We start from the raw sequence: 115,343 nt of genomic DNA, 5'->3' as shown, positions 1-115,343 counted from the left end.
TTGAGCAGAGGCACCCCGGCCATCGCCGCGCCGGCGATCACCGCCAGGGTCGCGGTGATCGGCATGAACCGGCGCAGCCCGCCGAGCTCGCGCAGGTCGCGGGTGCCGGCCTCGTGGTCGACCGCGCCGGCGGCCATGAACAGCGAGGCCTTGAAGGTCGCGTGGTTGACGATGTGGAAGATCGCCGCGACCACGCCCAGCGTGCTGCCCATGCCGACCAGCATGGTGATCAGGCCGAGGTGGCTGATGGTCGAGTAGGCGAGCACCGCCTTGAGGTCCTGCTGGAACATCGCCGCGTACGCGCCGAGCAGCAGGGTCAGGGTGCCGGCCCCGGCCACCAGCCAGTACCACTGCTCGGTGCCCGCCAGCACCGGCCAGAAGCGCACCAGCAGGAACACGCCGGCCTTCACCATGGTCGCCGAATGCAGGTACGCCGAGACCGGCGTCGGCGCCGACATTGCCTGCGGCAGCCAGAAGTGGAACGGGAACTGCGCGCTCTTGGTCAGCGCGCCGAGCACCACCAGCACCAGCGCCGGCTCGTACATGTCGTGGGCGCGCACCAGGTCGCCGGCGGCCAGGATCGCGTTGAGGTCGTAGCTGCCGACGATGTGCCCGAGCAGCATCATTCCCGCGAACAGGCACAGGCCGCCGCCGGAGGTCACGATCAGGGCCATGCGCGCGCCGTCGCGCGCCGAGGCGCCGTGGTGCCAGTAGCCGATCAGCAGGAACGAGAACAGGCTGGTCAGTTCCCAGAAGAACACCAGCTGGATCACGTTGCCGGACATCACGATGCCGAGCATCGCGCCCATGAACGCCAGCAGCAGCGCGAAGAACCGCGACAGCGGGTCGTCCGGCGACATGTAGTAGCGGGCGTAGACGCCGACCAGCATGCCGATGCCGCTGACCAGCAGCATGAACAGCCAGGTGAACCCGTCCACCCGCAGGGTGAATGCCAGCCCCAGCGAGGGCGCCCACTCCAGCACGTCGCGCAGGACCCCGCCGCTCACGATCGCGGGGTAGAGCGACAGGGTCAGTGCCAGGCAGGCCAGCGCGGTGCACGTCATCAGCCAGGCGGCCAGGTTGCGGCCGCGCGAGCGGAGCACGAAGACGATCGCGCTGGCCACGAACGGCAACCAGAGGATGGCGCTTGGCAAGGCGTGGTCCGGTGTTGCGGGCGGCTTTCGATTCTATACGGCGGCACGTCGTCGGGGTTCAGCTTTGCGCGCGTTCCCGGCATCCTTGGGCGATGCAGGAGTCCGTCGCGTTCGCCGACCTGTCCCGTGCGCCGCTCACCGGCCTGCCCGGCGTCGGCCCGCGGGTGGCGGAGAAGCTCGCGGCGCGCGGGCTGCTGACGTTGCAGGACCTGTGGCTGCAGTTGCCGCGGCAATACGAGGATCGCACCCGCATCACCCCCATCCGCGAGCTGCGCCCCGGGACCACGGCCCAGGTCGAGGGCCGGGTCGAGGCGGTCGAGCGCGGCTTCCGCTACCGGCCGTCCCTGCGCGTGGCCCTGTCCGACGAGTCCCGCGGCACGCTGGTGCTGCGCTTCTTCCACTTCCGTGCCGCGCAGGCGGCGCAGTTCGCGCCCGGTGCGCGCGTGCGCTGCTACGGCAGCGCGCGCCCGGGGCAGCGCGGGCTGGAGATGGTGCATCCGAGCTATCGGGTGCTGGCGGACGACGACGAGGCGCTGGGCGACAGCCTGGACCCCGTGTATCCGGCGATCGAGGGCATCGGGCCCGTCGCGCTCCGGCGCCTGATCGGCGCCGCGCTGGACCGCCTGCCGCTCGCCGACGAGCTCGAATTGCTGCCCGCGTCCGTGCTGCGCCCGCTACGCTTGCCGACGCTGCGCGAGGCGCTGCTCACGGTGCACCGGCCGCCGCGCGACGCCGACGTGGCCGCGCTGCTGGCCGGCACCCATCCGGCGCAGCGACGACTGGCGCTGGAGGAACTGCTGGCGCACCAGCTCAGCCTGCGGCGGCAGCGGATCGCGCTGCAGGCCCGGGCCGCGCCGGCGCTGGCCGGCCCGGGCGCGCTCGCGCGGCGCCTGCGGGACTCGCTGCCGTTCGCGCTCACCGCCGCGCAGGCGCGCGTGTTCGGGCAGGTGCGCGCCGACCTCGCGCAACCGCGGCCGATGCTGCGGCTGGTGCAGGGCGACGTCGGCAGCGGCAAGACCGTGGTCGCCGCGATGGCCGCGATGCTTGCGGTGGAAGCGGGGCGGCAGGCCGCGCTGATGGCGCCGACCGAGCTGCTCGCCGAGCAGCACCTCGCCAACCTGCGACAGTGGCTGGAACCGCTGGGCGTGCGCGTCGCCTGGCTGGCCGGCAAGGTGACCGGCAAGGCGCGCCTGCGCGCGCTCGAGGAGGTCGCGTCCGGCGCGGCGCAGGTGGTCGTCGGCACCCATGCGCTGATGCAGGAAGGGGTGGAGTTCAGCGCGCTGGCGCTGGCGATCGTGGACGAGCAGCATCGCTTCGGCGTGCACCAGCGGCTGGCGCTGCGCGACAAGGGTGCGGCCGGCGAAGGCGTGCCGCACCAGCTGGTGATGACCGCGACCCCGATCCCGCGCACGCTGGCGATGTCGGCCTACGCCGACCTCGACGTGTCCTCGATCGACGAACTGCCGCCGGGACGCACCCCGGTGCAGACCGTGGTGCTCGGCGCCGGCCGCCGGCCGGAACTGGTCGAGCGCATCCGCGCCGCCTGCGCCGAAGGCCGCCAGGCCTACTGGGTGTGCACCCTGATCGACGACTCCGACGAGGTCGTGGCGCAGGCGGCGCAGTCCACCTTCGAAAGCCTGTCGGCGGCGCTGCCGGGTTTGCGCGTCGGGCTGGTGCACGGGCGCATGAAGCCACGCGAGAAGCAGGCGACGATGCGCGCGTTCAAGGACGGCGCGCTCGACCTGCTGGTGGCCACCACCGTGATCGAAGTCGGCGTGGACGTGCCCAACGCCTCGCTGATGATCGTGGAGAACGCCGAACGCCTCGGCCTGGCCCAGCTGCACCAGCTGCGCGGCAGGGTCGGGCGCGGCAGCACGGCCTCGTCCTGCGTGCTGCTGTACCAGCCGCCACTGTCGGCGCTGGCGCGGGAGCGGCTGGAGACCATGCGCACCACCAGCGATGGCTTCGAGATCGCGGAGAAGGACCTTGCCCTGCGCGGGCCGGGCGAACTGCTCGGCACGCGCCAGACCGGCCTGCCAGGCTTCCGCCTCGCCGACCTCGCCCGCGACGCCGACCTGCTGCCGCAGGTGCACGCCCTGGCCGACGCCCTGCTCGCGGGCTCCCCGGAGGTCGCAGACCGGGTGGTCGAACGCTGGATCGGGGGCGCCGCGCGCTATGCCGGCGCGTAGTCGCGCGGGTGAAGTCGCTCGCGCCGCCCCACCCACCGCTAGAATCCGGCGATGGAACGCATCCCCCTGCTGATCGACACCGACCCCGGCGTCGACGACGCGCTCGCGCTGCTGATGGCCTTCGCCGATCCGCGCCACGACATCGTCGGCTTGACCGTGGTCGCCGGCAACGTCGGGCTGCGCCACACCGTCGCCAACGCGCTCAAGCTGTGCGAGGTCGCGGGCCGGGAGGACATCCCGGTCTTCCCCGGCTGCGAGGGGCCGCTGCTGCATCCGGCCGAGGACGCGGCCTTCGTGCACGGCAACGACGGTTTCGGCGACACCGGCTACGTCCCGGCCGCGCGCGCGGCATCCGACGAGCACGCGGCGCTGGCGATCCTGCGCGCCTCGCACGAGCATGCCGGCCGGCTGCTGCTGGTGGCGCTCGGCCCGCTGACCAACCTGGCCTTGGCCGTGCGGCTCGACCCGACGCTGCCGGAGCGGGTGGCGCGCTGCGTGGTGATGGGCGGCGCGGTGACCTGCCACGGCAACATGACCCCGGCCGCCGAGTTCAACATCGGCTACGACCCGGAGGCGGCGGCGATCGTGTTCGAGGGTTTCCCGCGGATCGAGCTGGCCGACTGGGAGGCGGTGCTGCGGCATGGGCTGCCGCACGCCGCGATCGGCGAGTGGCTGCAAGGCGACGACCCGCGGCAACGGTTCTACGACGCCATTTCCCGCGACAACCGGGCGTGGTCGCTGGAGCGCGACCCCGGCGACTGGCACAGCGCCGATTCGCTGGCGATGGCGCTGGCGCTGCAGCCGGCCGGCGCGCTGGAGTTGGCGGAGCGCCCGCTGGCGGTGGAGACCGGCCACGGGCCGGCCCGCGGCGCCACCGTGGTGGACTGGTCCCGGGCCAGCGGCCGCCCCGACAACGCGGTGATCCTGATGGCCTATGAACAGGCCCGCCTCGAGGCCCTGGTGCGGCGCGGGCTGGGCTTGCGGGAAACCGGCGCGGCGGGCTAAAATGCCACTCTTGTCCCCAGCAGAACCGGTGCCGACGTGAAGGCCGACATCCACCCCGAATACCGCGAAGTCGTGTTCCAGGACGTGACTTCGGACTTCAAGTTCCTCACCCGCTCGACGATCTCCACCAAGGAGACGATCAAGTGGGAGGACGGCAACGAGTACCCGCTGGTCAAGGTCGAGATCTCCTCGGCCACGCATCCGTTCTACACCGGCCAGAACAAGGTGATGGACACCAGCGGCCGCATCGACAAGTTCAAGCGCCGCTACACCAAGTAGGCGTCGCGCGATGCCGACCAGCGACGGCCGCCCCAGGGCGGCCGTTCGCGTTCCTGGCCATCCGCCCGCGTACGGCGCGTATGCGATAATGGGCAGCTGAAAAACCAACCGATGACCCCCCACCGCGCCGACGACGAAGCTCGGCGTGCACGCATCGAGGAGCGAGCGCCGTGTCCCAGAACGAGTCCCCGGACCAGGTCACCCTGACCGTCGCAGGCAATGCCGTCGAGCTGCCGGTGCAGCGCGGCACCCTCGGCAACCCCTGCATCGAGATCGCGAAGCTGCCGAAGGCGACCGGCTGCTTCACCTACGACCCCGGGTTCGGCGCCACCGCCTCGTGCAAGTCGGCGATCACCTACATCGACGGCGAGGAGGGCGTGCTGCTGTACCGCGGCTACCCGATCGAGCAACTCGCCGCCAGGTCGAACTTCCTCGAGGTGGCCTACCTGCTGATGAACGGCGAGCTGCCGACGCAGGACGAGTTCGCGCGCTTCGAGAGCGACGTCACGCACCACACGATGATGCACGAGGCGTTCAAGAGCTTCATCGGCGGCTTCCGCCACGACGCGCACCCGATGGCGATGCTGGTCGGCATGCTCGGCTCGATGGCGAGCTTCTACCACAACACCCTCGACCTGGACGATCCGGAACAGCGCCGCATGGCCGCGATCCGCCTGATCGCCAAGGTGCCCACCATCGCCGCCGCCTGCTATCGCCATTCGATCGGCTGGCCGCTGCGCTACCCGCGCAACAACCTCGAGTACGTCGAGCGCTTCCTGCACATGATGTTCGAGGTCCCGGCCGGCCCGCTGGAGCTGAAGCCGGTGGCCGCGCGCGCGCTGGACCTGTTGTTCATCCTGCACGCCGACCACGAGCAGAACGCCTCGACCTCGACCGTGCGCCTGGTCGGCTCGACCGGCGCCAATCCGTACGCCTGCGTCGCCGCCGGCGTGGCCGCGCTGTGGGGCCCCGCGCATGGCGGCGCCAACGAGGCGGTGCTGAAGATGCTGGCCGAGATCGGCGACGCGAAGCACGTGCAGTCGGCGGTCGACCGCGCCAAGGACAAGGAATCGGGCTTCCGCCTGATGGGCTTCGGCCACCGCGTCTACAAGAACTTCGATCCGCGCGCCACGATCATCCGCGAGATGACGCACAAGGTGCTCGACGAGCTCGGGATCGACGACCCGATGCTCGAGGTCGCGATGCGGCTCGAGGAGGCGGCACTAAAGGACGACTACTTCGTGCAGCGCAAGCTGTACCCGAACGTCGACTTCTACTCGGGCATCATCTACAAGGCGCTGGGCATCCCGACCGAGATGTTCACGGTGATGTTCGCCATCGCCCGCACCGCCGGCTGGGTCTCGCACTGGCTGGAGCAGCAGGAGGATCCGGAGTTCCGGATCGGGCGCCCGCGCCAGATCTATACCGGTCACGCGACCCGCGACTACCCCGCGAAGTAGCCGTCCATCTCGTCCTGCGCGAGCAGTTCGCGCAGGCGCGAGGCCGAGGCGCGCGGCATCGGCCGCTCGTCCACGCCCGACAGCGGTGCCTGCCGCAGCACCTGCAGCGGCAGCACGGTCAGGTCGAAGGCCAGGCCTTCGGCCGAGAACAACCACACCGGCGCGTCCAGCACCCGTTGCGGATCCAGGCGCACGCGCCGCGCGCGCGACTCGGCCGGGATGCCGTGCTCCTCGAGGAAACGCGGCACGGCATCGGCGTCGTCGGCGTGCAGGTGCAGGGCGACCGCGGCGTGTGCATCGGCGGTGCCCTCCATCACCGGCCCCACCAGCCTCGGCGAGAACGCGTGGAAGAACTCGAGCGCGCGCAGCGCGGCTTCGCGCCGTTCGCGCAGGCCCTCGGCGTGGGCGTCGCCCGCGAACAGGCGCTGGTACTCGCGCAGGGCGTCCTCGATCTCGCGGTTGCGCGGCAGCGAAGCGTCGTCGTGGATGCCCAGCCGGCTGGCGGCCTTGAGCTTGGCCTGGTGGTAGTCGCGGATGCCGCCCTCGGCCATCAGCCGCGCGGCTTCGTGGGCCAGGCGATGGCGGCGTTCCCGGGTGCGGGTCTGCGCGTGTTGCTGCGCGTGGCGGCGGGCGCGGGCGTTGGCCATGACGCACTCTCCATCCGGGACCGTCGCCGACTCTACCCCAGCCGGCGTCAGAAGATGTCGAAAGCCTCTTCCTGGGAGCGCGCGGCGTCGCCGTAGCCGGTCATCGGGTCGGCGGCCATGCGCTCGAGGTCCTCGGCCTTCACCCACTCGACGATGCCGCCGCCCTCCGGCAGCAACTGCCCACCGGCCCCGACCGATACCTGGACCATGCCGTCGGGCGGCTCGTTCGCGGCCAGCGGGCGGCCTTCCAGCGCCACCCGCATGTAGTCGATCCAGATCGGCAGCGCCGCGCGCCCGCCGTACTCGCCGCGTCCGAGCGACTTGAAGTCGTCGCGCCCGACCCAGACGGTGGTGACGATGTCGTCGGCGAAGCCCGAGAACCACGCGTCGCGGTGCTCGTTGGTGGAACCGGTCTTGCCGGCCACGTCCTCGCGGCCGAGCACCTTGGCGCGGATGCCGGTGCCGTGCTGCACCACGTCGCGCATCATCGAGATCATCTGGTAGGCGACGCGGGCGTCGATCGCGCGCGGGGCGAGCACGGTGTCCGCGGGCGGGCGCTCCGGCGCGGGCACGGTCTCGGCGCCCGTGCGCGGCGACTGGCCGGGCGGGGCCGCATCCTGTGGGCCGAAGTTGAAGCCCGCGACCACGTTCGCGGCCTGGACCGTGGTCGCGGCGCTGTTGCCGACCGCGCAGGACGGGCAGGCGGTGGGCGGGCGTTCCTTGAACACCAGTTCGCCGTCGCGGTCGCGGACCTCGTCGATGAAATACGGGGTGATGCGGAAGCCGCCGTTGGGGAACACCGCGTAGCCGCGCGCCACCGTCAGCGGCGGCAGCGAGGCGGTGCCCAGCGACATGGACAGGTTCGGCGGCAGCAGGTCCTCGTCGATGCCGAAATGGCTGATGTAGCGGCGTGCATAGTCGATCCCGATCGCGTCGAGCAGGCGCACCGAGACCAGGTTGCGCGACTGCACCAGCGCCTGGCGCAGGCGCATCGGGCCGCGGAAGTCGCCGGTGTCGTTCTGCGGGCGCCAGATGTTGCCGGCGCGGTCGCGGAACACGACCGGGGCGTCGAGCACGATCGAGGCCGGGTTGAAGCCGCGCTCCATGGCCGCGGCGTACAGGAACGGCTTGAAGCTGGAGCCCGGCTGGCGGCGGGCCTGGGTGGCGCGGTTGAACTTGTTGGCGGCGAAGCTGAAGCCGCCGACCAGGGCGCGCAGCGCGCCGTCGTCCGGGTCCAGCGAGACCAGCGCCGACTGCGCCAGCGGGACCTGGGCGAGCTGGAAGCGCGGCGCCTCCTGCCTGGGCGCCTCGCCGTCCTTCGCCGGGGCCGGCTCCACGCGGCGCACGCGCACGAGATCGCCGCGCGCCAGCAGGGCCGACGGGCTGCGGCCCGTCCAGCGGCTGCTTTCGGCATCCAGCACCAGGGTGGAACCATCGGCGATCACCACCTCGGCGGTGCCCTTGCCGGTGCCGAGCACGATCGCGGGCACCAGCCGTCCCTGCACCGGGATGCCGGCCAGGCGTTTGGCGGCGGTGGCCGCGTCCTCGCCGGGGGCCAGGTCGAGGCGCTCCGGCTTGCGCCAGCCGTGGCGGTGGTCGTAGTCGAGCAGGCCGTCGCGCACGGCCTTCTGCGCGGCATCCTGCAGGCGCGCGTCGATGGTCGTGGTCACCCGGTAGCCGCGGGTCAGCGCGTCCTCGCCGAAGCGGTCGATCATCTCCCGCCGGACCATCTCGGCCACGTACGGGGCCTCGACCTCGGTCGGCACCTCGTGCGGCTCCGCGTGCATCGGCACCGCCTGCGAGGCGGTCTCCTGCGCGCGGGTGATGAAGCCCAGTTCGCGCATGCGCTGCAGCACGTAGTCGCGGCGGATGCGGGCCCGGTCCGGGTTGGTGACCGGGTTGCCGCTGGAGGGGAACTTGGGGATGGAGGCGAGGGTGGCGATCTCGTCCAGGTCGAGCTCGTCCAGGGCCTTGCCGTAGTAGAACTCGGCCGCCGCGGCGATGCCGTAGGAGCGGTGCCCGAAGAAGGTCTTGTTGAGGTAGAGCTGGAAGATCTCGTCCTTGTCCAGCTCGCGCTCCATCTTCAGCGCCAGCATCATCTCCGCGAGCTTGCGGGTGTAGCTGTACTCGGAGCTGAGGAAGAACTGGCGCGCGACCTGCTGGGTGATGGTGGAGCCGCCCGGGACGCGCTCGTCGTCGGTGGTGGCCAGCAGCCATATCGCGCGCGCCACGCCCTTGTAGTCCACGCCGTGGTGCTCGTAGAAGCGGTTGTCCTCGATCGCGATGAAGGCCTGCTTGATCGCTTCCGGGACCTCCTTGATGTCCACCGGATAGCGACGCGTCTCACCGAACAGCGCGATCAGCTTGCCGTCGCGCGCGTGGACGTACATCGGCTCCTGCAGCTCGACCGTGCGCAAGGCCTCGACGTCCGGGAGCTTGGAGGCCACGACGAAATAGACGGTACCGGCGGCCAGCAGGCCAAGGACGGACAGGGCGGCGAAGGCCAGGAGGGCCCAGCGCAACAGGCGACGGAAGGGGGGCATCCGGTGGAATTCCTCGGTTTGTACGGCCCGGGCGGGACCCGGGAGAGCATGCGGCCAGTATAGGGGGCGCCCGCCAGTGACCCTGGTCCATGGCACCTGGGACGCCCATCCCGGTTCGGCAACGCGGAAGGGGATGTGAAGACGCGACTGTTGCCATGGCGTTCAAAAGCCGTTATTTAATGCCCCGGGACACGTTGTGCGCGTAAGCGCCCGTGAATAAGGGGAAATTTTTGTGGGGCTGATCACAAAAAGCCAGCCGCCCAAGGTGGGGGTCGACATCAGCACGACTGCGGTCAAGCTGTTGCAACTCTCGCGGCAGGGTGATCGGTACCGGGTCGAGCATTACGCGATCGAGCCGTTGCCGCCGAATGCGGTGGTCGACCGCAACATCGCCGAACCGGAAGTCGTGGGTGAAGCGATCCAGCGGGCGCTCGCGCGCAGCGGCAGCCGCGCCAGGCACGCGGTCGCCGCGGTGCCGGGGTCCGCGGTGATCTCCAAGCTGATCGCGATGCCCGCCGACCTCGGCGAGGACGACCTCGAATCGCAGGTCGAGCTCGAGGCGGTCAACTACATCCCGTACCCGATCGAGGAAGTGAACCTCGACTTCGAGGTGCTCGGGCCGATGCCCGGCAACGACGACGCGCTGCAGGTGCTGCTGGTCGCCTCGCGGGCCGAGGAAGTGGAGCGCCGGGCCTCGGCGCTGGAACTGGGCGGCATGGTCGCCCGGATCATCGACGTCGAGACCTTCGCGATCGAGAACGCCTTCGGGCTGCTCGACGGCGCCGACAGCGTCGGCGACGGGCTGGTCGCGCTGGTGGACATCGGCGCCACCACCACCACGCTCTACGTCCTGCGCAACGGCCGCAGCCTGTACCACCGCGAACAGGTCTTCGGCGGCAAGCAGCTCGACGACGAGATCGTGCGCCGCTACGGCCTGCCGGCCGACGAGGCGCGCGCCGCCAAGCGCGACGGCACCCTGCCGGACGACTACCAGGCCGAGGTGCTGCAGCCGTTCCGCGAAGCCCTGGTGCAGCAGGTCAGCCGGTTGCTCCAGTTCTTCTACGCCGGCAGCGAGTTCAACCGCGTCGACCGCATCGTGCTCGCCGGCGGCACCGCGTCCACCGCGGGCGTGGCGCAGCTCGTCGAGGAGCAGCTCGGCGTGCCGGTCGCGATCGCCAATCCGCTGGCGCAGATGACGCTCGGGCCGCGCGTCCAGGCGCCCACGCTGGCCCAGGACGCGCCCTCGCTGATGATCGCCGCCGGCCTGGCGCTGAGGAACTTCGACTGATGGCACGGATCAACCTGCTGCCCTGGCGCGCCGAGCGGCGCAAGCAACGCCAGAAGGAATTCGCCGGCATGCTCGTCGCCTCGGCGGTGCTCGGGGTGGTGCTGGCGTTCCTGGTCGTCAGCTACTACAGCGCCCAGATCGACGGCCAGAACGAACGCAACGCGTTCCTGCGCGAGCAGATCAAGCAGGTCGACACCCAGATCAAGGAAATCGAGCAGCTCGACCAGAAGAAGGCCAAGCTGCTGGCGCGCAAGGAAGTGATCGAGCAGCTGCAGGCCAACCGCTCGCAGATGGTGCACCTGTTCGACTCGCTGGTGCGCACCATCCCGGACGGCGTGATCCTCACCGCGGCCAAGCAGGAAGGGGACAAGCTCACGCTCGAGGGGCGCGGCCAGTCCTACGGACGCGTGTCCAGCTACATGCGCAACCTCGAGAGCTCCGGCTGGATGACCCGCCCCGAGCTGTCGATCATCGAGGCCAAGGCCGGTGACCCGGGGCTGCCGTACGCGTTCACGCTGTCGGTGATGCTGGCCAACCCCAACGCGCCCAAGGACACCGACGGCGACGGCGTGCCCGACGCGCCTGCCGCGGCGCCCGACGCCGCGCCCGCCCAGGGAGGGACCGCCTCGTGAACCGGCCGAAGATGTCCATCCGCGACCTCGACTTCCACAACACCGGGTCCTGGCCGCGCGAATACAAGTTGGGCTTCTGCGCCCTGCTCGTGGTGCTGATCGTCGGGCTGGCCTGGTGGCTGTTCGTGCGAGACAAGACCGAGGAGCTCGAGGGCCTGGAGCGCCAGGAAACCGAGCTGCGCGCAGAGTTCGAGACCAAGCAGGGCCGCGCCTCCAACCTGGAGCCGCTGAAGCTGCAGCTGGCGCAGATGGAACAGCAGCTGCAGCAGATGCTGCGCCAGCTGCCCAGCAAGACCGAGATGCCCGACCTGATCATCGACATCTCGCAGACGGCGCTGGCCACCGGCCTGACCACCGAGCTGTTCCGGCCGGGCCCGGAAACTCCGAAGGAGTTCTACGCCGAGAAGCCGATCACCCTGCGCATGGTGGGCAGCTACCACCAGTTCGGCGCCTTCGTCAGCGGCGTCGCCTCGTTGCCGCGCGTGGTCATCCTGACCATGCACGACATCTCGCTGAAGCCGCGCGGCAACGCCACCGGGATCCGCCGCGACGCGCCGCTGGAGCTGTCGGGCACGGTCAAGACCTACCGCTACCTCGACGACGAGGAAGCGAGCGCGCAGGAAGCCGCCGCGAAGGGAGGGCGCTGAGATGCAGTTCCGCACCGTCGTTCCCCGCGTCGCCGCCGCCCTGGCCCTGGCCCTGCTGGCCACCGCCTGCGGCCGCAGCGTGACCAGCGGCCCGGGCGATCATTCGAATCTCCAGAAGTGGGTGGCCGAGGTGAAGAAGCGCCCGGCGCCCGCGCTCGACCCGCTGCCGGTGATGCAGCAGTTCGAGACCTTCGAATACGCCGCGCAGGGCCTGCGCGACCCCTTCAGCAACGCCTTCGCCGACGAAGGCGGCACCAGCGGCCCGCGGCCCGACCCGAACCGGCGCAAGGAACTGCTCGAGCAGTTCCCGCTGGACAGCTTCGACATGGTCGGCAGCATCGGCACCGGCGCGAGCCAGGTGGCGCTGGTGATCGCCCCGGACAAGGTGACCTACCGGGTGCGACCGGGGATGTACATGGGCCAGGCCGAAGGCAGGGTGACCGACGTCAGCGATGCCCGCATCGACCTGGTGGAACTGGTCCCCGACGGTGCAGGTGGCTGGCTGGAGCGCCCGGCGTCGATTGCGCTGGACGATCAATGATTCCGAGGACAGGACGATGACCGTGACCCAAGCCCAACGTGCGCGGCATGCCCGCTTCCTGCCCGGCAGGGCGGCCCTTGCCGGCCTGGCCGCTGGCCTGCTGGCTGCCTCCGCCGCGCAGGCCGCGCCGATGCCCGCGGCCGGCGCAGCGCTGCCACTGATGGCGGCCTCGCAGCTTCCCGCCGCCGCCGATCCGGCGCGCCAGCTGCCGGGAGCGGTGAGCGTGTCGAAGATCGACTTCCGTCGCGGCGAAGGCGGTGCCGGGCAACTGGTGCTGAGCTTCAGCAACGACGGCGCCACCCCGGACCTGCGCAACGAGTCCTCCGGCGTGGTCATCGACATCGGCAATGCCAGCCTGCCGCCGTCGCTGCAGAAGCCGCTGGACGTGACCGATTTCGCCACCCCGGTGCAGCGCATCGACGCCAACCGCATCGGCAACGGCACCCGCGTGGTGCTCGACACCCGCGGCGCGTTCGAGTCCATGGCCTACCAGACCGGCAACGACTACATCGTCGAGGTGATGCCGCGCGCAGCCGCCGCCGCGGCCACGGCGGTCACCGCCACCGGGCAGGTGGTCGGCTCCGCCACGACCGTCGGCGAGCGCAGCTACAGCGGCCGCCCGGTGACCTTCAACTTCCAGGACGTGCCGGTGCGCGCCGTGCTGCAGATCATCGCCGAGGAGGCCAAGCTCAACCTGGTGGCCTCCGACACCGTGGCCGGCAACGTCACCCTGCGCCTGATCAACGTGCCCTGGGACCAGGCGCTCGACATCGTGCTGCGCGCCAAGGGCCTGGACAAGCGCCGTAGCGGCAACGTCATCTGGGTGGCCCCGCAGTCCGAGATCGCCAAGTACGAGCAGGACATCCAGAACGCGCGCCTTGCGATCGAGAACAGCGCCGAGATGGTCACCGAGTACATCCCGATCAGCTACGGCAACGCCGAGGACATCGCCAACCTGCTGACCGAGAACAGCAAGGGCGGCAGCGGCGCCGGCGGCGCGAACGCCGCCCAGGGCCGCGGGTTCCTGTCGCCGCGCGGCAGCATCAGCTACGACCAGCGCACCAACACGCTGCTGGTGATCGACATTCCCAAGCGCGTCGCCGACATCCGCCAGCTGGTCAACGAGCTCGACAAGCCGGTGGACCAGGTGGTGATCGAGGCCCGCATCGTGGTCGCCAACGAGTCGTTCGCCCGCGAGCTGGGCGCGCGCTTCGGCATCAGCGGCGCCACCGGCAAGCCGGGCGACCGCAGCTCGCTCGGCTACGGCGGCGATCTCGATTCCTCGGGCAGCAACGCGCAGTCGCGCGCCGACGCGGTGATGGAAGGCGAGCGCGCCTTCGACATCAGCCGCAGCCTGATGACCAACCTGCCGAGCACCCTCGGCGGCAGCGGCGCGCTGGCGCTGTCCATCCTCAACGCCGGCCACATGCTCGACATCGAGCTGTCGGCGCTGCAGCAGGAAGGCCGCGGCGAGGTCATCTCCAACCCGCGCATCGTCACCAGCAACCAGAAGGAGGCGACGATCCAGCAGGGCGAGGAGATCGGCTACCTGACCCTCACCGGCGCCGGTACCGCCGGCGGCACCCAGGTCCCGCAGGTGCAGTTCAAGGAGGCCGTGCTGGAGCTGAAGGTCACCCCGACGATCACCAACGATGGCCGCGTGTTCCTCGACATGTCCGTGAAGAAGGACGAGGTCGCCGGCTTCGTGGACACCGGCGTCGGCCAGGTGCCGCGCATCGCCAAGCGCTCGGTGGATACCGCCGTGCTGATGGAGGACGGGCAGACCGTGGTGATCGGCGGCGTCTACGAGTTCAAGGACCAGCAGGACCTGGCCAAGATCCCGTTCCTGGCCGACATCCCGGTGCTGGGCAACCTGTTCAAGCGCCGCGGCCGCGACCGCAGCAAGGCCGAACTGCTGATCATGGTCACCCCGAAGGTGATCCGCGTGGCGCAGCACCGCCTGCACTGAGCCGACACGACCGGCATGCGATCAAGGGGCCCTCGCGGCCCCTTTTTCGTGGGCCCGTGAACCCCGCGCCGACGGTGCGGTCACACTAATCGGGCGCGCCACGCGCCGCAGACCCATGGATGCCGATGGACAGCCACGAGCCCGACGTTCCCGCCCTGCACGACGCCTTCCGCGCGCTGCGCGACTCGCTCGCGGCCGAGATCGTCGGCCAGCAGGCGCTGGTCGAGCGCCTGCTGGTGGCGCTGCTGGCCGACGGGCACCTGCTGGTCGAGGGCGCGCCGGGGCTGGCCAAGACCAGCGCGATCCGCGCGCTCGCGGCGCGCCTGGACGCCGACTTCGCGCGCGTGCAGTTCACCCCCGACCTGCTCCCCGCGGACCTGACCGGCACCGAAGTGTGGCGGCCCGGCGACGGCCGCTTCGAGTTCCAGCCGGGGCCGATCTTCCACCCGTTGCTGCTGGCCGACGAGATCAACCGCGCGCCGGCCAAGGTCCAGTCCGCGCTGCTGGAGGCGATGGGCGAGCGCCAGGTCACGGTCGGCCGCCACACCTATCCGCTGCCCGAGCTGTTCCTGGTGATGGCGACCCAGAACCCGATCGAGCAGGAAGGCACTTTCCCGCTGCCCGAGGCGCAGCTCGACCGTTTCCTGATGCACGTGCGCATCGGCTACCCGGCGGCGGACACCGAGACCGAGATCCTGCGCATCGCCCGCGACCGCGCCCGCGCGCAGGCCACGGCCACGACGGCGCCGGTCGCGCGCATGCCGCTGGCCGATGTGTTCGCGGCGCGCGCGGCAGTGCTGGACCTGCACCTGGCGCCGCAGCTCGAGCGCTACCTGGTCGAACTGGTGCTGGCGTCGCGCGACGCGGCCCGCTACGACGAAGGGCTCGCGCGCCGGATCGCCTGGGGCGCCAGCCCGCGCGGCTCGATCGCGCTCGAGCGCTGCGCGCGGGCGCGCGCGTGGCTCTCGGGCCGCGATTTCGTCACCCCCGACGACGTGCGTGCAGTCGCACCGGACGTGTTGCGCCACCGCGTGCTGCCGAGTTACGAGGCCATCGCCGAAGGCTGGGACGGCGGCCGGCTGGTCGCGGAACTGCTCGAGCGGGTGCCGCTGCCGTGAGGTGGGCGGGGTGAGCGACGGCATCCGCCCGACGCTTGCGGAACTGGTCGCGCTGCGCGCGGCCGCGCAGGGGCGGCGACCGGCGCGCCGCGGGCGCACCGGCAGCAGCGGGCAAGCGCCCTCGCCGATGCGCGGGCGCGGCATGGAGTACGCCGAATCGCGCGAGTACGCCGCCGGCGACGACGCCCGCCACATCGACTGGCGCCTGACCGCGCGCAGCGGCCGGCTGCACACCAAGCTGTTCCAGGCCGAGCGCGAACGGATGACGCTGGTGGTCGCGGATACCGCGCCGGCGCTGTACTTCGGCACGCGCGTGCGCTTCAAGTCGGTGCAGGCCGCGCGTGCCGGCGCGGTCGCGGCCTGGGCCGCGTTGCGCGACGGCGACCGCGTCGCCGCCCTGCGTGGCAGCGAACGCGAGCCGCCGGTGCCGCCGGCGGGCGGGTCGCGCGGTGTGTTGCGGGTGCTGGATGCGCTGGTGCGCTGGTACGCCGGGCCGCCCGCGGACGACGCCGGGCTGGGGGTCGCGCTCGACCACGCCCAGCGTCTGTTGCGCCCCGGTGCGCGGCTGCTGGTGCTGGCTGACCCGGCCAGCGTCGAGGCCCTGCCCCCGGAACGCTGGGGAGCGCTGACCATGCACGCGCGCGTCCACGTCCTGCTGCTGGTGGATCCGCTGGAGATGTCGCCACCGCGCCGGCTGCTCCCGTTCGAGTGCGACGGCCGGCGGCTGCAGCTCGACCTCGCCGCCGACGCGCAGCGCGAGCGCTGGCATGCCGGCTTCGCCGGGGTCGCGGAAGCCGCCATGGCGCGCCTGCGCGCGCGCGGCGTGGACGCGCGCCTGCTGCCCTGCAATGCGCCCAGCGACAGCTGGCTGGGTGCGCTGGACGCGATCGGAAGGGCGGCATGACCGGCATGGCCTCCGATCCGACGCTGGTCCTTCGCGACATCCACGAGCTGCCTCCGCCGCCGTGGTGGCCGCCCGCGCCCAGCTGGTGGTTCGTGGCCGGGGCGCTGCTGCTGGCGTTGCTGGCGCTGGCCTGGCGCGCGTGGCGCAGGCGGCAGCGCCGGCGGGCGCTGGAGCGCCTGTTCGACGCCAGCCTGGCGGAGGCGGCGACGCCGGCCGCGCGCATCGCCGCGATGTCGCTGCTGTTGCGGCGCGCCGCGCGCCAGCGCGATCCGGCTGCCGCCAGCCTCGAGGGCGCCGAGTGGCTCGCGTTCCTCGATCGCGGCAGTCGCGCACCGATGTTCGACGACGAGGACGCGCGGCTGTTGCTAGAGGGTGGCTTCCGCCGTGACGTCGACGAGGCGGCCGTCGCGCGCCTGGCGCCGCGCGTGCGCGCGCGGTTCCTGGACTGGATGGCCGGCCAATGGAAGGCGTGATGGACGGCTGGCTCGCGCGCGCGCTCCCCGGATTCGACGGCTTCGCCTGGCCGTGGCTGCTGCTGGCGCTGCCGTTGCCACTGCTGGTGCGCTGGCTCCTGCCGCCGCTGCGCGGGCATGCGCCGGCCTTGCGGGTGCCGTGGCCGGAGCGCCTACGCGCCGTCGCCACCGGCGGCGGACGCGGCTTCGATCCCGGGCTTCCGTTGCTGGCGCTGCTCGGCTGGGTGCTGCTGTGCGTGGCTGCCGCGCGGCCGCAGCAGCTGGGTCCCCCGGTGGCGCCGCAGGCGACCGGCCGCGACCTCATGCTCGCGCTCGACCTGTCGGGCAGCATGGCCGAGGAGGACATGGCCCTGGGCGGCCGCGTCGTCGACCGGCTGACCGCGGCGAAGGCGGTGCTCGCGGATTTCCTCGACCGGCGCGAGGGCGACCGCGTCGGCCTCGTGGTGTTCGGGCAGCGCGCCTACGCGCTGGCGCCGATGACCCGCGACCTCGACTCGGTGCGCGCGCAACTGGATGCCAGCGTGGTCGGCATCGCCGGGCGCGAGACCGCGATCGGCGACGCCATCGGCCTGGCGGTCAAGCGCCTGTCGGCGCAGGACGCCGGCCAGCGCGTGCTGGTGCTGCTTACCGACGGCGTCAACACCGCCGGCGTGCTCGACCCGCTCAAGGCCGCCGAACTGGCGCGCGACGCGCGCGTGCGCATCCACGCCATCGCCTTCGGCGGCAACGGCGGTGGCCTCTCGGTGTTCGGCCTGCCGGTGCCGCTGCCGGGCGGCGGCGACGAGATCGACGAGGCGACCCTGGCACGGATCGCCGGGATGACCGGCGGCAAGGCGTTCCGGGCCCGTGACACCGAGGACCTGGCCGGGATCTACGCCGAGATCGACCGGATCGAGCCGGTGCGCCGCGACGCGCGCCCGGTGCGCCCGCGGCTGGAGCGTTATCCGTGGCCGCTGGGGGCCGCGCTCGCCTGCGCGTTGCTGTCGCTGCTCGTGCGCAAGCGGGGGGCGGCATGAGCGCGCTGCACTTCCTGCGCCCGGAATGGCTGTGGCTGCTGCTGGCGCTGCCGCCGCTGGCGTGGTGGCTGCGCCGCGACGCGGCGCGCACCGGCCCGTGGCCGAGGGAGGTCGATGCCCACCTGCTGCCGCACCTGCTCGCGCCGGTGCGCGGCCTGCGCGGCGGCGGCCGCGCCTGGCTGGTGTCGCCGTTGCTCGCGCTGGCGATCGCCGCGTTGGCCGGCCCCTCGTGGTCGCGCGTGCAGCAGCCGCTCTGGCAATCGCGCGCGCCGCTGGTACTGGCGCTGGACCTGTCCGGCGCGATGCTGGCCGGCGACCTGCCGCCGTCGCGGCTGGCGCGCGCGCGCGCCAAGCTGGACGCGTTGCTGGAACAGCGCCGCGACGGCGAGGTCGGCCTGCTGGTGTTCCACCAGGACGCCTACGTGGTGGCGCCGCTGACCGACGACGCCGCCAACGTCGCGCTGTTCCTGGATGCGCTGTCGCCCGACATCATGCCGGAGGCGCTGGAGGCGACCGCGCCCAGCGATGCGGCGCCCGCCATCGGGCAGGCGATGGCACTGCTGCGCCAGGCAGGCTTCTCCCACGGCGACATCCTGTTGCTGACCGACCACGCCGGCGGCGACGCGATCGCCGCCGCCACCGGCGCTGCGGCGGCCGGGTACCGGGTATCGGCGCTGGGCCTCGGCACCGCCCGGGGCGCGTCGTGGCGGCACCCGCGCGGCGACATCCTGCAGGCGCGGCTGGACGCGGGTTCGTTGCAGGCGCTGGCGCGTGCCGGCAACGGCGGCTACGCGCCGCTGGCCGCGGATGCATCGGACCTTGCCGAACTCGGCGTGCTCGTGCCACGCGACGTCGATCCCGGGGCCGGCGGCGAATCCGGCATGCTTGCCTGGCAGGACCAGGGCTACTGGCTGCTGTTGCCGCTGCTGCTGTTGGCGCCGCTGGGATTCCGCCGCGGCAGCACGTTGGCGGCCCTGCTGGCGTGTGCGCTGCTGTTGCCGTGGCAGCCTGCACATGCGGCCGACGGTGGCTGGTGGTTGCGCGAGGACCAGCAGCGGCACGCGCGCATGGAGCGCGGCAGCGAGGCCTACCGGGCCGGCGACTTCGCGGCGGCCGCCGAGGCCTGGCGCGGATTGCCGGACGCCGATGCCGCCTACAACCTCGGCAATGCGCTCGCGAAGCAGGGACGCTACCGCGATGCGATCGCCGCCTACGACGAGGCGTTGCGGCGCCGGCCCGGCATGGAGGATGCCATCGCCAACCGGCAGGCCGTGCTTGCGGCGATGCAGCGGCAGCGACCTTCCGGCGGGCAGTCCTCGCCGAGCCAGTCGGGCGAGGGCGAGGGCGAGGGCCAGGACAAGGGAAGCGGCGACCAGGGCGGAGAGACGGACGCGGGCGACGAGGCGGCGCAAGGCGAGGGCCGGTCGTCCGCCGGTAAGCAGAACGAGGAAGCGGCGGAAGCAGGCGCACGACCCCAGGACGCCGGGGCCCAGCGCGAGGCCGACGCCGCCCAGCGCGAGCGCATGCAGCGGGCGCTGCAGGAAGGTGCCGCCGAGGGCGCCGGGTCGGAGGCGCGGGCGCCGGAGGCCGGCGAGACCACCGCCGAGCGCGAGCGGCGCCTGGCGAACGAAGCCTGGCTGCGGCGCGTGCCGGACGACCCGGGTGGCCTGTTGCGCGAGCGCTTCCGGCTGGAACGCCTGCAACGCGAGCGGGAGGGACGATGAAGGGCATGCATGCAGGCTTCCGGTTCGGGTTGCTGGGCTGGCTGCTGGTGCTGGCGGCGCTGCCGGCGCAGGCGCAGCAGGTGCGCGCGTGGCTCGACCGCGACCGCATCGCGCTCGGCGAGACCGCGACCCTCAACATCGAAGTCGAGGGCGCGACCGCGCGGCCGCCGGACTACGCGCCGTTGCGGCGCGACTTCGACCTGAGCGCGAATACCAGCCGGCGCAGCTACGAGCAGGTCAACGGGCGCAGCGTGGCGCGCAGCCTGTTCGCGGTCGCGTTGCGGCCGCGGCGCGAGGGCGTGATCGGCATCCCGGCGCTCGAGGTGGGCGGCACGCGCACGCCGCCGCTGACGCTGACCGTGACCGGCGCGGCGGCGACGCCGGCCCGCGCCGGCGACGACGTGTTCATCGAGGCCGAGGCCGATGCGCAGTCGCCCTACGTGCAGCAGGCGGTCGGCTACACCGTGCGCCTGTACTACGCGACCCCGCTGGTCTCAGGCACCCTGGACCAGCCGCCGCCGGAAGGGGCCAGCCTGCAGCGCGTCGGCCAGGACCTGCGTTACCAGCGCAGCATCGACGGGCGCGACTACAACGTGGTCGAGCGCCACTTCCTGCTGGTGCCCGAACGCAGCGGCACGCTGGCGATGCCGCCCGCGCGCTTCGAGGGTAGCGGGGTCGCGGGCTTCTTCGACGACCTGTTCGGCGACGGCCGGCGCGCGCTGCGTGCCAGCGGTCCGTCGCGCGTGCTCGACGTGCGCACGCCGCCGGCCGGCGCGCCGCAGCCCTGGCTGCCGCTGCGCAGCCTGTCGCTGCGCTGGCGCGGCGCCCCGCAGCAGGCGCGCGCCGGGGAAGCGTTCACGGTGACGATCGAGGCGACGGCGGACGGTGCCGGCGCGGCCCAGCTGCCGGAGATCGAACTTCCGGCGATGGACGGCGCGCAGGTGTTCGCCGATCCGCCGCAGTCGGACGACGGCTTCGTGGACGGGCGTCCGCGCACGCGGGTGCTGCGGCGTTTCTCGGTCGTGCCGTCGGCCGCGGGCCCGCTCCAGGTGCCGTCGCCCAGGATCGCGTGGTGGGACGTGCGTGCCGGTGCCGCGCGCACCGCCAGCCTCCCGCCGCTGCAGGTCGAAGTGGCGCCGGCGGTGACCGGCGGACGCGGGACGGGCGCCGTTCCCGGACCGGGGGAGTCCCGTGCGGGCGCGCCGCCCGACGCGGGCGAAGGCTGGATCCGGGTGCCCGGCGTGCAGGGCGAGGTCAGGCCGTGGGCATTCGCCACGGTGCTGTTCGCGCTGGCCTGGTTGCTGACGCTCGCCTGGGGTTTGCATCGCCAGCCGCGCAGGCCGTCGGCGGGCGCCGGGCCGGCGCTGCCCGGGTCGCAGGACTCCGTGCACGCGCGCGCGTCGCTCCAGCGCGCGCTCGACACCGGCGATCTCGGCGACGTCGCCGATGCCTTGTGCGCGACCGCGCGGCCGCCTGCGCAAGGCCTCGACGAAGTTGCGGAGCGGCTCGCCGATCCGCGCCAGCGGGAGGCCGTGGCACTGTTGCAGCGCGCGCGCTGGGCCGGCGGCGACGGCAGCGTCGCGCGGCGTGCGCTGCGCGAGGCGTTCCGGCGTGGTCCGCGCTGGGCCCCTAGGCAGGCGGCCCCGCAGGACGACCCGCTGCCGCCGCTGTATCCCTAGGCGTTGGCCCTGGCGTCCGCGCCGGTCGCCAGCGGGAGTTCGCAACGGAACACCAGGGCGCCCCCGTCCGCGCCGGCGAGCAGCTCGCCGCCGTGGGCGCGCGCGATCTCCCGCGCCAGCAGCAGCCGCAGGCCCAGTCCCTCGTCGTAGGGGTGCGCCTGGGGCTCGCGCACCAGTGCCTCGGGCGCATCCACCGGGATCCCGGGCACGGCGACGCGGATCGTGATGCGCCCGGACCCGCTGCGCAGCGAGATGGCGGGCGTCGCGTCGTGCGCGCGCGCGAAGTCGAGCAGGGTACGCAGCAGCTGGGTCAGCCGCTGCGCATCCGCATCCACCAGGACCACCTGGCCGTCGTCGTCCACCGGCGTGCCGGCGAGCCCGGCGCCGACCAGGGCGTGGTCGAGCAGCATCGCCGGTTCGACCGGCTCGCGGTTGCCGAGCAGCCGGCCGCGGTCCGCGCGCACCCAGTCGCCCAGCTCGTCGAGCATGGCTGCGAGGCGTCGGACCTGGCGGTCGAGGGTGGCCAGCAACTCGGCGCGGCGTGCCTCGTCGAGGTCGTCGCGCCGGAGCAGGTAGGTCGCCGTCTGCAGCGGGGCCAGCGGCCCGCGCAGGTCGTGCGCCAGGCGGTCCAGCCAGGCGTGGTCGGGGTGGGGCAGGTTCACGCCACGCCCCGGCGATTGGCCAGCTCGCCGCAGATCTCCTGGATCGCGGGCAGGTCGGGGGGCTTCACCAGGTGCTGGTCGAAGCCTGCCTCGCGGGTCCGGCGCCGGTCCTCGGGCTGGCCCCAGCCGGTGACCGCCACCAGCAGGACGTCGGCGCCGCCGGGCATCGCGCGCAGCGCGGCGGCGACGTCGTAGCCGCTGCGCCCCGGCATGCCGACGTCCAGGAACACCACGTCGGGCGCGAACGCCACGAACGCCTGGTCGAACTCGGTCGGGTCGTAAAGCGTCCGCACTTCCATGCCGAGCAGGTCGAGCATCATCGCCAGCGTGTCGGCGGCGTCGCGGTTGTCGTCCAGCACCAGCGCGCGCGTCGACCGGCCGTGCCGTGCCGGGCCGGGTCCGGCAGGCGCGCCGGCGGCGCGCGCGGGCGGAGCCGCATCGTCGTTCGCGGCCCGCGCCTGCGCCTCGGACACGCCGCTGAGCGGCAGCCGTACGCTGAACTCGGCGCCCTTGCCGGGGCCTTCGCTGTGCACCTGCACCACGCCGCCGTGCATTTCGACCAGCTGCCGTACCAGGGTCAGGCCGATGCCCAGCCCGCCGCGCGCGCGCTCGAGCGCGCTGTCGGCCTGCACGAACAGCTCGAAGATCTCGCGCGTCTGCGCCTCGTCGAGGCCGATGCCGCGGTCGCGGACACGGACGTCGATCTCGTCGCCGACGCTGGCCTCGAGCACGATCCCGCTGCCCGGGTCCGAGTACTTCGCGGCGTTGTTCAGCAGGTTGGCGAACACCTGCGACAGCCGCATCGGGTCCGCCTGCAGCGGCACCGGTGCGTCGGGCACGCGCAGCGTCAGGGGATGCCCGCCCTGTTCCAGCTGCGGCCGCGCGGTCTCGACGGCGGAGGACAGCACGTCCTGCAGCGTGGTCGGCTGCGGGCGCAGCACGAGCTTGCCGCGGGTGATGCGGGCCACGTCCAGCAGGTCGTCGATCAGGCGCACCAGCATGGCGAGCTGGCGCTCCATCAGCCCCTGCAGCGGGTCGTCGGCCGCGCCCGGGCTGGACATGCGACGCACGTTCACCGCGTTCAGCAGCGGCGCCAGCGGGTTGCGCAGCTCGTGCGCCAGGGTGGCGAGGAACTCGTCCTTGCGGCGGTCGGTTTCCTGCAGCTGCTGCATGAGCTGCTTCATCTCGTGCACGCTGGTGGATACGCCGAACCACGCGGTCAGCCGGCCCAGTTCGTCGCGCCAGGGCACCGCGCGGGTGATGTACCAGCAGTAGTCGCCGTCGCGGCTGCGGTGGCGCGCCTCGAACTCGAACTTCTCGCCACGGGCGAGCGAGCGTTCGATCAATGCGCGAACGGGTCCGCTGTCGTCCGGGTGCAGCACCAGCTTGTTGAGGTCGATCGGGCCGCCGTCGGACGGGCGCCCGTAGAACTCGTACCAGTGCTGGTTGGCGTAGGTGAGGGTGCCGTCCGGCGAACAGGTCCAGACGATCGAGGGGATCGTGTCGGCGAGGAAGCGTAGCCGTCGCTCCGCGCGCGCGCGTTCGCCGACCTCGTTGCGCAACTCCCGGTTGCGCGCCGCCAGCTCGGCGTTGGTCGCGCGCAGCGATTCGTTGAGGCGGCCGAGCTCGCGCGCCTTCTCGGCCTCCAGCGCGGCGTTGGCCTGCTGCAGCTCGCGGCGCTTGCGGAACAGCTCCACCAGCACCACCACCTTGCTGCGCAGGATCTCCGGGATCACCGGCACCATCACGTAGTCCACCGCGCCCAGCTTGTAGCCCCGCAGCCGGTCCATGTCGGTGACGTTGACCGCGGTAACGAAGATGATCGGCGTCTTCTCGAAGCGCGGGTGCTGGTGGATCATGTTCGCTGTCTCGAAGCCGTCCATGCCGGGCATGTTGACGTCGAGCAGGATGACCGCGAACTCCTCCTCCATCAGCCGCTTCAGCGCTTCCTCGCCCGAGGTCGCCTCGACCAGGCGCTCCCCGAGCGGCTCCAGGATCGCGCGATAGGTCAGCAGGCGCCCCGGCTGGTCGTCCACCAGCAGGATGTTGACCGGCGCGCCGCCGGGCTGGTCGCGCACCTCGGGTGGCGGAGCGTCGTGGTTCAACGGTGCAGCCATTGCCGCAGCACGCCCAGCAACTGGTCGGTGACCACCGGCTTGGCGAGGTAGTCGGAGGCGCCGGCCTCGAGGCACTTCTCGCGGTCGCCCTTCATCGCCTTGGCGGTGAGCGCGACGATCGGCAGCGCGCGCGAGTCGGGGGCCTCGCGGATCGCGCGGATGGTGTCGTAGCCGTCCATGCCCGGCATCATGATGTCCATCAGCACCAGGTCGATCTCGCCGTCGGCGGCCACCTTCTCGATCGCCTCCTGGCCGGTGCCGGCGGTCACCACGTCCATGCCGTGCCGCTCGAGCACGCTTGACAGGGCGAAGATGTTGCGCACGTCGTCGTCCACCACCAGCACGCGCTTGTCGCGCAGCGCGTGGTCGGATTCGTGCAGGTGCTGCACCATGCGGCGCTTGGCCGGCGGCAGGTCGGCGACCACGCGGTGCAGGAACAGCGCGGTCTCGTCGAGCAGGCGCTCGGGCGATTCCACGCCCTTGATCACCACCGACTTGGCGGTCTTCTTCAGGCGCTGGTGCTCCTCGGCGCTGAGGTCCTTGCCGGTGAACACCACGATCGGGAGGTCCTCGATGCCCTCCATCTCCTGGATGCGGTCGAGCAACTCGAAGCCGCTCATGTCCGGGAGCTTGAGGTCGAGCACGAGGCAATCGTACTGCGCGTCGCGCAGCGCCTGCAGCGCTTCACCGCCGCTGGCGGCGGTGTCGATCGCGACGTCGTCGTGGCGGATCAGTTCCTCGATGCCGAGGCGCTCGGCGGCGTCGTCCTCGACCACCAGCAGCCGCTTCACCCGCGGCAGCGTGTATTCCTTGATCCGCTGCAGCGCGGCGGCGATGGTCCCGCTGGTCGCCGGCTTGGCCAGGTAGGCGAACGCGCCGCGCTCGATGCTGCGGTGGCGCTCCTCCTCCACCGTCACCACCTGCACCGGGATGTGCCGTGTCGACGGGTCCTGCTTGAGCCGGGCGAGCACGGTCCAGCCGAGCATGTCGGGCAGGAAGATGTCGAGCGTGATCGCGCTCGGCTTGTACTCGCGCACCAGCCGTATCGCGTCGGCGCCACGCCCGGCCACCAGCACCTTGAAGCCGAGGGAGCGGGCGTGGTCGCGCAGGATCTGCGCGTAGCCCGGGTCGTCCTCGACCACCAGCAGGGACGGCTCGCCCGCGGTGATGGCGTCGCGGTCGTCCTCGACCTGGAACACCGGTTCGTTGCGCGGCTCGGCCTGCTGGCTCACCGGCAGCGGCGGGCGCTCGCGCTGGGCGTCGTTCTCCAGCCCGCCCATGTAGGTCAGCGGCAGGTACAGGGTGAAGCGGCTGCCCTCGCCGGGCGTGCTCTCCAGGGTCAGCTCGCCGCCGAGCAGGCCGGCGATCTCGCGGCTGATCGCCAGGCCCAGGCCGGTACCGCCGTACTTGCGCGAGGTGCCGGCGTCGGCCTGCTGGAAGGCCTCGAACACGATCCTCTGCTTCTCCGGCGAGATGCCGATGCCGGTGTCGCTGACCTCGAACGCGACCACCGTCGGCGCGCTCGACAGCACCTCGTTGTCCGGCGACCAGCCGTCCTCGGCGACGCGCGCGCTGAGCCGCACGCTGCCCTGCTCGGTGAACTTGAAAGCGTTCGACAGCAGGTTCTTGAGGATCTGCTGCAGGCGCTTGGGGTCGGAATTGAGCGACTTGCCCAGCTCGGGCGAGAAGTCCACCGAGAAGTCGAGGTGGCGTCGCTCGGCCTCGTGCCGGAAGCCGCGCTCCATGTTCTCGCGCAGGTGCGAGAAGCTGATGTCCTCGCTGTCCACGGTGACCGTGCCCGACTCGATCTTGGACAGGTCGAGGATGTCGCTGATCAGGTGCAGCAGGTCGGTCCCGGCGGCGTGGATGGTCTTGGCGAACTCGACCTGGCGCGGGGTCAGGTTGGTGTCGGGGTTCTCGGCGAGCTGCTGGCCGAGGATCAGGATCGAGTTCAGCGGCGTGCGCAACTCGTGCGACATGTTGGCCAGGAACTCCGACTTGTAGCGCGATGTCAGCGCGAGCTCGGCGGCCTTTTCCTCGAGCGCGCGGCGGGCGTGCTCGATCTGCAGGTTCTTCTGCTCCACCTCGGCCTTCTGCTCGGCCAGCAGCGCCGCCTTGAGGGCGATGTCCTCGTTGGTCTGCTGCAGCTCCTTCTGCTGCGCCTGCAGCTCGCCGGCCAGCTGCTGCGACTGCGACAGCAGGTGCTCGGTGCGCATGGTCGCCTCGATCGTGTTGAGCACGATGCCGATCGAGTTGGAGAGCTGCTCCAGGAAGGTGCGCTGGGTGGTGGTGAACTCGGACAGCGAGGCCAGCTCCAGCACCGCCTTGACCTGGTCCTCGAACAGCACCGGCAGCACGATAACGCTGCGCGGCACCGCGTTGAGCAGGCCGGACTCGATCTGCACGGTGTCGGGCGGCACGTGGTCGAGCAGGATCAGCTGGCCCTGTGCCGCGCACTGGCCGACCAGGCCCTCGCCGAAGCGCAGGCTGCGCGCGGCCGGCGAACGGTCGGCGTCGGCGTAGCCGGCGAGCTGGCGCAGCCGGCGGCCGCCTTCGTCCTCCTCGACCACGTACATCAGGCCCTGCTGCGCGTCCATCAGCGGCGCCAGCTCGGACAGCAGCATGCGGCCGAGGGTGAGCAGGTCGCGCTGGCCCTGCATCATGTCGGAGAAGCGGGCGAGGTTGGTCTTCAGCCAGTCCTGCTCGCGGTTGGACTCGGTGGTGGCACGCAGGGTGCCGATCATCGAGTTCATGTTGTCCTTGAGGTCGGCGAGCTCGCCGCGCACGTCCACCGTGATCGAGCGCGTGAGGTCGCCCTGGGTCACCGCGGTCGCGACCTCGGCGATCGCGCGCACCTGGGTGGTGAGGTTGGCCGCGAGCTGGTTCACGTTCGCGGTGAGGTCCTTCCAGATGCCGGCGGTGCCGGGCACCTTGGCCTGGCCGCCGAGCCGGCCCTCGACGCCGACCTCGCGCGCCACCGTCGTCACCTGGTCGGCGAAGATCGCGAGGGTGCCGGTCATGGCGTTGATGGTGTCGGCCAGCTCCGCGATCTCGCCCTTGGCCTCGACCGTCAGCTTCTTGTGCAGGTCGCCGTTCGCGACCGCGGTCACCACCTTGGCGATGCCGCGCACCTGCGCGGTCAGGTTGGTCGCCATCGAGTTGACGTTGTCGGTGAGGTCCTTCCAGATGCCGGCGACGCCGGGCACCTGCGCCTGGCCGCCGAGCTTGCCCTCGGTGCCCACCTCGCGCGCCACGCGCGTCACCTCGGCGGCGAAGCTGTTGAGCTGGTCCACCATCGTGTTGAGGGTGTCCTTGAGCTGGGCGATCTCGCCCTGCGCGTCCACCGCGATCTTGCGCGACAGGTCGCCCTTGGCCACCGAGGTCGCGACCTCGGCGATGTTGCGCACCTGGGTAGTGAGGTTGGTGGCCATCGAGTTGACGTTGTCGGTGAGGTCCTTCCAGGTGCCGGCGACGCCGGGCACCTGGGCCTGGCCGCCGAGCTTGCCCTCGGTACCGACCTCGCGCGCCACGCGCGTCACCTCGGCGGCGAAGCTGTTGAGCTGGTCCACCATCGTGTTGATGGTGTCCTTGAGTTCGAGGATCTCGCCCTTCACGTCCACGCCGATCTTGCGCGACAGGTCGCCGTTCGCCACCGCGGTGGTGACCTCGGCGATGTTGCGCACCTGCGCCGTCAGGTTCGACGCCATCGAGTTGACGTTGTCGGTGAGGTCCTTCCAGATGCCTGCGACGCCCGGCACCTGGGCCTGGCCGCCGAGCTTGCCCTCGGTGCCGACCTCGCGCGCCACGCGCGTCACCTCGGCTGCGAAGCCGTTGAGCTGGTCCACCATCGTGTTCACGGTGTTCTTCAGCTCCAGCACCTCGCCGCGCACGTCCACCGTGACCTTGCGCGAGAGGTCGCCCTTGGCCACCGCCGTGGTCACCTCGGCGATGTTGCGCACCTGGTTGGTGAGGTTGGAGGCGAGCGAGTTGACGTTGTCGGTGAGGTCCTTCCAGGTGCCGGCGACGCCGGGCACCTGGGCCTGGCCGCCGAGCTTGCCCTCGGTGCCGACCTCGCGGGCCACGCGCGTCACCTCGGCGGCGAAGCCGTTGAGCTGGTCCACCATCGTGTTGATGGTTTCCTTGAGCTGCAGGATCTCGCCGCGCACGTCCACGGTGATCTTGCGCGAGAGGTCGCCCTTGGCCACCGCGGTGGTGACCTCGGCGATGTTGCGCACCTGCAGCGTCAGGTTCGACGCCATCGAGTTGACGTGGTCGGTGAGGTCCTTCCAGGTGCCTGCGACGTCGGGCACCTGGGCCTGGCCGCCGAGCTTGCCCTCGGTACCCACTTCGCGCGCCACGCGCGTCACCTCGGCCGCGAAGCCGTTGAGCTGGTCCACCATCGTGTTGATGGTGTTCTTGAGCTCGAGGATCTCGCCGCGCACATCCACCGTGATCTTGCGCGACAGGTCGCCCTTGGCCACCGCGGTCGTGACCTCGGCGATGTTGCGCACCTGCGAGGTCAGGTTGGACGCCAGCGAGTTCACCGAGTCGGTGAGGTCCTTCCAGGTGCCGGCCACGCCGGGCACGATCGCCTGGCCGCCGAGCTTGCCCTCGGTGCCGACCTCGCGCGCCACGCGGGTCACCTCGGAGGCGAAGCCGCGCAGCTGGTCCACCATCGTGTTGATGGCCTCCTTGAGCTGCAGGATCTCGCCGCGCACGTCCACGGTGATCTTGCGCGAGAGGTCGCCGTTGGCCACCGCGATGGTCACTTCGGAGATGTTGCGCACCTGCGCGGTGAGGTTGTTGGCCATCTGGTTGACCGAGTCGGTCAGGTCCTTCCACACGCCGGAGACGCCCTTGACCTTGGCCTGGCCGCCGAGCAGGCCGGCGGTGCCGACCTCGAGCGCCACGCGCGTGACCTCGGACGAGAACTCGCCCATCTGCTCGATCATGCGGTTGACGATGTTGGCCGAGCGCAGGAACTCGCCCTGCAGCGGGCGGCCGTCGGCCTCCAGCGGCACGGTCCGGGTGAGGTCGCCCTTGGCGACGCCGGCGATCGCCTCGGTCATGGTCTCGACCGGGCGCACCAGGTCGTCCACCAGCTGGTTGACGGAGTGTTCCATCTCCGCCCAGGCGCCCTGGCGGTTGGCGGGGTGCATGCGCTGCCGGACCTGGCCCTGGCGGCCGACCTTATGGCCGACCCGCGCGAGTTCGGCGGCGAGCCGCCGGTTGGCGCTGACGATGTCGTTGAAGCAGCCTGCGAGCTTGCCCTCCACGCCGTCCCAGTGCAGCGGCAGTTGCACCGAGAAGTCGCCGGCGGCGACGTCCTGCATCGCGGCGAGGAGCTGCAGCAGCGGATCCGCGTCCGCGCGCCGCGCGACCGCGCGCTTTGGCTGACGGGACGTTGCGGCGCGCTTGCGCCGGGTGCTGGTGGTGCTCTCGCTGTTCACGGATCCCCCTGTCATGCACGGCCCGCCCACCTGACGGAGCGGACGACCGGACAGCGAAAGGTAGCCCATGCGGTGTCGCCGCCACGTGCACGCAGCCTTCACGCCGGGCCCCGGAAACGCGCTGGTGTAAGCTGCGGGCGACCTGAGGGAGGGCCGTGGATGCCACGAAACGAGACGCCCGTCGCGAAGCGGGACCGCATGCCGTTGCACTGGAAGATGGCGATCGGCTTCATCGCCGGCCTGGTGGCCGGCCTCATCGCCTACGGCACTGCCGGCGCCGACGCCGAATGGGTCCAGTGGCTGACCAACTACGTCACGCAGCCGGCCGGACAGCTGTTCCTGCGGCTGATCTTCATGCTGGTGATCCCGCTGCTGTTCTCGGCGCTGGTGGTCGGCATCGCCGAGATGGGCGACGTGCGCGCGCTGGGCCGGGTCGGCTGGCGCACCCTCGGCTACACCGTGTTCATCTCCGGCATCGCGGTGATGATCGGCCTGCTGCTGGTGAACTGGCTGGAGCCGGGCGCCGGCGTGGACCGCGCCGCCGCGGCGCAGATGCTGGCCGACAGCTCCGACCGCGCCAGCGCGATCGTGCGCGACAGCGCGGGCCAGGCCCAGGGCGTCAACATGCTGCTGGAGATCGTGCCCGACAACATCATCACGGCGGCGGCCAACAACGCCATCCTGGCGGTGATGTTCTTCGCGATCATGGTCGGCGTCGGCATCGTGCTCAGCCGCGGCCCGGCGGTGGACTCCCTCAAGCGCGGCATCGAGGGCCTGTTCGAGGTCTCGATGACGCTGATCGGGCTGGTGATCCGGCTGGCGCCGTACGCGGTGTTCTGCTTCATGTTCAACCTGGCGGCGCTGTTCGGCTGGGACCTGCTGGCGCGGCTCGGTGCCTACGTCGGGGTGGTGCTGCTGGCGCTGTCGCTGCACATGTTCGTGGTGTACTCGCTGCTGCTGAAGACCATCGCCGGCAAGTCGCCGCTGGCCTTCTTCAAGGGCATCCAGGAAGCGATGGTGATGGCGTTCTCCACCGCGTCCTCGAACGCCACCCTGCCGACCGCGCTGAAGGTGGCCGAGACCGAGCTGCGCCTGCCGGCCAAGGTCTCCCGCTTCGTGCTCACGGTCGGCGCCACCGCCAACCAGAACGGCACCGCGCTGTTCGAGGGCGTGACGGTGCTGTTCCTGGCGCAGTTCTTCGGCGTCGAGCTCAGCCTGGCGCAGCAGGCGATGGTGATGTTCGTGTGCATCCTCGGCGGCATCGGCACCGCCGGCGTGCCCGCCGGCTCGCTGCCGGTGGTGGCGTTGATCTGCGGCATGGTCGGCGTGCCGCCGGAGGGCATCGGCCTGATCCTCGGCGTGGACCGCTTCCTCGACATGTGCCGCACGACCGTGAACGTCAGCGGCGACCTCGGCATCGCGACCCTGGTGGCCGGGCGCGAGGTCGAGCCTGCCGACGCGCGCGCTGTGGGAGAATGAGGGGATCGCAACCCACGACCGGGGCTGCCCGGAAGCCGCCATGACCCCCACCCGCCGCGACCTCGCCAACGCCATCCGCTTCCTCGCCATCGATGCCGTGGAGGCGGCGAAGTCGGGGCACCCGGGGATGCCGATGGGGATGGCGGACATCGCCGAAGTGCTGTGGAACGACTACCTGCAGCACAACCCGAACAACCCGAAGTGGTTCAACCGCGACCGTTTCGTGCTGTCCAACGGCCACGGCTCGATGCTGCAGTACGCGCTGCTGCACCTGTCCGGCTACGACCTGCCGATCGAGGAGTTGCGCAACTTCAGGCAGCTCGGGTCGAAGACCCCGGGCCACCCGGAGAACTTCGTCACCGCCGGGGTGGAGACCACCACCGGCCCGCTCGGCCAGGGCTTCGCCAACGCGGTCGGCATGGCGCTGGCCGAGAAGCTGCTGGCGCAGCGCTTCAACCGCCCCGAGTTCGAGGTCGTGGACCACCGCACCTGGGTGTTCATGGGCGACGGCTGCATGATGGAGGGCATCTCCCACGAAGCGGCCTCGCTGGCGGGCACCTGGGGCCTGAACAAGCTGGTCGCGTTCTGGGACGACAACCACATCTCGATCGACGGCGACGTCGCCGGCTGGTTCACCGATGACACCCCGGCGCGCTTCGAGGCCTACGGCTGGAACGTGGTCCGCGACGTCGACGGCCACGATCCGGAGAGCGTCAAGGCCGCGATCGAGGAGGCGTTGCGCTCGCAGGACAAGCCGACGCTGCTGTGCTGCCGCACCACCATCGGCTACGGCTCCCCCAACAAGGCCGGCAAGGAGTCGTCGCACGGGGCGCCGCTGGGCAAGGACGAGGTCGCGGCCACGCGCGAGGCGCTGGGCTGGAAGCATGGCCCGTTCGAGATTCCGGAGGAGATCCGCGCCGCGTGGCGCGCGAACAACGCCGGCACCGTGCGCGAGCACCAGTGGAACGAGCTGTTCGACGCCTACGCGAAGCGGCATCCCGACGCGGCCGCCGAGCTGGTGCGTCGTTCGCGCGGCGAACTCCCCGAAGGCTTCGACGCAGACGCCCGGGCGTTCATCGCGAAGCTGCAGCAGGAGGGCCCGGAGGTCGCCTCGCGCAAGGCCTCGCAGATGGCGATCGAGGCCTTCGCGCCGCTGCTGCCGGAGCTGGTCGGGGGCTCCGCCGACCTGGCCCACTCCAACCTGACCCTGTGGAAGGGCAGCAAGAGCGTGACCAGCGACGACCGCGACGCCAACTACATCTACTACGGGGTGCGCGAGTTCGCGATGACCGCGATCTCCAACGGCCTCGCCGTGCACGGCTGCTTCGTCCCCTACGACGCCACCTTCCTGGTGTTCAGCGACTACGCGCGCAACGCGGTGCGCATGAGCGCGCTGATGGGGGCGCACGCGATCCATGTGTACACGCACGATTCGATCGGCCTCGGCGAGGACGGCCCGACCCACCAGCCGGTGGAGCACCTGGCCGCGCTGCGCCACATCCCGCACAACGACGTGTGGCGGCCATGCGACGCGGTGGAGTCGGCGGTGTGCTGGAAGGCCGCGATCGAGCGCCGCGACGGCCCCAGCTGCCTGGTGTTCTCGCGCCAGTCGCTCGCGCACCAGCCGCGCACGGGCGACCAGGTGCAGGCGATCGCGCGAGGCGGCTACGTGCTGAAGGATTCGGCCGGCGCGCCGGAGCTGATCCTGATCGCCACCGGCTCCGAGGTCGGGCTGGCGATGGAGGCCGCGGCGAAGCTCGGCGACAAGGTCCGCGTGGTGTCCATGCCCTCGACCGACGTGTTCGACCGCCAGGACGCCGGGTACCGCGATTCGGTGCTGCCGCCGTCGTGCCGCAGGCGCGTGGCGATCGAGGCCGGCGTGCCGGACTTCTGGCGCAAGTACGTCGGCCTGGACGGGGCCGTGGTCGGGCTCGACCGCTTCGGCGCCAGCGCGCCGGCCGGCGACCTGTTCCCGCACTTCGGCTTCACCGTCGAGCACGTCGTCGAAGCCGCCCGCTCCCTGTAGGAGCGGCGCTCGCGCCGCGACCGCGCAAGTCGCGCTCCGTCAGCCGCGCAACGTCCTGATCCAGTCGTCGAACCCGGGGGCGTCGTCCCCGGTCGCGACGCCCAGCGCGGCGCGCGCCTGCAGCACCGCAACGGGGTGCTCGCGCACGTCGCTCGGGCTGTAGCCGAAATGTTGCCGGAAGGCCCGGCTGAGGTGGGCGTGGCTGCTGAAGCCGAAGCGGTCCGCCAGCGCCATCACCGAACTGTGTTCGCCCGGTGTCGCCAGCGCCGCGTGCACGTGCAGCAACCTGCGACCCTGCACGAAGCGGCGCACGCCGCCGTGCGGTTTCATCAGTGCGTACAGGCGCGAGCGGGACAGGCCGACCGAGCGGCCGATCGCCTCCGGGGTGAGGCCGGTGCCGCCGTCGGCGCGGATGCCCTGGTCGACCTCGCGGCGGATGCGCGCGACCAGCAGCGCATCGATCTGTTCGCGCGATCGGGCGATCCCGTCGGCGGTCGGGCGCAGGCACGCGCCCACCAGGTGGCAGGTGGCGCGCACGATGTCCGGCGTCTGCGACGCCTCCAGGCCGGGCAGCCGCCGCTCGAGGCTGGCGAGATGGTCGCCGAGCAGGCCGCCCGCGGCGTTGTCCAGGATCCGGCCATGCAGGCCTTCGCCGTGCGGGACCACGGATTCCATCAGGTCGCGCGGCACCACCAGCGACAGGCACTCGGCCGCGCTGGCGCGCGTGTCCACCGGCTGCGCGAGGTCCAGCACCGAAACGCTGCCCGGGGCGATCTCGAGCTGCTCGCCGCCGGCGAGGCCGACGTAGCCGCCTTCGCGGTAGAACTGCACCAGGTAGTGGTCGAGCCAGTCGGTGCGGATGTCGCGCGGCGTGCGCAGGAAGCGCTGGGCGTCGAAACGGGTGTTGACCAGCACCAGGTCGCCGAGGTGGAAGGCCCTGGCGAGGGCGAAGAAACCGTGCCCGGCGGCCTCGGGCTCCAGCGGCGCCACGTTGAACACGACCGAGATCACTTCCCGCCAGGCATCGAACTGGTCGTTGGCCTGGAAGGCCTCGGTCAGGAAACTGGTCGAGGGAACGGTTTCGAGCGACATCGCATCCCCTTGCGGTGCTCTGCCCCGGCCATCAACCCACGGGCGGGACGTGTAGTCAAGGAACACGGACGCCGGGGCGCAGACAGGCCACCCGGCAGCGCCGATAGTGGAGTGGTTGTCCGTGCCCGCGAACGACGGACCGCAGCCCGCGCCGCCATCAGGGGAGGTGGCGCGGCGACACACCCGCTGCGCGGACGGCATGCGCGCGCGGGCGCCGGGGAGGAATCCCGGCGCCCCGCGCGCCTTCGCTCATGGCCCGGCGACGCAATAGATCCCGTGCAGCGTCTCCAGCACGTCCTGCGCCGGACCGGGCGCCAGCGAGTAGTACACCACCTGCGCCTCGCGCCGCGTGGTGACCAGGCCGTCGTTGCGCAGCCGTGCCAGGTGCTGGGACAGGGCCGACTGGCTCAGGTCCAGGCGTGAATTCAATTCTCCCACGCTGCGTTCGCCGTCCACCAGCAGGCAAAGCAGCTGCAGCCGCTTTTCGTTCCCGAGCGCCTTGAGCAACTGCGCCGCGTCGCCGGCGTGGCGGCGCATGGCCTCGGGATCGATCGCTGCAGCGCGGCGCCTGGTGGTCACGACTTTTCCTGATACCGGTCAATACGGATGTCCACGCCGGGCCGTCCAATGCCCTGGTGCGGGTGCCCGCATCATATCAGTTGACTCTAATATTAGAAAATACTAATCTACTGGCGCGGAAGGAGGAACGACCATGGCCAACATCGTGGTGATCGGCGCAGGACTGGGCGGCATGTCGGCCGCCTACGAGCTTCGCGAGACCCTGGGGCAGGGACACGCCGTGACCGTCGTCGGCCAGGGCCCGCGCTTCGCGTTCACGCCTTCCAACCCCTGGCTGGCCGTCGGCTGGCGCACGCCCGAACAGACCAGCCTGGACGCTGGTGGATCGCTGGCGCGAAAGGGGATCGGCTTCAACGGCTCGGGCGCCGTCCGCATCGACGCCGAAGCCCGGCAGGTGCATGCCGGCGACGGCGCGGTGCTGGACTACGACTACCTGGTGGTGTGCACCGGGCCGAAACTGGCCTTCGACGAGGTCCCGGGCAGCGGCCCCGAGCACGGGCTCACGCAATCGGTGTGCACGCTGGACCACGCGCGCCACGCGTGGGAGCAGTACCAGCGGTTCCTCGAGCATCCCGGCCCGGTCGTGGTCGGCGCGGTCCAGGGAGCGAGCTGTTTCGGCCCGGCCTACGAGTTCGCGATGATCCTCGACGCCGACCTGCGCAAGCGCAGGCTGCGCGACCGCGTGCCGATGACCTACGTCAGCAGCGAGCCCTACATCGGCCACATGGGCCTGGGCGGCGTCGGCGACTCGAAGGGGCTGATGGAATCTGAGCTGCGCCAGCGCCACATCCGCTGGATCGTGAACGCGAAGGTCCCGGCGGTGCGTCCGGGCGAGGTCGTGGTCGTGGAGCACGATGCGCAGGGCCAGCCGTTGCGGGAGCAGGTGCTGCCCTTCAGCTACGCGATGCTGCTGCCTGCCTTCAAGGGCGTGGACGCGGTGGCCGCGGTCGAGGGCCTGTGCAACCCGCGCGGCTTCGTCATCGTCGACCGGCACCAGCGCAGCCCGAAGCACCCGCATATCTTCGCGGCCGGGGTCTGCGTGGCGATCCCGCCGGTGGAGGCCACGCCGGTAGCGACGGGCGCGCCCAAGACCGGCTTCATGATCGAGTCGATGGTGACCACCATCGTGCGCAACATCGAGGCCGAGCTGTCGGGCAGTCCGCCGGTGTTCGAGGGCACCTGGAATGCGGTCTGCCTGGCCGACATGGGCGATACCGGGGCGGCGTTCGTGGCGCTGCCCCAGATCCCGCCGCGCAACGTCACCTGGACCAGGATCGGGAAGTGGGTGCACGTGGCCAAGGCCGCGTTCGAGAAGTACTTCCTCTACAAGATGCGCCACGGCACGTCGGAACCGGTCTACGAGAAATACATCCTCGGCCTGCTCGGCATCGAGCGGCTGAAACAGGGCAATCACGCCCACCAACCCCCCAGTGGAGACACTAGCCAATGAATACCCGGACCCTTCGCCGCCCGATGTCGCTCGAGCGCGCCATCATGGCCTTCGCCGGCGTGATGATCCTGCTCAGCATCGCGCTCACGCAGTTCGTATCGCCCTGGTTCTGGCTGATGACCGCGTTCATCGGCCTCAACCTGTTCCAGTCGGCGTTCACCGGGTTCTGCCCGGCGGGCATGGTGATGAAGCGGCTCGGCATCGGCCGCGGCGCCGGCGACGCCAGCTGCTGCCGCTGACCCGGCGACGGACATCATGATGAAGCGCGTGCGCACGACCCTCGCGGCCGCGTCGCTGGCGCTGCTGGCCGCCTGCGGAGAACCCGCGCCGCCGGCCACGTCGCCGCCGCAACCGCCACTCGAGACCCTGGAAGTGGGCGCCGCCGGCGCACCGGCCGGGCGCGACTGGGACGGCGTGGTGGAGGCGGTGCAGCAGGCCGATCTCGCCGCGCAGACCGCCGGCCGGGTGACGCGGGTAGAGGTCGACGTGGACGACCGCGTCCGCGCCGGCCAGGTCCTGGTGCGCCTGACCGCGGTCGAGCAGCAGGCCGGGGCCAACAGCGCGCGTGCGCAGCTGCGCGCCGCCGAGGCGGCGGCCGCGGAAGCGGAGGCGAACTACCGCCGCTACGCCTCCCTGGCCGGCGACCAGTACGTGTCGCGCGCGCAGGTGGACCAGGCTCGCGCGGCGCGCGACAGCGCCGTGGCGGCGCGCGACGCCGCCCGCGCGCAGCTCGCGCAGGCCGCGCAACAGGCCGACTACACGGTCGTGCGCGCGCCCTTCGACGGCATCGTCGGCGCGCGCCGGGTGGAGCCGGGCGAGGCCGTTGCCCCGGGCCAGCCGCTGCTGTCGCTGCATGCGCCCGGCGCGCTGCGCATCGAAGTGCAGGTCCCGCAGTCCGAGGCCGGGGCGATCCGCGCGGCGGGCCGGGCCCGCATTGCGCTCGCCGATGGCCGCACGCTGCAGGCGGAGGAGCTGGTCGTGTACCCGTCCGCCGATCCGCTCACCCACAGCGTGGGCGTGCGCGTGGGGCTGCCGGACGTCGCGCCCGCGCCATTGCCCGGCAGCACCGCCAAGGTGCTGTTCCCCATCGCCGCGGGCGACGCCGCCGTCATCACCATCCCGACCAGCGCGGTCGTGCAGCGCGGCGAGCTGAGCGGCGCATACGTGGTCGAAGGGGAGCGGGTGGTGTTGCGCCAGCTTCGCCTGGGCGCACGGGCGGGCGGCCGGGTCGAGGTGCTGGCGGGCCTGCGCGCCGGCGAGACCATTGCCGCCGACCCGGTCGCCGCCGTGCAGGTGCTGGCCGCGCGGCGCGCCACCGCGGGGGCGGCCGATGAGTGACTCACCGCGCCCGGGCCTGGCAGGACGCCTGGCCGCCGCGTTCCAGGCCAACCCGCTGACTCCGATCCTGGCCTTGCTCGGGTTGCTGCTCGGCCTGGTCGCCGTGCTGGTGACCCCGCGCGAGGAAGAGCCGCAGATCGACGTCACCATGGCCAACGTGATCGTGCCGTTCCAGGGCGCGAGCGCGCGCGACGTCGAGCAGCTGGTCGCCACGCCGCTGGAGCAGAAGCTCTCCGAGATCGAAGGCATCAAGCACGTCTACTCCGTCAGCCGTCCCGGCGTCGCGGTGCTGACCGTCGAGTACGAGGTCGGCATCGAGCGCCAGCCGGCGATCGTGCGCCTGTACAACCAGGTGTTCTCCAACCAGGACTGGCTGCCCGCGGGCGTCGGCGTGGGCCAGCCGCTGGTCAAGCCCAGGGGCATCGATGACGTGCCGGTGATGGCGGTGACGTTGTGGACGGACGATCCGCAACGCGACGCCACCGGACTGGTCGAGGTCGCGCACGCGCTGGAAACCGAGTTCAAGCGCGTGCCCGGCACCCGCGACGTGTACACCATCGGCGCGCCCGACCGGGTGGTGTCGGTGACGCTCGACCCGGCGAAGCTGGCCGCCCATGGCCTGACCGTGTCCGACCTCGCGGGCGCGCTGCAGGCCGCGAACGCCGTGCGCAACGTCGGCGAGCGCGTCGGCGGCAATGCCGCGGTGCCGGTGACTGCCGGCAGCTTCCTGGCCGGCGCGGAGGACGTGTCCGGCCTGGTCGTCGGGCTGGCGGGCGGCAAGCCGCTGCGCCTGTCCGACGTGGCGACGATCCGCGCCGGCGGCGACATCGCCACGCGCTATGCCTGGCACGGCGCGCCGCCGGGCCGCGCGGGCCCGGAAGCAGGGCTCGCGCCGGCGGTGACCATCGCGATCGCCAAGAAGCCGGGCAGCAATGCCGCCGACATCACCGGCGCGATCACCAGGCGCCTGGACACGCTGCGCGGCCAGCTGATCCCGGAGGGCGTGCACGCCACGGTGACCCGCGACTACGGCCGGACAGCGACCGACAAGGCGCTCAAGCTGATCCAGAAGCTGGTGTTCGCCACCGGCTCGGTGGTGCTGCTGGTGCTGTTCGCGCTCGGCTGGCGCGAGGCCATCGTGGTCGGCAGCGCCGTGGTGCTGACGCTGGCGATGACGTTGTTCGCTTCGTGGGCGATGGGCTTCACCCTCAACCGGGTCTCGCTGTTCGCGCTGATCTTCTCGATCGGCATCCTGGTGGACGACGCGATCGTCGTGGTCGAGAACATCCACCGGCACATGGCGCTCGGCGGGAAGTCGCTGCGCGAGGCGATCCCGCCGGCGGTGCAGGAGGTCGGCGCCCCGACCATCCTGGCGACCTTCACCGTGATCGCGGCGCTGATGCCGATGGCCTTCGTCTCCGGGTTGATGGGACCGTACATGCGCCCGATCCCGATCAACGCCTCGGTCGGCATGCTGCTGTCGCTGGCGATCGCGCTGGTCGTGACCCCATGGCTGTCGCTGAAGCTGCTGGCGCGGCACGGCGGCGGCGATGGCGATGGCGGCGCGACGCACCCCGCGGCGGCCCCGGCCGCGGGCCGCCTGCACCGGCTGTTCGCACGCGTGATGCGGCCCTTCCTGGATGCCGAGCGCGGCGCCCGCCGCCGCTGGTGGCTGTTCGGCGGGATGGCGGCGCTGGTGGCGCTGGCGGCATCGCTGGCGGTGTTCCAGCTGGTGGTGCTGAAGATGCTCCCGTTCGACAACAAGTCCGAACTGCAGGTCGTGGTCGACCTGCCGGAAGGACGCACGCTGGAAGACACCAACGCGCTGCTGGTCGAGCTCGCCGCCGCCGTGGACGAGGTGCCCGAGGTGCTCGACTACCAGGGCTATGCCGGCACCGCCGCGCCGATCAACTTCAACGGCCTGGTGCGGCAGTACTTCCTGCGCAGCGGCGGCAACGTCGGCGACTTGCAGGTGAACCTGGTCGACAAGCACCGGCGCGAGCGCCAGAGCCACGACATCGCGCGCGCGCTGCGTCCCGTGCTGGCGGCGATCGGTCGCTCGCACGGGGCCTCGGTCAAGGTAGTCGAGGTACCGCCGGGTCCGCCGGTGCTGGCCCCGCTGGTGGCCGAGGTGTACGGCCCCGACTACGGGCGCAGCCGGGAACTGGCGAAAGCACTGGAGCAGCGCTTCCTGGCCACCGAAGGCGTGGTCGACGTCGACACCAGCGTGGAAAGCGACGCGCCGCGGGAAACGATCGTCGTGGATCGCGTCCGCGCCGCACGGCTCGGGGTGCCGCAGGCGGCGATCGCCGACGCCTTGTCGGCGGCCGTGGCCGGGCTGGACGCGACCTTCGTCCACGACGGCACGTCGAAGTACCCGCGCCCGGTGCGCCTGCGCCTGCCGGCCGGCGAGCAGGCCAGCCTGCAAAGGCTGCTCGCGCTCGAGGTGCGCGGCGGCGAGGGCCAGCTGGTGCCGTTGTCCGAGCTGGTCGAGGTGCGTCGCGATGCCTGGGACGGCGCGATCCACCACAAGGACCTGCTGCCGGTGGCCTATGTCACCGGCGACGAGGCCGGTCGCCTCGACAGCCCGCTGTACGGCATGTTCGACCTGGTCGGGCAGTTGCGCGATGACACCGTGGACGGCGTGCGACTGGGGCAATCCTTCATCGGCCAGCCCGCCGACACCAGCCGCTTCGCGGTGAAGTGGGACGGCGAATGGCAGATCACCTACGAGACGTTCCGCGACATGGGCATCGCCTACGCCGCAGGCATGGTGCTGATCTACCTGCTCGTGGTCGCGCAGTTCCGCAGCTACCTGGTGCCGCTGGTGATCATGGCGCCGATTCCGCTGACGGTCATCGGGGTGATGCCCGGGCACGCGCTGCTGGGCGCGCAGTTCACCGCCACCAGCATGATCGGCATGATCGCGCTGGCCGGCATCATCGTGCGCAACTCGATCCTGCTGGTGGATTTCATCAACCAGGAGACCGCGCGCGGGGTGCCGCTCGCCGAGGCCACGGTCGATGCCTGCGCGGTGCGCGCCAAGCCGATCGTGCTGACAGGGCTGGCAGCGATGCTGGGCGCGTTCTTCATCCTCGACGACCCGATCTTCAACGGCCTGGCGGTGTCGCTGGTGTTCGGCATCCTCGTCAGCACCGTGCTCACGCTGGTCGTGATCCCCTTGCTGTACTACACGCTGCTGCGCAGGCAGCCTCCGGAGGTGACGGCATGACCGACGTCCGCGACCCGCTGCTGGTCGCCTGCCCGCACTGCCACGCCCTCAACCGCGTGCCCGCGGCGCGCCTGGCCGAAGCCCCGTCCTGCGGGCAGTGCCACGGGCGGCTGTTCGAGGCGCGGCCGGTCGCGCTCGGCGTGGACACGTTCGAGATCCACGCCAGCCGCGGCGAGCTGCCGTTGCTGGTGGACTTCTGGGCGCCGTGGTGCGGGCCTTGCCGCGCGATGGCGCCGCAGTTCGAGCAGGCCGCGGCGGAACTGGAACCGCGGGTCAGGCTCGCCAAGGTGGACACCCAGTCGGAACCGGTGCTGGCCCAGCGTTTCGCGATCCGCAGCATCCCGACGCTGGTGCTGTTCCACCGCGGCCGCGAACTGGCGCGCCAGGCAGGCGCGATGGGCGCGACCGACATCGTGCGCTGGACGCGCGCCGCGATGGACGCCGGCCGATGACGGCCGCGCGCATCACGGTGGTCGGGTCCGGGTTCGCCGGAGTGACCGCGTTGCGCACGTTGCGCGCGCAGGACCGCGACGCCGAGCTGACCCTGGTCGCGCCGGCGGCCGAGCTGCACTACCTGCCGGGCGCCATCTGGCTGCCGTCGGGGAAGCGCACCCGCGACGACCTCGTCGTTCCGCTGGGTGGGTTCCTGCGCCGCGAGCGCATCGCCTTCCACGCCGCGCACGCCACCGGCCTGTCGGCCGATGGCCGGGTGTTGCACACCGACGCCGGCGACGTCGCCAACGACGGCCTGGTGATCGCCACCGGCGCCCGCTTCCTGCGCAAGCTGCCCGGCATCGAGCACGCCATCGTTCCCTGCGAGGGCGTGGCCGCCGGCGAGGCCATCCGCGACCGGCTGGAGGCGCTGGAGGGCGGTACGCTGTGCTTCGGCTTCGGATCCAACCCGGACGAGCCGATCGCGATGCGCGGCGGGCCGGTGTTCGAGTTCGCGTTCGGCACCGAGACGCTGCTGCGCCGACAGCGCCGGCGCGACCGCTTCCGCCTGGTGTTCTTCAGTCCCTCCGAGCGCCCCGGGCAGCGGATGGGGGAGCGCGCCGTCGGCCGGCTGCTGGCGGAAATGCGCCGGCGCGGCATCGACACCGTGCTCGGCGAGAAGCCGCAACGCATCGAGGCCGGCACCGTGCAGCTCGAGCGCACCCGCATCGACAGCGACATGACCCTGTTCATGCCCGGGCTGACCGGCCAGGCGTGGCTGGACCGGACGACGTTGCCGCGCTCGCCCGGCGGCTTCGTCCAGGGCACGGCGGCCTGCCGCGTGCCCGGCGTCGCGCGCACCTACGTCGCCGGTGACGGCGGCAGCTTCCCCGGTCCCGAGTGGATGCCGAAGCAGGCGCACCAGGCCGACCTGCAGGCGGCGGTCGCCGCCCGCAACCTGGTGCGGGAGCTGCGCAACCAGCCCGCGGACGAGGCCTTCCGCAGCGAGCTGGTCTGCATCGTCGACACCCTGGAGCGGGGGATGCTGGTGGTCCGGCGCGGCTCGCGCGCGCTGGCGCTGCCGTCCTCGCGGCTGGCGCACTGGGCCAAGGGCGCGTTCGAGAAGCGCTACTTGCGGCGGTTGCGCTGATCTGATCCGGCCCCGACTGCGAGGGGTCATGCGGGACCTCCTTGACACTGGCGTTTACAGGTGTAATCTCCGATCCATGTCGGTTTACAGGTGTAAACGATGCGGATCACGGAAGCCGAATCGGAAGTGATGCAGGTGCTGTGGCAACGCCACCCGCTGGACGCGGAGGAGGTGGCCGCGGCGCTCGCCGACACCCGCGACTGGCAGGAAGCCACGGTCAAGACGCTGCTCAACCGCCTGCTCCGGAAGGGGGCGATCCGCGCCGAGCGCGATGGCCGCCGCTATCGCTACAGCCCGGTGCTGCAGCGCGAGGCGTGGTTGCTGGGCGAAAGCCAGGGCCTGCTCGAGCGCCTGTTCGACGGGCGCGTCGCGCCGCTGGTCTCGCACTTCAGCCGCCACCGCAAGCTCAGCCGCAAGGACATCGCGGAACTGCGCAAGCTGCTCGAGGAGATCGACGATGGCCAGCCTTGAGACCCTGCTGGAGGCGACGCTCGCCTCGAGTGCCGCGATCGTGCTCGTGCTGCTGCTGCGTCGGCCGCTGCGCGGCGCCTTCGGCGCGCGGGTGGCCTACGGCGCCTGGGCCTTGGTGCCGGCTTCGCTGGTCGCGGTGCTGGTTCCCGCGGCGGAAGGCACGGGCGCCGGCGCGACATTCATCGTCGGCCTTCCCGCGGCCCTGCCAGGCTTGGCGCCGCGGTCGCTTGGCGGCACGTTCGACCCGCGACTCCTGCTCGGCGCCTGCTGGCTTGCGGGCATGGCGGGCTGTGCCGCCTGGATGGTCGCGCGGCAGCTGCGCTTCCGCCGCAGTCTCGGGCGCCTGCTGCAGCGGCCGGGCGGCGTGCACGAAGCCGAGCACGACGTGGAAGGCCTCCCGGCAACGCTGGGACTGTGGCCGCCGCAGGTGGTGGTGCCGCCCGCATTCGAAGGCCGCCACGACCGCCGGCAGCGCGACCTGATGCTCGAGCACGAACGCGCGCACGTGCGCCGTCGCGATCCTTGGGCGAACGCCGCCGCGGCGGCCCTGCGTTGCCTGTTCTGGTTCAACCCGCTGCTGCAGCTGGCGGTCCCGCGTTTCCGCCAGGACCAGGAACTCGCCTGCGACGCGACCGTGCTGGGCCTGCACCCCGGCGCCCGCCGCTGTTACGGCGAGGCGTTGCTCAACGCGCAACTCCACGGCCCGGGCACACCGCTGGGCTGCCACTTCGGCTTCGGCCATCCGCTCAGGGAGAGAATCGCCATGCTCAGGGAACAGTTGCCATCCACTTCGCGCCGCGCGGCCGGCACCTTGCTGGTCTCGGTGCTGGCGCTCGGCGTCGGGTTTGCCGCATGGGCGGCGCAACCGCAGGACGCGGCCGATCCGCAGGTGGCCCCGCCTGCAACCGGCGACGCCGTGAGCCCCAGGACCCCGCCGCCCAGGTATCCGGCCTACGCCCTCGAGAACGGTATCGAAGGCCGGGTCGTGCTGATCGTGGACGTCGCGGCCGACGGCAGCGTGACGAACGCGGTGGTGGAGCGGTCCGAACCCGCCGGCGTGTTCGACGCGGAGGCCCTCGCGGCTGCGCGCCAGTGGAAATTCAATCCGGCCATGAAGGACGGCGAGCCGGTCGCCGGCCAGGTTCGCGTCCCGATCGACTTCAGGCAGGACGACTGACGCGCCGCACGCAGGTTGCGGATCAGCCGAGGCCGTCGGCGTCGCCCTCGACCCGGAGCGGCGTGCGCAGGTAGCGCCTGCCGCCCGCTTCCGCCGGCGGCAGGCGGCCGCCGCGGATGTTGACCTGCAATGCGGGGTAAAGCAGCTGCGGCGCCGGCAGCCCGGCGTCGCGCGCCCGGCGCGCGGCAACGAAGGCCTCCTCCGGGGTGTCGGCGGCGAGCATGCGGTTGTCGCGCGCGCTCTCGGCCACGCTGACGCTGGCGCGGCGCTCGCGCCCCGCGGGCGGATAGTCGTGGCACAGCCACAGCAGTGTGTCGCCGGGCAGGGAGTGCAGTCGGTGGATGGAGCGGTACAGCGCCTGGCAGTCGCCACCCGGGAAATCGCAGCGGGCGGTGCCGATGTCCGGCGCGAACAGGGTGTCGCCGACGAACACGTTGTCGCCGATCCGGTAGCCGAGGCTGTCGGCGGTATGGCCGGGCAGCGCCATCACCTCGATGCGAAGCGCGCCAGCCTGCAGGACATCGCCGTCGCCCAGCAGCGTGTCGAAGGCGTCGTGGAGGGCGGCATCGCCAGGATCCCAGCCGAACAGCGGGGCGAAATGCGCCTGCACGGAACGGATGCCGCTCCCGATCGCAACCGGCGCGCCCGTGCGGATGCGCAGGAAGGCGGCGGCGCTCAGGTGGTCCGCGTGCGCGTGGGTCTCGAGCACATGGCGCAGGCGCAACCCCTGCTGCGAGAGGTACTCGAGCAGGACACGTGCGCTGTCGGTCCCGATGCGGCCCGAGGCTGCGTCGAAATCCAGCACCGGGTCGACCACCACGGCGTCGCCGCCCGCATGCGCCACGTGGCTCCAGGTGCCGGTGGGTGCGTGGAAGAAGGACTGGACGGCGAGTGCCACGTCGGCGGGCCTAGCGGCCGAGGTCGGCCTCGAGCACCTGCGCCAGCCGCCAGGCCGCCTGGCGCACGCGCTGCTCGGCCAGCGGGCGGAAGTGGTCGAGGTAGGCGTCGTCCATCTTGTGCCCGGCCGGATAGATGCCGCGCGCCTCGATCAGGCGGCACGACTCGGTGGCCCAGGCCTCGGGGCCGGTGCCCGGGCCGTCGGCGGGCATCGGTGGCCAGGGCAGGGCATCCAGGCGATCGGCGTACTGCCGCAGCGACAGGCCTTCGGTACCCAGAATGTAGTAGTCCCACACCGAATGCAGGTTGGTGCCCATCACGCCGTCGACGTAGTGCCTGCGCGCGTACGCCTCCGGCTCCAGGTCGGTGCGCAGGCTGACCTGGTAGCGGTTGCCCCCTAGGTCGTCGTGGTTGTTGGCGTGCATCGGCTGGTGCACGTCGCCGATGAAGTGGACGATGAACTTGAGCGCGTCGCGGCGCGCCTCCAGCGGCTGGTCGCGGTCGGCCAGGATCGCGCGCTGGCGTTCGATGGCGCCGATCACGCAGTTGCCGTCGGGGCAGTCGCGCCCGGCGACGTATTCGCAGTGCTTGCCGGGCGGCGTGTTCACGTAGTGCCAGGTCGAGGTCGCCTTGAAGCGGTCCGGGTCGAGGTCGCGCAGGCGGTCGGCCCAGGCGGCGACGCCGGCCAGCGTCGGCTCGGGCTCGCCGGCGAGCAGGCGCTCGACCTCCGCGTTCACCGCGGGATCCAGGTGGCGCTGGGCGAGCTCGCCGACCAGCTGGTGGCCGAGCACGCTCCAGGCCAGCGCGGGAGCGGCGGCGGAAAGCGCGAAAAGGGTGAACAGGAAGGCTGCAGCTCGGCGCATGGCGGTTTCCGGTGGTGGGGGCGGGCCTCGTCGACGGGTTAAAATACCCGGATTCGGTCGCGCCGGCCGCGACCGTCTCCATTCACTTCTCTTTCCGGGAGTCCAGCGACATGGCGATCAGGGTGGGCATCAACGGCTTCGGCCGCATCGGGCGCAACGTGCTGCGCGCGGCGGTGCAGAACTTCGGCAATGACATCGAGGTCGTCGCCATCAACGACCTGCTGGAGCCGGACTACCTGGCCTACATGCTGCGCTACGACTCGGTCCACGGCCGCTTCCAGGGCGAGGTGGCGGTGGACGGCGGCGACCTGCTGGTCAACGGCAAGCGCATCCGCCTGACCCAGGAGCGCGACCCGGCCAACCTGAAGTGGGGCGACGTGAACGTGGACGTCGTGATCGAATCCACCGGCCTGTTCCTGAGCAAGGACGCCGCGCAGAAGCACCTCGACGCGGGCGCGAAGAAGGTGGTGCTGTCGGCGCCGTCCAAGGACGACACCCCGATGTTCGTGTTCGGCGTCAACCACGACAAGTACAAGGGCGAGAAGATCGTCTCCAACGCCTCGTGCACCACCAACTCGCTGGCGCCGCTGGCCAAGGTGATCCACGACAAGTGGGGCATCAAGCGCGGCCTGATGACCACCGTCCACGCCGCCACCGCGACCCAGAAGACCGTGGACGGCCCGTCCAACAAGGACTGGCGCGGCGGCCGCGGCATCCTCGAGAACATCATCCCGTCGAGCACCGGCGCCGCCAAGGCGGTGGGCAAGGTGATCCCGGAGCTCAACGGCAAGCTCACCGGCATGTCGTTCCGCGTCCCGACCTCCGATGTCTCGGTGGTGGACCTGACCGTGGAACTGGAGAAGCCGGCGACCTACGAGGAGATCTGCGCCGAGATGAAGCGCCAGGCCGAAGGCCCGATGAAGGGCATCATCGGCTACACCGAGGACAAGGTGGTGGCCACCGACTTCCGCGGCGACGCGCGCACCTCGATCTTCGACGCCGAGGCCGGCATCCAGCTCGACCCGACCTTCGTCAAGCTGGTGAGCTGGTACGACAACGAGTGGGGCTACTCCAACAAGGTGCTGGAGCTGGTCCGCGTCGTCGGCGCCTAGCGCTCCAGCAGCTTCAGCTTGTCCGGGACGCCGTCCCACTCGGCGGCGTCGTCGGGTGCCGGGATCTTCCTGTCGATCACCGGCCACAGCGGTGCCAGTTCGGCATTGAGGGCCAGGAACTGTTCCTGGCCCGCCGGGACGTCGTCCTCGGGGAAGATCGCCCCCACCGGACACTCGGCGACGCACAGGGTGCAGTCGATGCAGCTCTCCGGGTCGATGACCAGGAAGTTGGGGCCTTCGTGGAAGCAGTCCACCGGGCACACCTCGACGCAGTCGGTGTGCTTGCACTTGATGCAGTTCTCGGTGACGACGTGGGTCATGGCGACGCGTGGCCCGGGGCCTTCCACGATGGCGCGCCGTGCGCGGCGGCGCCATGACATGGGTCAAGCCGGGCCGTGCCCGCATGGGCGATAATGCACGCATGCGTGCCCCGCTCGAACGCAATGCGCTGCCCGATGCCGACGCCATCGCGCGGCTGGTGGATGCCTTCTACGACAAGGTCCGGGCCGATCCGGTGATCGGGCCGATCTTCAACCAGGCCGTGCACGACTGGCCGGAGCACAAGCGCCTGCTGACCTCGTTCTGGTGCTCGGTGGTGCTGCGCGCGCAAACCTACCGCGGCAACCCGATGCAGGCGCACCGGCCATGGCCGATCGAGGCGCGCCATTTCGACCACTGGCTCGCGCTGTGGAAGCGGACCGCCGGGGAACTGCTGCCGGAGGCGGAGGCCGCGACGATGGTGGCGTATGCCGAGCGCATCGGCCAGAGCCTGCGCTACGGGCTCGGGCTGCAGGGCGGGGCCAGTCCGCTGCGGGTGCCGATCTCCTCGCTCTGAGGGACAATGGCGGCCCCGGGGCCCGGTCGCGGGCCCCGCAAGCCACGGAGTGCCATGTCCATCCTGCGAATGACCGACCTCGACCTCGCCGGCAAGCGCGTGCTGGTGCGCGAGGACCTCAACGTGCCCATCGACGACCAGGGCCGGATCACCTCGGAACTGCGTATCGAGGCCGCCTTGCCGACGCTGCGGCGCGCGCTGGGGCAGGGCGCGGCGGTGATGGTGATGTCGCACCTGGGACGGCCGAAGGAAGGGCAGTGGAGCGAGGCCGACTCGCTGGCCCCGGTGGCGAAGCGCCTGGGCGAGCTGCTCGGGCAGGAGGTGCCGCTGGTGCGCGACTACCTCGACGGCGTCGAGGTCGCGCCAGGGCAGCTCGTGCTGCTCGAGAACTGCCGCATGAACGTCGGCGAGAAGGCCGACGACGCGGCGCTCGCCGCGAAGTACGCGGCCCTGTGCGACGTGTTCGTGATGGACGCCTTCGGCACCGCGCACCGCGCGCAGGCCTCCACGCATGGCGTGATCCGCGCGGCGGAAGTCGCCTGCGGCGGCCCGCTGCTGATGGCCGAGCTAGACGCCCTGGCCAAGGCGCTGGACGCGCCGGCGCGCCCGCTGCTGGCGATCGTCGCCGGCTCCAAGGTCAGCACCAAGCTCGAACTGCTGTCCTCGCTGGTCGGCAAGGTGGACCAGCTCATCGTCGGCGGCGGCATCGCCAACACCTTCCTCGCCGCCGAGGGCCACCCGGTCGGGAAGTCGCTGATGGAAGCCGACCTGGTGGACACCGCGCGCGCCATCCTGCAGCAGGCGAAGTCCCGCGGCGCCGAGATCCCGATGCCCACCGACGTCGTGGTCGCGCCGCGTTTCGCCGCCGACGCGCCGGCGACGGTGAAGGCGGTGGAGGCGGTCGGCGACGGCGACATGATCCTCGACATCGGTCCGGACACCGCGCGGCGCTACGCCGCGATCGCCGGCGAGGCCGGCACGGTGGTCTGGAACGGGCCGGTCGGCGTGTTCGAGTTCGACGCGTTCGGCAACGGAACCGAAGTGCTGGCGCGCGCCATCGCCGCGTCGGACGCGTTCTCGATCGCCGGCGGCGGCGACACCCTGGCCGCGGTGGACAAGTACGGCATCGCCGGCGGGATCTCCTACATCTCGACCGGCGGCGGCGCGTTCCTCGAGTTCCTCGAAGGCAAGGAGCTGCCCGCGGTCTCGGCGCTCAAGGCGAGGTCGCGGTGAGCGACCACCGGCGCCGGACGCGGATCGTCGCTACGCTCGGTCCCGCCACCGATGCGCCGGGCATGCTGGAGTCGCTGCTGCGGGCCGGCGTGGACGTGGTCCGGCTCAACTTCTCGCACGGGGATCCGGAATCGCAGGTCGCGCGCGCGGATGCGGTGCGCGCCGCGGCGTCCGCGGTCGGGGTCGAGGTCGGCATCCTCGCCGACCTGCCCGGGCCCAAGCTGCGCATCGAGCGCTTCGCCGAGGGCCGGGTGCAGCTGCGCGCGGGCCAGCGCTTCGACCTCGTGGCCAGTGCCGACGCCCCGCCCGGGGATGCCAGCCAGGTCGGCGTCAGCTACCTCGGGCTGCCACGGGATGTTGGCCGCGGCGACATCCTGCTGCTCGACGACGGCCTGGTGCAGCTCCGGGTCGAGCAGGTCGAGGGCGAGCGCATCGCCACCACGGTGCTGCACGACGGCGTGCTCTCCGACCGCAAGGGCCTGAACCGCCACGGGGGCGGCCTGTCGCTCGGCGCGCTGACCGAGGACGACCGGGCGCTGATCGGGGTCGCCGCGCGCCTCGGCGCGGACTTCATCGCGGTCTCGTTCTGCCGCAACGCGGCCGACATGATGGAAGCGCGCGACATCGCCCGCAGCCACGGCAGCGACGCCAGCCTGTGCGCCAAGATCGAACGGGCCGAGGCGATCGCCAACCTGCGCGAGGTGATCCAGGCCAGCGACGCGGTGATGGTCGCGCGCGGCGACCTCGCGGTGGAGATCGGCGACGCCGAGCTGCCGGGCCTGCAGAAGAAGATCATTCGCGAGTCGCTGGCCTGCAGCAAGGTGGTGATCACCGCCACCCAGATGCTGCAGTCCATGGTGGACAGCCCGATGCCGACCCGCGCCGAGGTGCTGGACGTGGCCAACGCGGTGATCGACGGCACCGATGCGGTGATGCTGTCGCAGGAGACCGCCGCCGGGCACTTCCCCTTGAAGGCGGTCGAGGCGATGGCGCGCATCTGCATCGGTGCCGAGAAGCAGTTCGAGATGGACACCGACTTCGAGAAGGCGCAGCGCGACCTGCAGCGCGCCGACCAGGCGATCGCGATGGCCGCGATGTTCCTGTCCGAGCACATCGGCGTGCGCGCGATCGTGGCCATGACGGAGTCCGGCGGCACGCCGCGCTACCTGTCGCGGTTCCGCGCCAGCGTGCCGATCTACGGGCTGTCCCGGCACCCGGGCGCTCGCCGTCGCATGGCGCTGATGCGCGACGTGTTCCCGGTGGCCTTCGACAGCCGCGGGCTGGCGACCCGCGAGGCGGCGCGGGAAGCAGTCCGCGTGCTGTACGAGCAGGGGTTCCTGGCCGAGGGCGACCGCATCATCTTCACCAGCGGCGACCACATGGAGCAGCACGGGGCCACCAACACCCTGCGATTGTTAAAGGTCGGTTCAGCCGGGCAGGCGGAAGGTCTGGGTGTCATCTGAATGGCGACGCCTGGGAGGGCAGCATGGGGAAGCATTGGAAGTTGGTCGCATTGGTTGCAGGGAGCGCGATGCTCGGCGCGGTGTCCGCGAGCGACACGTTCCCCGGCAAGGACACCGTGGTCGCCAGCGAAGGCCGCATCGGCGACCGCTGGATGCTCGCGGAGGGAGCCACGCTCGCCACCCCGGCCTATCCGGCGCACCTGGCTGGCCGCGGCGACGATGTCTGCGTGGCGCTTGGCTATCGCATCCTCCCCGACGGAAGCACCACCGACTTCGCCGTGCTGAAGCAGTGGACCAGCGCGGGCGAGGGGCAGCAGGACGACTATTGGCGTGCCTTCGCCGAGGCCGGTGCGGACGCGCTGTCCCAGTGGCGCTTCCAGCCGCGCCCGGGGGTCGTCGCGCGCTCGACGTACACCGTCGCGACGCTCGCGTTCTCCGCCGCCTCCGGCCAGGCCACGAACACGCGGGCGCATTGCGAGGTCGGCGACCTCGCGGCGTTCCTGCAGCAGACGTCCTCCAGGGCCTACATGGCGTCGCGCGAACGCCGCGACGCGGAACGCCTGCTGCGGGGCAGCCAGAGGCCCGCCATGGTCGAGAACCCGGGCCGGCCCCGGAACAGCAGCCAACCCTGAGGAGACGCGTGTGAAGAACGCATGGATCGCGGTCGCTGGACTGGCCCTGCTGGCGGCCGGTGCCAACGCCCAGCAACGGGAACGGGTGGCCAACGAGGGCACCATCGGCGACAAGTGGATGCTGGAGGACGGCACGACGCTCGCCACCCCCGTCTATCCGGCCACCCAGGCCAGCCGCGGGGACAATGTCTGCGTCGCGCTCGGGTACCGGATCGAGCCGGACGGCAGCACCGCCCATTTCCGCGTGTTGCAGCAGTGGAGCAGTGCGGGTAGCCGGCAGACCGATCCCGCCTACTGGGAAGCGTTCGCGCGCGCGGCCGCCGACGCGGTGGCGCAGTGGCGCTTCCAGCCGCGCGCCGATGCCGGCACCCCCGTGCCCACGGTGACCGTGGCGACCCTGACCTTCAATGGCGACCCGACCGCTGCATCGGCCGACATCGGCGGCAACTGCCGCATCGTGAACCTCAACGACCGCCTGGCCCAGTTGGGGATCAAGCGCTTCTCCGACCGCAGCATCACGGCCCACGGCGAGTTCCATCGCCGACAGCGGGTCGGCGAGGTGATGCAGGCCGACGCCGCGGCCCACCGCCAGCGCCGTCCCTAGGCCAAAACCTCCGCGATATCGGCGATAATCCGCAGTCCACCCGGACTGCGGATGACCATGAGCATCGAACAACTCGCCGACACCGCCCGCGCCATGGTCGCGCCGGGCAAGGGCATCATCGCCATCGACGAATCCACCGGCACCATCGCCAAGCGCTTCGCCGGCGTGGGCGTGGAGAACACCGAGGAGAACCGCCGCGCCTACCGCGAGATGCTGCTGACCACGCCCGGCCTGGGCGAGCACATCTCCGGCGCGATCCTGTTCGACGAGACCCTGCGCCAGTCGACCAGGGACGGCGTGCCGTTCGCGAAGGTGATGCAGGACGCCGGCGTCATCCCCGGCATCAAGGTCGACAAGGGCACCCATCCGCTGGCCGGGTTCCCGGGCGAGGTGGTCACCGAGGGCCTGGACGGCCTGCGCGACCGGCTGAAGGAGTACTACGGCCTCGGCGCGCGTTTCGCCAAGTGGCGCGCGGTGATCAACATCGGCGAGGACATCCCGTCGGGCACCTGCATCGAGGCCAACAGCCATGCGCTGGCCCGCTATGCCGCGCTGTGCCAGGAGCAGGGCCTGGTGCCGATGGTCGAGCCGGAAGTGCTGATGGACGGCAGCCATGACATCGAGACCTGCTTCGAGGTCACCGAGGTGGTGCTGCGCTCGCTGTTCGACGCGCTGTTCAACCAGGGCGTGATGCTCGAGGGCACGATCCTCAAGGCGTCCATGGTGCTGCCGGGCAAGGACTGCGAGGAGCAGGCCAGCGTCGAGGAAGTGGCCGAATCCACCCTCATGTGCCTGAAGTCGGCGGTCCCGGCGATCCTGCCGGGCATCGTGTTCCTGTCCGGCGGACAGTCCGACGAGGACGCCACCGCGCACCTGGACGCGATGAACCGCATGGGCCCGAACCCGTGGCCGCTCAGCTTCAGCTACGGCCGCGCGATGCAGTCCGCGGCGCTGAAGATCTGGGCCGGCAACCCTGCGGCCAACGTCGCCGACGCCCAGGCCATGGTGTTCGAGCGCGCGCGCGACAACGGCCTCGCCGCGCTGGGCCGCTGGTCGAAGGGCTAGAGCCCGGCGAGCCAGGCGTCGTCCGAACCCTCGGCGACGTCCTCGAACAGGAAGGTGGACAGGTAGCGCTCGCCGGTATCCGGCAGCATCGCCAGGACCACGGAGCCCTGTCCGGCGGACTTCGCCACCTCCAGCGCCGCGGCCACCGTGGCGCCGGAGGAGATCCCGGCGAAGATGCCTTCCTCGCGCGCCAGCCGGCGCGCGGTGTCGCGCGCGACCACGTCGTCCACCGTGACGATGCCGTCCACCACGCCGCGGTCCAGCACCGCGGGCACGAAGTCCGGGGTCCAGCCCTGGATCTTGTGCGGCACGAACTCGCCGCCCGACAGCAGCGCCGCCCCCGCCGGTTCGCAGGCGGTGACTTTCACGCCCGGACGCGCCGCGCGCAGCACCTGGCCCACGCCGCTGAGGGTGCCGCCGGTGCCCCAGCCGCTGACGAAGTGGTCGAGCCGGCGCCCGGCGAAGTCACGCAGGATCTCCGTGGCCGTGGTCTCGCGGTGGTAGGCGGGGTTGGCCGGGTTCTCGAACTGCCGGGCGAGGAACCAGCCGTGCTCCCGCGCCAGCTCCTCCGCCCGGCGCACCATGCCGGTGCCGCGCTCGGCGGCCGGGGTCAGGATCACGCGGGCACCATAGGCGCGCATCAGCTTGCGGCGCTCGATCGAGAAGCTGTCGCTCATCACCGCCACGAACGGATAGCCGCGCGCGGCGCAGACCATCGCCAGCGCGATGCCGGTGTTGCCCGAGGTCGCTTCCACCACCGTGTCGCCGGGTTTCAGGTCCCCGCGCGCCTCGGCATCGAGGATGATCGCCAGCGCCAGCCGGTCCTTGACCGAGCCGCCGGGGTTGAACGCCTCCACCTTGGCGTAGAGCTCCACGCCGCGTGGTGCCATGCGCTGCAGGCGCACGACGGGCGTGCGGCCGATGGTGTCGAGGATGCTGTCGTGGAGCATCGGGTCCTCCGGGGAGTGCGACGGGGGTCACGCCAGCCTGCAGCGTAACGCGCGGGGCCGCCAACGGTTGACTTTCCGGGGGTGGAGAATTGCAGGTCCGATGGCAGGGGTATGTGGCCATCCCCGCGGTTAAACTCGCGTGTTCCCCGCCCAACCGTAGACCGAAGCCCATGTTCCCCCGTCGCGCCTGCCTGCTCACGATCCTGGCCCTGGCCCTCGCCGCCTGCGGTGGCGAAGCCGGCCGCGAGGGCATGGGCGAGGGCGCGGTCACGGTGACCACCACGGTGGTGCGCGAGCAGGCCTTCAACGACACCCTGCAGGCGATCGGCACCGCGCGTGCGCGCGAATCGATCACGGTCACCGCCAAGGTCAGCGAGGTGGTGCGCGAGGTGCACTTCGAAAGCGGCGACCGGGTCGGCAAGGGCGCAGTGCTGGTCACCCTGTCCGGGCAGCAGCAGCAGGCCGCGCTGCGCGAGGCCGAGGCGGCCGCGACCGAGGCCGAGCGCCTGTACCGGCGCCAGCAGGAACTGGCGGGGCAGCAACTGATCGCGCGCTCGCAGCTCGACAGCCAGCGCGCGGCGCGGGACACGGCAAGGGCGCGGGTCGAGCAGGTGCGGGCGCAGCTCGGCGAGCGCGTCATCCGCGCGCCGTTCGCGGGCGTGCTCGGCATCCGCCAGGTCAGCCCCGGTGCGCTGGTTTCGCCGGGGACGCCGATCGCGACCCTGGACGACCTGACCCGCATGTACGTCGACTTCCCCGTGCCCGAAGGCGCGCTGGCGCACGTGGCCCCGGGCCAGACCGTGCGCGGCCGCGTCGGGGCCTGGCCCGACCGGCGCTTCGAAGGCACCGTCGAGACCGTGGATGCGCGCGTCGACCCGTCCACGCGCTCGGTCGTCGTGCGTGCCAGCTTCCCGAACCCCGACCGCCTGCTGCGTCCCGGCATGCTGGTGACGGTGCAGCTCGAGCAGCAGGAGCGGCAGGCGCTGCTGGTGCCGGAGATCGCGATCGTGCAGGTCGGCCAGTCCTCGTTCGCCTGGCGGGTGAAGCAGGACGGTTCGGTGGAGCAGGCGCCGGTGTCGCTGGGGGCGCGCGCCGCCGGCCAGGTCGAGATCCTGCGCGGGCTGGAGGCGGGGGACCGGATCGTGGTCGACGGCACCGGCAAGCTGCGCCCCGGTTCGACCATCGAGGACACCACGACCGGTGGCGGTGACGGCGCCGCGCCGGCCGCGGAGGCCGCAGGGGAGACCGGGCAGTGAAACTCTCGGACGTCTCGATCGAGCGGCCGGTGTTCGCCACCGTGATGAGCCTGCTGCTGATCGTGCTCGGCATCATGGCGTACTCGCGCCTGACCCTGCGCGAGCTGCCGGCGATCGACCCGCCGATCGTGTCGGTGGACGTGAACTACCCCGGCGCCTCGGCCGCGGTGGTCGAGACCCGCGTGACCCAGGTGCTGGAAGACGCGCTGTCCGGCATCGAGGGCATCGAGACCATCCAGTCGCGCAGCCGCAACGGGCGCGCGTCGGTGACCCTGGAATTCACCCTCAACCGCGACATCGAGGCCGCCGCCAACGACGTGCGCGACGCGATCAGCGGCGTCGCCGACCGCATGCCGGACGAGGCCGACCCGCCCGAGGTCGAGAAGGCCGACAGCGATTCGGACACCATCATCTGGCTCAACATGAGCTCGACCACGATGGACACGCTGGAGCTGTCGGACTACGCCGACCGCTACATCGTGGACCGCCTGTCGAGCCTGGACGGCGTCGCCCAGGTGCGCATCGGCGGGCGCCAGCGCTACGCCATGCGTATCTGGCTGGACAGCGCCGCGATGGCCGCGCGCGGCATCACCGCGAACGACATCGAGGCCGCGCTGCGCGCGGAGAACGTGGAGCTGCCGGCGGGCCGGATCGAGTCCGGCACGCGCGACTTCACCCTGCGCGTGGAGCGCAACTACCGCGAGCCGCGCGACTTCGAGATGATCCCGCTGCGCGAGGGCGCCGACGGCTACATCGTGCGCCTGGGCGACGTCGCCGACGTCGAGCTGGCCTCGGCCGAGCGCCGCGCCTACTACCACAGCAACGGCCAGCCCAACATCGGCCTGGGCATCGTCAAGACCTCGACCGCGAACGCGCTCGACGTCACTCGCGCCGCGCGCGCGCAGGCGGCGGAGATCCAGAAGACGCTGCCGGAGGGGATGGAGATCTTCGTCGCCTTCGACGACACGGTGTTCATCGACGCCTCGATCAAGCGCGTCTACTGGACCTTGGCCGAGGCGATCGCGCTGGTGCTGCTGGTGATCTGGCTGTTCCTGGGTAGCTTCCGCGCGGCGATGATCCCGGCGCTGACCGTGCCGGTGTGCTTGCTGGCGGCGTTCATCCCGCTGTACCTGTTCGGCTACTCGATCAACCTGCTGACCCTGCTGGCGCTGGTGCTCTCGATAGGCCTGGTGGTGGACGACGCGATCGTGGTGCTGGAGAACATCCAGCGGCGCGTGGACCTGGGCGAGCCGCGGCTGCTGGCGGCTGTGCGCGGCACCCGCCAGGTGGCGTTCGCGGTGATCGCGACCACCACGGTGCTGGTCGCGGTGTTCCTGCCGGTCGGCTTCATGGAAGGCAACACCGGCCGCCTGTTCCGCGAGCTGTCGGTGGCGCTGGCCGGCGCGGTCGCGTTGTCCGCGTTCGTCGCGCTGACGCTGACGCCGATGATGTCCTCGAAGCTGCTGCGTCCGCACAGCGAGGAGAAGGGCACCCGCTTGCACCGCTGGGTCAACGCCGGGCTGGCACGCATGGCCGACGCCTACAAGCGCGGGCTGCAGCGCACGCTGGGCCGGACCTGGCTGATCGGTGGGCTGATGGTGCTGGCCGGCCTCGCGAGCTGGGGGCTGGTGAAAGTGGTGCCCTCGGAGCTGGCGCCGGCCGAGGACCGCGGCGCGTTCTTCGTGTCCATCGTCGGCCCCGAGGGCGCCGGTTTCGACTACACCGTGGAGCAGGTGCGGGAGGTCGAGAAGATCTTCGCCAGCCGGCTCGGCGAGGGCGGCGCGATCCGCCGCTACAACACCCGCGCGCCCGGCGGCTGGGGCGCGAGCGAGGAGATGCACACCGGCAACGTCATCGTGTTCCTGGAGGACTGGACGCAGCGCGAGCAGACCACCGCCGAGGTCGCCGAGTCGCTGCGGCGCGACCTCGACCGGCTCACCGGCGTGCGCGCGCAGCCGCGCGTGGGCGGCGGCCTGGTCGGCAGCCGCGGCCAGCCGGTGCAGATCGTGCTCGGCGGGCCCGAATACGCCGAGATCGCGGAGTGGCGCGACATCGTGATGCAGCGGATGGAGCAGAACCCGGGCTTCTTCTCGGTGGATTCCGACTACAAGGAGACCCGCCCGCAGATGCGCGTGCACATCGACCGCCAGCGTGCCGCCGACATCGGCGTCAGCGTCACCGACATCGGGCGCGCGCTGGAGACGATGATGGGCGGGCGCCGGGTCACCACCTTCGTGCAGGACGGCGAGGAGTACGACGTGATCGTGCAGGCCGGCCGCGACGGCCGCGCCGCGCCCGCCGACCTCAAGGCGATCCAGGTGCGCGCGCGCAACGGCGAGCTGGTGCCGCTGTCCAACCTGGTCACCCTGAGCGAGCTCGCCGAGGCCGGCAGCCTCAACCGCTTCAACCGCCTGCGCGCGATCACCATCACCGCGGGCCTGGCCCCCGGCTACACCATGGGCGAGGCGCTCGAGTTCCTCAACGGCGTGGTGCGCAGCGAGCTGCCCGAGTACGCGCAGGTGGACTGGAAGGGCGAGTCGCGCGAGTACCAGAAGGCCGGCAGCGCGGTGCTGCTGACCTTCGCGCTGGCGCTGCTGGTGGTGTACCTGGTGCTGGCGGCGCAGTTCGAGAGCTTCATCCACCCGCTGGTGATCATGCTGACGGTGCCGCTGGGCGTGCTCGGCGCGCTGCTCGGCCTGTGGCTGACCGGCAACACGCTCAACCTGTTCTCGCAGATCGGCATCGTCATGCTGGTCGGCCTCGCGGCCAAGAACGGCATCCTGATCGTGGAGTTCGCCAACCAGCTGCGCGATGCCGGGCGCAGCGTGCACGAGGCGATCGTGGAGTCGGCCGGGGTGCGCCTGCGGCCGATCCTGATGACCTCGATCGCGACCATGGTCGGCGCGGTGCCGCTGGTGGTCGCGGGCGGCCCCGGATCGGCCAGCCGCGCCACCATCGGCGTGGTGGTGATCGCCGGTGTCGGCTTCTCGACCCTGCTATCGCTGTTCGTGGTGCCGGCGTTCTACGCGCTGCTGGCGCCGTACACGCGCTCGCCGCACGCGATCGCGCACGAGTTGCGCGAGGCCGAGGCGCGGCTCCGGCCGGTGGACGGCGAGGCGTGAGCGCGGCGCCCGCGGGCTGGCTCGCGGGGCGCTGCGTGACCTGCGGCGGCGCGAGCCGCTTCCTCGCGGTGCCGGCCGCCGACGGATCGCTGCGCGAGTCCCTGCGCTGCGAAGCCTGCGGCTGCATCGCGCGCCAGCGGGCGGTCGCCGGGTTGCTGCTCGATGCGGTCGGCCCCGGCGCGGAGGTCTACCTGACCGAACAGGCCAGCGCGCTGTACCTGGCGCTGCGGCGGCGCCTGCCGCGCCTGCACGGCAGCGAGTGGACCGCCGCTGCGTGGCAGCGACTGCGGATGTCGGCCTGGTTGTGGCGCCACGGCGTGCCGCGACTGGTGCGGCGCGAGGACGTGACCGCGCTGGGTTTCGGCGACGCCGGGCTCGACGCGGTCGCCAGCCTCGACGTGCTCGAGCACGTGTCCGATTACCGGCGCGCGCTGCGCGAGTTCGCGCGCGTGCTGCGCCCGGGCGGACTGCTGCTGCTGTGCGTGCCCTACGACCCGGCGCTGGCCGGCGTGGACACGCTGGCCACCGTGGATGCCGCCGGCACGGTCACCCACCTGCGGCCGCCGGAATACCACGGCGATCCGCTGGGCGGCGGGGTGCTCTGCTTCCACCGCTTCGGCGACGGGCTCCCGGAAGCGGTCGCGGCCGCCGGCTTCGAAGACGTCGAAGCCATGCCGGTGCGGGACGCGGCCGCGGGCCTGCCGCAGCCGGTCTGGGTCATTCGCGCGGTGCGCTCCCGAAGTCTCCCTCCGCCTGCGCCGCCAGGTAGGTGAACACCGCATAGGCGGCGATGTTCTGGCGCAGGGTCGCGGGATCGATCTTGTCGAGGGTGTCGTCCGGCGTGTGGTGCAGGTCGAAGTAGTCGCTGCCGTCGTGGCCGAGCCAGGCCCAGGCCGCGCCGGCGCGTGCGAACGGGCCGATGTCCGACTCCGGGCCGCCCTCGCCGGGGCGCCACTCCACGCCCAGCGGCGCCAGCGCCTCGGCGATCCGCGCGATCGCGTCCTTCGCGTGGTCCGCGACCCCGGCGTCGAAGCCGTAGATGCGGCCGGCGCCGAAATCGCTCTCGGCCATGATCGCGTGCGTCGCGATCTCGCCGGCGTGCTCGCGCGCGTAGGCGAAGCCGCCGTGCAGGCCCTGCTCCTCGTTGGCGAAGGCGACCACGCGGATCGTGCGCGCCGGACGCTCGGGCAGGTCCGCGATCAGCCTGGCCGCGGCCATGGTGATGCCGATGCCGGCGGCGTCGTCGATCGCCCCGGTGCCCTCGTCCCAGGAATCCAGGTGGCCGCCGATCAGCACGACCTCGTCGGGCCGGCTGCTGCCGGTGATCTCGCCGATCACGTTCTGCGAGGTGTATTCGCCGTCCCAGCCGCAATCCAGCGACACGCGTACGCGCGTGCCGGGATCGAGCGCGACCAGGCGCGCGAGCTGGTCGGCGTCCGGGTTGGCGAGGGCGGCGGAGGGAATCGGCTCCAGGCCCTCGGCGAAACGGGTGATGCCGGTATGCCCGAAGCGCTGGTTGCCGGTGCCGGCCGAGCGCATCAGGAAGGCGCTGGCACCGGCGCGGATCGCCGCGGAGGGGCCGGCGCCGCGCAGGCGCGAGGCCGGGCCGTAGCCGTGCCCGTCGCGGGCGCGCTCCATGCGGTAGTCCACGAACGCGATCTTCCCGGCGAGCGAGCCCGGGCGCGCCTGCTCCAGCGAGGCCAGGTCCGGGAAGCGCACCACCACGCCCTCGACGGTGCCGCCCGGGCTGCCGCCCAGGGCGCTGAGCACCAGCGGCTGCGCGTGCCTGCCGAGTACCTCGGCCGACTGGCCGCGGCGCTCCCACTTCGGGAAGGTCACCGGCTCGGTCCAGACCTTGTCGAAGCCGAGCTCCGCGAACTTCGCCTTCGCCCACTCGACCGCGCGGGCGTCGGCCTCGCTGCCTGCCAGGCGCGGCCCGACCTCGGTGGTCAGCGATTCGGTCACCTGCCAGCCCGTGTCGTCGCGCAACGCGGTCGCACGCAGTTCCGCGGCGGTGGCCAGCGCGGCGTCCGAAATTGTGGTGGGCTGTTGCGCGGCCGCCGGCGTGGCAAGGACGAAGGACGCGGCAAGGGCGAACAGCAACGGAGCGAGGCGCATGCAATCCTCCGGCGGGCACGAGGGGAAAGGCCGCAGCTTAACAAGCGCGGCCCTCCGCATTTTGTGCCTCAAGTCATGCCGCGCTCAGCGGCCGCGCAGGCTGTCGCGGATCTCACGCAGCAGCAGGACTTCCTCGGGCGGCGCCTCCGGCGGGGGTTCGGCGGCTTCCTCCTGCTTGCGCAGGCGGTTGTAGGCGCGCAGGAACAGGAACACCACCAGCGCGATCAGCAGGAAGTCGATGACGGTCTGGATGAAGGCGCCATACGCGATCGCCACCTCGGCGACTTCCGCGCCGGCGGCGTCCACGCCCGCGGGCGTGACCACGTACTTCCAGTCCGAGACACTGACGCCGCCGGTGGCCACGCCGACCAGCGGCATGACGATGCCGTCCACCAGCGCGGTCACGATCTTGCCGAACGCGGCGCCGATGACCACCGCCACCGCCAGGTCCACCACGTTGCCCCTGGCGATGAACTCCTTGAACTCGGCAACCATTCCCATTGGCTCGTCCCCTCCGGTTGTTCCCCCGTCCACCGGAGGCTACCGCGCCAGCACGCGTCCGTGAACCTCCACCACGCCATCGAGGCTGGCGCGCCAGTCGTCGCCGGGACGCAGCGGGCCGACGCCGGCCGGCGTGCCCATGAACACCAGGTCGCCGGCGCGCAGGGCGTAGAGCCTGGACAGTTCGACCAGGATGTCGGGCACGTCCCAGACCAGGTCGGCCAGGCGCCCGTGCTGGCGACGTTCGCCGTGCACGTCGAGGCTGAGCGTGAGCCCGCGCAGGTCGGCGACCGCGTCCGCCGGCACCAGTTCGCTCACCGGCGCGCTGGCATCGAAGGCCTTGCCGGTGTCCCAGGGCAGGCCCCTGGCCTTGGCCGCTGCCTGCAGGTCGCGCCGGGTCAGGTCGAGGCCGACGCCGTAGCCCAGCACCAGCGCCGCGGCCTGGCCGCGGTCGAGCACGCCGGGCTGGGCGTCGCGTCCCAAAGCCACGACCAGCTCCACCTCGTGGTGCAACTCGTCGGTTCCAGGCGGGTAGGGGACCTGGCCGTCCAGGACCACGGCATCGGGCGGCTTGAGGAAGAACACCGGGGTCCCGCGCGCAGCCGGGTCCGCGGGGGTGGCGCCCATCTCGCGGGCGTGCTCGGCGAAGTTGCGGCCGACGCAGTACACGCGCCGAACGGGGAAGCGGGCACCGGTGCCGCGCACCGGGATGCGTACCGCGACCGGGGCGGGCACGAGGTCGCGCATCGCTGGGCCGGGACTCAGGAGGGCTTGCCGACGACCCGGTATTCGGCGTCCACCACGCGCCCGGCCTGCGCGCGCGGCTTGCCGCGCTGGCGCCACAGGCGGGCGAGCAGGCCGGCGGCGATCATCGCGGCGCCGACGAACACGCTGACGAACACCAGCACCGCGAGCACCGCGACGCCGAGCAGGCCCATCAGCACGCGCAGCACCACGTTGCGGCGGAACGGCGTCGCGCCGAAGCGGGCGAAGGCGGGGCGTTCGAGGCGGAAATGCAGTGCGGACATCGTCGTGGCGGCTCGTGGGACAATCGGCTTTCGCCGGTGGGGGCCAGTATCGGACGTGCTGCGTTCGGGTTTGTGAGAACTTCGTTAAGAATGGCCAAGACCAGACTGACAACCCTGTCACGGATTCCCGATGGCGGCTTCGCCGAAGCCGAGGGACTGGTGGACGGCACGCTGGAATCGCTGGTGCTGCATCGCAGCGGAGCATCGGTGCGCGCCTGGCTCAACGTCTGCCCGCACGCCGGCCGGCGCCTGGACTGGGCGCCGGGCGAATTCCTCAAGTCGAAGGACGGCCTGCTGGTCTGCGCCGTCCATGGCGCGAGCTTCGAGACCGTGGGCGGCGAGTGCGTCGCCGGCCCCTGCCGCGGCGACCACCTGCGCGCGGTCGCGGTCGAAGTCCGCGACGACGAGGTCCACCTCCTGTAGGAGCCGCCATGGCGGCGAGCCTTTCCCCGTTCAGAACAGCAAATTGACCGCCAGCACCTGCACCACGATGCAGCACAGCGACAGCGGCGCGCCCGCGCGCCACATGTCGCGCGCGGTGTAGCCGCCGGGACCGGTGATCATGGACATCACCGGGTTGGACGGGGTCATCAGGTTGTTCGAGGCCGCCAGCGCGGTGACCAGCGCGAACACCAGCGGATCGCCGCCTGCGGCCAGGGCGACGTTGATCGCCATCGGTACCATCACGATGGTGGCCCCGACCTGGCTGATCACCAGCGCGAAGCAGGTGGTGAGCAGCCCCACCAGGAACTGGATCACCCACATCGGCATGCCCTCGGGGAGCCGCTCCAGGGTGTGCCCGGCGACCCAGGCGGCGGCGCCGCTTGAATCCATCGCCCAGCCCAGGGGGATCAGGCAGGCCATCAGGAACACCGTCTTCCAGTTGATGGCCGAATAGGCCTCGTCCATCTTCAGCACGCCGGTCAGCAGCATGCCGGCGACGCCGGTCATCAGCGCGATCGACGGCGGGATGCGCGTGGACAGCGCGATCATCATCGTGATCGCGAAGATCACCATGGCGATGCGGAACTTGTGCGGGCGCTGCTCGCCCTTCGGGTAGTCGGTCACGACCACGAAGTCGCGGCCCTTGGCGGCGTCGGACAGGTCGGTCCAGATGCTGTGCAGGACCAGCATGTCGCCGGCACGGATCGGCAGCTCGCGGACGTTGTCGGTCAGCACTTCCTTGTCGCGGTTGATCGCGAGCAGGCTGATCCCGAGCTGCTTGCGCAATTGCAGGTCGCGCGCGGTCTTGCCGATGTACTTCGAGGTCGGCGGTACCACCGCCTCCGAGATGCCCGCGCGGCTGGGGTTGAACAGGTCGCCGAACTCGCGCAGGCGGGTGGACAGGCGCAGGAAGTTGTTCTGCGCGAAATCGGTGACTTCCTGCTTGCCGCCCATCACCCCGAGCACGCTGCCGACCCAGATGCGGGCGTCGCCTGGCGGTGCCAGGCGCGATTCGTTGCCGGTCTTCAGCGCCAGCAGCAGCGGCGCGCCGTGCAGGGTCTCGGCCTCGCCCACCGACATGCCCACGAGCGGGCTGTCGGCGCCGACGGTGAGCTCGAACACCTCGCCCTCGATGCCGTAGGTGTTGGCGAAGTAGCTCTGCGTGCGCGCCGGGGTCACGCCCTTGTCGCTCTCCTCGGGGAGCGCCTTGCCGCCGAAATAGCGGAAGTAACCCAGCGACAGCAGCAGCAGCGCCAGGCCGATCGGCAGCGGCGCGAACATCTGCAGCGGCTCCAGCGTGGCCACGCCCGAGGGCAGGTTGGCGTTGGCCGAGACCAGCAGGTCGTTGAGCAGGATCAGCGGCGAGTTGCCGACCATGGTCAGCGAACCGCCCATCACGATCGCCGCGGCCAGCGGCAGCAGCATGCGCGACAGCGCCACGCCGGTGCGCGAGGACAGCCGCGAGGCCACCGGCAGGTACAGGGCCAGCACCGACGGGTTCTGCATCACCGAGGAGTTGAGGCCGGCCACCGCGGTGGTCAGCAGCAGCAGCCGCTGCTCGACGCCCTGCGCGCGGCGCAGCAGCCAGCCGGCGAGCCGGTTGAGGGCGCCGGTGCGGTCCAGCCCGGCGCCCAGGACCATGGTCGCCATCACGCTGATCACGGCGTTGCCGGAGAAGCCGTCGAACAGGTCCTCGGGTGCGACCAGGCCGGTCAGCCCGAGCAACACCAGCACCGACAGCGCGACCACGTCGGCGCGCACGCGCTCGAACACGAACAGGACCATGGTGAGGCCGACGAGCCCGAGCACCAGCATCATGTCGGGCGTGAGCGTCAGCGCGGTATCCACCAGTCCTCGGTCCCAGTCCCTGTTGCTAGATCCTGTCGTACAGCAGATCCCGGACACCGTGGCCGAGTTTCAGGCCCCGGTCCTCGAAGTGGGTCCGGGGCCGCCAGGGCGGCCGCGGCACGTGCCCGCGCGGGCCGGCGCGGTTGCGCAGGCCGGGAGTCGCGTCGAGCACGTCCCACATCTGTTCCGCATAGTCGTGCCAATCGGTGGCGAGGTGCAAGCGGCCGCCCGGGCGCAGCTTGCGCACCAGCAGCGCGGCGAAGGCGGGATTCACCAGCCGGCGCTTGTGGTGGCGCTTCTTGTGCCATGGGTCCGGGAAGTAGATGCGGACCTCGTCGAGGCTGCCGTCGGCGATCTCGTTCTCCAGCACTTCGACCGCGTCGTGGTGGTAGACGCGGACGTTGCCGGTGCCGTCCTCCGCCAGTGCGTTGAGCAGGCGGCCGACGCCGGGGGCGTGCACCTCGATGCCGATGAAGTCCCGTTCCGGGTCGTTTGCCGCGGCGAAGCGCAGCGCCTCGCCGTTGCCGAAGCCGATCTCGAGCACCCGCGGCGCCTCGCGTCCGAACGCGGCGGCGAAGTCGCGCGGGGCGCCAGCGTAGTCGAGGCCGTAGCGCGGCCACAGCGCGTCGAACGCGCGCTGCTGCGCGGGAGTGAAGCGGCCCTGGCGCAGCACGAAGCTGCGCACGCGGCGGCGGCCATCCTCGACCGTGAACGGCTTCGGCGGCGCCTTGGCGCCGGCGCTGGAGAAAGGGTCGGTCATCGGTCGGTCATGCCACGGCCGGCCACGCCGGCCTCATCCGACCAGGCCGTCGAGCGGCGAGGAGGCGCTGGCGTAGCGCTTGCGCGGGATGCGCCCGGCGCGGAAGGCGTCGCGGCCGGCCTGCACCGCGAGCTTCATCGCGCGCGCCATCAGCACCGGGTCCCGGGCGCCGGCGATCGCGGTGTTCATCAGCACGCCGTCGCAGCCGAGCTCCATCGCGATGCTCGCGTCCGAAGCGGTGCCGACGCCGGCGTCCACGATGATCGGCACCTTGGCGTTCTCGACGATCTCGAGCAGGTTGTAGCGGTTCTGGATGCCGAGGCCGGATCCGATCGGCGCCGCCAGCGGCATCACCGCGACGCAGCCGATCTCCTCCAGCCGCCTGGCCAAGATCGGGTCGTCGGAGGTGTAGACCATCACCTGGAAGCCGTCGGCGACCAGCTGCTCGGCGGCGTCCAGGGTCTGCACCACGTCGGGGAACAGGGTCTTCTGGTCGCCGAGCACCTCGAGCTTCACCAGCGCGTGGCCGTCGAGCAGCTCGCGCGCGAGGCGGCAGGTGCGCACGGCCTCGGCCGCGGTGTAGCAGCCGGCGGTGTTGGGCAGCAGGGTGTAGCGGTCGGGCGGCAGCACGTCGAGCAGGTTCGGCTCGTTCGGATCCTGCCCGATGTTCGTACGCCGGATGGCGACGGTGACGATCTCCGCGCCGGCGGCCTCGGTGGCTTCGCGGGTCTGTTCGAGGTCGCGGAACTTGCCGGTGCCGGTGAGCAGGCGGGAACGGTAAGGCTTGCCGGCGATCACCAGGGGATCGTCGCCGGCGGACTGCAGGTGCTGGTTCATGCCCCGATTTTAACGTTCAACCGCCACCGAGCGCGTGCACGATCTCGACGCGGTCGCCGGCGCGCAGCGCATGGCTTGCATGCGCGCTGCGCGGCACGATCTCGCCGTTGACCTCGACCGCCACCCGGCGGCCACCGTAGCCGGCCGCCTCGAGCAGTTCGGCGACCGTGCAGGCGCCGGGCAGCTCGCGCGGCGCGCCATTCAACTGGATGTCCATGCCGTCATTGTCCCCGTTCGGGCCTTTCCCGGCCACGGGATTCGTGAAACGATCAGGCATTGTTCACGCCATCTCCATGGAGCGCCGCATGTCGCAGTCCCGCAAGCCCCTCCGCACCCTGCTCGCCGCCGCGCTGGCCCTCGCCGCGGCCCCCGCGCTGGCGCAGGACTCGCCGTTCTCGCAGACGTACTTCTTCGGCGACAGCCTCACCGACAGCGGCCACTTCCGCCCGGTGCTGGTGCAGATGATCGGTCCCGACGGCGCCCTGATCGGCAAGTTCACCACCAACCCGGGCCTGGTCTGGGCGGAGTACCTCGCCGCCTATTACGGCACAGATGCCTCGACCGACGGCGACGGCGGCACCAACTACGCGGTCGGCGGCGCACGCGCCGGCGTGGACACGGCCGGGGCGCTCGGCCCGACGCCGTCGCTGGCGACCCAGGTCGGCGCCTACCTCGCGGCCACCGGCGGCAGCGCCGACCCGAACGCGCTGTACGCGGTCTGGGCCGGCGCCAACGACCTGTTCGAGGTGCAGGCGGATCCCTCGCAGGCGCAGGCGATCATCGGCACCGCGATCGGCGCCGAGGTCGGCGCGATCGACGCGCTGCAGCGGGCCGGCGCGCGCTACGTGCTGGTCGCCAACATGCCGGACATCGGCCTGACCCCGGCGGCGCGCGCCGGCGGCGAGCTCGGCATGGCCCAGGCCACGGCGCTCGCGCAGGCCTACAACGAGGCGCTGTTCGGCGCCCTGGCCGGCCAGGGGCTGAGCGTGATCCCGGTGGACACCTTCCACTTCCTGCAGGAGGTGGTCGCCAACCCGGGCGCGTACGGCATCACCAACGTGACCACCCCTGGCTGCGCGGTGCAGCCGGCACCGGCCGGCGGCAGCGCCCTGTTCTGCAACCCGGGCTCCTACGTGACCCCGGGGGTCGGGAGCACCTGGATGTTCGCCGACGGCATCCACCCCACCACCGCCACCCACGCGATGATGGCGCAGCTGGCGGTCTCGATGATCGAAGGCCCGCGCCAGATGGCGGTGCTGCCGCACGTCGAGTCCGCGCTCGGCCGCGCCCGCGCCGGACGCGTGGACGCGCGCCTGGCGGCCCGCCCGCAGGGCGACGGCTGGCGCTGGTGGGCGGACGTGCGCGGCGACTCGCTGCGCTACGGCCACGGCGACAGCTTCGACGGCATCGGCCCGGCGCTGACCTTCGGCATGGACCGCAGCAGCGGCAACCTGGTCTACGGCGGCTTCCTCGGCTACGGCCGCCAGGAATCGGACTGGGGCCTGCGCCGCGGCAGCTTCGAGCAGGCCGATGCCACCCTGGGCGGCTACCTCGGCTGGCGTTCCGGCAGCCTCTGGGCCAACGGCCAGCTGAGCTATTCGCGCGTGGACGTGGACACCGAGCGCGAAGTGCAGCTCGGCCAGGCGACCCGCACCCACCTCGGCTCGACCGACGGCAGCAACCTCTCCGCCGGCGCCAGCGCGGGCTGGGACTTCGGCGACGGCGCCTTCGTGCACGGCCCGGTGGCCTCGGTGCTGGCGCAGCGGATCGAACTCGACGGCTTCGCCGAGTCCGAGCCGGGGCTGTCGACTTCGCTGGCCTATCCGGAGCAGGAGTACGACTCGCTCATCGGCAGCATCGGCTGGCAGTTCAGCTGGTCGCCGGCCGAGCGCATCCACCCCTACGGCCGCGTGACCTGGGACCGCGAGTTCGAGGACGCGCCGGCGCAGGCCTTCGCCAGCGCGCAGTCGATCCCGGGGTCGCTGCCGTACGCGGTGCCCGGGCATGCCTTCGACGAGCGCTACGGCACCCTGGTGCTGGGGGCACGCACGCAGGTGCTGGGGCTGGACGCGAACGTCGGCATGACCACGACCTTCAGCCACGAGGGCGGCAACGACGCGAGCGTCTTCGTGACCGTCGGCAACCGCTTCTGACACAGCAGGAAACGGCTGGGATAGAATCTCCCGGCGGCGCGGGCGTAGCTCAATGGTAGAGCTGTAGCTTCCCAAGCTACTGACGAGGGTTCGATTCCCTTCGCCCGCTCCATTCCCCACATGAAACTCGCGATCCTTTCGCGCAACACCAGGCTGTACTCGACCCGACGGCTGGTCGAGGCCGCGCGCGGGCGCGGCCACAGCGTGCGCGTGCTCGACCCGCTGCGCTGCTACCTGCGCATCGGCGAGGACGGCTTCGGGCTCCGCTACAAGGGCCGCCCGGTGTGCGACTACGACGTGGTGGTGCCGCGCATCGGCGCCTCGATCACCCGCTACGGCACCGCGGTGCTGCGCCAGTTCGAGCTGCTCGGCAGCCACACCCCGAACCCGTCCGACGCGGTGCTGTGCGCGCGCGACAAGCTGCGCTGCCACCAGCTGCTGGCCGCGCACGGTATCGGCCTGCCGGCCACCGTGTTCGGCGACAGCCCGGACGACACCGCCGACCTGCTGTCGCTGCTCGGGCCGCCGCCGCACGTGATCAAGCTGGTCGAGGGCGCGCAGGGCAACGGCGTCATGCTGGCGGAGAAGCTCGCGGCCTCGCGCGGCATGATCGAGGCCCTGCGCGGGCTGTACGCGAACTTCCTGGTGCAGGAGTTCATCGGCGAGGCCGAGGGCGCCGACCTGCGCTGCTTCGTGGTCGGCGACCGGGTGGTCGCGGCCATGCGCCGGCAGGCGCCCGAGGGCGAGTTCCGCGCCAACCTGCATCGCGGCGGCAGCGCGCAGCCGGTCCGGCCGACGGGCGCGGAGCAGGCGGTCGCGGTCCGCGCCGCCCGGCTGGTGGGGCTGGGCGTGGCCGGGGTGGACCTGATCCGCTCCCGGCGCGGGCCGCTGGTGCTCGAGGTCAACGCCTCGCCGGGGCTGGAGGGGATCGAGGAGGCGAGCGGCCTGGACATCGCCGGCGCGGTGATCGATTTCGCCGTGGCCGGGCATCCGCGGCCGCGCCGTCGCAAGGCTGCGTGAGAACGCCATCGGGGGGGGGGGCTGTTTTACGAAAATTTAACATCGGCTTTAACGGTCGTTTAATCGATTCGCCGGTAGCCTTGTCCGGACCGCAGACCTGCTCTTCCAGCTCGACACACTCGTCAGTGCCGCTGTCCGGCGACGCAGATTTCGGTAAATCGGGGCAATGCTTGGCCCGGGCGCGGGAGCCGCGTCCGGGCCTTTGTTTGCGTGCGGCCGTTCACCGGCGCGTGTGCAAGAATCGAGGGAGGCCTTGCGAGGCGCCCGACAGAAGGAATCCAGATGCGCATCCTGGTGATCGAAGACAACACCGACATCGCCGCCAACCTCGGCGACTACCTGGAGGACCGGGGCCACACGGTGGATTTCGCCGCCGATGGCGTCACCGGCCTGCACCTGGCGGTGGTGCACGACTTCGATGCCGTGGTGCTGGACCTGAACCTGCCCGGCATGGACGGGCTGGAAGTCTGCCGGAAGCTGCGCAACGAGGCGCGCAAGCAGACGCCGGTGCTGATGCTGACCGCGCGCGACTCGCTGGACAACAAGCTGGCCGGCTTCGACTCCGGCGCCGACGACTACCTGATCAAGCCGTTCGCGCTGCAGGAGGTCGAGGTGCGCCTGAACGCGCTGGCGCGGCGCGGCCGCAGCGCGCAGACCCGGGTGCTGAACGTGGGCGACCTCGAGTACAACCTCGACACGCTCGAGGTGCGCCGCGGCGGCAAGCTGCTGCAGCTCAACCCGACCGCGCTCAAGATCCTGCAGGCGCTGATGGAGGCCTCGCCGGCGGTGGTCACCCGCCAGGACCTCGAGACCCGCGTCTGGGGCGAGGAGCTGCCCGACTCGGACTCGCTGCGCGTGCACATCCACGGCCTGCGCGCGGTGATCGACAAGCCGTTCGACTCGCAGCTGATCCAGACCCGCCATGGCATCGGTTACCGGATCGCCGCTCCCGATGCGGGAAGCTGAGCAGCAGGGCGGCGTCCGCCCGTCGCACAAGCCCCCCACGCGCTTCCGCAGGCGGCTGCGCACCCGCATCATCCTTTCGTACGTGCTCCTCGGCGTCGGCCTGACGCTGGCACTGGCGTTCGCCACCAACTACGCGCGCAACCGGGTCGAGAACCAGCTCATCGAAGACCTGATGAACCGGAACATCGACGAGTTCGCGCGCCGCTACTACGCCGATCCGCAGAGCAAGCCGGCGCTGCCCGTGCAGCAGATGATCGGCTATGTCCTCACTCCCGACAGCGAGCGCCTGCAGCGCGACTTCCCGGAATGGGCGGAGCTCTCCGACGGCATCTACGGCATGAACGGGATCGACGAGAACGGCAAGCCGTTCTCGTACAAGCTGGCGGTGCGCAAGACCCCCGACACCTGGTTCTTCCTCGCCTACGAGATGACGCAGTCCTTGCGCGGCGAGCGCCAGTTCAACAACGCGCTGATGGGCGTCGTGCTCGTGTTCACCGCGCTGTCGCTGCTGGTGGGGTGGTGGGCCGCGTCGCGCGTGATGAGCCCCGTGTCGGAACTGGCCGAGCGCCTGCAACTCTCGGGGCGAAGCTCGCATCCAGAAGCCCTCGCCGAGCACTTCCCCGACGACGAGGTCGGCCAGCTCGCCAGCGCGCTGGACGACTACGCCGCGCGCCTGACCGAGGTCGTGCAGCGCGACCGCGAGTTCAATGCCGACGTCAGCCACGAGCTGCGCACGCCGCTGGCGGTGATCAAGGGCGCGGTCGAGCTGCTGCTCTCGCGCCCGGACCTGGACGACAAGTCGCGCGCGCGGCTGCAGCGGATCCAGCGCGCCGAGCGCCAGTGCACCGACCTGATCAGCGCGCTGCTGCTGCTCTCGCGCAACGAACGCGGCCACGGCGCGGCCGACGTCGGCCGCATCGCCGAGCAGTTGCTGGACATGCACCGCGCGCAGCTCGGCGGCAAGCCGCTGGAACTGCGGCTGGAGGGCGAGCGCGGGCTGGTCGTGGACGCGCCCGAGGCGGCGGTCGCGGTCGCGCTGGGCAACCTGATCGGCAACGCGGTCAAGTACACGCCCGAGGGCGAGGTGGTGGTCCGCCTGTCGCCCAATTCGGTCGAGGTCGTCGACACCGGGCCCGGGCTCACCGACGAGGAAGCGGTGCGCGTGTTCGAGCGCGGCTACCGCGGCAGCCATGCCGGGCATTCCAACGGCAGCGGCATCGGCCTGTCCATCGTGCGCCGGCTGTGCGACCTGTACGGCTGGAGCGTGCACGTGGGCCCGGGGCCGGACCGGGGCGTGGTGGCGACGCTGGCCTTCGGCTAGCTAGAGCGACACCCACCAGCAGCCCAGGCGCCGGTGCATCGAGAACGTGGTCGAGACCGCGGACGCGGAGCCGGGGACGACCTGCTCGACCCGCAGCCCCGTCGGCGGCCGGTCGAACAGCGGAATCTCCCAGGGAGGAAGACCGGCGTCGAGCGGGTCGGGCGGGTAGACCGGAACGACGTCCACCAGGGTCCGGCCCGCGATCGCCTCCAGCCGGTCCATCACCGCGCGCCCGGCGCGGTCGCCCATGCCGTTCCAGTCGTACAGCGCCGAGAGGCGGTTGACGTCGCCCGTCTCGATCGCGGAGGACAGCTCGAACATCAGCTCGACCGGGTCCAGCGAGCAGTCGTTCCGGTGCCGGCGCAGTTCGAACTCCTGCGCGGCGACGACGCCACTGGCGCAAAGCAGGACGAGAGCCGCGAGCCATCGCATCCCGCGAGCATACGGAATCAGAACGAGACGAAGTAGCAGCCCGCGTAGCGGTGCACATCGAAGTCGACCACCGCCCCGTTGCCGTCCCCGCCCAGCACCAGCTGCAGGACGCCGGCGCCGCCCCCGGTGCTCCCGGCGGACGTGGCGAGCAGCGGCCCGCCCGAAGCGAAGCCGCCGTTGAAGTACTGGGTGTCCAGCACCGGGCGGCTGGCCAGGCCCTGGAGCCGGTCCATGGTGCTCCGCGCCTGGCCGCTGGAGACGCCGACCCAGTGGTAGCTCTCGGCCACGCGGTTGACGTCGCCCAGGGCGAGCGCGCCGCGCAGGTCCATCTGCAACTGGGTGGGCGTGCGCGCGCAGCCCGCGGCCGGTGACCTGCGGCCGATGCGCGCCTGGCGGGGTGCCTTGGCCGCCGGTGCGGCCGACAGGGTGCCGCCGGCCTGGCGGTCGATGACGATCGCGCTGACGCCGACGGTGCGCTGCTCGAACACGGCGCAGGACTTGTCGGTGTAGCCCACGGTGCCGTCCGCCGCCTCGCAGCGCTGGATGGTGTCGGCCGCACGGGCGACCGGAACCACGGCGGAAACCGCGTGGAGTGCGACCGCCAGCGCGGCGGCGGTGAGGGCATGCCTGTTCATGGCGGGCATGGTCCGGGGCGCCGCGTGCAGGCCGCGTGCGCCGGCGCCCGTGGAACTTGCCGCGGGCTGAACTCAGCGCATGTTGCGCAACACGTTCAGTGTCGGTTTGGCGAGGTTGAGCGTGTAGAAGTGCAGGGCGGGGGCGCCGCCGGCGACCAGCCGCTCGCACATCGCGGCGACGAACTCGGCGGCGAACGCGCGGATCGACTCCGCGTCGTCGCCGTAGGCCAGCATGCGCTTGGCGATCCAGCGCGGGATCTCGGCGCCGCAGGCTTCGGAGAAGCGGCGCAGCTGGGTGAAGTTCGAGATCGGCATGATCCCGGGCACGATCGGCACCTCGACCCCGAGCGCGCGCGCCTCGTCCACGAAGCGGAAGTAGGCGTCGGCGTTGTAGAAGTACTGCGTGATCGCGCCGTCGGCGCCCGCGTCCACCTTGGCCTTGAAGTGGCGCAGGTCGGCGAACGCGTCCTCGGCCTGCGGGTGGCACTCGGGATAGCAGCCGACCTCGACGTGGAACCAGTCGCCGTGCTCGGCGCGGATGAACGCCACCAGGTCGGTGGCGTTGCGCAGGTCGCCCATGCGCGCCATGCCCGAGGGCAGGTCGCCGCGCAGCGCCACCAGCCGGCGGCAGCCCATGTCGCGGTACTTGGCCAGCAGCGCGCGGATTTCCTCGCGGCTGCCGCCCATGCAGCTCAGGTGCGGGGCGGCGTCCAGTTCGTGCCGTTCGCGCAGCCGCTGCACCGTGTCCGGGGTGTACGACAGGGTCGAGCCGCCGGCGCCGAAGGTGCACGAGACGTATTCCGGCGCGTGCGCGCGCAGCTTCGCCGCGGTGCGGTCGAGCTGCGCGCGCTGTTCGTCGGTCTTCGGCGGATAGAACTCGAACGACAGCGGCACGCCGGCCATGCGCTCCCCCTTCCGTCCCCGGATCAGTAGCGGTAGTGGTCGGCCTTGTACGGGCCTTCGACCGGCACGCCCAGGTATTCCGCCTGCTCCCGGGTCAGCCTGGTCAGCTTCACGCCGATCTTCTCCAGGTGCAGCCGGGCCACCTCCTCGTCCAGGTGCTTGGGCAGGCGGTAGACCTCCTTGCCGTAGAGCTCCTTGTTGGCCCACAGGTCGATCTGCGCCAGGGTCTGGTTGGAGAACGAGTTCGACATCACGAAGCTCGGGTGGCCGGTGGCGCAGCCCAGGTTCACCAGCCGGCCCTCGGCCAGCAGGAAGATCTCGCGGTCCGGGCCGAACACGAACTTGTCCACCTGCGGCTTGATGTTGATGCGCTCGGCGCCGGAGGCGTACAGCGCGTCCACCTGGATCTCGTTGTCGAAGTGGCCGATGTTGCAGACGATGGCCTGGTTCTTCATCGCCTGCATGTGCTCGAGGCGGATGACGTCCTTGTTGCCGGTGGTGGTGACGTAGATGTCGGCGGTGCCGAGGGTGTCCTCGACGGTGGCGACCTCGAAGCCCTCCATCGCCGCCTGCAGCGCGCAGATCGGATCGATCTCGGTGACGATCACGCGCGCGCCGTACGCCCGCAGCGAGTGCGCCGAGCCCTTGCCGACGTCGCCGTAGCCGCACACGACCGCGACCTTGCCGGCCAGCATCACGTCCATCGCGCGCTTGAGGCCGTCGGCCAGCGACTCGCGGCAGCCGTACAGGTTGTCGAACTTCGACTTGGTGACCGAGTCGTTGACGTTGATCGCCGGCACCAGCAGCTTGCCGGCCTCGGCGAGCTGGTAGAGGCGGTGCACGCCGGTGGTGGTCTCCTCGGAGACGCCCTTCCAGTCGGCGACCACGCGCTTCCAGAAGCCCGGGCGCTCCTTCGCGACGCGCTTGAGCAGGTCCTTGATCACCTGCTCCTCGTGCGAGGAGGCCTTCTCGTCCACCCACTTGCTGCCGTGCTCGAGCTCGTAGCCCTTGTGGATCAGCAGGGTGACGTCGCCGCCGTCGTCCACCACCAGCTCGGGGCCGGTCAGGGTGCCGTCGGGCAGGGTGAAGGTCAGCGCCGCGAGGGTGCAGTCCCAGTACTCCTCCAGGGTCTCGCCCTTCCAGGCGAACACCGGGGTGCCGCTGGCGGCGATCGCCGCGGCGGCGTGGTCCTGGGTCGAGAAGATGTTGCACGAGGCCCAGCGCACGTCGGCGCCGATGTCCCTGAGCGTCTCGATCAGCACCGCGGTCTGGATGGTCATGTGCAGCGAGCCGGTCACGCGCACGCCCTTGAGCGGGGCGTCCGGCGCGTACTTGCGGCGGATGGACATCAGGCCGGGCATCTCGTGCTCGGCGATGTCGATCTCCTTGCGGCCCCAGTCGGCGAGGCCGATGTCGGCGACCTTGTAGTCGCCGTCCAGGGAGAAATTGCGGGGTTGTGCGTTCATGGCTGCTCCGTTCGTCGGGCCCGCGGGCGGTGGCCCCCGGGCGGGTCAAACGGGCGCCGTTGAAGCAGGAGTCGCGCCGAGCCTGGCCGTGGCGGATCCCACGGTCGCAGCGCCCCTCGGCGGGTCGGGGATTATATCGCTTGCTGCGGATGAAGCGATAGATCGACGGCGTGGAGCGGATCGCTTGACGGTTATGGTTAGGAGTCCTAATATTCGCCCATGGGCCCGACCCCCTCCCTCGACCAGCGTGAACAGGCCGCCCTCGGCCTCGAACAGCTCGCCTTCCTGGTGCGCGCGGACGCGTGGCGCGGGCAGGGAACGCCGGCACTGCCGCCGACCCAGGCCGGGGTGCTGCGCATGCTCGCGGGCGAACCCTCCGGATTGCGTCCCGGGCACATCGCCGAGCGGGTGGGTGTGTCGCCGGCGAGCCTCAGCGATTCGCTCAAGGCGCTGGAAGCGCGCGGCTGGATCCGGCGCGATCCGGACCCGGACGACGGGCGTGCGATGCGGGTGCGGCTGAGCCGCCCGGGGCGGGCGCTCGCGGCGCGGCTCAACGATCCGGCGCGCGGCATGGGCGCGCTGCTGGCCGCCTTGCCGGAGCGCGATGTCGCCGCGCTGTTGCGCGCGACCCAGCTGCTGGTGGCGGAAGCGCAGCGCCAGGGGCTGGCCACCGGCCTGCGCACCTGCGTGGGCTGCCGGTTCTTCCGGCCCTACGCCAGCGACGACCCCGAGCGACCGCACCTGTGCGGCTTCACCCGCCAGCCCTTCGGCGACCGCGAGCTGCGCGTGGACTGCAGCGATTCCGAACCGGCGCCGGCCGATGCCGTCGCCGTTGCGCTGGACCGGTTCAGGAGGGCCGACGCGACCCCATGAAAAAAGCGGACGGCGCCCGACTGCCATCGGACGCCGTCCTTTCCTCCCACCCACCCTGACAGAGCAAGCAGAGGAGATTCCAGTATGCGCCATGCCATGACCACGGCGATCGCGCTGGCGATGGCCGCCGGCAGTTTCGCCACTTACGCACACGATCCGCACGAAACCGGCCGGAAGGCCGCCGACGGGCACGCCGGTGGAATCGCGAGCGCCCCTTCGGAAGCCGTGCGCGCCGATTTCGACATCGTCCACACCCGGATCAGCACCGAAGGCCGGGTGGCCACCTTCCACATGGCGGTGTCGGGCAAGGCCGGCGCCACGCGGCCGGCGGCCAGCGGCAAGCTCGCCGGCAGCGAGGTGTTCTCCTACGTGTGGCCGACCTCGATCGATCCGTGGGAAGTCGGCTTCGACCGTGGCGCCGGGATCCTGGCGCTGGCGGTGACCGCGCATCCGGATTTCGACGACACCCCGCTGTACGACGAGAACGGCGACGGCATCCTCGACAACGACGGCGACGTCTGGCACAGCCACTGGGTCGTGCTGCAGCCGAATCCGGCCTGCGGCGAGGGTGCCTTGGCGGTGGTCGACATCCCCGAAGGCGCGAAGCCACGGCTGCCGAAGACCTGGCCGGGCCTGCCGCTGCTGCTGGACAGCCCCGGCTGGCAGCCGTTGCTCGACGACCACACGGTGGAGGTGAGGGTGCCGTTCGACGACGTCGGCGTGGTCACGGCCGGCAGCTTCGACGGCGTGACCGCCGGGTTGCGGGTGAATGCCAGCGTCCACGCGCCGCTGTTGTGCGTGGTGGACGTGTTCAAGGTGGCGTCGGGGGACCTGGGGCTGCCGGGGAAGGCGGAGTAGTGAAGCGACGGGGGCGCTCCATTCAAAAGCGCCCCTCATCCGCCCCTTCGGGGCACCTTCTCCCCGCTTGCGGGGAGAAGGGACTTATTTGAGCTTGGCGGCCTTGCGCAGTTCGTCGGCCTTGTCGGTCTTCTCCCAGGAGAAGGCGGTGGCGGTCTGCTGCTTGCCGGCGGCGTCGGTGTAGGTGACCTGCTCGGGCTTGCGGCCGAAGTGGCCGTAGCTGGCGGTGCGCTGGTAGACCGGGTGCACCAGGTCGAGCATCTGCAGGATGCCGTACGGGCGCAGGTCGAAGTGGCGGCGGATCAGGCGCTCGATCACGTCGTCGCCGACCTTGCCGGTGCCGAAGGTGGTGACCGAGATCGAGGTCGGCTCGGCCACGCCGATGGCGTAGCTCACCTGCACCTCGCAGCGGTCCGCCAGGCCGGCGGCAACCACGTTCTTGGCGACGTAGCGCGCGGCGTAGGCGGCGGAACGGTCGACCTTGGACGGATCCTTGCCGGAGAACGCGCCGCCGCCGTGGCGGGCCCAGCCGCCGTAGGTGTCGACGATGATCTTGCGGCCGGTCAGGCCGCAGTCGCCCACCGGGCCGCCGATCACGAACTTGCCGGTCGGGTTGATGTGGAACTTGGTGCCCTTGTGCAGCCACTTCGCGGGCAGGACCGGCTTGAGGATGGTCTCGCGCACCGCCTCGACCAGGTCCTTCTGCTTCACGCCGGGATCGTGCTGGGTGGACAGCACTACCGCGTCGATCGCCACCGCCTTGCCGTTCTCGTAGCGCAGGGTGACCTGGGACTTCGCGTCCGGGCGCAGCCACGGCAGCGGCGAGTTGCGGCGCTTGCGCACCTTCGCCTGCTGCTCGACCAGGCGGTGCGACAGGTGGATCGCGGCCGGCATGTAGCTGTCGGTCTCGTTGGTGGCGTAGCCGAACATCAGGCCCTGGTCGCCGGCGCCCTGCTCCTCGGGCTTCTTGCGGTCCACGCCCTGGTTGATGTCGGGCGACTGCTTGCCGATCAGGTTGAGCACGCCGCAGGTGGCGCCGTCGAAGCCGACGTCGCTGGAGTCGTAGCCGATGTCCAGGATCACCTTGCGGGTCAGCGCCTCGAGGTCCACCCACGCGGTCGTGGTGATCTCGCCGGCGACGATGGCGACGCCGGTCTTGACCATGGTCTCGCAGGCCACGCGCGCGCGCTTGTCCTGGGCCAGGATGGCATCGAGCACGGCATCGGAGATCTGGTCGGCGACCTTGTCCGGATGGCCTTCGGAGACCGATTCGGAGGTGAAGAGGTAGGCGGACTTGGACATCGGCGGGGTCCTCGGGGATATATATCCCTTGATACGGATGAAAGGATGGCCGCGCATGATACACGGGGCGGGGCCGGGTTGCATGGCGTGGTCGCAGGCTAGCATCCGTGGATGGATTCCCTGACCCAGATCCTCCTCGGCGGCGCGGTCGCCGCCTCCATCGCCCCTGCCGCGCACCGCCGCGCGGCGCTGCTGGCCGGTGCCGCGCTCGGCACGCTGCCGGACCTGGATTCGCTGCCGATCGCGATGCTCACCGACGATCCGGTCGCGCTGATGACCTTGCACCGGGGGGCGAGCCATTCGCTGCTGGTGCTGCCGCTGCTGGGCTGGGCGATCTGGGCCGCCTTCCGGCGCCGCGGCGGACGGGTGGCGGAGGCGCCGCGGCGCTGGTTCTGGGCGATCCAACTGGCGCTGCTCACGCACCCACTGCTCGATGCCTTCACGGTCTACGGGACGCAGCTGTGGTGGCCGCTGCCGGTGCGGCCGGTGATGTGGTCGAGCCTGTTCATCATCGATCCGCTGTACACGGTGTGGTTGCTGGTGGCCTGCGTGCTTGCGTTCGTCCTGCGCGCGCGTCCGGTGGCCGGCCGTGCGCTGGCCGTCGGGCTGGCGATCAGCACCGCCTACATCGGCTGGTCGCTGGCGGCCAAGGCGATGGTCGAGCGTGAAGCCGGGCGCGCGCTGGCGGCGATGGGACTTTCCGAGGCGCCGCGGTTCTCGGTGCCGACGCCGTTCAACACGCTGTTGTGGCGGGTGGTGGCGATGACCCCGGACGGTTACGTCGAGGGCTACCGCTCGCTGGTGGCGGACCCGGGCCCGATGCGCTTCACGCGCCACCACTCGCGGGCGGGGTTGCTGGCCGATGCGGCGCACGTGCCCGCGGTCGCGCGCCTGGCCTGGTTCAACCATGGCTTCATGCGCGTCGAGGATCGGAACGGCGAGCTGGTGCTGAGCGACCTGCGCATGGGCGCCGAGCCGGACTACTTCTTCAGCTTCGTGGTCGCGCGTCGCGACGGCGATGCCTGGGAGGCGATCCCGCCGCGGCAACTGCGGCCCCCGCGCGACCTGGCCGGCACCTGGGAAGCGACCTGGGCGCGGATCTGGAATGCACCGCCGCCGGATCCTCCTCAGGCCGCGGCCGGCAACTCCGGGGCCACGCCCGCGGCCAGCGCGTCGAAATAGTCGCGGGTCAGGCGCAACTGCTCTTCGGCGGTCTGCGCGCGGTTCACCACCGCGCGGAAGGCGTGGTTCTCGGGCCGGTCCTTCGCGTACCAACCCAGGTGCTTGCGGGCGATGCGCACGCCGCGCTCCTCGCCGTGGAAGGCGTGCAGGTCGCGCAGGTGCCCGAGCAGGATGTCGCGGACGTCCTGCACGGTCGGCTCCGGCAGCAGCTCGCCGGTCGCCAGGTAGTGCGCGACCTCGCGGAAGATCCACGGCCGGCCCTGCGCGGCGCGACCGATCATCACCGCGTCGGCGCCGGTGGTGCGCAGCACCTCGGCGGCCTTGCGCGCCGAGTCCACGTCGCCGTTGGCGATCACCGGGATGCGCAGCGCGGCCTTGATCGCGGCGATGGTCTCGTACTCGGCGCTGCCGGTGTAATGCTGGTCGCGGGTGCGCCCGTGCACCGCCAGCGCGGCGATGCCGGACTCCTGCGCGATGCGCGCGATCGCGGGCGCGTTGCGGTGATCGCTGTCCCAGCCGGTGCGGATCTTCAGCGTCACCGGGACGTCCACCGCGGCCACCACCGCCTCGAGGATGTCGGCCACCAGGCGCTCGTCGCGCATCAGCGCGGAGCCGGCCCAGGCGTTGCAGACCTTCTTCGCCGGGCAGCCCATGTTGATGTCGATGAGTTGGGCGCCGTGCGCAACGTTGTGGCGCGCGGCCTCGGCCATCAGCGCCGGCACGGTGCCGGCGATCTGCACGCTGACCGGGTCCGGCTCGCCGGCGTGGTCCGTGCGCCGCAGCGACTTGGTGGTGCTCCAGAAGCGCGGGTCCGAGGTGGTCATCTCGGACACCGCCAGCCCCGCGCCGAGCCGCTTGCACAGCACCCGGAACGGCTTGTCGGTGACCCCCGCCATCGGGGCGAGGATTACCTTGGGGTCGATCGGGTAGGGGCCGATGCGCATCCCCGCATTGTAGGAGCGGGGCGCGCCACGATCACTTCCTGGCAGGGCGGCGCAGCCAGAACAGGAAGCCGGTCACCAGCAGGAAGGCCGGCACCAGGCCGGCGAGCGCGGTCAGCCAGCGCAGCAGCGGCCCGCCCACCGCGCCGATGTGCAGCGGGTAGATGGCCTCGGTCATGCGCGCGCCGGCCGCCTGCACGGTGGCGTCGTGGGCCAGCAGCACCTCCTTGCCGGCCAGGTCCACGTGCACCGTGCTGCGGCCGTTGACGTGCCATTCGCCCGGCATGCGCGCGCGGAAGCTGACCACGCCTTCGCCGGCGGCGGGGGCGGCGGTGCGCGTGAGGTGGGCCGCCGGCAGGCCGGCCCGGGCCCGCGCCACGATCGCCGGCCAGTCCGGCTCCCCGGTGCGCGCGCGGACCGGCGCCGCGGGTGTTTCGCCGCCGCCGAACATGCCGGTGAGCAGGCTGCGCGCGCCCGCGTGGTAGACCATCCCGATGCCGGTCAGGGTGAGCAGCAGCACCAGCGGCATCAGCAGCACGCCGGTGCTGCGGTGCCAGGTGAGCCAGCGCCGCACCGGCGGGTTGGCGAACCACGTCAGCGACAACTTCAGCTTGCCGCGCTTCGGCCACCACAGGTACAGCCCGGTGAGCAGCAGCCCCAACGCGACCCAGCCGACGATGCCGACCACCTGCTCGCCGGCCTCGCCGGCGAGGAAGTGGATGTGCAGGTCCTGCAGCCACAGCAGGAAGTCGTCGCCGGTGCTGCGCATGAGCAGCAGGTCGCCGTCCTCGGGGGCGAAGTAGCCGCGGCGGCCGTCCACGTAGAAGCCGATGTACGTCGGCATCGACGCGTCCGGGAACTGGATCGAGCGCAGGCCCCGGGGCGTCTCGCGCGCCAGGATCGCGGCCAGCACTTCGCCGTCCGGCTCGAGGACCTGGCCCTCGAGCTGCGGGTGCTGCCAGCGCAGCAGGTCCTCGTGGAAGACCAGCAGCGAGCCGCTCAGGCCGAGCACCGCGAACGCGATGCCGGCGACCAGCCCCACCCACAGGTGCAGCCAGGACAGCAGCTTTCGCATCAGCCGGCGCCCATCAGAAGCGCATCGTCCAGCTCGCGGTCAGCGCGCGCCCGCGGCCGGCGTTGTAGTCGTCGTCGGCGGGGGTGGTCTGCGAGAAGTAGCTGATGTACTTGCGGTCGAACAGGTTCTCCACGCCCAGGTTCAGCGTGCCCGCGTCGAAGGCGATGCTCGCCTGCAGGTCGAAGACCGCGTAACCGTCGAAGCTCCCCGCCGGCGCGCCGCGGAAGTCGAAGTCGCGGTCGGCCGAGACGCTGCCCTGCAGCCGGGTGGAGAAGCGCGGCGTCCAGTCCTGCTCCCAGTAGCCGGTGGTGCGGTCCGGGCTGATGTTGATGCCGGCCAGGTCGCTGTCCAGCACGTCGTCGCCATCGCTGTCGTAGCGACCCTCGGTGCGCGCATGGGCGAGCCCCAGGCGGGTCGCGACCGACAGGCGGAACGCCACGTTCGCCTCCAGGCCGCGGATCGATGTGGCCTGGCGCTGCACGTTGTAGGTGTTGTTCGGTGCGTCGAAGATCAGCAGCGAGCCGAGGTCGGAATCGGACCAATAGGCGGCGACGTGCGCCAGCCAGCGGCCGTCGTCCCAGTCCAGGCCGATCTCGCGGTTGTCGGCTACCACCGGTGTCAGGTCGACCAGCTCGTCGACGTCCTGGTCCGGCACCTTGATCCCGCGCAGGACCCGGCCGACGTCGGCCACCGTGTAGCCCTCGGCGTAGGACGCGTACAGCTTCAGCGCGTCGCCCGCCTCCCACACCACGCCGAAGTTGGGCAGCGTCTCGGTGTACTCGGGGGCGCCGCCGGCGACCGTGTGGCTGCCGTTGCGCGGGATGGTCACGTAGTCGTCAACCACCAGCCGCGCACGCTCGTGGCGCAGGCCGCCGGTGAGCAGGAAGTCGCCGATCCGGTACTCGGCCTGCAGCAGCGGCGACAGGCTCTCGTAGGCGGTCGGCGGCACGTAGGTGATGTCGGCCGCGAGGTAGCGCTGCTCGGTGGTGTCGCGGGTCACGTCGAGGCCGGCCGTCAGCCGCAGCGGCAGTCCGGCGATGTCGCTGCGCGACCAGGTGAACTTCGCGCCGTGCTTCTCGGCGCCGATGTTGGTCTGGTCGAACCAGGTGTCGTCGGTGCCCTCGTTGAAGAAGTCGACGTAGCGGAAGGCGCCGTAGCGCGCGTCGAACCGGGTCCAGTAGAGCTGCGCCTGCAGGTAGCCGCCGGCGAGCGCGAAGTCGCTGTAGTCCAGGCTGACGGTGGTCGAGTCGTTCTGCGGCGGATCGAGCGGTGGCTCGCCCGGCACCGAGGTGGCGGTCTCGCCGTTGGCGAAGTCGCCCGGCAGGTTGAGGTAGTCGCCGTCGCCGCGCAGGCGGTAGCGGTTGACGCTGAGCTGCAGGCGGCGCGCGTCGCCGAGGTCCCAGCCGGCCTTGCCGAACAGGCTGAGGCTGCGCGCGTCCATCAGGTCGCCCTGCACCGGGTCGATCGCGATCGCCTTGCCGTCGCCGTCGTAGTACAGGCCTTCCTGCGCGTAGGAGGCGCCGCCGACGAAATCGAACGCGCCCTTGCGGGTGCCGAACAGCCAGGAGCCGCGGTAGCCGGCGCCGTCGTCGCGGCGCGGCAGCGCCGTGCTCGCGCCGAGCGTCACCTCGTGGAAGCTGCCGTCCCTGCGCGGCGCGCGCCGGGTGATGATGTTGATGATGCCGCCGGAGGCGCCGAGGCCCTGCAGCGCGTTGGCGCCGTGGATCACCTCGATGCGCTCGATCATCGCCGGATCGATGGTGTGCGCGTCGCGCGAGCCGTCGCGCAGCGGCGTGGACTGCGGAACGCCGTCCACCATGTACAGCGGCTGGCGGCCGCGCAGCGACTCGCCGAAGCTCGACATCTTCTGGCGCGAGGGCGCGAACGCCGGGATCAGGTTGGCCAGCACCTGCGACAGGTCGCGGGTCACCGCGAGCTGTTCCTGCAGTTGCTCGGCGGTGATCACGGTGATGGTGTTGGGCAGCGCGGCCTCGGAGTCGGGGAGGCGGCTGGTGGACGCGGAGACGGTGACCTTGTCGAAGTCGGTGACGTGGTCCTGGGCGTGGGCGGGCAGAACGGAAAAGCCGCCAAGGATGGCGGCCGCGAGGAGGCTGAATCGGGGCATTGAAAAGACGCCTGGGGACGAAAACCGGGCCATGATAATGCGAATAGTTCGCATTCACAATTCCCGGTAGCGCTCCTCGACTTCGTCCAGGGTGGGCATGGCCGAGGCGGCGCCCTTCCGCTCGGTCGAAAGGGCCGCGAAACGGGCGGCGAACCGGACGCCCTCGCCGAACCGGCCGGGGTCCCTCGACAGGCCCGCGGCCAGCGCGCCGTTGAACGCGTCCCCGGCCCCCGTGGTGTCCACGACGGCCGCATCGCCGGCGGGCACGCGATAGCAGGCCTCGGCGTCGCCATGCAGCGCGGCATCGCCGTGCGACACGAACGCGCCGGCGGCGCCGAGCGTCACCACCACGGTGCCGTGCGGCAACAGGCGCCGGCACAGCGCGTGCAGGGCTGCGTCGTCCATGCCCGCAACCGCGTCCGCGTCGACGTCGGCGCCGGGGCCGAGCAGGCTCGCGAACTCGCTCTCGTTCGGCGTCAGCACGTCCACCTGCGCCAGCAGGGCATCGCGCTCGCCGGGCGTGAGGCCCGCCGGGGCCGGGTTGAGCACGGTCGCGGCACCCGCGGCGCGTCCGTGGCGGAGCGCCGCCAGGACGGTTTCGCACGGGGACTCGAGCTGGACCAGCACCACCGCGGCGCCATCGAAGGCCGCGGCGTGGGTGTCCAGGAACGCGGCATCGAGTTCGGCATTGGCACCGGCGCCGACCACGATGCTGTTGCGGCCGCCGGCGTCCACGAAGATGCCGGCGGTGCCCGTCGGCCGGCAGCCTTTGGCGGCGTGCAGTTCGATGCCCTCGTCGCGGGCCAGCGAACGCGCCAGCGCCCCGCCGTCGTCGTCGCCGAGCGCGCAGACGAACGTCGTCGCCGCCCCGGCGCGCGCGGCCGCAACCGCCTGGTTGAAGCCCTTGCCGCCGGGTCCGGTGGCGTAGTGCCCGGCGACGGTCTCGCCGGGCCGCGGCAGCGCCTCGGGATGCCAGGCGTGGTCGACGTTGAACGAGCCGACCACGAGCACGCGACCCGCGCCGCCCATGTCAGGCGGCGGCTTCGGCGCGGACGTGCCGGGGCTTGAACAGCGGCACGAACGCGACCGCCATCGCCAGCGCGTAGAACGCGAAGGTCATCCAGATGCCGTGCCAGTCCTTGCCTCCGTCGGCGGCGGTGAACCAGCGGTCGATCATCCAGCCGCTGACCGCGCTGCCCAGGATCGCGCCGATGCCGTTGGTCATCAGCATGAACAGGCCCTGCGCGCTCGCCCGGATGCGGGAGTCGCTCTGCTGCTCGACGTAGAGCGAGCCGGAGATGTTGAAGAAGTCGAAGGCCATGCCGTAGACGATGCACGACAGGATGATCATCCACAGCCCGGCGCCCGGGTCGCCGTAGGCGAACAGGGCGAAGCGCAGGAACCAGGCCAGCATGCTCATGGTCATCACCGCCTTGATCCCGAAGCGCTTCAGGAAGAAGGGGATGGTGAGGATGAACAGCGTTTCGGAGACCTGCGAGATCGACATGATGATCGCCGGGTAGCGCACCGCGATGCTATCGGCGAACGCCGGGATGCCGGCGAAGTCGTGCAGGAAGGTGTCGCCGTAGGCGTTGGTGAGCTGCAGCGCGGCGCCCAGCAGCATCGCGAACACGAAGAACACGGCCATGTTGCGGTCGCGGAACAGCTTGAACGCGGTCAGGCCCATACGGTCGGCGAAGGTGCGGCTGTGCGCGGCGTCGAGCTGCGGCGGGCAGGGCGGCAGGGTGAACGCATACAGGCCGAGCACCGCGGCCGCGGCGGCGGCGATGTAGAACTGGCCCGGCGAAGTCTCGAGGCCGAGCAGGCTGGTGGTCCAGAGCGCGACGATGAAGCCGATGGTGCCCCACACCCGCAACGGCGGGTAGCTGGCGACCACGTCGAGGCCGGCGCGGCGCAGCGCGTTGTAGGCGACGGTGATCGCCAGCGCCAAGGTCGGCATGTAGCAGACCATGGTGGCCAGCATCATCCAGAACATGGTGTGCGGGTCGTCCACCGTCGGCACCAGCGCCAGCAGCACCGCGCCTGCCAGGTGCAGCACGCCATAGAGCTTCTCGGCGTTGATCCACTTGTCCGCGACCACGCCCATCAGCGCCGGCATGAACAGCGCGGCGATGCCCATGGTCGAGAAGATCGCGCCGAAGCTGGTGCCCGACCAGCCCTTGTTCTGGAACCAGTAGGCGCCGATGGTCAGCAACCAGGCCCCCCAGATGTAGAACTGGAGGAACAGCATCACGATCAGGCGCAGGCCAAGCAGGCGTCTTGGGTTCACGCATTCCCCCCGGGGCGATCTCTGGTGGTCGGGAAGTGTAGCGGGCGGCGCGGCCTCAGGGGTCGCGCGCGACCACCCGGTTGCCGCCGCTGTGCCGGCAGGGCACCAGGCGCCGGTCGGCGACGGCCAGCAGCGCCGACAGGTCGGCGCCGTCCTGCGGCCACGCCGCGAGGCCGACGCTGATGGTGAGGCGCACCGGATCCATGCCGCGCCCGGGGACGAAGGGGCGCGCCGCGAGCTCGCCGCGGAGCTGCTCCATGCGCTCCCACGCGGTCCCCATCGGGCAGTCGAGCAGCAGCGCGAACTCGTCGCGCCCCAGCCGCGCCATGCGTTCGGTCTCGTGCAGGCGCTCGTCGACGGTCCGCACCACGTGGCGCATGGCGCGGTCGGCTTCCTGGCTGCCGAGTTCCTCGTTGACGCGGCGGAAGTGGTCGATGTCGAGCAGTGCCACGGTCAGCGATCCGCCGTGGCGCAGCTGCTCGAAGCGCCGCAGCGCGTGCTGGCGCAGCCAGCGCCGGTTCGGCAGCCCGGTCTTGGCGTCGCGCCCTGACAGCTCGACCAGGCGCTGCATGCGCCGGACCACGGCCAGCATCAGCAAGGTCATGATCCCGAGCAGCAGCACGCGTTCGACCTGGTTGGCCGCGGTGCCGGTGCCGTACTCCACCGACACCAGCTGCTGCGGCGTCGAGGAGGCGAGCAGGACCCAGGCCAGCGCGCCGTACTGCAGCATCGCCATCCCGCCGGCGAACAGGGTGAGGCGGCCGTCGTTGCGCAGCGTGGTCATCGCGATCGCCAGCAGGTAGAAGGCCCACACCACCATGCTGTTGATGCCGGCGACGCGGTCGCCCATGGACAGCAGCGCCAGCACCCCGGTCACGGTGGTCACGTCCCAGGCGCAGGTCACCCACGGCAGCCAGGCGCGTGCGCGAACGTCCCGGGCGAGCGCGAGCCACAACTGGGCCATGGCATTCACGAACACGGCCGCGCCGAGGCCGATCGCGGTGTCGCCCGCCGGCGCGCCGGCGAGCGCCCCGGCCAGCGGCACCAGCAGCACCAGCGCCGAAAGCACCGCGCGCAGGCGCGCGACCAGCAGTTCGCCGCCGGCGCCCAGTTCCAGCATGACCTCGTCCGGCCGCGTCAGCAGTGGCGGGATCATGCGACCCCCCGGATGGCGGCCCACAGGCCGAGCGCGAGGAACACCAGCGCCGCGGCGATCCGCGCGGCGCGCAGCGGCAGGCGGTTGGCGAAGCGGCTGCCCAGCAGCACCACCGGAATATTGGCCGCGAGCATGCCGACGGTGGTGCCGGCCACGACCTGCCACAGCGGCACGTAGTGCGCGGCCAGCAGCACCGTCGCGACCTGGGTCTTGTCGCCGATCTCGGCGATGAAGAAGGCGACGCAGGTGGCGACGAAGGCGCCGCGCGCCGGTTTCGCGAGCGCGTCGTCCTCGAGCTTGTCCGGCTTCAGCGTCCACAGCGCGATCGCGATGAAGCTTGCCGCGACCACCCAGCGCAGCACGTCGGGTGTCAGCCAGGACGCGGCCAGCGCGCCGAGCCACCCGGCAAGGGCATGGTTGAGCAGGGTGGCGACCAGGATGCCGGCGATGATCGGCCACGCACGCCGGTAGCGCGCCGCGAGCAGCAGGGCGAGCAACTGGGTCTTGTCGCCGATTTCCGCGAGCGCGACGGTCAGGGTCGAAACGGCGAGGGCTTCCATCCGGGACCATTGTAGGAGCGGCGCGTGCGCCCGGCGACAGGGCGGTCGCGGCGCGAGCGCCGCTCCTACAGGATCTCGAGCAGCTGTGTGCCGTAGCGCTCCAGCTTGGCCGCGCCGACGCCCGGCACGGTGGCCAGTTCCGCCAGCGACGCGGGCTGCCGCAGCGCGATCTCGCGCAGGGTCCGGTCGTGGAAGATCACGTAGGCGGGGACGTTCTGCGCCCGCGCCGTTTCCGCGCGCCAGGCGCGCAGGGATTCGAAGCGCGCGAGCGCCTCGGCGGGGAGGTCGGCGACAGGCGCCTGCGCCGCTCCGCCGGTAGCACGCCGGCGCCCCTTCGGCTGCGCGCGGTCGCGGCGCAGCGCGATCGTGCGTTCGCCCTTGAGCACGGCGCCGCTCGCCGCGGTCAGGCGCAACGCGCCGTGGCCCTCGATGTCCACCTCGAGCAGCCCGCCCGCCACCAGCTGCCGGAACACGCTGCGCCACTGCTTCGCGTCGAGGTCGTCGCCGATGCCATGGGTACTGAGCCGGTCGTGGCCGAACTGCCGGATCCTGGCGGTGTCGGCGCCGCGCAGGACGTCGGTGAGGTGGGCCGCGCCGAAGCGCTGGCCGGTGCGGTACACGCAGGACAGGGCCTTGCGCGCGGCCTCGGTGCCGTCCCAGGTCTCGGGCGGGGACAGGCAGTTGTCGCAGTTGCCGCAGCCGCCCGGGTGCGCTTCGCCGAACCAGCCGAGCAGCGTCTGCCGGCGGCAGGCGGTGGATTCGCAGTAGCCGACCAGCGCGTCCAGCTTGCGGCGCTCGAGTCGCTTGCGCTCCTCGCCCGACTCGCCCTCCTCGATCATCCGCCCGAGTTGCACCGCGTCGCCGAGCCCGTAGGCAAGCCAGGCTTCCGCGGGCTCGCCGTCGCGCCCGGCGCGCCCGGTCTCCTGGTAGTAGCCTTCGAGCGACTTCGGCAGGTCCAGGTGGGCGACGAAGCGCACGTCCGGCTTGTCGATGCCCATGCCGAAGGCGATGGTCGCGACCATCACGATGCCGTCCTCGCGCAGGAACCGGCGCTGGTTGCCTGCGCGCACCGCGGCCTCGAGCCCGGCGTGGTAGGGGAGCGCCTCGATGCCCTGCGCGCGCAGGAATTCCGCGGTCGCCTCGACCTTGCGGCGCGAGAGACAATAGACGATGCCCGCCTCGCCGCGGTGGCCGTCCAGGAACCCCAGGAGCTGGCGCCGCCCGTCCTCGCGCGGGACGACCGAGTAGCGGATGTTGGGCCGGTCGAAGCTGCTGGTGAACTGGCGCGCGCCCTGCAGCGCCAGGCGCTCGGCGATCTCGTTGCGTGTCGGCGCGTCGGCGGTGGCGGTCAGCGCGATCCGCGGCACCTGCGGCCAGCGCTCGTGCAGCAGGGTGAGCTCGCGGTACTCCGGACGGAAGTCGTGGCCCCATTGCGACACGCAGTGCGCCTCGTCGATCGCGAACAGGGCGATTCGGCTGCGCTCGAGCAGGGCCAGGAAGCGTTCGGTGAGCAGGCGCTCGGGTGCCACGTACAGCAGGTCCAGTCCGCCGGCGACCAATGCCTGCTCCACAGCCCGGGCCTCGCCGGCCTCCAGCGAAGAATTCAGGCAGGCCGCCCGCACTCCGAGCTGGCGCAGGGCATCCACCTGGTCCTGCATCAGGGCGATCAGCGGCGAAACCACGATGCCGGTCCCGGGACGGAGCAGGGCGGGAAGCTGGTAGCAGAGGGACTTGCCGCCGCCGGTGGGCATCAGCACCAAGGCGTCGCCACCTGCGACAAGATGGGCGACGATCGCGGCCTGTTCGCCACGAAATCCGGGAAATCCGAAGACTTCCCGCAGCACGGCCAACGGATCCCGTCCCGGCGCGTCGGCGCTGGGGCGCTCTTCACAAAACGACGACATTTCGTTCACTTATGCGATGCAGGACACATTTTTCCAGGCGGCGTTTCGTGCACTCTTCACGCCGAAATCGTTGAAGTTCACAGTTTTGGCGTGATAAGGTGCGCCTTAACGGAACCATCACGTCCACATCACCTCCCGTTAGCACCCAAAGGCGGCGGGAAAAAGGTGGGGGACCACAGGGGACATCTCGATGACCAGCACCAGCCGGCTTCGCAAGCTCGTGGCGACACTGTGCCTGATCGGCGGCCTCGCCGCATTCGGTAGCGGCTTCGCGCAGGACGCGAGCCCGATCACCATCACCAACGCCGTCTACCAGCAGGTAGACGATGAACTGGTGCCGGCGAAGAACGTCGTGCCCGGCGGCGAGGTGATCTACCGCATCAGCTACAGCAACAACGGCCAGCAGGAAGCGACCGACGTCGCCATCGACAACCCGTTGCCCGGGGCGCTCGTGTACGTGGGCGCCGAGGACGAGCCGACCGAGGTATCGGTGGACGGCGGCGAAACCTTCGGCAAGCTCGAGGACCTCGCGGTCGTGGACGCCGACGGCAGCGTGCGCCCTGCCCGCATTTCCGACATCACCAACCTGCGTTGGGTCATCTCCAGCCTCCCTCCAGGGGCCAGCGGTGACGTGACCTACCGCGCACGCGTGAAGTAAGCAGCACCACCAGCAGTTTCACAGGGGACCCAAGATGAAGCTCAGCAACTTTTCCTTCCTGGCAGCGGTTGCACTGCTGCTGGCGGCCGCTCCCAGCGCCAACGCGCAGGTCGCGGCCGGCACCGAAGTGGTGAACACCGCCACGGTTTCCTACACCGTCGACGGCACACCGCAGACGACCGAACCCACCGGCAGCGCGACCTTCACCGTCGACCGCCTGGTGGTACTGGCGGTGACCGAGTCCGGCGACAGCGTTACCTCGGTGGTGCCCAGTGCGACCAACCAGGCGCTGCTGTTCACCGTGACCAACAGCTCCAACGACTTCCTCGACATCGCCCTCGCCGCCACCGACGCCGCGAACGGCACCAATTTCCTCGGCGGCTCCGGCGGCGTGAGCCCTGCGGAGGTGGACAACCAGGATACGGGCGCGACCTTCACGCTCTACCTGGACGTGGGCGCGAGCCCCGGCGTCCTCGATGGCGGCGACACCGTGCTCCCGACCAGCGGCGGTACGTACTACCTGGACGGCCTGGCCCCGTCCAGCACCGTCAACGTGCTGGTCGTGGCCGACGCGATGCCGGACGACACGGTGCTGTCCAGCAACGACGTGATGGTGGTCCGGCTCGTCGGTACCGCCCATAGCGCCTATGCCAACCAGCGGGTCCCGACCCCGACCGAGATCGCGGACCGCAACACGGCCCTCCTGACCCCGGGCACGTCGTACGCGAACGGCGCGCTTGGCACCCAGTTGGTCGACAACAGTGGAAGCGCGGACGTTTCCGGTGAGATCGACAACGTCTTCGCCGATACTGCCGACACCACCGAGGGCACCGGCGACGCAGCCAACAACGGCCAGGATTCCTCGTTCGACGCCTTCAAGGTCCGGGTTACCTCGATCAACGTGACCAAGACCTACGGCATCGTGGACGACGGCCTCGGCAGCACGAATCCGAAGGCGATTCCGGGCGCGACCCTGGTGTACTGCATCGCAGTGAGCAACGCCGGTGACACCGATGCCACCGACGTGACCATCAGCGACACCATCCCGAGCGGTACGACCTACGTCATGAACTCGTTGAGGATCGATGACGCCGTGGTCGATTGCGGAACCGATCCAGCCGCCGCCATCGCTGCCGGCGACTCGAAGACCGACGCGGTGGATGCCGACGAAGGCGACGCCGGTCCGGGTGCCGCGGGTCCGATCACCACGGTGGTGGACGTGGACTCCGGCCAGGCGACCACGACGATCTTCCAGGTGACGATCGACTGACGTCAGCCGGTAGATCGGCTCTTTCCGGCGGCGCTGGCCGCCGCCGGACCCATGAGGCTCCAGAACCGGGCCGGAGGCTGCTGCTTCCGGCCTGATGGAGGCCGGTGGCCGTGGTGATGGGAATTCGAGTCCATTCGGGAACAAGGCGGCGTGCCACGGCCTGGCTGTTGGCGTGCGCGCTGGCGTGCATCCCGGGGATCGCCACGCTGGCTTCCGCGGCGGAAATCGAGAACACGGCCGTGGTCAGCTACCGGCTCGGCGGCTCGACCACCACGACGCTGCGCAGCAATACCGTCGTCACCTCGATCTCCCCGTCCCCCACCGACGCACAGATCTCCTTCCTGCGCCACGACCCTGGTTCCCCAGGGGGCTTTCCGATCGCGGTGGACGGCGGGCAATGCCGCACCCCTTCGGGCAGCTTCGGCCCGCTGCCCGGCGTGGTGGATGGCGATGGCCAGCCCATCGATCCGCACGGCGCCACCGCAGCGGGCACCGGCGAATACGTCGTCGGCGAGGCGATCCTGGTCAGCGTGACCGATGCCAACCGCAACGCGGATGCTTCGGTCCGCGAGTACGTCGAAATCCGTATCACCACGGACTCCGAGGACGCGGAGACCCTGCGCCTGCAGGAAACCGGGGTCGATACCGGCGTGTTCGCCGGCGCGATCCAGGGCGTTTCCATGCCGCCTGCGGCCACGCACCACGACTGCGTGCTGTCGCTCGTCGACGACACCCGGATCATCGCCAGCTACACCGACGCCGACTACCCGCTGGACACGCTCACCGCCGAGGCGATCGCGCTGGAGCCGGCCCTGCCGGGCGCGAAGCTGCGGCTGGAGCAGCAGGTTTCGAAGCAGGTCGTCGAGATCGGCGACTTCCTCCAGTACACGCTGGTGTTGCGCAATATCGCGGACATCCCTGCGCTGGACGCGCGCATCGAGGACGTCCTCCCGCCCGGACTGCGCTTCCGCGAGGGTTCGTTGCGCGTCGGGACGCCGTCGGGGAGCGGCGCGGGTGCAGCGCAAGCCGGAGGCGGTCCGCGGCCTGCCACGGTGGGCGTGGCCCCGATGGCGCCGGGTGGAATGCTGGCCGCCGCCGATCCGGAGGTGGCCCCGGATGGCCGCGGGTTCTGGTTCCCCGTGGGCGACCTCGCGGCGGGCGCACAGGTCACCGCCACGTTCATCGCCGAGGTCGGCCCCGGTGCGCGTGGCCCGACGCTGCTCAACCTCGCCGTGGCCAGGGCCTCTGGAACGCTGACCTCGAACGAGACCGACACCGTCGTGCGCATGGTGGAAGCCATGACGACCTCGGCGTTCACCATCGTCGGGCGCGTGACCCTGGGCGAGTGCGAGGCGGATGCCGAACCGGTCGGCATCCCCGGCATCCGGCTGATGATGGAAGACGGCACCTTCACGGTCACCGACGAGAACGGCGCCTACCACTTCGAGGGCGTCCGCCCGGGGACACACGTGGTGCAGGTGGACGAGGCCTTGATTCCGCCTGGCCTGGAGCTCGCGTCCTGCCTCCGGAACACCCGGTTCGCGGGGCGTGCCGGTTCGCAGTTCGTCGAGGCCCAGGGCGGCAGCCTCATGCGTGCGGACTTCAGGCTCCGGCCGACGCCACCGGAGACCAGCGAGGTGGGCGTCCGGGTGGTGATTCCGCGGGCCGGCAAGGTCACGCTCGAACTCGATGGCGGCAGCGCACGGGTCTCCGAATTGCGGGCCATCGCGATGCTGCCGACCGGGGTGGACTACGTCCGCGGTTCGGCGACGGTCGATGGCCTTCCGGCGGCGGATCCGAAATCCGCGGGCAACGCGATCGTGTTCGACCTGGGCGCGCCGGATCCGGACTGGCGTCGCGAGATCGCCTTCGACGTGCGCATGGAGGAATGCACCGATGCCGGTAGCGAGATCAAGGCGCTGGCGGTGTTCGCGGCGGATGGCAAGACCGGCATCCGGACTCCCTACGCACCACTCGCCCTGGCATGCGGTCCACCGGGATACCCGAGCGCAAGCAAGCGCGCGACCACTGTCGCTGCCGTCGTCCCGCAAGGGTCGGCGGCTTCGCCGCACATGGCGCCGGCGGAAACACGCGGGATCCTGTCGGCGCCGGAAGCGGCGGGCGAGGGGGTCGACTGGTTCCAGGGACAGGCTCCGGGGCGCGAGATGCTGTTCCCGCAGGCCGGCCACAACCCGCGGGCGCCCACGTTGCTGGTGGTGCTGAAATACCTCCCGGGCGACAAGGTCGTGCTGCGCCTGAACGGCAAGGAAGTGTCGCCGCTCAACTTCGACGGCGCGGACCAGGACGCGGCGCGGACGATGACCATCGGCACCTGGCGCGGCGTCGGCCTGGCCGGCGGCGACAACCTGCTGCAGGCGGAGATCACCGACGCCGCCGGCGCGCGCGTGGTGATCGAGCGGACCGTGCGCTTCTCCAACAGCGTCGCGAGGGCGGAACTCGTTCCCGCGCAGTCGCTGCTGGTCGCCGACGGCATCCGCAAGCCGGTGGTCGCGGTGCGGATGCTCGACCGCACCGGCCACCCCGTGCGCGCCGGCGTCAGCGGCGAGTACACCATCTCCCCCCCGTACGCCCCCGCGTTCACGGCTGGCGCGGAGCAGGGGCGTGCGTTCCTTGGCACGCAAGGCAGCGCGCCGACCTGGCGGATCGAGGGCGACGACGGCATCGCCTACATCGAACTCGAGCCGACCAGCGTCGCCGGCAGCTTCACCCTCGGGTTCGACTTCGGCTCGAACTCGGCCAACAGCACGCGGCAGGAGCTCGAGGGCTGGCTGAAGTCCGCGCCGCGCGACTGGATCGTCGTCGGTTTCGCCAAGGGCAGCGTCGGCTACGAAACCCTCAGCGACAACATGCAGCCGTTGCAGCGCGGCGAGGACGGCAGCGGCGTGCGCGGGGACGGCCAGGTGTCGCTCTACGCCAAGGGCCGGGTGCTGGGCAAGTGGCTGCTCACGATGGCCTACGACAGCGACAAGGACGCCACGCGCCTGGGCAGCCGGAGCCTGCTGTCCACCATCGATCCGGGGACGTACTACACCCTCTACGGCGACGGCACCCACCAGGGATACGACGCCGCGAGCGCCCGCAAGCTGTACCTGAAGCTGGAACGCGAGCAGTTCTACGTCCTGTTCGGCGATTTCCAGAGCGGCATGGACGGCAACGAGCTGTCGCGCTACCAGCGCACGCTGACCGGCATGAAGGTCGAGTACCGCGGACAACTCGTCGAATTCAACGGTTTCGCGGCCAATACCGCGCAGAGCTACGTGCGCGACGAGATCCAGGGCGACGGGACCTCCGGGCTGTACCGCCTGCGCCAGCGGGACATCGTCCTGAACAGCGAACGGATCCGCATCGAGACCCGCGACCGCTACCACAGCGAGCAGATCCTCGCGTCCAGGGAACTGGTCCGGCACATCGATTACGACATCGACTACGCGAACGGCACGCTGTTCTTCCGCGAGCCGATCGCCAGCCGCGACTTCGACTTCAATCCGAACTGGATCGTCGCCGAGTACGAAACCCACGGCACCGGCGAGGAGTTCCTCAACGGTGGCGGCCGGATCGGCATCCGGGCCATGGAAGGCAGGTTGCGCGCGGGCGTCACCTACCTGCGCGACGAGGACATGGAGGCCCGCAGCCAGCTGCTGGGCGTGGACGCGCGCTTCCGCCTGGGCGAACACGACGAACTGCGTGCCGAGGCGGCCACGAGCGACACCGATCGCGCCGCTTCGGACAGCAGCGGCAATGCCTGGCTGCTGGAGTGGGAGCATCGCAGCGAGCGGCTCGATCTCCTCGCCTACCTGCGCCGCCAGACGCCGGGCTTCGGCCTGGGCCAGCAGAACCGCTACGAGTCCGGCATGGCCAAGGCGGGCGTGCAGGGCCAGTACCGACTGGATGCCAACTTCTCCCTCCGCGGCGAGGTTTACCGGCAGGAGCAGCTGTCCAGCGGCGCGGTGCGCGACGCGGCCCGCGTCGACGTCGCCTACCGCGCCGGCGAGTGGACCGCGCGCGCCGGCGTACAGCTGGCCCGCGACGAGGCAGCGGACGGCACCGTCGCCGAATCCCGGCAGCTCAGCCTGGGCGCCACGCGCAGCTTCGACGACGGTCGGGTGGAGCTCGGCGCGCAGGCCGACCTGAGCCTCGGCGGCAAGAACGAGAGCGTCGACTTCCCCACGCGCCTCCAGCTCTCGGCGGCCTACCGGGTGACAGAGGCGTTCCGCCTGCTCGCGGCCCAGGAGTTCACCGACGGCAAGGACCGCGACACTTCGACCACGCGCGTCGGCTTCGAGGCCAAGCCGTGGCGGGATGCGACGTTGACCACCACGCTCAACAAGAGCGAGATCAGCGAGTACGGCCCGCGCACCTTCGCCCTGTTCGGCCTGAACCAGCGCTTCCAGCTCAACGAGCGCCTGAGTTTCGACGTGGCCGTGGACTCCAGCCAGGCGTTCAACCAGTCCGGTGACGAGCCGCTGGTGGTGGATCCGTCGCAGCCGATCCAGGCCGGCGGGATCCGCGATGGCGGAGCGCTCACCGAGGATTTCGTCGCGCTCTCCGGTGGCGCGACCTACCGCGCCGGTGCCTGGATGTGGAACGCGCGCGCCGAGGGCCGCCAAGGCGAAAGCAACGACCGCTATGGCTTCACGACCGCGTTCCTGCGCCAGATCCAGGACGGCGTCGCGTTCTCGGCCAGTGCCCAGGCGTTCTCCCAGCACAACGACGACGGCAGCACCGGGTTGCTCGCGAACGCGCAGCTTGCGTGGGCCTATCGTCCCCCAGGCAGCAACTGGTCCATGCTCAACAAGCTCGAGTTCCGCCTCGACGAGGTCCGCGGCGGCCCCGGCGGCAGCATCCTAGGCCACGCCACCATCGCCGCGAACGGCGATGCCCGCTCGTCGCGCATCGTCAACAACTTCGTGCTCAACCACGTCTCCGAAGCGTGGCAGGGCGAGCCGGACGGCGCCGGCGTGTTCGACCTGTACCAGCGCAGCCAGCTGTCGCTCTACTACGGTTCGAAGTACGTGCTGGACAGCTTCGGCCCTGAGGAGTATTCGGGATACACCGACATCATCGGTGCCGAGTGGCGCTTCGACGTGACCCCGAGCGTGGACATCGGCCTGCGCGCCAGCGTGCTGCACTCCTGGAGCCAGGACAGCTACGCCTGGGCGTTCGGCCCGAGCGTCGGCTTCACCCCGTTCGAGAACGCCTGGGTCAGCGTCGGCTTCAACCTGCGCGGGTTCCGCGACCGCGACTTCGAAGCATCGCATTACACTGCCGAGGGTGCGTACCTGGTGTTCCGGCTGAAGTTCGACCAGCGGACGTTCGGGCTCGATGGCGTGGGCGCGGCAAGGGGGCCATAAGGTGGCGATCAGTCGACATGGAATACGGTGGCTTGCCGCGTTCGGCCTGGTGATCGCGGGCTGGCTGGCGCCCGGGCTGGGACAGCAGGCGTGGGCGCAGACGACGACCACCTGTTACCCGGCCGATGCGAAGGGCGTCGATGGCCCTGTCGACTACGGCGCGTATTGCTGGATCGACTTTTCGCCAATGAACCTGACCCAGGCCAGGAACGCAGCCGGCCAGGACTTCCGGGTGGACCTGCGCGGCGGCGCCTACCTCACCTTCAACCTCAGGATCACCAACCAGACGCCGGCCGGCGCGATCATGGAGGCGGTCGAGGTTCCCTCGTGGACCGGTGCCGCGTTCGGCAACAGTGCCTTCATCGACATTCCCGGCGAACCGATCCTCTACCAGGACAGGAACAACCAGAACGGCCCGCAGAACACGGTGACGCTGTCGGGCCTGACGCTGCATGCCAACGGCGCAACCGAACTGCCCTTCGTGTTCGTTGCCGCGGACGGCGAATCGAGCAACTCCGGTGAATCGGTGGTTTTCACCACCACCGGAGAACCCTGGACCCTGGTGAGTGCGCCCGGCATCTCCAACCCGGGCCGCAACATGCCCGTGCTGAGCCCGGCCACTGCGGTGGGAAACAGCACAGGCAGCCAGAGCGTCACGATCGACGGCGTGGTGGCCGGCTCGAGCGGAGGGGTGGGCAGCTACGTCTTCACCACCGACAACAGCCCCGGCACGGTCACGGCGCAGTTGGCGGGCAACGGCCTGCAGGGCGCGCTCTTCGGGCTCAAGTACCACACCATCGGCCTCTCCCTGGTCAAGTCCCACGTCGGCCAGTTCAAGGCCGGCGGGACCGGCACCTACACGCTGGAGACCGCCAACACGGTGGTCACTCCCGAGATCAATCCGCCGACCGAGCCGCAACCCGTGCGCGTCGTCGACACCCTGCCAGTCGGCCTGACCTACGTCTCGGCGGACGGCGGTGGTTTCTGGACCTGCTCGAACGTCGGCCAGGTCGTGACCTGCGACGCCATCGCGCTGCAGGACCTCACGTTCTCGCGGACGTTCCCGCCCATCAACCTCACGGTCGACATCGCGAGCGACGCGCCGTCGAGCGTGACCAATACCGCGGAGATCAGCGACCCGACGACCTCGACCCTGGTCTTCAACGTCTGCGAGGTCCCCGACAACGGCGTCTGCCCCGGCGCGGCCACCAGCACCGACGGCGACGTGACCGCCATCCTTCATTCCGACCTCTCGACCTCGACCAAGACCGTCCTCGACCGGAACAGCGGCGATGCCAATCCCGGCGACGTGCTCGAGTACACGATCACGCTGGTCGAGAGCGCCGGCATCGCCGCCACCAACGTCTCCGTCACCGACGACATGCCTGCCAACGTGGGCAACCTGACGGTGACCAGCAAGCCGGCCGGCATCACCGACAACTCGTCCGCGAGCGGCGGCGCCAACGGCACCGGCCGGATCGACATGAGCGGGATCAGCATCCCCGCCGGCGGCAGCGTGTCGATCGTCTACCGGGTCACGATCGCCGGCGGCACCGCTCCGGGGACGCTGATCGAGAACGGCGCGACGGTCACCAACGGCGACCCGGAGGGGACGGGCGCCACGCCCTCGGCGCCCCCCGTCACGGTGTCGCAGTCGGCCATGCCGTCGAGCGGCAACAAGCAGCTGTACCTGCTCACTGGTCCCGTCAACGGAAACCTGAGCTTGACCCGCACCAGGCCGTCGACGAACAACACGATGACCTGGGGCAGCGGCGATGGCCAGTACCAGTATTTCCGGTTGCCGGCGCTCGCGGGCGACCTGGAGTTGAACAGCCCGAACGTCAGCGTGGATTTGCGCGGCCGCCGCTCTGGAGGCGGCGCCGGGCAGCAGCGGAGGGTGAGTGTCCAGCTTTTCCTGAACAGCACCGGCAACGCGATCAGCGGCGCCAGCGCCGAGATCAACTTCAACTCTGCCGGTTACACGACCCACACATTCAACCTGACGCTCGACAGGACGGAATTCGACGCCGGGGACCAGATCATCCTCAGGGTGCGCAACCGCGACAGCAGCCGGGTCCAGTTCATCGAGCGGGACGGCTCCGAATACAGCTTCGTCAATCTCGATGCCGCAACCGTCATCAACGTCGACGACATCGGCTTCTTCTCGGCGCAGTACCCCTCCACCGCACAAAAGACGCACTGGGAACCCGGCGATACCGTCTACATCCGGGCCGACATCAGCGATCCGTTCGGCGGCTTCGACGTCTCGGCCGCCAACAGCAGGCTGACCCTGGCCGACGCCGACGGCGGGCCGCTGATCCTCAACAATGTCAGCCTGACTCCCCGGACGAATCCCACGGAGGGCAACGGCGTCCCCAACCGGATCCTCGAGTACGCCTACACGCTCCCGGCCAGCCCGAGCTTCGGGACCTGGACCGCGACGGTGACCGGCTCGGAGGGCCTGGAGAACACGATCACCCACAGCCGCAACGCCAGCTTCGAGGTCGTGCCAAAGGCGCTGGACATCACCAAGTCGCACACCGGCAACTTCATCGCCGGCAGCGACAACAGCTACACGCTCACCGTCGGCAACACCGGCGGGGCGATCGCCGCCGGCACCACCACCACGGTCCTGGACACGCTGGCTCCCGGCCTGACGTTCGTTTCCGGGACGGGCACGGGGTGGACCTGTTCGGCGGCCGGGCAGGACGTCACCTGCACCAGCACCGCGGCGATCCCGGCCGGCGGCAACATGGCGCCGATCACGCTGACGGTCCACGTCGACGGGTCCGTCGGGGGCTCCGTGGACAACCAGGCGTCCGTCGGCAACTCCAGCATCGGCGGCGGCTTCCAGAAACCGGGCAACGTGGACACGGCGACCGTGCTGCATCCGGACCTGTCGACTTCGACCAAGTCCGTTACCGATCTGAACGGCGGCGACGCAGCGCCCGGGGACGTGCTCCGCTACACGATCACGTTGACGGAGTCCGCGGGGGCGACTGCCGCCAATGTCTCCGTCTCAGACCCGCTGCCGGCGAATACCACCAACCTGACCGTCGTCAGCCTGCCGCCGGGCAGTGTCGATGCATCCAACGCGACCCAGCTTTCGGTCAGCGGCATCACCGTGCCGGCCAACTCCAGCGTACAGGTGGTGTTCGACGTCACCGTCGCCAACGTGGCTCCCGGCGCCACCATCGACAACACGGCCACCATCTCCAATCCGGGCGGGCCGTCCGGCAACCCGGTGGCGCCGACCGTCGTGGTGCTGCAGTCGCAGATCATCGAGCCGCAGGCAGGCACGAAAGTCCTCTACCTTTACGACACTCCGGCGTTGAGCCGCGTTCGGACGGCAGCTTCCGCCACCTCCGGAGTGACGGTCACGCCGGGCGGGAGCGGGGCGGTCATCTGGACGCTCGCTCCGGCGCTGGCGAAGAACCTGGCGATCACCCGTCCCGGGACAGTTGCCGTCAGCCTTCCGACGAGCGCCACCTGCAACGCGGGAATCTGGTGTTTCCTGGTCCCGAATCCCAGCGCCACGGTCACCGTGGAGCTGCTGCGGGACGGCATTCCCGTCGGCACGAGCGCATCACAGGTCATCAGCGGCACCTCGGTCGCAACGCGCGCATTCACCATCCCGCTCGCGGGCGCCACGCCACTTGAATTCACAACCGGCCAATCGTTGGCGATTCGCATCAGCAGCACCAGCACCAACGCGGACGTGCAGGTCTATCAGTACAACGGGGCTCGCGCCACCGCCAGTTTCCATACCTCCACGGTCATCAACGTCGACAGCGTGGGCGTCTTTTCGGAGGCCTATCCATCGATGGCGACCAAGTCGCAGTACGTGCAGGGCGATACCTTGTACCTGCGCACGAAGGTCAGCGATCCGTTCGGCTCCGCCGACATCAACCGCGCCGAACTCACGCTCAAGGATGCCGGCGGCACGGTGCTGAAGGACGGCGAGGCCATGGCCGTGGTCGACTCCACCGCCGCGGAAAAGTTCTTCGAGACCGCCTACGTGATTCCGGGGAATCCGAGGATCGGCGGCTGGACGGCCGAGGTGCTGGCCGTGGAAGGCGAGGAAGTGGATGGCGGCGGCAATCCTGCCATCACCCATGAAGGCCTCGCATATGCCACCGTGCATGGCCTGGTCACGCTGACCAAGGTTTGGGTCAACGCAGCCGACGGCCATGCCGTGGACCTGGCCATTTCCGGCGGCAGCAGCGCCACGGCCGGCAGCGCCGTGGTGACGACGCCCGTGACGCCGCCGACGCCGGCGGAAGCGACCGCGGCGCCAGGAGCAACGCTGACGCTCACGGAAACCTTCACCAGCGGCAGTTCGGTCAACTATGCCAAGGCATTGACCTGCACCAAGGCCAGCGACTCCAGCGCGATCCCGGTCACCGGGACGGGCGCCAGCCGGTCCATCACGATGCCCGACGACAGCGCGGTGGCGTGCGTGTGGACGAACACCTGGATGGACCCGTTGACCGTCGTCAAGGCCAGTGCGGTGGCCTGGGATCCGGTCAACGGGTTCAACAATCCCAAGGCGATTCCCGGTGCATTGGTCGAGTACCAGATCACCGTCATCAATCCGGCCGTCGGCCCGATCGACGCCGACACGCTCTTCGTCACCGACGCCCTGCCGGAAAACGTGGCCCTGCGGCTGGACTTCGACACCCCCGGCTCGGGTCCCGTGTCGTTCGCGGAAGGCGGCGGCCCAAGCGGATTGGGCTATACGTTCACTTCCCTCGCCAGCAACACCGACGACATCGCGTTCTCCAACGACGGCGGGACCACCTGGAACTATGTCCCGGTCGCGGACGCCGAGGGCTTCGACCCCGCGGTGGACGCCATCCGCATCAATCCCAAGGGTGCATTCGAAGGCGGTGGCGGCCAGTTCACCCTGAAGTTCAGGGTAAAGGTCCAGTAGGAGCGGCGCGAGCGCCGCTCCTACATGTCGAGGCCGCTGCTACTCGAGCAGGCTGCGCAGCATCCACGCGTACTTCTCGTGGGTCTGCAGGCGCTGGGTCATCAGGTCCACGGTCGGGTCGTCGCTTGCGTCTTCTGCGGTCTTCAGCACCTGGCGGGCGGTGCGGCAGACGGCCTCGTTGCCGACGGTGAGCTGGCGGACCATCTCGCGCCAGTCCGGAGCCTCGGTACGCCCGGCTTCCTCGGGGATCGACGAGAGCTTGGTGAACTCGCGGTAGGACCCCGGCGCGTTGTAGCCGAGCGCACGGATGCGTTCGGCGATCTCGTCGAGCGCGGTCCACTGCTCGGAGTACTGGGTCTCGAACATCAGGTGCAGGCTGTTGAACATCGGCCCGGTGACGTTCCAGTGGAAGCTGTGGGTCTTGAGGTAGAGCGTGTAGGCGTCGGCGAGGAAATGCGACAGGCCGTCGGCGATCTTCTTGCGTTCGGCGGTGGTCAGCCCGATATCGATCGCAGGGGCGGACGAGGTGCCCGCCTGCGTTGCCTTGGTCGAGCGGGTCCGGGCGGCGGTTTTCTTCTTGGCCATGCTGTTCGACTCCCGTCGGGGAAGGAATTGCCACAATAGCCCCGTTCAGCGTGGGCGGGAAATGAATGCCGCGAAACCAGCCGACAATCCGGAACGCCCCCATGCCGCCGCCGCCCGCGCTGCCGGCGCCGCTGGTCCCGGCCGAACTGCCGATCGCCGCCAAGGCCGATGAGATCGTCGCGTTGCTGCGCCGGCACCAGGTGCTGGTGGTGGCCGGCGAGACCGGCTCGGGCAAAACCACCCAGCTGCCCAAGCTGTGCCTGGCCGCCGGCCGCGGCAGCGGCGGCATGGTCGGCTGCACCCAGCCGCGGCGGATCGCGGCCCGGGCGGTCGCGCGCCGGGTGGCGGAAGAACTGCAGGTGCCGATGGGCGGCGCGGTTGGCTACCAGGTGCGCTTCAACGACCAGGTCGGGCCCCGAACCGTGGTCAAGTTCATGACCGACGGCATCCTGCTGGCGGAGATCCAGCGCGACCGCCTGCTGTCGCGCTACGACACGATCATCGTGGACGAGGCCCACGAGCGCAGCCTCAACATCGACTTCCTGCTCGGTTACCTGAAGCGGCTGCTGCCGAAACGCCGCGACCTGAAGGTGATCGTCACCTCCGCGACCATCGACACCGCGCGCTTCGCCGAGCACTTCGGCGGCGCGCCGGTGGTCGAGGTCGCCGGGCGCGGCTTCCCGGTCGAGGTGCGCTACCGGCCGCTGGAAGGCGACGGCGACCAGGACGGCGAACGCAGCGTGCTCGACGGCGTGGTCGCCGCCTGCGACGAGATCGCGCGCGAGCGCCCGGGCGCCGGCGCGGCCGTCGGCGACACCCTGGTGTTCCTGCCGGGCGAGCGGGAGATCCGCGACGCCCACCAGGCGCTGGAGCAGCGCAAGTACCGGCACACCGAAGTGCTTCCGCTGTACGCGCGGCTGTCGGCGCGCGACCAGGACCGGGTGTTCCATCCCGGGCCGCAGCGGCGCATCGTGCTCGCCACCAACGTCGCCGAGACCTCGCTGACGGTGCCACGCATCCACTACGTGGTGGATCCCGGCTTCGCGCGGGTCAAGCGCTACAGCCCGCGGCAGAAGCTCGACCGCCTGCACGTGGAGCCGATCAGCCAGGCCAGCGCCGACCAGCGCAAGGGACGCTGCGGCCGCGTGGCGCCGGGTACCTGCATCCGGCTGTACGCGGAGGCCGACTACCTGGCCCGCCCCGAGTACACCGACCCCGAGATCCGGCGCGCGTCGCTGGCCGGGGTGATCCTGCGCATGCTGTCGCTGGGGCTGGGCGCGATCGAGGACTTCCCATTCCTCGAGCCGCCGGACCCGCGCGCGATCGCCGACGGCTGGCAGACCCTGTCCGAGCTGGGCGCGGTGGACGAGCGCCGCCGGCCCACGCGCACCGGCCGGCTGATGGCGCGCATGCCGATCGACGTCAAGCTGGCGCGCATGCTGGTGGCGGCGCAGCAGCACGGCTGCCTGCGCGAGATGCTGGTGATCGCCAGCTTCCTCGGCATCCAGGACCCGCGCGAGCGGCCGGCCGACCAGCGCGCAGCGGCCGACGCCGCGCACGCGCAGTTCGCGGACCCGCGCTCGGAGTTCCTCGGCATCCTGCGCCTGTGGCAGGCGTATGCCGACGCCCACGACGAGCTGACCCAGTCGCAGCTGCGCAAGTGGGCGGCGAAGCACTTCCTCGGCTTCCTGCGGCTGCGCGAGTGGCGCGACCTGCACCGGCAGTTGAAGCTGCTGTGCGACGAGTTCGGCTGGGACGTGGGTTCGCGATCCGCCAGTGGGGCCGGCAATGCGGACCGCGGCGACCCGGAAGCCGCGGACGAGTGGACCGGCAAGGCAGGGCGGAAGCGCTACGTCGCCCTGCACAGGGCGTTGATCGCCGGCCTGCCCACGCACGTCGGCAACCGCCTGCCGGGCGAGAAGGGCCGCAAGGGCCCGGTGCTGTACGAGGGCCCCCGCGGGCGCCGCTTTCAGCTGTTTCCGGGCTCGGCACTGGCGCGCAAGCCGCCGCCGTGGGTGCTGTCCGCGACGCTGCTCGACACCGAACGGGTGTGGGCGCTGACCAACGCCGCGATCGAGCCGGACTGGGTGATCTCGGAGCTGCCGCAGCTGCTGGCAAGGCGCCGCTTCGATCCGCGCTGGTCGCGCTCGCAGGGCCGGGTGATCGGCAGCGAGCAGGTGAGCCTGTTCGGGCTGGTGCTGGCGCCGAAGAAGCCGGTCCACTACGGCGCGCTGTACCCGGAGGAGGCGCGCCAGATCTTCGTGCGCGACGCTTTGCTGACCGGCGAGATCGACACCCGCAGCCCGTTCCTCAAACGCAACCTGGCGACCCTCGCGAAGGCGCGCGAGGAGGAGGCCAAGCAGCGCCGCGCCGGGCTGGTGGTGGACGAGGACTGGCAGGCGCGCTGGTACCTCGACCGGCTGCCGCCCGAAGTGCACAACGTGCAGGCGCTGGACGCGTGGTATGCGCGCCTCCCGGCCGAGCGCAAGCGCGCGCTGGAGTGGTCGCGCGAGGACCTGCTCGCGGGCGACGAGAGCGATGTCGCGCTGTTCCCGCCGTACCTGGCGCTGGGCGACGCGCGGCTGGCGGTGCGCTACCGCTTCGAGCCGGGCGCGCCCGACGACGGCATGACCGTGGTGGTGCCGCTGCACCTGCTCAACGTGCTCGACGCGGCGCGCCTGTCCTGGCTCGCGCCGGGTTTCGTGGCCGACAAGGCCGCCGCGCTGATCCGCTCGCTGCCCAAGGCGCAGCGCCGCAACTTCGTGCCCGCGCCGGACTTCGCCCGCGCGTTCGCCGAGGCGTGGCCGCAGCCGTCCGCTGACAGCATCGAGGGCGAGCTGGCGCGCTTCCTGCACAAGGCCACGGGCGCGCCGGTGGCGGCGCCGGATTTCGATGCCGCGGCGATCGAGCCGCACCTGCACGCCAGCCTGCGCCTGCTCGACGCCGACGGCCGCAGCGTGCTGGCCGAGTCGCGCGACCTGCCGGCCTTGCGCGCGCGCTTCGGCGAACGCGCGGCGGCGGCGTTCGCGCGGCATGCGGCGCAGGGCATGGCGCGTACCGGGCTCACGGCGTTCCCCGGGGAGCCGATTCCGGAGTCGGTGCCGGGCGCCGGTGGGGTGCCCGCGTATCCGGCGCTGCACGACGACGGCGACAGCGTGTCGCTGGCGGTGCACGCCGAGCGCGAGGCCGCGTGCCGCGCGCATCCGGGCGGGGTGCGCCGGCTGCTGGAAATCGCGCTGACCGACCGCCTGAAGCAGGCGCGCAAGCAGTTGCCGGTGCAGCCGAAGACCGCGCTGCTGTACGCCGCGATCGAGGCTGCGGCGCCGCCCGGCGAGGCCCGGGCCGGCGACAGCCTGCGCGCCGACCTGGTGGACGGCGCCTTCGCCGCGCTGGCGGCGGACGGCCTGGGCGCGATCCGCGACGCCGCCGCCTTCGAACAACGGCGCGACGCGATCGGCAAGGCGCTGTTCCCGGAAGCGACCGAGCGCCTGCGCCAGGCCGAGACCATCCTGGGCCTCGTGGCCGGCGTGCGGGCCGCGCTCGATGCCCGGCTGGTGGGCTGGGCCAGCGGCAACCTCGACGACATGCAGGCGCAGCTGGCGGCGCTGGTGCCGCCCGGCTTCCTGCGCGAGGTCCCCGCGCACGCCCTTGCCGAGTACCCGCGCTACCTGCGCGCGCTGCAGCTGCGCGCCGAACGCGCGCTGCGCGACCCGATGCGCGACCAGGCGCGGATGCTCGAACTCAAGCCGTTCAACGACGCGCTGGCCGCGGCGGCCGAGGCCGGCAGGCTGGGCGATCCCGAGTGGCAGGCGCTGCGCTGGGACCTCGAGGAACTGCGGGTCTCGCTGTTCGCCCAGGAGCTGGGCGCCCGCGGCGGCGTGTCGCTCAAGAAGCTGGCCGCGCGCCTGAAGACCTTGTAGGAGCTTGTGCGAGCGGCCCTTGGCCGCGATCGCGCGCAAGGCGCGCTCCCACAGGTGCTAATGTTCCCGCAAGCCCTTCGCCCACACCCCCGTGTCGCCCCCAACGCCCGACAAGCTGCATCCGCTCGAACCGGCCCTGCTCGATGCGCCGGCCTGCGCGGCGATCGCCGCGCCGCTGCGCGCGATGCTGCGGGAAGCGGTCGAGGCCGGCGCGGGCGGCGCGCGCGATCCGCAGCCGGTGCTGCTCGACACGCTCGAGTCCCTGGCCCTGCTCGACGCCGCAGGCGACGTGCTCGCCGCCGCGATCCTGCACGTCACGCCGGCGCTGGCCGACGCCGTGGCGCCGAAACTGGCCAAGGCGCATCCGACCGTCGCCGTTTTGCTCGAGGGCCAGCGCGCCGCCAACCAGGTCTGGGCGTTGCACGCCGAGCGACATGCGCGCGGCGCCGGCAGCGAAGGCCTGCGCCGGCTGTTGCTGGCGATCGTGCGCGACCTGCGGGTGGTGCCGATCCTGCTCGCGCGCCAGCTCGCGCGGCTGCGCGCCGCCGACGCCTTGCCGGAGCCGGAGCGCCGCGCGCTGGCGCAGCTCACCCGCGACATCCATGCACCGCTGGCCAACCGGCTCGGCATCTGGCAGCTGAAGTGGGAACTCGAGGACCTGGCGTTCCGCCACCTCGAGCCGGACACCTACCGCCGCATCGCGCGCCTGCTCGACGAGAAGCGCGTGGACCGCGAGCGCTACATCGAGGCGGTCAAGCGCGAGCTCGACGCCGCACTCGCGGCCCAGGGCCTGCACGCCGAGGTCAGCGGCCGCCCCAAGCACATCTTCAGCATCTGGAAGAAGATGCAGAAGAAGGACGTGCCGATCGGCGAGCTCTACGACCTGCGCGCGGTGCGGGTGATGGTGGACGACGTCGCCGCCTGCTACGCCGCGCTCGGCGTGGTGCATGCACTGTGGCTGCCGCTGCCGAGCGAGTTCGACGACTACATCGCGCGGCCCAAGCGCAACGACTACCGCTCGCTGCACACCGCGGTGGTCGGCCCGGAGGGCAAGACCCTGGAGGTCCAGATCCGCACCTTCGACATGCACGCGCAGGCGGAACTCGGCGTGGCCGCGCACTGGCGCTACAAGGAAGGAGGAGGTCCCGGTCGTTCCTCCGCCGGCAATGCCGCGCTCGACCGCAAGATCGAGTGGATGCGGCGGCTGCTGGACAGCCACGCCGAGAAGGGCGAGGGCGCCGCCGACCTGCTCGGCGAGATCGACAGCGAGCTGGTCGAGGACCGCGTGTACGCGCTCACGCCGAAAGGCGAGGTGGTGGACCTGCCGGTCGGCGCGACGCCGCTCGACTTCGCCTACCACGTGCACACCGAGGTCGGGCACCGCTGCCGCGGCGCCAAGGTCGGCGGCCGCATCGTGCCGCTGGACTACCGGTTGCGCAGCGGCGACCGGGTCGAGATCCTGACCGCGAAGACCGGCGAGCCGCGCCGCGACTGGCTGGTCGAGGCCAACGGCTTCCTCGCCAGTGCGCGTTCCCGGGAGAAGGTGCGCAGCTGGTTCCACAAGCTCGACCGCGCGCGCAACGTGCAGGCCGGGCGCGAGCTGCTCGACCGGGAACTCAAGCGCGTCGGCCTGCAGCAGGCGGACCTGGCGCCGGCCTTGCGCCAGTTCAACGCCAAAACGGCCGAGGACCTGCAGGTGCAGGTGGCGCTGGGCGACGTCGGCCCGCACCAGGTCGTGCGGGTGCTGGCCGAGCACGAGCGCGCGCGCGACCGCGAGGAATCCGGGACGGCAGCAGCGCGGCCCAAGCGGCCCCCGCCGCGGCGCGGCAAGGCCGGCAAGGGCCCGCCGGTCAGCGTGGTCGGCGTCGGCAACGTGCTGGTGCAGCTCGCGCGCTGCTGCCAGCCGCTGCCGGGCGAACCGGTCGCCGGCTACCTCACCAAGGGCCGCGGCGTGAGCGTGCACCGCGCCGATTGCGCGACCCTGCGGCGGCTGGTGGCGTCACAGCCGGGGCGCGAACTGCCGGTCGAATGGAACGCGGGCGAGGCCGGCGCGCACGAGGTGGACGCGGTGGTGGACGCGGTCGACCGCAAGTACCTGCTCAAGGACCTGGCCAACGTCGTGGCGCAGGAGGATGCGCACCTGCTCGACATCCACAGCGAGAGCGGGCGCAACGCACGGGTGCGGCTGCGACTGCGGCTGCGGGTGGCCGACCACGGCCACCTGTCGCGACTGCTGGCGAAGCTCGACGGACTGCCCGGGGTCGAAGACGCGCGCCGCGCCTAGCGCCAGATCGTGACCTGGCGGGTGGACTCGCGCTGCATCGGGGTGCCCGGCTTGCACGAGAAGGCCTGGCCGAAGCCGGGCTGGTTGGCGAGCGGTCCGTTGGCCCGCCACTGCCCGGCGGCGTGCGGGTCGCTCGCCGCCATGCGCGCGGCGACGTCGGCCGAGGCGCGCTGCGCCCACAGCCGCGCCCAGCCCTGGTAGAACCACTGCCGGCCGGTATCGTCGAGCGCGGGCTGCGCGGTCAGCAGCGCGTCCATCGCCAGTTCCACGCCGGCGAGGTCGGCGGCGTTCTCGTCGCGGGTCAGGTTGCCATTGACAAAGGTGCCCGGCAGTTCCGGCCACGGGTACGCGCCGTACTGCACCGCCAGCGGCGCGAGCTGCATGTCCCACGCCGCGGCGTCTGCCGGCGTCCACCAGTCGCGCAGCGAATGGGTGGCGTCCACGTGGCGGCCGTTGCCGTCGAAGCCGTGCGTGAGCTCGTGCCCGACCAGCGCGCCGAGCGCGCCGTAGTTCGCGGCCGGGTCGCGGTTCATGTCCAGCACCGGCGGCTGCAGCATCGCCGCGGTGACCACCAGGCGGTTCTGCGCGAGGTCGTAGACCAGCGCCGGCTGCTGCGGCTGCAGGTTCCAGCGGCGCTCGGCGCCGCCGCTTCCGATGCGGCGCATCTCCTCGCGGTGGCGCCACGTGGACGCGATCAGCATGTTGCCGCCGAAGCTGCCGCGGCCCATCGGCTGCACGCTGAAGTCGAGCGTGCGTTCGGGCGCGCCGACCGCGATCTCCAGGTTGGCGAGCTTGGCCTTGGCCTGGGCGCGGGCCTCGGCGCTCATCCACGCATTGCGGTCGATGCCGCGGTCGAGCGCGTCGCGCACCTGCGCGGCGATCTCGGCGGCGCGTGCCCGGGTGGCCTCGGGCAGGTAGCGGGCCACGTACTCGCGGCCGAGCATCGGGCCGGCGGCGAGGTTGATCGCGTCGAGCACCTGGTCGCGGCGCGACGGCGGGGCGGCCAGGCCGCGCAGCACGGCGCCGCGGAAGGCGAAGTCGGCGTCGCGCCAGGCCTTCGACAGGTAGGGCGCCATCGCCGCGCCGACGTGGTAGCGCAGGTAGGCCTTCCACTGCTCGGGCTTGATCGCGGCGACCATGGCGTCGAGCTGCGCGAACATCTGCGGGTTGGCCATGGACACGCTTTCGCCCTGCACGCCCTGCGCCTGCAGGAACTGGTCGAGCTGCAGGTGGCGGTACTGCTTGCCGAGCCCGGCCGCCGGCACCAGCGCGTAGCGTGCGCGCGGGTCGCGCAGCACGGACAGCGGCCGCGAGGCCTGCGCGATCCGGGTCTCGATCTCGAGCACCGCGAGGGTATCCGCTTCCTGCCGCGCCGGCGTGCTGCCGGTCAGTGCCAGGATCGAGGACACGTACGCGCGGTACTTGCCGAGCAGGGCGCGGGTCTCGGCATCGGTACGGGTATAGAACGCCGGGTCGGGCAGGCCGAGCCCGCCCTGGGTGAAGTAGCCGACGTGGCGGTCGAGGTCGCCCAGGTCGATGTCGGCGCCGAAGTTGAACAGCACCGGGATGCCGACCTGGTGCAGCGCGGCCACCGCCGCCGGCACGTCGCGGCTGCGCCGGATCGCGTCGATGCGCGCGAGCAGCGGCGCGATCGGCTGCGCACCGTCGCGTTCGAGTGCCGCCTCGTCCAGGCCGCTCGCCCAGAAGTCGCCGAGCAGCTTGGCGATGCCGCCCTCGGCGAACTGCATGGATTCGTCCAGCAGGTCGAACTGCTGCCTGCGCGCGCGCTCGGCCAGCTCGCCCAGCGCCGACTGCCTGCCGCTGCCCGCAAGCGGAGGGTGCGCGGCCAGCCAGTCGGCGTTGGCGTGGCTGTAGAAGTCGTTGCAGATCAGCTGCTGGACGGGGTCCGCGGCCCGCTTCCGCTGCGCGTCGGCCACGCCCGGGGCCGACGCCAGGAGGGTCGCGGCCAGTGCCGCGGACAGGGGAAGCAGGCGCGCTCGCGTCATCGCAATCGGTCCGTGGATCGGGGTGCGGGGCGAGTGTAGCAACCGCGTGCGCGGCGACCATGAAAAACGAAAAAGGCCCGGGCGAACCCGGGCCTCCTGCATTCCTGAAGCGTGACGTGGTTACCAGATCACCACGCGCTTGTCGTCCGGACGCACCATCGCGTCGCCGGCCTCGCACTGGAACGCGGTGGCGAACGTGGGCATGTTCGACGGCGCGCCGATCGCGCGGAACTTCGCGGGCGCATGCGGATCGGTGTTCAGCCGCACCTTCAGTTCGTCCGGGGTGTAGTTGCGGCGCCACACCGTGGCCCAGTTGATGAAGAAGCGCTGGTCCTGGGTGTAGCCGTCGATGGTCTCGCCGGTTTCCATGCCGGCGTCGGCCAGCGCCTTCTGCAGCGCGTCGTAGGCGACGGTCAGGCCGCCGAGGTCGGCGATGTTCTCGCCCAGCGTCAGCTGGCCCTTGACGTGCAGGCCGTCGATCGACTCGTAGTCGTCGAACTGTTGAACCAGCTTGGCGGTACGCGCCTCGAAGCCCTTGCGGTCGGCCTCCTGCCACCAGTTGGCGAAGTTGCCGGTGGCGTCGAACTGGCTGCCCTGGTCGTCGTAGCCGTGCAGCATCTCGTGGCCGATCACCGCGCCGATGCCGCCGTAGTTGAGCGCCGGGTCGGCGTCCGGGTCGAAGAACGGCGGCTGCAGGATGGCGGCCGGGAACACGATCTCGTTCTTCAGCGGGTTGTAGTAGGCGTTGACCGTCTGCGGGGTCATGCCCCACTCGGTGCGGTCGACGGGCTTGCCGATCCTGGACAGTTCCCAGTCGTGGTTGAACTTGGCCGCGGCCAGCACGTTGGCGGCGTAGCCGTCGCGCGTGGTCGCCAGGCCGTCCCAGCTGCGCCACTTGTCCGGGTAGCCGATCTTGGGCGTGAAGCTTTCCCACTTCTCCAGCGCCTTCTGCTTGGTCTCGTCGCCCATCCACTCCAGGCCCTCGAGCCGGGTCTTGAGCGCGGCGCTGAGGTTGTCGACCAGCTTCTCCATCTCGGCCTTGGACTCGGCCGGGAAGTACTCCTTCACGTACATCTGGCCGAGCGCCTCGCCGACCATGCCCTCGACCGCGTCCATCACCCGCTTCCAGCGCTCCTTCTGCTCCTTCTGGCCGCGCAGGGTGCGGCTGAAGAAGTCGAAGCGCTCGTCGGCGAAGGTGTCCGCGAGGTAGGGCGCGGCGCCGTCGATGGCGTTGATCCGCAGGTAGGCCTTCCAGTCCTCGACCGGGACGTCGGCGATCATGCGGTCGAACTCGGCGAAGAACTTCGGCTGCGACAGGGAGAAGCCCTCCACGTCCAGGCCCTGGGAGCGCATGAACTCCGACCACGGGAAGTTCTTCGCGCCCTTGTCGGCCTCGGCGAGGGTGACGTAGTTGTACTGGTTGTTCGGGTTGCGCAACTCGACCGGGGCCAGCGAGGCCTTCGCCAGGCGGGTCTCGAACGCGAGCACGGCCGCGGCCTGCGCCTCGGCGTCTTCCCTGGCGACGCCGGCGTTCTGCAGCTGCTTGCCGACGTGCGCGACGTAGGCATCGCGGATCTTCGCGTACTGCCCGTCCTTGCCGTCCTCGAGGTAGTACGCACGCTCCGGCAGCGCCAGGCCCGACTGGTAGGCGTAGCCGATCATCTGCGAGGAGTTCCTGAAGTCCGGCTCGGCGAAGAACGCGAACACGTCGCCGCGGCCGGCGGCGAACTCGTCGCGCAGGAAGGCAGCGATGTCCTCCGGCGCGTCGATCGCGTCGATGCGGTCCAGGATCGGCTGGATCGGGGCGAGGCCCGCGGCGTTGATCGCCTCCACGTCCATGCCGCTGGCGTAGAAGTCGCCGACCAGCTTCGCGGTGCCCGTTGCATTGGCGTCGGCGGCGGCGGCCTCGGCGATGTTGCGGCTGGCGACCTCGGAACGCTCGTCGAGCATCTCGAAGCTGCCCCAGGTGGTGCGGTCGGACGGGACCGGGTGCGCGGCCAGCCACTTGCCGTTGACGAACGCGTTCAGGTCTTCGCAGGCGTCCGCCGTGGTATCGAGGTCGGCCAGCGCGAAGGCCGCGGTCGGCGGCAGCTCGGCCGCGGTGGTGGCGGGCTTGTCGGGGGCGTCCGCGGAAGTCGCGGACTGGTCGTTGCGGCAGCCGGCGAGGGCGGCGGCCACGGCCAGGGACAGCAACAGCACGGAAGGCGTCTTGGTCATCGGGGAACCCCATTGGGCAGGAATGCCGCCGACTCTATCCCGCGGCGGTGGCGGGGAGGGGGTGTCAGAGGTCACGAGGCCCGGCGCGCGGGCATGAAAAAGCCCGCGTTGCCGCAGGCTCTCGGAAGATGGCGCCCGAAGTTGGACTCGAACCAACGACCCCCTGATTAACAGTCAAGTGCTCTAACCAGCTGAGCTATTCGGGCGGGGCCGCATATTGTGCCGGCGGCCGCCAAGGCACGCAACAGCGCGGCTTCAGATTCCCGACACGCAGGCGAGGGCGGCCGCGCGACGCGGCTTGCCGCTGCGCAACTGCCCGCTGTTGGCCATCACCAGCGTCGTCGCCTTGTCGGCGCCACGGGCATCGCAGAGGGTGAAGGTCACGTTCGAGCCTGCGGCGGCCCCGCCGTGCGGGCGCAGGACCAGCCGCCGGCGCCCGGTGGTGCTGCGCAGGCGCACCCCGCGGTCCAGTGGCGGCGCGCGCTGCAGCAGGGTTTCGTTCGGGTCGCGGCGGCGGTCGCCGTCGAGGTCCGCCCAGGCGATCCAGCCGCCGCTCCAGTCCATGGTGTCGCGGCAGCCGACCGTTGCCGCGGGGCAGACCACGACCCGGGCGCCGGTGACGGTGGCGTGGCGCATGCCGCGGATCAGCGTGCCCTCCAGCGCGGCGCGCGCGGCCGCGGAGCGGGTGGCCGCGCTGGCCGAGGTCCAGGCCGGGACGGCGACGCCCAGCAGCAGGGCCACCAGCAGCATGGCGATCAGCGCTTCGATCAGGGTGAACCCGGTGTCCGGGCGCATGGGTGGTCTCCGCAGCGTGGGAGGTCCACGTTGGCCCGCCGGCGCGACGACTCCCATCGGCGCAGTGCGGCCGCGGCTGTCCGGAAAGCGGCCAGCAAGGTTCGGAAGCCCGTAGCGGATACACTGGCCGGTCCGATGTCCGCTCCGCACGCCACCAGCCCGGATACCCGCCAGGACGACCGCTTCGAGCTGGTCGCGCCGTACTCGCCCGCCGGCGACCAGCCGCAGGCGATCGAGAAGCTCGTGGCCGGCTTCGCGAGCGGCCTGGCCAAGCAGACCCTGCTCGGCGTCACCGGCTCGGGCAAGACCTACACCATCGCCAACGTCATCCAGCAGGTGCAGAAGCCGACCCTGGTGATGGCGCCAAACAAGACCCTGGCGGCGCAGCTCTACGGCGAGTTCAAGTCGTTCTTCCCTAACAACGCGGTCGAGTACTTCGTCAGCTACTACGACTATTACCAGCCCGAGGCCTACGTCCCGTCCTCCGATACCTACATCGAGAAGGACAGCTCGGTGAACGAGCACATCGAGCAGATGCGGCTGTCGGCGACCAAGGCGCTGCTGGAGCGGCGCGACGCGATCATCGTGTGCACGGTGTCCGCGATCTACGGCCTCGGCGATCCCGGCGAGTACCACAAGATGGTGCTGCACATGGTCCGCGGCGAGCGCATCGACCAGCGCGAGCTGATCCGCCGGCTCACCGAGATGCAGTACACCCGCAACGAGATGGACCTCGCCCGCGGCAGCTACCGGGTGCGCGGCGAGACCATCGACGTGCATCCGGCCGAGTCCGACGCCGAGGCGCTGCGCATCGAGCTCTTCGACGGCGAGATCGAGACCCTGACCCTGTTCGACCCGCTGACCGGCGAGACCCTGCGCAAGCTGCCGCGCTACACCATCTACCCCGGCTCGCACTACGTCACCAGCCGGCGCACCATCCTCGACGCGGTCGAGACCATCAAGGTCGAGTTGCGCGAGCGGCTCGAGCAGCTGTACGCGGCCAACAAGCTGGTCGAGGCGCAGCGGCTGGCGCAACGCACCCAGTTCGACCTCGAGATGATGGCCGAGGTCGGCTACTGCAACGGCATCGAGAACTACTCGCGGCACCTCACCGGCTACATGCCGGGCGAGCCGCCGCCGTGCCTGTTCGACTACCTGCCGCCGGACGCGCTGCTGGTGGTGGACGAGTCGCACGTCACCGTCCCGCAGATCGGCGCCATGTACAAGGGCGACCGCTCGCGCAAGGAGACGCTGGTGGAGTTCGGCTTCCGGCTGCCCTCGGCGCTGGACAACCGGCCGCTCAAGTTCGAGGAATGGGAGGCGCGCTCGCCGCGCGCGATCTTCGTGTCGGCGACGCCCGGTCCGTACGAGTTGCGCGAATCGGATGGCGAGGTCACCGAGCTGGTGGTGCGTCCGACCGGGCTGGTCGACCCGCCGGTCGAGATCCGCCCGGTCGCGACCCAGGTCGACGACGTGCTCGGCGAGATCAACGAGCGCGTGGCCATGGGCGACCGCGTGCTGGTCACCACCCTCACCAAGCGCATGGCCGAGAACCTCACCGAGTACCTGGCCGAGCACAACGTCAAGGTGCGCTACCTGCACTCCGACGTGGATACGGTGGAGCGGGTGGAGATCATCCGCGACCTGCGGCTGGGCAAGTTCGACGTGCTGGTCGGCATCAACCTGCTGCGCGAGGGCCTGGACATGCCCGAGGTCTCGCTGGTCGCGATCCTCGACGCCGACAAGGAGGGCTTCCTGCGTTCGACCGGCTCGCTGATCCAGACCATCGGCCGCGCCGCGCGCAACCTGCGCGGCAAGGCGATCCTGTACGCGGACCGGGTGACGAAATCCATGCAGGCGGCGATCGACGAGACCGACCGCCGCCGGCAGAAGCAGCTGGAGTACAACGCCGAGCACGGCATCACCCCGCAGAGCGTCCAGCGCGCGGTCATGGACATCATGGAAGGCGCCCGCGCCGAGCCGGGGACCGTGAAGGTCGGCCGCGGCAAGGGCCGCAAGGTCGCCGAGCCGGCCGAGGACTACGCCGCGCTCAGCCCGGCGCAGGCCGCGGCCAGGATGAAGGCGCTGGAGCAGAAGATGCACCAGCACGCCCGCGACCTGGAGTTCGAGGAGGCGGCCGCGGCCCGCGACGAGCTGCGCCGGTTGAAGGAAGCCCGCCTCGCGGGCTAGAATTCGCGACCCCCTCGCGGGGGCATAGCGGGCGGTTAGCTCAGCGGTAGAGCACTACCTTGACATGGTAGGGGTCACAGGTTCGAACCCTGTACCGCCCACCACGCGGCATCGCGATGCCCGTGGACGACGACGAAACGAGAGGTGGCCCGCGGAAACGCCGGCCGAGCGTGCGACATGGACACTACCACCGCCCAACGTTGACACCCGCCCGAGGCTTCCGCATCCCGCAGGCGCCCTCGTGGCGCTTTTTTGTTGTCCGGAGAGTCCACACGCCATGATCGCGATCACCCTTCCCGACGGCTCCCGCCGCGAATTCGACCAGCCGGTGACGGTCGCCGAGGTCGCCGCCTCCATCGGTCCCGGCCTGGCCAAGGCCGCGCTGGCCGGCAAGGTGGACGGCCGGCTGGTGGACACCAGCTTCCGCATCGAGCGCGACGCGGCCCTGGAGATCGTCACC

88 protein-coding genes, 3 tRNA genes, 1 pseudogene and 1 riboswitch (2 of these 93 cut by a window edge) are annotated in these 115,343 nt (G+C 71.1%); of the genes and pseudogenes, 54 read left to right on the top strand and 38 right to left on the bottom strand.

The genetic code is table 11. The features are described from left to right. A protein-coding gene (locus E4F25_RS05570) for a monovalent cation/H+ antiporter subunit A (RefSeq protein WP_407062824.1) crosses the window boundary here: on the bottom strand, positions 1 to 1,124 show its start. The gene continues 1,753 nt to the left of window position 1, outside the view; only the first 1,124 of its 2,877 coding nucleotides appear in the window; the start codon lies at positions 1,122 to 1,124; the stop codon falls past the left edge of the window. Between the two features lie 122 nt (positions 1,125 to 1,246). On the opposite strand from E4F25_RS05570, the gene recG reads away from it, so the two are divergent. From recG to E4F25_RS05550, 4 genes are all read left to right on the top strand, one after another. Then, positions 1,247 to 3,343 (top strand): ATP-dependent DNA helicase RecG, encoded by a 2,097-nt coding sequence (gene recG / locus E4F25_RS05565; RefSeq protein WP_140909202.1) that lies wholly within the window; start codon positions 1,247 to 1,249, stop codon positions 3,341 to 3,343. Between the two features lie 51 nt (positions 3,344 to 3,394). Further along, on the top strand, positions 3,395 to 4,348 hold the full coding sequence (locus tag E4F25_RS05560; RefSeq protein ID WP_140909201.1) for a nucleoside hydrolase: 954 nt from the start codon (positions 3,395 to 3,397) through the stop codon (positions 4,346 to 4,348). A gap of 36 nt (positions 4,349 to 4,384) precedes the next feature. Then, positions 4,385 to 4,627: a type B 50S ribosomal protein L31 gene (locus E4F25_RS05555; RefSeq protein WP_140909200.1), complete on the top strand. Its 243-nt coding sequence runs from the start codon at positions 4,385 to 4,387 to the stop codon at positions 4,625 to 4,627. Between the two features lie 170 nt (positions 4,628 to 4,797). Further along, positions 4,798 to 6,087 carry a citrate synthase gene (locus tag E4F25_RS05550; protein ID WP_140909199.1) on the top strand — a complete coding sequence of 430 codons (1,290 nt, stop codon included), beginning with the start codon at positions 4,798 to 4,800 and terminating at the stop codon, positions 6,085 to 6,087. Here E4F25_RS05550 and E4F25_RS05545 read toward each other — a convergent pair. Both E4F25_RS05545 and E4F25_RS05540 read right to left on the bottom strand, forming a co-directional pair. Beyond that, the gene (locus tag E4F25_RS05545; protein WP_140909198.1) at positions 6,072 to 6,734 is read right to left on the bottom strand and encodes a hypothetical protein; all 663 of its coding nucleotides are present in this window, start codon (positions 6,732 to 6,734) and stop codon (positions 6,072 to 6,074) included. The genes E4F25_RS05550 and E4F25_RS05545 overlap by 16 nt on opposite strands. A gap of 47 nt (positions 6,735 to 6,781) precedes the next feature. Next, positions 6,782 to 9,277: a penicillin-binding protein 1A gene (locus E4F25_RS05540; RefSeq protein ID WP_140909197.1), complete on the bottom strand. Its 2,496-nt coding sequence runs from the start codon at positions 9,275 to 9,277 to the stop codon at positions 6,782 to 6,784. 232 nt (positions 9,278 to 9,509) lie between these two features. Between E4F25_RS05540 and E4F25_RS05535 the strand changes: the two genes are divergently transcribed. The 11 genes from E4F25_RS05535 (at position 9,510) to E4F25_RS05485 (ending at position 21,268) form a co-directional block, all read left to right on the top strand. Continuing rightward, a complete protein-coding gene (locus tag E4F25_RS05535; RefSeq protein ID WP_140909196.1) occupies positions 9,510 to 10,565 on the top strand; it encodes a pilus assembly protein PilM in 1,056 nt (351 codons plus the stop codon). Next, complete coding sequence (locus tag E4F25_RS05530) at positions 10,565 to 11,197, top strand: PilN domain-containing protein (RefSeq protein WP_181168214.1); 633 nt, start codon at positions 10,565 to 10,567, stop codon at positions 11,195 to 11,197. The genes E4F25_RS05535 and E4F25_RS05530 overlap by 1 nt, the downstream gene beginning before the upstream one ends. Beyond that, entirely contained in the window at positions 11,194 to 11,844 is a 651-nt protein-coding gene (locus E4F25_RS05525; protein ID WP_407062808.1) for a type IV pilus inner membrane component PilO, read from the top strand. The genes E4F25_RS05530 and E4F25_RS05525 overlap by 4 nt, the downstream gene beginning before the upstream one ends. A 1-nt stretch (position 11,845) precedes the next feature. After that, a complete protein-coding gene (locus tag E4F25_RS05520; RefSeq protein ID WP_140909194.1) occupies positions 11,846 to 12,385 on the top strand; it encodes a pilus assembly protein PilP in 540 nt (179 codons plus the stop codon). 16 nt (positions 12,386 to 12,401) lie between these two features. After that, positions 12,402 to 14,354, top strand: a complete 1,953-nt coding sequence (locus E4F25_RS05515) for a type IV pilus secretin PilQ (protein WP_140909193.1) — start codon at positions 12,402 to 12,404, stop codon at positions 14,352 to 14,354. A gap of 119 nt (positions 14,355 to 14,473) precedes the next feature. Next, the gene (locus tag E4F25_RS05510; protein ID WP_140909192.1) at positions 14,474 to 15,472 is read left to right on the top strand and encodes an AAA family ATPase; all 999 of its coding nucleotides are present in this window, start codon (positions 14,474 to 14,476) and stop codon (positions 15,470 to 15,472) included. 1 nt (position 15,473) lies between these two features. Next, on the top strand, positions 15,474 to 16,376 hold the full coding sequence (locus E4F25_RS05505) for a DUF58 domain-containing protein (protein ID WP_140909191.1): 903 nt from the start codon (positions 15,474 to 15,476) through the stop codon (positions 16,374 to 16,376). After that, on the top strand, positions 16,373 to 16,849 hold the full coding sequence (locus E4F25_RS05500; RefSeq protein WP_342776926.1) for a DUF4381 family protein: 477 nt from the start codon (positions 16,373 to 16,375) through the stop codon (positions 16,847 to 16,849). The genes E4F25_RS05505 and E4F25_RS05500 overlap by 4 nt, the downstream gene beginning before the upstream one ends. After that, on the top strand, positions 16,849 to 17,865 hold the full coding sequence (locus E4F25_RS05495; protein ID WP_140909190.1) for a vWA domain-containing protein: 1,017 nt from the start codon (positions 16,849 to 16,851) through the stop codon (positions 17,863 to 17,865). The genes E4F25_RS05500 and E4F25_RS05495 overlap by 1 nt, the downstream gene beginning before the upstream one ends. Beyond that, entirely contained in the window at positions 17,862 to 19,589 is a 1,728-nt protein-coding gene (locus E4F25_RS05490; RefSeq protein WP_140909189.1) for a VWA domain-containing protein, read from the top strand. The genes E4F25_RS05495 and E4F25_RS05490 overlap by 4 nt, the downstream gene beginning before the upstream one ends. Continuing rightward, on the top strand, positions 19,586 to 21,268 hold the full coding sequence (locus E4F25_RS05485; RefSeq protein WP_140909188.1) for a BatD family protein: 1,683 nt from the start codon (positions 19,586 to 19,588) through the stop codon (positions 21,266 to 21,268). The genes E4F25_RS05490 and E4F25_RS05485 overlap by 4 nt, the downstream gene beginning before the upstream one ends. Here the strand turns inward: E4F25_RS05485 and E4F25_RS05480 are convergent. Genes E4F25_RS05480 through E4F25_RS05470 form a run of 3 tightly spaced genes read right to left on the bottom strand, consistent with a single transcriptional unit; the run spans position 21,265 to position 29,497 of the window. Further along, positions 21,265 to 21,930 (bottom strand): sensor histidine kinase, encoded by a 666-nt coding sequence (locus tag E4F25_RS05480; protein ID WP_181168212.1) that lies wholly within the window; start codon positions 21,928 to 21,930, stop codon positions 21,265 to 21,267. The two genes, E4F25_RS05485 and E4F25_RS05480, sit on opposite strands and share 4 nt — an antisense overlap. Next, a complete protein-coding gene (locus tag E4F25_RS05475; RefSeq protein WP_140909187.1) occupies positions 21,927 to 24,047 on the bottom strand; it encodes a hybrid sensor histidine kinase/response regulator in 2,121 nt (706 codons plus the stop codon). The genes E4F25_RS05480 and E4F25_RS05475 overlap by 4 nt, the downstream gene beginning before the upstream one ends. Continuing rightward, entirely contained in the window at positions 24,032 to 29,497 is a 5,466-nt protein-coding gene (locus E4F25_RS05470) for a HAMP domain-containing protein (protein ID WP_220433185.1), read from the bottom strand. The genes E4F25_RS05475 and E4F25_RS05470 overlap by 16 nt, the downstream gene beginning before the upstream one ends. A 159-nt stretch (positions 29,498 to 29,656) precedes the next feature. On the opposite strand from E4F25_RS05470, the gene E4F25_RS05465 reads away from it, so the two are divergent. Next, entirely contained in the window at positions 29,657 to 30,976 is a 1,320-nt protein-coding gene (locus E4F25_RS05465; RefSeq protein WP_246069773.1) for a dicarboxylate/amino acid:cation symporter, read from the top strand. Between the two features lie 40 nt (positions 30,977 to 31,016). Further along, positions 31,017 to 33,002: a transketolase gene (gene tkt / locus E4F25_RS05460; RefSeq protein WP_140909185.1), complete on the top strand. Its 1,986-nt coding sequence runs from the start codon at positions 31,017 to 31,019 to the stop codon at positions 33,000 to 33,002. Positions 33,003 to 33,041: 39 nt separating this feature from the next. Here the strand turns inward: tkt and E4F25_RS05455 are convergent, their stop codons facing one another. Beyond that, entirely contained in the window at positions 33,042 to 34,094 is a 1,053-nt protein-coding gene (locus tag E4F25_RS05455; RefSeq protein ID WP_181168211.1) for an AraC-like ligand-binding domain-containing protein, read from the bottom strand. A gap of 249 nt (positions 34,095 to 34,343) precedes the next feature. Continuing rightward, a complete protein-coding gene (locus tag E4F25_RS05450; RefSeq protein WP_140910340.1) occupies positions 34,344 to 34,631 on the bottom strand; it encodes an ArsR/SmtB family transcription factor in 288 nt (95 codons plus the stop codon). A 175-nt stretch (positions 34,632 to 34,806) separates the two neighbouring features. Here E4F25_RS05450 and E4F25_RS05445 point away from each other — a divergent pair, with 175 nt between their 5' ends. The 8 genes from E4F25_RS05445 to E4F25_RS05410 all read left to right on the top strand — a co-directional run bounded on the left by E4F25_RS05445 (position 34,807) and on the right by E4F25_RS05410 (position 43,923). Further along, positions 34,807 to 36,123: an NAD(P)/FAD-dependent oxidoreductase gene (locus E4F25_RS05445; protein WP_140909183.1), complete on the top strand. Its 1,317-nt coding sequence runs from the start codon at positions 34,807 to 34,809 to the stop codon at positions 36,121 to 36,123. Continuing rightward, on the top strand, positions 36,120 to 36,362 hold the full coding sequence (locus tag E4F25_RS05440) for a YgaP family membrane protein (protein WP_246069771.1): 243 nt from the start codon (positions 36,120 to 36,122) through the stop codon (positions 36,360 to 36,362). Before E4F25_RS05445 ends, E4F25_RS05440 begins: the two co-directional genes overlap by 4 nt. 19 nt (positions 36,363 to 36,381) lie before the next feature. Then, complete coding sequence (locus E4F25_RS05435) at positions 36,382 to 37,461, top strand: efflux RND transporter periplasmic adaptor subunit (protein WP_246069769.1); 1,080 nt, start codon at positions 36,382 to 36,384, stop codon at positions 37,459 to 37,461. Further along, the gene (locus E4F25_RS05430) at positions 37,454 to 40,693 is read left to right on the top strand and encodes an efflux RND transporter permease subunit (RefSeq protein ID WP_140909181.1); all 3,240 of its coding nucleotides are present in this window, start codon (positions 37,454 to 37,456) and stop codon (positions 40,691 to 40,693) included. The genes E4F25_RS05435 and E4F25_RS05430 overlap by 8 nt, the downstream gene beginning before the upstream one ends. Continuing rightward, a complete protein-coding gene (gene trxC / locus E4F25_RS05425) occupies positions 40,690 to 41,145 on the top strand; it encodes a thioredoxin TrxC (RefSeq protein WP_140909180.1) in 456 nt (151 codons plus the stop codon). Before E4F25_RS05430 ends, trxC begins: the two co-directional genes overlap by 4 nt. Next, the gene (locus tag E4F25_RS05420; RefSeq protein WP_140909179.1) at positions 41,142 to 42,275 is read left to right on the top strand and encodes an NAD(P)/FAD-dependent oxidoreductase; all 1,134 of its coding nucleotides are present in this window, start codon (positions 41,142 to 41,144) and stop codon (positions 42,273 to 42,275) included. Before trxC ends, E4F25_RS05420 begins: the two co-directional genes overlap by 4 nt. 99 nt (positions 42,276 to 42,374) lie before the next feature. Then, positions 42,375 to 42,746 (top strand): BlaI/MecI/CopY family transcriptional regulator, encoded by a 372-nt coding sequence (locus E4F25_RS05415; RefSeq protein ID WP_140909178.1) that lies wholly within the window; start codon positions 42,375 to 42,377, stop codon positions 42,744 to 42,746. Next, positions 42,733 to 43,923 (top strand): TonB family protein, encoded by a 1,191-nt coding sequence (locus tag E4F25_RS05410; protein WP_140909177.1) that lies wholly within the window; start codon positions 42,733 to 42,735, stop codon positions 43,921 to 43,923. The genes E4F25_RS05415 and E4F25_RS05410 overlap by 14 nt, the downstream gene beginning before the upstream one ends. Before the next feature lie 22 nt (positions 43,924 to 43,945). Here E4F25_RS05410 and E4F25_RS05405 read toward each other — a convergent pair whose 3' ends face one another. Both E4F25_RS05405 and E4F25_RS05400 read right to left on the bottom strand, forming a co-directional pair. Continuing rightward, complete coding sequence (locus tag E4F25_RS05405) at positions 43,946 to 44,821, bottom strand: MBL fold metallo-hydrolase (protein ID WP_140909176.1); 876 nt, start codon at positions 44,819 to 44,821, stop codon at positions 43,946 to 43,948. A gap of 10 nt (positions 44,822 to 44,831) precedes the next feature. Further along, positions 44,832 to 45,683 carry a S1/P1 nuclease gene (locus E4F25_RS05400; RefSeq protein WP_140909175.1) on the bottom strand — a complete coding sequence of 284 codons (852 nt, stop codon included), beginning with the start codon at positions 45,681 to 45,683 and terminating at the stop codon, positions 44,832 to 44,834. Positions 45,684 to 45,793: 110 nt separating this feature from the next. Here E4F25_RS05400 and gap point away from each other — a divergent pair, with 110 nt between their 5' ends. Continuing rightward, positions 45,794 to 46,795: a type I glyceraldehyde-3-phosphate dehydrogenase gene (gap, locus tag E4F25_RS05395; protein ID WP_140909174.1), complete on the top strand. Its 1,002-nt coding sequence runs from the start codon at positions 45,794 to 45,796 to the stop codon at positions 46,793 to 46,795. Here gap and fdxA read toward each other — a convergent pair. Further along, positions 46,792 to 47,115, bottom strand: a complete 324-nt coding sequence (gene fdxA / locus E4F25_RS05390) for a ferredoxin FdxA (RefSeq protein WP_140910338.1) — start codon at positions 47,113 to 47,115, stop codon at positions 46,792 to 46,794. The genes gap and fdxA overlap by 4 nt on opposite strands. 101 nt (positions 47,116 to 47,216) lie before the next feature. Here fdxA and E4F25_RS11600 point away from each other — a divergent pair, with 101 nt between their 5' ends. The 6 genes from E4F25_RS11600 to E4F25_RS05360 are packed head-to-tail and all read left to right on the top strand — an operon-like array spanning position 47,217 to position 52,627. Beyond that, positions 47,217 to 47,630, top strand: a complete 414-nt coding sequence (locus tag E4F25_RS11600) for a group III truncated hemoglobin (RefSeq protein ID WP_140909173.1) — start codon at positions 47,217 to 47,219, stop codon at positions 47,628 to 47,630. A 54-nt stretch (positions 47,631 to 47,684) separates the two neighbouring features. Continuing rightward, positions 47,685 to 48,863 (top strand): phosphoglycerate kinase, encoded by a 1,179-nt coding sequence (locus tag E4F25_RS11595; protein WP_140909172.1) that lies wholly within the window; start codon positions 47,685 to 47,687, stop codon positions 48,861 to 48,863. Beyond that, a complete protein-coding gene (gene pyk / locus E4F25_RS11590; protein ID WP_140909171.1) occupies positions 48,860 to 50,326 on the top strand; it encodes a pyruvate kinase in 1,467 nt (488 codons plus the stop codon). Before E4F25_RS11595 ends, pyk begins: the two co-directional genes overlap by 4 nt. 23 nt (positions 50,327 to 50,349) lie before the next feature. Then, entirely contained in the window at positions 50,350 to 50,958 is a 609-nt protein-coding gene (locus tag E4F25_RS05370; RefSeq protein ID WP_140909170.1) for an energy transducer TonB, read from the top strand. A 10-nt stretch (positions 50,959 to 50,968) separates the two neighbouring features. After that, positions 50,969 to 51,562: an energy transducer TonB gene (locus tag E4F25_RS05365; RefSeq protein ID WP_140909169.1), complete on the top strand. Its 594-nt coding sequence runs from the start codon at positions 50,969 to 50,971 to the stop codon at positions 51,560 to 51,562. Between the two features lie 57 nt (positions 51,563 to 51,619). Further along, positions 51,620 to 52,627 carry a class I fructose-bisphosphate aldolase gene (locus E4F25_RS05360; protein WP_140909168.1) on the top strand — a complete coding sequence of 336 codons (1,008 nt, stop codon included), beginning with the start codon at positions 51,620 to 51,622 and terminating at the stop codon, positions 52,625 to 52,627. Here E4F25_RS05360 and cysK read toward each other — a convergent pair. Further along, the gene (gene cysK, locus E4F25_RS05355) at positions 52,624 to 53,577 is read right to left on the bottom strand and encodes a cysteine synthase A (RefSeq protein WP_140909167.1); all 954 of its coding nucleotides are present in this window, start codon (positions 53,575 to 53,577) and stop codon (positions 52,624 to 52,626) included. The two genes, E4F25_RS05360 and cysK, sit on opposite strands and share 4 nt — an antisense overlap. 170 nt (positions 53,578 to 53,747) lie before the next feature. Between cysK and E4F25_RS05350 the strand changes: the two genes are divergently transcribed. From E4F25_RS05350 to E4F25_RS11450, 3 genes are read left to right on the top strand one after another with little or no spacing between them, the layout of a single operon-like run. Then, positions 53,748 to 54,833: an efflux RND transporter periplasmic adaptor subunit gene (locus tag E4F25_RS05350; RefSeq protein WP_140909166.1), complete on the top strand. Its 1,086-nt coding sequence runs from the start codon at positions 53,748 to 53,750 to the stop codon at positions 54,831 to 54,833. Further along, entirely contained in the window at positions 54,830 to 57,955 is a 3,126-nt protein-coding gene (locus E4F25_RS05345; RefSeq protein ID WP_140909165.1) for an efflux RND transporter permease subunit, read from the top strand. The genes E4F25_RS05350 and E4F25_RS05345 overlap by 4 nt, the downstream gene beginning before the upstream one ends. After that, positions 57,952 to 58,728, top strand: a complete 777-nt coding sequence (locus E4F25_RS11450; RefSeq protein ID WP_181168210.1) for a methyltransferase domain-containing protein — start codon at positions 57,952 to 57,954, stop codon at positions 58,726 to 58,728. The genes E4F25_RS05345 and E4F25_RS11450 overlap by 4 nt, the downstream gene beginning before the upstream one ends. Here the strand turns inward: E4F25_RS11450 and E4F25_RS05335 are convergent. The 4 genes from E4F25_RS05335 to E4F25_RS05320 form a co-directional block, all read right to left on the bottom strand. Further along, a complete protein-coding gene (locus E4F25_RS05335) occupies positions 58,673 to 60,073 on the bottom strand; it encodes a M28 family peptidase (RefSeq protein ID WP_140909163.1) in 1,401 nt (466 codons plus the stop codon). The genes E4F25_RS11450 and E4F25_RS05335 overlap by 56 nt on opposite strands. Positions 60,074 to 60,157: 84 nt before the next feature. Then, positions 60,158 to 60,574 carry a large-conductance mechanosensitive channel protein MscL gene (gene mscL / locus E4F25_RS05330; RefSeq protein ID WP_181168209.1) on the bottom strand — a complete coding sequence of 139 codons (417 nt, stop codon included), beginning with the start codon at positions 60,572 to 60,574 and terminating at the stop codon, positions 60,158 to 60,160. 39 nt (positions 60,575 to 60,613) lie between these two features. After that, a complete protein-coding gene (locus E4F25_RS05325) occupies positions 60,614 to 61,321 on the bottom strand; it encodes a fumarylacetoacetate hydrolase family protein (protein WP_140909162.1) in 708 nt (235 codons plus the stop codon). Between the two features lie 14 nt (positions 61,322 to 61,335). After that, the gene (locus E4F25_RS05320) at positions 61,336 to 61,602 is read right to left on the bottom strand and encodes a hypothetical protein (protein ID WP_181168208.1); all 267 of its coding nucleotides are present in this window, start codon (positions 61,600 to 61,602) and stop codon (positions 61,336 to 61,338) included. Positions 61,603 to 61,692: 90 nt separating this feature from the next. Here E4F25_RS05320 and E4F25_RS05315 point away from each other — a divergent pair, with 90 nt between their 5' ends. Continuing rightward, entirely contained in the window at positions 61,693 to 62,025 is a 333-nt protein-coding gene (locus E4F25_RS05315) for a Rieske (2Fe-2S) protein (protein ID WP_140909161.1), read from the top strand. 30 nt (positions 62,026 to 62,055) lie between these two features. On the opposite strand, the gene E4F25_RS05310 is transcribed toward E4F25_RS05315, so the two are convergent. Genes E4F25_RS05310 through thiS form a run of 4 tightly spaced genes read right to left on the bottom strand, consistent with a single transcriptional unit; the run spans position 62,056 to position 65,708 of the window. Beyond that, positions 62,056 to 63,894 carry an SLC13 family permease gene (locus E4F25_RS05310; protein ID WP_140909160.1) on the bottom strand — a complete coding sequence of 613 codons (1,839 nt, stop codon included), beginning with the start codon at positions 63,892 to 63,894 and terminating at the stop codon, positions 62,056 to 62,058. Positions 63,895 to 63,919: 25 nt separating this feature from the next. Then, positions 63,920 to 64,654 carry a tRNA (guanosine(46)-N7)-methyltransferase TrmB gene (gene trmB / locus E4F25_RS05305; RefSeq protein WP_140909159.1) on the bottom strand — a complete coding sequence of 245 codons (735 nt, stop codon included), beginning with the start codon at positions 64,652 to 64,654 and terminating at the stop codon, positions 63,920 to 63,922. Between the two features lie 33 nt (positions 64,655 to 64,687). Continuing rightward, complete coding sequence (locus E4F25_RS05300) at positions 64,688 to 65,491, bottom strand: thiazole synthase (protein ID WP_140909158.1); 804 nt, start codon at positions 65,489 to 65,491, stop codon at positions 64,688 to 64,690. 16 nt (positions 65,492 to 65,507) lie between these two features. After that, positions 65,508 to 65,708 carry a sulfur carrier protein ThiS gene (thiS, locus tag E4F25_RS05295; protein WP_140909157.1) on the bottom strand — a complete coding sequence of 67 codons (201 nt, stop codon included), beginning with the start codon at positions 65,706 to 65,708 and terminating at the stop codon, positions 65,508 to 65,510. An 88-nt stretch (positions 65,709 to 65,796) separates the two neighbouring features. On the opposite strand from thiS, the gene E4F25_RS05290 reads away from it, so the two are divergent. The 5 genes from E4F25_RS05290 to E4F25_RS05270 all read left to right on the top strand — a co-directional run bounded on the left by E4F25_RS05290 (position 65,797) and on the right by E4F25_RS05270 (position 70,951). Beyond that, the gene (locus E4F25_RS05290; protein WP_140909156.1) at positions 65,797 to 67,644 is read left to right on the top strand and encodes an autotransporter domain-containing protein; all 1,848 of its coding nucleotides are present in this window, start codon (positions 65,797 to 65,799) and stop codon (positions 67,642 to 67,644) included. Between the two features lie 38 nt (positions 67,645 to 67,682). Further along, positions 67,683 to 67,756, top strand: a tRNA-Gly gene (locus tag E4F25_RS05285). An 8-nt stretch (positions 67,757 to 67,764) separates the two neighbouring features. Continuing rightward, positions 67,765 to 68,664, top strand: a complete 900-nt coding sequence (gene rimK, locus E4F25_RS05280) for a 30S ribosomal protein S6--L-glutamate ligase (protein ID WP_140909155.1) — start codon at positions 67,765 to 67,767, stop codon at positions 68,662 to 68,664. A 282-nt stretch (positions 68,665 to 68,946) separates the two neighbouring features. Then, on the top strand, positions 68,947 to 69,630 hold the full coding sequence (locus E4F25_RS05275; RefSeq protein WP_140909154.1) for a response regulator transcription factor: 684 nt from the start codon (positions 68,947 to 68,949) through the stop codon (positions 69,628 to 69,630). Beyond that, positions 69,617 to 70,951 carry a sensor histidine kinase gene (locus tag E4F25_RS05270; protein ID WP_246069768.1) on the top strand — a complete coding sequence of 445 codons (1,335 nt, stop codon included), beginning with the start codon at positions 69,617 to 69,619 and terminating at the stop codon, positions 70,949 to 70,951. Before E4F25_RS05275 ends, E4F25_RS05270 begins: the two co-directional genes overlap by 14 nt. On the opposite strand, the gene E4F25_RS05265 is transcribed toward E4F25_RS05270, so the two are convergent. The 4 genes from E4F25_RS05265 to ahcY form a co-directional block, all read right to left on the bottom strand. Continuing rightward, on the bottom strand, positions 70,952 to 71,383 hold the full coding sequence (locus E4F25_RS05265; RefSeq protein WP_140909152.1) for a hypothetical protein: 432 nt from the start codon (positions 71,381 to 71,383) through the stop codon (positions 70,952 to 70,954). 17 nt (positions 71,384 to 71,400) lie between these two features. Continuing rightward, positions 71,401 to 72,018 carry a hypothetical protein gene (locus E4F25_RS05260; RefSeq protein ID WP_140909151.1) on the bottom strand — a complete coding sequence of 206 codons (618 nt, stop codon included), beginning with the start codon at positions 72,016 to 72,018 and terminating at the stop codon, positions 71,401 to 71,403. A 72-nt stretch (positions 72,019 to 72,090) separates the two neighbouring features. After that, a complete protein-coding gene (gene metF, locus E4F25_RS05255; protein WP_140909150.1) occupies positions 72,091 to 72,921 on the bottom strand; it encodes a methylenetetrahydrofolate reductase [NAD(P)H] in 831 nt (276 codons plus the stop codon). Between the two features lie 23 nt (positions 72,922 to 72,944). After that, positions 72,945 to 74,387, bottom strand: a complete 1,443-nt coding sequence (gene ahcY / locus E4F25_RS05250) for an adenosylhomocysteinase (RefSeq protein ID WP_140909149.1) — start codon at positions 74,385 to 74,387, stop codon at positions 72,945 to 72,947. Between the two features lie 44 nt (positions 74,388 to 74,431). After that, a riboswitch (S-adenosyl-L-homocysteine riboswitch) is annotated at positions 74,432 to 74,511 on the bottom strand. A gap of 95 nt (positions 74,512 to 74,606) precedes the next feature. Between ahcY and E4F25_RS05245 the strand changes: the two genes are divergently transcribed. Together E4F25_RS05245 and E4F25_RS05240 are read left to right on the top strand one after the other, a co-directional pair. Then, the gene (locus tag E4F25_RS05245; protein WP_140909148.1) at positions 74,607 to 75,260 is read left to right on the top strand and encodes a MarR family winged helix-turn-helix transcriptional regulator; all 654 of its coding nucleotides are present in this window, start codon (positions 74,607 to 74,609) and stop codon (positions 75,258 to 75,260) included. 96 nt (positions 75,261 to 75,356) lie between these two features. Next, a complete protein-coding gene (locus E4F25_RS05240; RefSeq protein WP_220433184.1) occupies positions 75,357 to 76,118 on the top strand; it encodes a hypothetical protein in 762 nt (253 codons plus the stop codon). 84 nt (positions 76,119 to 76,202) lie between these two features. Here E4F25_RS05240 and metK read toward each other — a convergent pair whose 3' ends face one another. Next, positions 76,203 to 77,420 (bottom strand): methionine adenosyltransferase, encoded by a 1,218-nt coding sequence (metK, locus tag E4F25_RS05235; RefSeq protein ID WP_140909147.1) that lies wholly within the window; start codon positions 77,418 to 77,420, stop codon positions 76,203 to 76,205. 111 nt (positions 77,421 to 77,531) lie between these two features. Here metK and E4F25_RS05230 point away from each other — a divergent pair, with 111 nt between their 5' ends. Beyond that, positions 77,532 to 78,602 carry a metal-dependent hydrolase gene (locus tag E4F25_RS05230; RefSeq protein ID WP_140909146.1) on the top strand — a complete coding sequence of 357 codons (1,071 nt, stop codon included), beginning with the start codon at positions 77,532 to 77,534 and terminating at the stop codon, positions 78,600 to 78,602. Here the strand turns inward: E4F25_RS05230 and dusB are convergent. The 8 genes from dusB to recQ form a co-directional block, all read right to left on the bottom strand. After that, a complete protein-coding gene (gene dusB / locus E4F25_RS05225; protein WP_140909145.1) occupies positions 78,548 to 79,546 on the bottom strand; it encodes a tRNA dihydrouridine synthase DusB in 999 nt (332 codons plus the stop codon). The genes E4F25_RS05230 and dusB overlap by 55 nt on opposite strands. A 31-nt stretch (positions 79,547 to 79,577) precedes the next feature. Beyond that, positions 79,578 to 80,618, bottom strand: coding sequence for a PepSY-associated TM helix domain-containing protein (locus E4F25_RS05220; RefSeq protein ID WP_140909144.1), 1,041 nt, complete (start codon positions 80,616 to 80,618; stop codon positions 79,578 to 79,580). A 13-nt stretch (positions 80,619 to 80,631) separates the two neighbouring features. Then, positions 80,632 to 82,743 (bottom strand): TonB-dependent receptor, encoded by a 2,112-nt coding sequence (locus tag E4F25_RS05215; protein ID WP_181168206.1) that lies wholly within the window; start codon positions 82,741 to 82,743, stop codon positions 80,632 to 80,634. Between the two features lie 54 nt (positions 82,744 to 82,797). Then, entirely contained in the window at positions 82,798 to 83,772 is a 975-nt protein-coding gene (locus tag E4F25_RS05210) for a ribokinase (RefSeq protein WP_140909142.1), read from the bottom strand. A gap of 1 nt (position 83,773) precedes the next feature. Further along, complete coding sequence (locus tag E4F25_RS05205) at positions 83,774 to 85,033, bottom strand: nucleoside permease (RefSeq protein ID WP_281283942.1); 1,260 nt, start codon at positions 85,031 to 85,033, stop codon at positions 83,774 to 83,776. A gap of 55 nt (positions 85,034 to 85,088) precedes the next feature. Further along, entirely contained in the window at positions 85,089 to 86,189 is a 1,101-nt protein-coding gene (locus E4F25_RS05200; protein ID WP_140909141.1) for a GGDEF domain-containing protein, read from the bottom strand. After that, positions 86,186 to 86,749 carry a TMEM165/GDT1 family protein gene (locus tag E4F25_RS05195; RefSeq protein ID WP_140909140.1) on the bottom strand — a complete coding sequence of 188 codons (564 nt, stop codon included), beginning with the start codon at positions 86,747 to 86,749 and terminating at the stop codon, positions 86,186 to 86,188. The genes E4F25_RS05200 and E4F25_RS05195 overlap by 4 nt, the downstream gene beginning before the upstream one ends. A 65-nt stretch (positions 86,750 to 86,814) precedes the next feature. Continuing rightward, on the bottom strand, positions 86,815 to 88,593 hold the full coding sequence (recQ, locus tag E4F25_RS05190; protein ID WP_246069767.1) for a DNA helicase RecQ: 1,779 nt from the start codon (positions 88,591 to 88,593) through the stop codon (positions 86,815 to 86,817). Here recQ and E4F25_RS11585 point away from each other — a divergent pair. From E4F25_RS11585 to E4F25_RS05170, 5 genes are all read left to right on the top strand, one after another. Next, positions 88,493 to 88,747 carry a hypothetical protein gene (locus tag E4F25_RS11585; protein ID WP_246069908.1) on the top strand — a complete coding sequence of 85 codons (255 nt, stop codon included), beginning with the start codon at positions 88,493 to 88,495 and terminating at the stop codon, positions 88,745 to 88,747. The genes recQ and E4F25_RS11585 overlap by 101 nt on opposite strands. Before the next feature lie 96 nt (positions 88,748 to 88,843). Then, positions 88,844 to 89,311 carry a DUF11 domain-containing protein gene (locus E4F25_RS05185; protein WP_140909138.1) on the top strand — a complete coding sequence of 156 codons (468 nt, stop codon included), beginning with the start codon at positions 88,844 to 88,846 and terminating at the stop codon, positions 89,309 to 89,311. Positions 89,312 to 89,345: 34 nt separating this feature from the next. Beyond that, entirely contained in the window at positions 89,346 to 90,581 is a 1,236-nt protein-coding gene (locus E4F25_RS05180) for a DUF11 domain-containing protein (RefSeq protein WP_140909137.1), read from the top strand. 167 nt (positions 90,582 to 90,748) lie between these two features. Next, positions 90,749 to 95,953: a DUF11 domain-containing protein gene (locus E4F25_RS05175; RefSeq protein WP_181168205.1), complete on the top strand. Its 5,205-nt coding sequence runs from the start codon at positions 90,749 to 90,751 to the stop codon at positions 95,951 to 95,953. A 1-nt stretch (position 95,954) separates the two neighbouring features. Then, positions 95,955 to 100,886 (top strand): DUF11 domain-containing protein, encoded by a 4,932-nt coding sequence (locus E4F25_RS05170; protein ID WP_181168204.1) that lies wholly within the window; start codon positions 95,955 to 95,957, stop codon positions 100,884 to 100,886. A gap of 39 nt (positions 100,887 to 100,925) precedes the next feature. Here the strand turns inward: E4F25_RS05170 and E4F25_RS05165 are convergent, their stop codons facing one another. Beyond that, on the bottom strand, positions 100,926 to 101,471 hold the full coding sequence (locus E4F25_RS05165) for a Dps family protein (RefSeq protein WP_140909134.1): 546 nt from the start codon (positions 101,469 to 101,471) through the stop codon (positions 100,926 to 100,928). A 122-nt stretch (positions 101,472 to 101,593) separates the two neighbouring features. On the opposite strand from E4F25_RS05165, the pseudogene hrpA reads away from it, so the two are divergent. Next, positions 101,594 to 105,391, top strand: a pseudogene (hrpA, locus tag E4F25_RS05160) (ATP-dependent RNA helicase HrpA); the annotation flags it as partial. A gap of 184 nt (positions 105,392 to 105,575) precedes the next feature. Continuing rightward, complete coding sequence (locus E4F25_RS05155; protein ID WP_140910332.1) at positions 105,576 to 107,675, top strand: RelA/SpoT family protein; 2,100 nt, start codon at positions 105,576 to 105,578, stop codon at positions 107,673 to 107,675. On the opposite strand, the gene E4F25_RS05150 is transcribed toward E4F25_RS05155, so the two are convergent. The 4 genes from E4F25_RS05150 to E4F25_RS05135 all read right to left on the bottom strand — a co-directional run bounded on the left by E4F25_RS05150 (position 107,672) and on the right by E4F25_RS05135 (position 112,693). Continuing rightward, entirely contained in the window at positions 107,672 to 109,681 is a 2,010-nt protein-coding gene (locus E4F25_RS05150) for a M13 family metallopeptidase (protein ID WP_140909133.1), read from the bottom strand. The genes E4F25_RS05155 and E4F25_RS05150 overlap by 4 nt on opposite strands. Before the next feature lie 120 nt (positions 109,682 to 109,801). Continuing rightward, entirely contained in the window at positions 109,802 to 111,898 is a 2,097-nt protein-coding gene (locus E4F25_RS05145) for a M13 family metallopeptidase (protein WP_140909132.1), read from the bottom strand. A 129-nt stretch (positions 111,899 to 112,027) separates the two neighbouring features. Next, a tRNA-Asn gene (locus E4F25_RS05140) sits at positions 112,028 to 112,104 on the bottom strand. A 49-nt stretch (positions 112,105 to 112,153) separates the two neighbouring features. After that, positions 112,154 to 112,693: a GspH/FimT family protein gene (locus E4F25_RS05135; RefSeq protein WP_181168203.1), complete on the bottom strand. Its 540-nt coding sequence runs from the start codon at positions 112,691 to 112,693 to the stop codon at positions 112,154 to 112,156. A 135-nt stretch (positions 112,694 to 112,828) separates the two neighbouring features. On the opposite strand from E4F25_RS05135, the gene uvrB reads away from it, so the two are divergent. The 3 genes from uvrB to thrS form a co-directional block, all read left to right on the top strand. Further along, positions 112,829 to 114,883: an excinuclease ABC subunit UvrB gene (uvrB, locus tag E4F25_RS05130; protein ID WP_140909130.1), complete on the top strand. Its 2,055-nt coding sequence runs from the start codon at positions 112,829 to 112,831 to the stop codon at positions 114,881 to 114,883. A 29-nt stretch (positions 114,884 to 114,912) separates the two neighbouring features. Next, positions 114,913 to 114,987 (top strand) — tRNA-Val (locus E4F25_RS05125). Positions 114,988 to 115,160: 173 nt separating this feature from the next. Next, positions 115,161 to 115,343: the 5' portion of a threonine--tRNA ligase gene (gene thrS, locus E4F25_RS05120; protein ID WP_140909129.1), read on the top strand. It continues 1,716 nt past the right edge of the window; only the first 183 of its 1,899 coding nucleotides appear in the window; the start codon lies at positions 115,161 to 115,163; the stop codon falls past the right edge of the window.

This window comes from Cognatiluteimonas lumbrici (genome assembly GCF_006476065.1).
GTDB lineage: Bacteria > Pseudomonadota > Gammaproteobacteria > Xanthomonadales > Xanthomonadaceae > Cognatiluteimonas > Cognatiluteimonas lumbrici.
The sequence above is the reverse complement of the archived record's forward strand: the minus strand, read 5'-3'. Positions and strand labels throughout refer to the sequence as shown.

Excerpts from the sequence above, each read along its gene's own strand:
- E4F25_RS05135 (WP_181168203.1), bottom strand. The coding sequence starts at position 112,693 with ATGCGCCCGGACACCGGGTTCACCCTGATCGAAGCGCTGATCGCCATG.
- E4F25_RS05435 (WP_246069769.1), top strand. The coding sequence starts at position 36,382 with ATGAAGCGCGTGCGCACGACCCTCGCGGCCGCGTCGCTGGCGCTGCTG.
- dusB (WP_140909145.1), bottom strand. The coding sequence starts at position 79,546 with ATGCGCATCGGCCCCTACCCGATCGACCCCAAGGTAATCCTCGCCCCG.
- E4F25_RS05530 (WP_181168214.1), top strand. The coding sequence starts at position 10,565 with ATGGCACGGATCAACCTGCTGCCCTGGCGCGCCGAGCGGCGCAAGCAA.
- mscL (WP_181168209.1), bottom strand. The coding sequence starts at position 60,574 with ATGGGAATGGTTGCCGAGTTCAAGGAGTTCATCGCCAGGGGCAACGTG.
- tkt (WP_140909185.1), top strand. The coding sequence starts at position 31,017 with ATGACCCCCACCCGCCGCGACCTCGCCAACGCCATCCGCTTCCTCGCC.
- E4F25_RS05300 (WP_140909158.1), bottom strand. The coding sequence starts at position 65,491 with ATGAACCAGCACCTGCAGTCCGCCGGCGACGATCCCCTGGTGATCGCC.
- E4F25_RS05275 (WP_140909154.1), top strand. The coding sequence starts at position 68,947 with ATGCGCATCCTGGTGATCGAAGACAACACCGACATCGCCGCCAACCTC.
- E4F25_RS11595 (WP_140909172.1), top strand. The coding sequence starts at position 47,685 with ATGTCCATCCTGCGAATGACCGACCTCGACCTCGCCGGCAAGCGCGTG.
- fdxA (WP_140910338.1), bottom strand. The coding sequence starts at position 47,115 with ATGACCCACGTCGTCACCGAGAACTGCATCAAGTGCAAGCACACCGAC.
- E4F25_RS05465 (WP_246069773.1), top strand. The coding sequence starts at position 29,657 with ATGCCACGAAACGAGACGCCCGTCGCGAAGCGGGACCGCATGCCGTTG.
- E4F25_RS05180 (WP_140909137.1), top strand. The coding sequence starts at position 89,346 with ATGAAGCTCAGCAACTTTTCCTTCCTGGCAGCGGTTGCACTGCTGCTG.
- trmB (WP_140909159.1), bottom strand. The coding sequence starts at position 64,654 with ATGACCGACCCTTTCTCCAGCGCCGGCGCCAAGGCGCCGCCGAAGCCG.
- E4F25_RS05500 (WP_342776926.1), top strand. The coding sequence starts at position 16,373 with ATGACCGGCATGGCCTCCGATCCGACGCTGGTCCTTCGCGACATCCAC.
- cysK (WP_140909167.1), bottom strand. The coding sequence starts at position 53,577 with ATGCTCCACGACAGCATCCTCGACACCATCGGCCGCACGCCCGTCGTG.
- E4F25_RS05450 (WP_140910340.1), bottom strand. The coding sequence starts at position 34,631 with ATGCGCCGCCACGCCGGCGACGCGGCGCAGTTGCTCAAGGCGCTCGGG.
- E4F25_RS05325 (WP_140909162.1), bottom strand. The coding sequence starts at position 61,321 with ATGCGCGACCTCGTGCCCGCCCCGGTCGCGGTACGCATCCCGGTGCGC.
- E4F25_RS05420 (WP_140909179.1), top strand. The coding sequence starts at position 41,142 with ATGACGGCCGCGCGCATCACGGTGGTCGGGTCCGGGTTCGCCGGAGTG.
- gap (WP_140909174.1), top strand. The coding sequence starts at position 45,794 with ATGGCGATCAGGGTGGGCATCAACGGCTTCGGCCGCATCGGGCGCAAC.
- E4F25_RS05215 (WP_181168206.1), bottom strand. The coding sequence starts at position 82,743 with ATGCCCCGATTCAGCCTCCTCGCGGCCGCCATCCTTGGCGGCTTTTCC.
- E4F25_RS05145 (WP_140909132.1), bottom strand. The coding sequence starts at position 111,898 with ATGACCAAGACGCCTTCCGTGCTGTTGCTGTCCCTGGCCGTGGCCGCC.
- E4F25_RS05545 (WP_140909198.1), bottom strand. The coding sequence starts at position 6,734 with ATGGCCAACGCCCGCGCCCGCCGCCACGCGCAGCAACACGCGCAGACC.
- E4F25_RS05370 (WP_140909170.1), top strand. The coding sequence starts at position 50,350 with ATGGGGAAGCATTGGAAGTTGGTCGCATTGGTTGCAGGGAGCGCGATG.
- metF (WP_140909150.1), bottom strand. The coding sequence starts at position 72,921 with ATGGCCGGCGTGCCGCTGTCGTTCGAGTTCTATCCGCCGAAGACCGAC.
- E4F25_RS05515 (WP_140909193.1), top strand. The coding sequence starts at position 12,402 with ATGACCGTGACCCAAGCCCAACGTGCGCGGCATGCCCGCTTCCTGCCC.
- E4F25_RS05195 (WP_140909140.1), bottom strand. The coding sequence starts at position 86,749 with ATGGAAGCCCTCGCCGTTTCGACCCTGACCGTCGCGCTCGCGGAAATC.
- E4F25_RS05315 (WP_140909161.1), top strand. The coding sequence starts at position 61,693 with ATGGCCAAGACCAGACTGACAACCCTGTCACGGATTCCCGATGGCGGC.
- E4F25_RS11600 (WP_140909173.1), top strand. The coding sequence starts at position 47,217 with ATGCGTGCCCCGCTCGAACGCAATGCGCTGCCCGATGCCGACGCCATC.
- E4F25_RS05200 (WP_140909141.1), bottom strand. The coding sequence starts at position 86,189 with ATGATCCCGCCACTGCTGACGCGGCCGGACGAGGTCATGCTGGAACTG.
- E4F25_RS05415 (WP_140909178.1), top strand. The coding sequence starts at position 42,375 with ATGCGGATCACGGAAGCCGAATCGGAAGTGATGCAGGTGCTGTGGCAA.
- E4F25_RS05540 (WP_140909197.1), bottom strand. The coding sequence starts at position 9,277 with ATGCCCCCCTTCCGTCGCCTGTTGCGCTGGGCCCTCCTGGCCTTCGCC.
- E4F25_RS05240 (WP_220433184.1), top strand. The coding sequence starts at position 75,357 with ATGACCACGGCGATCGCGCTGGCGATGGCCGCCGGCAGTTTCGCCACT.
- E4F25_RS05260 (WP_140909151.1), bottom strand. The coding sequence starts at position 72,018 with ATGAACAGGCATGCCCTCACCGCCGCCGCGCTGGCGGTCGCACTCCAC.
- E4F25_RS05335 (WP_140909163.1), bottom strand. The coding sequence starts at position 60,073 with ATGCGCCTCGCTCCGTTGCTGTTCGCCCTTGCCGCGTCCTTCGTCCTT.
- E4F25_RS05185 (WP_140909138.1), top strand. The coding sequence starts at position 88,844 with ATGACCAGCACCAGCCGGCTTCGCAAGCTCGTGGCGACACTGTGCCTG.
- ahcY (WP_140909149.1), bottom strand. The coding sequence starts at position 74,387 with ATGAACGCACAACCCCGCAATTTCTCCCTGGACGGCGACTACAAGGTC.
- E4F25_RS05455 (WP_181168211.1), bottom strand. The coding sequence starts at position 34,094 with ATGTCGCTCGAAACCGTTCCCTCGACCAGTTTCCTGACCGAGGCCTTC.
- E4F25_RS05210 (WP_140909142.1), bottom strand. The coding sequence starts at position 83,772 with ATGGGCGGCGCGGGTCGCGTGCTCGTGGTCGGCTCGTTCAACGTCGAC.
- E4F25_RS05360 (WP_140909168.1), top strand. The coding sequence starts at position 51,620 with ATGAGCATCGAACAACTCGCCGACACCGCCCGCGCCATGGTCGCGCCG.
- E4F25_RS05400 (WP_140909175.1), bottom strand. The coding sequence starts at position 45,683 with ATGCGCCGAGCTGCAGCCTTCCTGTTCACCCTTTTCGCGCTTTCCGCC.
- E4F25_RS05350 (WP_140909166.1), top strand. The coding sequence starts at position 53,748 with ATGTTCCCCCGTCGCGCCTGCCTGCTCACGATCCTGGCCCTGGCCCTC.
- E4F25_RS05150 (WP_140909133.1), bottom strand. The coding sequence starts at position 109,681 with ATGACGCGAGCGCGCCTGCTTCCCCTGTCCGCGGCACTGGCCGCGACC.
- E4F25_RS05495 (WP_140909190.1), top strand. The coding sequence starts at position 16,849 with ATGGACGGCTGGCTCGCGCGCGCGCTCCCCGGATTCGACGGCTTCGCC.
- recG (WP_140909202.1), top strand. The coding sequence starts at position 1,247 with ATGCAGGAGTCCGTCGCGTTCGCCGACCTGTCCCGTGCGCCGCTCACC.
- rimK (WP_140909155.1), top strand. The coding sequence starts at position 67,765 with ATGAAACTCGCGATCCTTTCGCGCAACACCAGGCTGTACTCGACCCGA.
- uvrB (WP_140909130.1), top strand. The coding sequence starts at position 112,829 with ATGTCCGCTCCGCACGCCACCAGCCCGGATACCCGCCAGGACGACCGC.
- E4F25_RS05320 (WP_181168208.1), bottom strand. The coding sequence starts at position 61,602 with ATGTCCGCACTGCATTTCCGCCTCGAACGCCCCGCCTTCGCCCGCTTC.
- E4F25_RS05445 (WP_140909183.1), top strand. The coding sequence starts at position 34,807 with ATGGCCAACATCGTGGTGATCGGCGCAGGACTGGGCGGCATGTCGGCC.
- E4F25_RS05265 (WP_140909152.1), bottom strand. The coding sequence starts at position 71,383 with ATGCGATGGCTCGCGGCTCTCGTCCTGCTTTGCGCCAGTGGCGTCGTC.
- E4F25_RS05270 (WP_246069768.1), top strand. The coding sequence starts at position 69,617 with ATGCGGGAAGCTGAGCAGCAGGGCGGCGTCCGCCCGTCGCACAAGCCC.
- trxC (WP_140909180.1), top strand. The coding sequence starts at position 40,690 with ATGACCGACGTCCGCGACCCGCTGCTGGTCGCCTGCCCGCACTGCCAC.
- E4F25_RS05230 (WP_140909146.1), top strand. The coding sequence starts at position 77,532 with ATGGATTCCCTGACCCAGATCCTCCTCGGCGGCGCGGTCGCCGCCTCC.
- E4F25_RS05560 (WP_140909201.1), top strand. The coding sequence starts at position 3,395 with ATGGAACGCATCCCCCTGCTGATCGACACCGACCCCGGCGTCGACGAC.
- E4F25_RS05220 (WP_140909144.1), bottom strand. The coding sequence starts at position 80,618 with ATGCGAAAGCTGCTGTCCTGGCTGCACCTGTGGGTGGGGCTGGTCGCC.
- E4F25_RS05475 (WP_140909187.1), bottom strand. The coding sequence starts at position 24,047 with ATGGCTGCACCGTTGAACCACGACGCTCCGCCACCCGAGGTGCGCGAC.
- E4F25_RS05490 (WP_140909189.1), top strand. The coding sequence starts at position 17,862 with ATGAGCGCGCTGCACTTCCTGCGCCCGGAATGGCTGTGGCTGCTGCTG.
- E4F25_RS05510 (WP_140909192.1), top strand. The coding sequence starts at position 14,474 with ATGCCGATGGACAGCCACGAGCCCGACGTTCCCGCCCTGCACGACGCC.
- E4F25_RS05410 (WP_140909177.1), top strand. The coding sequence starts at position 42,733 with ATGGCCAGCCTTGAGACCCTGCTGGAGGCGACGCTCGCCTCGAGTGCC.
- E4F25_RS05485 (WP_140909188.1), top strand. The coding sequence starts at position 19,586 with ATGAAGGGCATGCATGCAGGCTTCCGGTTCGGGTTGCTGGGCTGGCTG.
- E4F25_RS05430 (WP_140909181.1), top strand. The coding sequence starts at position 37,454 with ATGAGTGACTCACCGCGCCCGGGCCTGGCAGGACGCCTGGCCGCCGCG.
- E4F25_RS05245 (WP_140909148.1), top strand. The coding sequence starts at position 74,607 with ATGGGCCCGACCCCCTCCCTCGACCAGCGTGAACAGGCCGCCCTCGGC.
- E4F25_RS05155 (WP_140910332.1), top strand. The coding sequence starts at position 105,576 with ATGCTGCGGGAAGCGGTCGAGGCCGGCGCGGGCGGCGCGCGCGATCCG.
- E4F25_RS05440 (WP_246069771.1), top strand. The coding sequence starts at position 36,120 with ATGAATACCCGGACCCTTCGCCGCCCGATGTCGCTCGAGCGCGCCATC.
- thiS (WP_140909157.1), bottom strand. The coding sequence starts at position 65,708 with ATGGACATCCAGTTGAATGGCGCGCCGCGCGAGCTGCCCGGCGCCTGC.
- metK (WP_140909147.1), bottom strand. The coding sequence starts at position 77,420 with ATGTCCAAGTCCGCCTACCTCTTCACCTCCGAATCGGTCTCCGAAGGC.
- E4F25_RS05520 (WP_140909194.1), top strand. The coding sequence starts at position 11,846 with ATGCAGTTCCGCACCGTCGTTCCCCGCGTCGCCGCCGCCCTGGCCCTG.
- E4F25_RS05290 (WP_140909156.1), top strand. The coding sequence starts at position 65,797 with ATGTCGCAGTCCCGCAAGCCCCTCCGCACCCTGCTCGCCGCCGCGCTG.
- E4F25_RS05165 (WP_140909134.1), bottom strand. The coding sequence starts at position 101,471 with ATGGCCAAGAAGAAAACCGCCGCCCGGACCCGCTCGACCAAGGCAACG.